A 112,965-nucleotide genomic window follows, 5' to 3' on the forward strand; every position below is an offset into this window, starting at 1 on the left:
GGCTGCCGATGAAACCCGAGCCGCCGATGAGGGCAATGCATTGATGTCGCATCTTCGACTCCCTGGGTGGAGAGACGGCGCTGGCGCTAAGGCCGATCGCCGCGCGGTGCCTGACGGCCCGCGCGGCGGCGATGCGTACTGCGCGTCAGGGCATGATGTAGCCGAGCCGCTCTTTCAGCGATTGCGGCTTGCCTTCGAACAGCGCCGCGTAATAGACCGTGTTCGACAGCACGTTCTTGACGTAGTCGCGGGTCTCGTTGAACGGAATCGTTTCCGCGAAGATCGCGCCTTCCACGCCGCGCGAAAGGTTGGCCTTCCACTGGCGCGGACGGCCGGGACCGGCGTTGTAGCCGGCCGTGGCGAGCACGGCGGAACCGTCGAATTGATTGTAGATCATCGACAAATAGTTCGTGCCGAGCAGGATATTGGTGTTGATGTCGTTCATCTGGGCTCGCGAGAGCGGGCCGAGGCCGATCTTTTTCGCCACCATCTGCGCCGTGCCCGGCATCAGCTGCATCAGGCCGCCCGCACCGACTTCCGAACGCGCGTTGATGATGAAGCGCGACTCCTGACGAATCAGGCCGTAGGCCCATTCGACGTCGAGCCCGTTGGACTGCGCGTCGCGCTCGACGATATCGCGGAACGGCGACAGGTAGCGCAGCGAGAAGTCGTGCTCGACCTGGGTGCGGTCGGCGGTATTGACGGTGCGGTCATACAGCTCGATACGGCGCGCGTACTCGGCGGCGGCGAGAAGCTGGCGATCGGTCATCTGGCGCAGCGGCCAGTTCCACTCGCGATTGCCTTCGAGCCGCAGATTCAGCGCGAAGAAGCGCTGCGCGAGCGCGAAGCCCGGCGTCTGGGACGCTTGCTCCACTTCTTCGTCCGTCACTTTGGTTTGCGGCGGAATCGTGATCTTCTGGCCGAGTTCCTCGGACGCGAGCTGACCGTAGAAATTGAAGTTCCCAGCGATTTGCTCGAAGTCCTGGTTGGCGTTCACGGTGTCGCCGAGCTGTTTCAAGGCGCGCCCATGCCAGTAGACCCACGCCGGACGCGCGCGCAGCTCGGCCGGCATCTGTTCGATCGACCAGCGCACCATCGTCCAGTCGCCGGCGAGCAGTGCGCTGCGCACGCGCCACTCGTAGGCCGGATACGAAAGCGGCGCGTTCGCCGACAGCCGGAACCAGTCGACCGCGCCCGAAACCTGCCGTGCCGCCGCCTGATAGGCGATCGTGCCCCAGCCGATCGCGCGCTCGGGCGCGGCGAGCGACGGCGCCACCGCCGCGAACGTGGCAGCGGCCGTGGCCGGGTCGTTGGCCGCCATGCGTGTGATGGCGACCAGCGCCAGCTGATGCGAGGTCGAATCGGACGTCACGCCCTTGGCGAGCAAGAGCGGCGGCGTGGTGGTGGCCTGCTGGAAGAGCGTCGGGTCGGGCGCGGCGGAACCGAGCGCATCGACGAGCTTGCCGCCCGTCGCCGTTTGGCCTTGCTCGTACGACAGACGGATCTGCTGCCAGACGTCGTTCGGCGTGAATTGCTGGCTGCCCCCGAGCGCCGTGATCAGGTCGACGCAACCGTCGCCGTACCACTTCGGCTCGACCAGCAGCACGCGCGCCGCGTCGGCAACGTTCTCGCCTCGCGACATCTTCGATTCGAGCGCGTAGCACTTCACTTGCGTGTCGTCGTTCAGCACGAAGCGCGCATATTGCGCGTCGAAGTTCTTCCAATCGTGACGCGCGCCGAGCACGGCGAGGTAATCGTTGCGCAGACGGTCGGCGATCGCCGTGCCGTCGTAGCGCTGCAGGAAGGACAGCACCGGCTCATCCGGCGCGTCGAGCTTCGCGTGCCCCGAGCCGTCGAAAAGCTGCGGCTTGATCTGGAAGTATTCGAGATACGTCGGCGCCGGGTAATTCGGGATCATGCTCGCCAGCTGCGCCGCGCGATCGGGATCGTTGTTGCGGGCGGCCTCACGCAACTGGATGAAAATCTGATCGTCGCCGGAGAGCGGGGAGAGGGGGGCGGGACGCACGGCGGAAGCCGTGCCGCACGCGACGAGCGTCGCAGCGGCAAGAGCAAAACTGACCGCGCGATATACTCGGTGAAGTCGATTGAACATCGTTATTTCTGCGTTGTTTCTGGAGCACAAAATTGAGCGAAAGCATAGCACGCAACCCCGCGTCAAAACGCAAAGGCGAGCTGCGAAAAACACTGCTCGAAGCGCGTAAAACCGCGATCTGCGCGCCTGACAGCCATGCCGCGCTCGGTGCTCGTATCCGCGAAATTCTGGAACACTTTGCACCGCGCGTCGCCGGTTTTTACTGGCCGCTGCCCGGCGAGTTCGACGCGCGCGAATCGCTGGCTCTTTGGCTCTCGCTCGACGCGCATCGACAGGCCGCGCTGCCCGTCATTCCGGATATCGGCACGGCACTCGAATTTCATGAGTGGTCGCCGGGCGCGCCGATGAAAATCGGCCATCATCGGATTCCCGAGCCGGAGTCGGCGCGCGTGCTGATGCCCGATCTGCTCCTCGTGCCCTGTTTGGGGTTCGACGACGTCGGCTATCGGCTGGGCTACGGCGGCGGCTATTACGACCGCACGCTTGCGGCTTGGCCGGGGGCGTCCAGGCCGGTCACCGTGGGCATCGCCTTCGAGGCGTGCAGGACGAGCGCGCTGCCGCGCGAGGCGCACGACGTGCCGCTCGATGCGATCGTCACAGAGACAGGAAGGTACTTCAGCGCGCCGAAAACGGTTTTATAGCGACGCCGCTGCCCTCGCCGCGGTGTCGTACAAGCCAGACGCGTTGCGCATCAGCTGCGCGGCTTCGCCGATCTGCTCGTTGGTCAGGCCGCTTTCCTTGAGCGTGGCGATCAGGCAGCTCTCGCGTACCTCGCGGTACTTGATGCAGAGGTCGCGTCCCGCCTGGGTGGCGGAAAAGAACACTTCCTTGCCTGTCTTTTCGCTTTTTACGTACCCTCTAGTCACCAGCTTCTTCAGAGCGTACGTGGCGACGTGCGTGTCTTCGATATTCAGCACGAAGCAAATGTCCGCGAGCTTCTTCTTGCGCTCGCGATGGCTCACGTGATGCAGCAGCGAGACTTCGATCGCCGTCATGTCCTTCGCGCCCGCGGCCGACATGCAGCGCACCATCCAGCGGTTGAACGCGTTGCTTGCCATGATGAGGCCATATTCGAACTCGGATAATTCCGCACTCGTATCAGAGACGAGATGTTCCGATGAAACGATCTTGGTCGGGTGACGCGACATGGTCGGCGGTTTTCAAGATGAAAGTGGGAAGTGCCGGAAGTGTACGACGCGTGCAAGTCGTCGCGCTCCTAGCAAAAACGCTTATTGGGAATATCTCAATATTTTATCGACAATGTATCCTAGCGACCTTGGCAGCTTTGCATGGAATCACGCCCGGTTCGCCTCAGGGCCGCCTTCGTCCACTCACTCTTCATACCGATGAGCCAACCGCGTATCTACCCGTTCGGCGACACCGCCCTGGTCTGCGAGACGCCGCCACCCGCGACGCTCGATCGCCAGCGGCGCATCTGGGCCGCGGCCGAAGCCGCGCGGCAATGGCCGCACGTGGTCGAAGTCGTGCCCGGCATGAACAACCTGACGATCGTGTTCGACCCGCTCGCCACTGACGCCGAGGCGCTCGCCGCCGAACTTGCCGCCGCCATGGAGCGCGAGCCGGGTGCGGCGGCAGCGGGCCGCGAAGTCGAGGTGCCGGTCGAGTACGGCGGCGAGTTCGGGCCCGATCTGCTCGCAGTCGCCGAGCACACGGGGCTCACGCCGGACGAAGTGGTCGAGCGTCACGCGGCGGGCGACTACGTCGTGTTCTTCCTCGGCTTCCAGCCGGGCTTCGCCTACCTGGGCGGGCTCGCGGACGCCCTGCACACGCCCCGGCGCGCAGCGCCGCGGCTCGAGGTGCCGGCCGGGTCGGTCGGCATCGGCGGCGCGCAGACCGGCATCTATCCGGCGGCGGCCCCCGGCGGCTGGCAGTTGATCGGCCGCACCTCGCTCACCCTGTTCGATCCGGCGCGCACGCCGCCCACGCTGCTGCAGCCGGGCGACCGGGTGCGCTTCACCGTCGCGGGGCTCCATCGATGATCGACGTCATTCGCGCGGGGCTTCTCACGACGATTCAGGATCTCGGACGGCCCGGCTGGCGGCACCTCGGCATCGCGCTCGGCGGCGCGCTCGACACGCTCGCGCTCGAAGTCGGCAACCGCCTCGTCGGCAACCGGCCGCAGGCAGCGGCGCTCGAAGTGACGATGGGACCGACGGTCCTGCGCTTCGCGCGCGCGACGCGCGTCGCGATCACCGGCACCGAGTTCGGTTCGACGCTCGACGGCAAGCCGGTCTACTCGTGGTGGAGCCTGCCGGTGAAGGCCGGCCAGGAACTGATCTTGCACGCCGCCAAGCGCGGGATGCGCGCCTATGTCTGCGTCGCGGGCGGCATCGACGTGCTGCCGATGCTCGGCTCGCGCAGCACCGATCTCGGCGCCCGCTTCGGCGGCCTGGGCGGCCGGGCGCTAAAGGATGGCGACCGCCTGCCGATAGGCAACCTATTCGCCAACGGCAGGAGCGTATCGCCGGAGGCGCCCGAGTTCGGCGTGAAGGCGCCGGCCTGGTGCCGCTTCGTGCTGTTCGCGCACGAGCCGGTGCGGCGCGGCAAACATGGGCTGGGCGCCGACTGGGCCGTGCCGATCCGCGTCTTGCGCGGCCCGGAATACGACAGCTTCACGGCGGACGCGCATGACGCCTTCTGGACAGACGAATGGGTGGTGACGCCGAACAGCAATCGCATGGGCTACCGCCTCGCCGGCACGCAGCTCAAGCGCACGCAGCCCGGCGATCTGCTCTCGCACGCGGTGCTGCCGGGCACGATCCAGGTGCCGCCCAACGGCCAGCCGATCGTGCTGATGAGCGACGCGCAAACCACCGGCGGCTACCCGAAGATCGGCGCGGTGATTCGCGCGGACCTCTGGAAACTCGCGCAGGTGCGCCTGAACGGCAGCATCCGCTTCATCCCGACAACGCAAGAAGAAGCGCTCTACGCGCTCCACGAAGAACGGGCGTATCTGCGGCAGATCGATGCCGCGATCGCCATGCATGAGGAGCGGCTGCGCAAAGAGACGCGCGCCGCCTAGGGCCTGTTCGCTCGGATAACAGGCCATAGCATCACCAGAAGAGAAGAGGTCATCACCATGGAAATCGATTTGAATGCCGATCTCGGCGAAGGCTGTGGATTCGACGAGGCGCTGCTGGATTTCGTCAGCTCGGCAAACATCGCGTGCGGCTGGCACGCGGGCGGCGCCAATGCGATGCGCGACTGCGTGCGTTGGGCCGTCGAAAAAGGCGTGGCGATCGGCGCGCACCCGAGCTTCAACGACCCGGAAAACTTTGGCAGGAAAGAGATGGACCTGCCCGCCGGCGACATTTACGCGGGCGTGCTCTACCAGCTCGGCGCGCTGTCCGCGATCGCGCAGGCCGAGGGCGGGCGCATCGTCCACGTGAAGCCGCACGGCGCGCTGTACAACCAGGCCGCGCGCGACCCGGCGATCGCCGATGCGATCGTGTCGGCGGTGCACGACTTCGATCCTTCCGTTGCCGTGTTCGGTCTCGCGAACAGCAGCTTCGTCGACGCGGCTCGCCGCGCCGGGCTTGTCGCGATCGAGGAGGTGTTCGCCGACCGCGGCTATCGCTCCGACGGCTCGCTCGTGCCGCGCGGCCAGCCCGGCGCGATGATCGACGACGAAGACGAAATGCTCGAACGCACGCTCACGATGGTGCGCGAGCGGAAAGTGAAAGCGATCGACGGCAAGTGGGTGCCGCTCAACGCCCAGACGATCTGCCTGCACGGCGACGGTCCGCACGCCCTCGCCTTTGCGCGCCGGATTCGCAACGCGCTCGAGGCCAGCGGCATCGAGGTCCACCCCGCCAGCGCGCTGCGCGCCTGAGCCGGCGGCTTAACGGAGAGCGCAGCCTAAACCAGCATCGCAGTACGACAGACGCCCCGCTCCTTGCGGGGCGTCTGCCAAGTGCAGTCCCAGCGGCCAGACAACCAGGACAACCATCAGAAGAGCCGCCCGAAGCAAACCCGCGACACGAATAAAACCCATAGCGTGCCGCGCTTCCGAGGAGGTTCGCCGCATTGCCCGCTTCGCGCGCTACCCGCGCGCCGAGGCAAGCAGCGCGGCGGTTTGGTTGGACACCGTTTGGAGACAACTACATGCAGACCACCGTCAGCCTTTGGCCGCTGATCGGGGTAGCCGTCATCATCATTGGATTCTTGCTGCGCTTCAATCCGATGCTGATCGTCGCGGCTGCCTCGATCGTGACCGCGCTCGCCGCGCATTTCCCGCCCGACAAGATCCTCGCCGCGATCGGCAGCGGCTTTTTGAAGACCCGCAACATCCCGATCATCATCTTTTTGCCGCTCGCGGTGATCGGGCTCCTCGAACGGCACGGCCTGCGCGAGCGGGCGCAGATGTGGATCGCCAGCATCAAGACCGCGACCGCCGGACGGCTGCTCATCATCTATCTGCTCGTGCGCGAGCTGACTGCCGCGGCCGGACTGACCGGACTCGGCGGACATCCGCAGATGGTGCGGCCGCTGCTCGCGCCGATGGCCGAGGGCGCGACCGAAACCCGCTTCGGCAAGATCAGCGACGCGGTGCGCTACCGGCTGCGCGCGTACGCGGCGTCGACGGACAACGTCGGGCTCTTCTTCGGCGAGGACATCTTCGTCGCGTTCGGCGCGATCGTGCTGATGGTCACGTTCCTGAAGGAAGCGGGCATCAGCGTCGAGCCGCAGCACGTCGCGGTGTGGGGGATTCCGACTGCGATCTGCGCGTTCCTGATCCACGGCTTCAGGCTTTACTTGCTCGATCGCCGGCTGGAACACGAGCTCGGCGGGCAACGCGCCGGCCGATCCGAAGCCGACGCCAAGGCCGATGCCGCGCAAGACACCACGAACGCCGCAGGAGACCAGGCATGACGATCACGCTCAACTATTTGTTCTGGCTCGTCGGGCTCACGCTCTTGATCGTCGGCGGGATGATCCTCGTCGATAAAGCGCATCCACGGCGTTTTGCTGCGGGCGGCTTTTGGATTCTGTATGCGTTCATCTTTCTGATCGGCGACAAGCTGCCGGTCGAAGCGGTCGGCGCGCTCGTGATCGTGATGGCGTTGATCGCCGGCTTCGGCGGCGTGACGCCGGGCAAGCCGAAGACGCTCTCGGAAGACGCACGTCGCGCAAGCGCGACGCGTCTCGGCAACAAGCTCTTCATCCCGGCGCTGACGATTCCCGTAATCACGGTCGTCGTGACGCTTGCCGCGAGCCATCTGTTGTTCGGCGGCACGCCGCTCGTCGATCCGAAGAACGTGACGCTGATCGGCTTCGGCTTTGGCTGCGTGATCGCACTCGCGATTACCTGCGTGATGACGCGCGATACCGTCGGGCAATCGATGAAGGAGGCGCGGCGCTTGGTCGACGCGTTGTCGTGGGCCGCGGTGCTGCCGCAGATGCTCGGCATGCTCGGACTCGTGTTTTCCGATGCGGGGGTGGGCAAAGCGGTCGCGCATGTCACGACGGCTTATATCAACCTCGATTACCGGCTGGTGGCGGTGGCCGTCTATTGCGTCGGCATGGCGCTCTTCACGATGGTGATGGGCAACGGCTTCGCCGCGTTTCCGGTGATGACGGGCGGAGTCGGCGTGCCGATTCTCGTCAACGTGTTCCATGGGAATCCCGCGACGATGGTCGCGATCGGGATGTTCTCGGGCTATTGCGGGACGTTGATGACGCCGATGGCGGCGAACTTCAATATCGTGCCGGCCGCGCTGTTGGAGTTGCCGGATAAGAATGCGGTGATCAAGGTGCAGGTGCCGACGGCGTTGACGTTGTTGGTTGTGAATATCTTCTTGCTGAATTTTTTGATGTTTTTGTGACGGTACACGCGCAGCGCTTGGTGAGTGGAATGCATCGAGCGCTGCGTGAGAAAAGGTTTAGCTGGCTTCCACCACAAAGCCATGCTGGCGCAACAATGCCAGCACCCCCTTCGGTCCACCCAAGTGCAACGCCCCGATCGCCACAAAGATCGGCTTATTCGGCCCCGCGATCAAAAGCATCCGCGCCACAAACCGCCGGTTCCGCTCATAAACGATCTTGTTGTCGATCGCGTTCGACACCGGCTCCGAGCGAGCGAGCTTATCGGACTTAGCCGATGCCCACGCCGCAATCGCGTCGGCATCGCCAATACGCCAGAGCCGATGCAGCTCCATCACATCGGCAACGTTCTCGGCCGGTGTCTGCTGCAAATCCTGCGCAAGCATCTCGCGCTGCTCGGCAAGCGTCAGCCCCGTGAACGCGCGCATCTGCTCGCCGAGCGTTTCAAGCCCCACCACCTTGCCCTTCGTCTTCAGATAAACGTTCTGCAACTGCGCTTCCGACCCATATTCGGTCTGCAGCCCAGCCGCGAGCGAGTCATACGTCTCGACCAACAGCGCAGCGAGCCAAGGCCGTGTCTTCTTGATCTCATCCAACGCAGCCGGATTACCGCGCAGCCGATTCTCGAGCTTGCGCCACAACGCGTCGGGCAGCAAACGCGGCAGACACTCGCGCGAGCAGACGCCGTACTTCGTCACATCGTCCTGTGACTCGATCAGGTCATCGGGAGAGAGTTCCAGCGCGAGCGTCGGAGAGGCAGCCAAAGCCGCCAAGATCGGCCGCCGAAAAGGCTGAGCAGCCGGATAGTCGGACGGGTCGCCAACATGCAGCGTCCCGAGCAGGTAGATCGTCGTCTGCCCTTTGGTGGCGACGTAAAACGGCATATGTGCCGGCTGCACCTGCACCGGCCCGCTTGCGGTGGTACCACCGCTAGTACTCGGAAAACTCGGCGGCGCCGTGTGAAACCCAGGCAGCGACGCCCGAGGCTGGCTGCTCGCCGGCGCTGAAGAGGGCACCGGCAAATGCGCCGGCGGCATCGCCGTGTTGGCGGGCGCGGCGACGGCCTGCGCTATACCTAGCAGTACGTCGGAACCCCGCGGGATGAGCGCAAGCGCAGCGCTCACCAGGAGGAGCGCTGACCAGCGCCGCGCGAAGGCGGCGCTCGTGCCGCCTTCGTGCAAGCGGCGCGCAATGCGACGCGCCGCCCGCGCTTCAGGCATCCGCCTCCCCTACCTCTTCGGCACGGTGGCACGCCACCTGCCGTCCATCCACTTCGCGCAGTTGCGGCACCTCGCTGCGGCACCGCTCGACCGCATACGGGCAACGCTGATGGAACGTGCAGCCCGACGGCGGATTGAGCGGCGAAGGCAGCTCGCCTTGCAGCTTGATCTGAATGCGCCGGTCCGATTCGAAGATGGCCGGCGTCGCCGACATCAGCGACCGCGTGTACGGATGCCGCGGCCGCGCGAAGATCGTCTTCTTGTCGCCCAGCTCGGCGACGCTGCCGAAGTACATCACCATCACGTCGTCGGCGACGTGCTCCACCACCGACAAATTGTGCGAGATGAACACGTAGCTCGTCTTGAACTGGTCCTGCAGGTCCATGAACAGGTTCAGGATCTGCGCCTGGATCGACACGTCGAGCGCGGACACCGGCTCGTCGGCGACGACGATCTGCGGATCGAGGATCATCGCGCGCGCAATCGCCACGCGCTGGCGCTGGCCGCCCGAGAACATGTGCGGATAGCGCTTGGCGTGCTCGGGCCTGAGACCGACGGTGCGCATGATCTGCGCGATGCGCTCGGCGCGTTCGGTGGCGGAAAGCGCGGTGTTGATCGCGAGCGGCTCGCCGAGTGTCTGCTCGACGGTCTTGCGCGGATTGAGCGACGCGAACGGATTCTGGAACACCATCTGCACGTTCCGGCGCAACGCTGCAATCCTCTCCTTGCTGGCGCCCGCGACGTCATAGCCCTGGACCACCAGCCGCCCCGACGTGGGCGGTTCGATCATCGTGAGCTGGCGGGCGAGCGTCGACTTGCCGCAGCCGGACTCGCCGACCACCGCGAGCGTCTTGCCGCGCGTCAGCGAGAACGACACGCCGTTCAACGCCTTGACGGTGCCGTGGCCGAACATCCCGCGCTTGACCTGGTAGTGCTTCGCCAATTGATCGGCGACGAGCACCGGCTCCTCACCCTGCTGCGCGTGAGGCGTTTGGGGTACTGCATTCATCAGGCGCCTCCGTGCGGGGTGGTCTTCGAGTGGATCGAATCGAGGTTGAGCGGCTTGATGCAGCGCGTGCGCATCCGTTCATCGGGCGCGTCAAGCATAGCAAGCGCCGGCCGCGCCTTCATGCAATCGTCCACCACGTACTTGCAGCGCGGCGCGAACATGCAGCCCTTCGGGCGGTCGTCGCGGCCCGGCACCATGCCCGGCAACGCGGCGAGCCGCACCGCGCCGATATTGTGCTCGGGAATCGCGGCGAGCAGGGCCTCGGTATAGGGATGGTGAGGTGCCGCGAAGATGTCCGGCACGCGGTTCGTCTCGATCACCTCGCCCGCGTACATCACCGCGACGCGCTGCGCGACTTCCGACACCACCGCCAGATCGTGCGAAATCAGCACGAGCGCCATGCCACGCTCCTTCTGTAGCTTCACGAGCAGGTCCATGATCTGCGCCTGGATGGTGACGTCGAGCGCGGTAGTCGGCTCGTCGGCGATCAAGAGCTTCGGGTTGCACGCGACGGCCATCGCGATCATCACGCGCTGGTTCATCCCGCCCGACATCTGGTGCGGAAACGAAGTGATGCGGTTCTTCGCATCGGGAATGCCCACCTGATCGAGCAGCTCGAGCGCGCGCTTGTGCAAAGCGTCGCCGCGCAGCCCTTCGTGCAGCTTCAGCACTTCCTTGATCTGATAGCCGACGGTGTAGCTCGGGTTCAGGCTCGTCAACGCATCCTGGAACACCATCGCGATGTCCTTGCCCACGATCTTGCGGCGTTCTTTCGCCGTCGCTTTCAGGAGGTCGCGGCCGTTGAACGTGATTTCGTCGGCAGTCACGATGCCGGGCGCGTCGATCAAGCCCATCAAGGCCATCATCGTCACGCTCTTGCCCGAGCCCGACTCGCCGACGATGCCGATCACCTCGCCCGGGGCGATGTTGATGTCGACGCCGTCGACGGCGGGCAGGCCGCTGAAATTCACCCGCAGGTTGCGGACGGTTAACAGGTTGTTGCTCATGTTCAGGCCATCCGTTTCAGTTTGGGGTCGAGCGCGTCGCGCAGCCCGTCGCCGAGCAGGTTGATCGCGAGCACCGAGATCAGGATGGAGAGGCCGGGCATCGTCACGATCCACCACGCGTTGTCGATGTAATCGCGCGCCGAAGCGAGCATCGCGCCCCACTCCGCGGCCGGCGGCTGCACGCCGAGGCCGAGGAAGCCGAGCGCCGCCGCATCGAGAATCGCCGACGAAAAGCCGAGCGTCGCCTGCACGATCAACGGCGCGGTGCAGTTCGGCAGCACCTGCGAGAACATCAGGCGCGGCGTGCCGGCGCCGGCCACGCGCGAGGCGGTCACGTACTCCTTCTGCAACTCGCCGAGCGCCGACGCGCGCGTCAAACGCACGTAGCCCGGCAGCGCGACGATCGCGATCGCGAACATCGTGTTCGTGAGACCCGGGCCGATGATTGCGACCACCGCCACCGCGAGCAGCAGCGACGGCAGCGCGAGCAGCACGTCCATGAGACGCATGATCGGCGTATCGGCCCACTTGTCGAAGAAGGCGGCGACGAGGCCGAGCACGATGCCCGGAATCAGCGCGAGCACGACGGAGACGAAGCCGATCCAGAACGACATCCGCGCGCCGTACATCAGGCGGGACAAGATATCGCGGCCCGCTTCGTCGGTGCCGAGGATGAACTTCCAGTTGCCTCCGTCGAGCCACGCGGGCGGGATCTTCACGTTGTCGCGGTACTGTTCGATCGGGCTGTGCGGCGCGATCAGCGGCGCGAAGATCGCGACGAAGATCAGCACGAGCACGATCGCGCCCGCCGTGACGGCGCCGCGGTTGCGTGAGAAGTTGGCCCAGAACTCGCGCAGGGCGAGCACGCGGCCGCTGGGCGGCGTGACCGCTTGGGGGACTGTGTTTTGAATGTCAGCCATGGCGTGGTTACCTCGTATGGCGAATGCGCGGATTCAACACGCCGTACAACAAATCGACGACGAGATTCACGACGATCACGAGCGTCGCGATCATCAGAATCCCTCCTTGCACGACCGGATAGTCGCGTCGGCTGATCGCATCGATCAGCCACTTGCCGACGCCCGGCCACGAGAACAACGTCTCGGTCAGCACCGCGCCCGCGAGCAGCGTGCCGACCTGCAGGCCGATCACGGTCACGACCGGAATCAGCGCATTGCGCAGCGCATGCACGACGACCACGCGCACGGGCGACAAACCCTTCGCGCGAGCCGTCCGGATGTAGTCTTCGCGCAGCACTTCGAGCATCGACGAACGCGTCATCCGCGCGACGACCGCGAGCGGAATCGTGCCGAGCACGATCGCCGGCAGGATCAGGTGGCTCACCGCCGACTTGAACGAGCCTTCATCGGGCGCGAGCAGCGCGTCGATCAGCATGAAGCCGGTGACGTGCGGAATGTCGAATTCGACCGCGATGCGGCCGGACACCGGCGTCCAGCCGAGATCGGCCGAGAAGAACATGATGAGGATCAACCCCCACCAGAAGATCGGCATCGAGTAGCCGGTGAGCGCGGTGCCCATCACGCCGTGATCGACGATCGTGCCGCGCTTGAGCGCCGCTAACACGCCAGCCGGCAGGCCGACGGCGAGCGCGAAGATCATCGCGCAGAACGACAGCTCGACGGTCGCCGGAAAGCGCGCGAGGAATTCGCCCATCACGCTCGTATTGGTGATCAGCGACATGCCGAGGTTGCCGTGCAGCGCGCGGCCGACATAGTGGAGATACTGCATCGGCAGCGGTTCGTCGAGCCCGAGCTGGTGGAGCGCGGCGGCGTGCATGGCCGGATCGACGCCGCGCTCGCCCATCATCAATTCGATGGGGTCGCCCGGTATCAGGTGGATGAGTGCGAAAGCGAGGATGGTAATGCCGATGAATGTCGGTATCACCATGCCGATGCGGCGTAAAACGAATCGGAACATGGTTCGTCCCTAAATCTTCGAGGAGGAAAAACGCGACCGGCGACAAGGGGCTCGTGACCCCCGTCGCCGGACTTTGTGAGGAATTTCAGCGGCTGCTGAAAAGCGTACCTTGCGAGCCTTACGGCAAGCCGTAACGGCGCACCGTGACGGCGAACCGTAACAGCAAGCCGTAACGGCGAGCCTTACTTCACCCCGACACCGTCGAAACGCAGATACCCGAGCGGTTCGATCTTCATGTCGATCACCTTCTTGCTGACCGGCTGATAGACGGTCGAGTGCGCGATCGGCGAGAACGGCAGCTGCTGCGCCCAGATCTGCTGCGCTTGCTGGTAGATCTGCGTGCGTTGCGCCTGATCCGGCGTTTCGCGGCCCTTCTTGACCAGGTCGTCGAACGGCTTGTAGCACCACTTGCCGAAGTTGCTGCCGTTCACCGCGTCGCAGCCGAGCAGCGTGCCGAGCCAGTTGTCCGGATCGCCGTTATCGCCGGTCCAGCCGATCAGCATCGTGTCGTCCTCGCCGGCGTGGGCGCGCTTGATGTACTCGCCCCACTCATACGTGACGATCTTCGCGCGCACGCCGATCTTCGCCCAGTCGGCCTGAATCATTTCCGACATCAGGCGCGCGTTCGGGTTGTACGGACGCTGCACCGGCATCGCCCACAGCGTGATGTCCATGCCATTCGGGAAGCCGGCCTTCGTCAGCAGATCCTTCGCCTTCGTCGGATCGTACGACGCCAGCTTCAGGTTCTTGTCGTATGACCATTGCGTCGGCGGCATCGGTGCCTGGGCGGCCTGACCCGCGCCTTGGTACACGGAATCGATGATCGCCTTCTTGTTGATCGCCATGTCGAGCGCCTGGCGCACCTGGGCGTTGTCGAGCGGCTTGTGCGTCACGTTGTACGACAGGTAGCCGAGGTTGAAGCCCGGCTGCGACGGCATGTCGAGGTTCGGATCGGCCTTCAGCGTCGAGATATCGGCGGGGCGCGGATAGGCCATCACCTGGCATTCGTCGCGCTTCAGCTTCTGCACGCGCACGCCCGGGTCGGGCGTGATCGCGAAGATCAGCTTCGAGATCTTCACGGTATCCGGCTTCCAATAGTCAGGATTGCCATCGAAGCGGATCGTCGCGTCCTTCGTGTAGCTCTTGAAAACGAACGGGCCGGTGCCGACCGGATACTGGTTGATGTCCGCGGCCTTGCCGGCCTTGAGCAACTGGTCTGCGTATTCAGCCGACAGGATCGACGCGTACTCCATCGCCATGTTCTGGATGAACGGCGCGTTCACTTCTTTCAGCGTGAACTTGACGGTGTAGGGATCGACTTTCTCGACCTTCGTAATCAGCTTGTCGAGGCCCATGTCGGTGAAGTACGGGAACTGCACCGGGTAGGCTTTGCGGAACGGCTGGTTCGGGTCCAGCATGCGCTGGAACGTAAACACGACGTCGTCCGCGTTGAATTCGCGGGTCGGCTTGAAGTAGGCCGTCGTCTGGAACTTGACGCCGTGGCGCAGGTGGAACGTGACGCTCAGCCCGTCGGGCGCGACATCCCACGACTCGGCGAGACCCGGCTCGACCTTGGTGCCGCCGCGCTCGAACTCGACGAGGCGGTTGTAGACCGTAAACGTATTGGCGGTGAAATCGGTGCCGGTCGTGTATTGGCCTGGATCGAAGCCTGCGGGACTGCCTTCTGAGCAGTAAACCAGGGTCTTGTTCGGGATCGCGGCGTGCGAGATCGTCGCAGCGCTCAGCGATGCCGCTGCGGCGACGCCTGCGAGCATGGTCGTACGCATGGCGCGCAACAGTCGGGTTTGCTTCATGTTTCCTCCAGTTCTCAAGCCGGGCTGGGCCGGCGTAGCGCGATATTACTTACGTTTGATTACCCGAACAAGCGGTCGAAAATAGGCATTGCCAAGCCGTGAAATCCCGTGCTGAGTAGACGCCGCGACAGGTCGCGCGGACGATTTCGAAGCGGTGGACGAGGGTTTTGTGGGGCAGCGCCGCCGCGCGGGAGGGGGTGATCGAACTGCGATCCTTCGACATGACGCGCTCCTTTTAGTAACCGTTCTGGTTCGAGCGATGCGTTCAGTGACGTGATCGTAGCTTAGTCAATATTTTTGGCGCTGAGGACAGGGATTACGCCGATCTTACGGAGGGCGGGCCGCGGCGGGGAAGCCGCGGCCCGGTTGAAGCGCTCGAAGCGCGCGAAAAGGTTAAACGCCGAGGGGTCAAACGCCGAGCCGCTCGCAAATCGCCTTGGTGGCCGTTGCGGCGTTGAGCGTATAGAAATGGATGCCCGGCACACCCTGGTCGACGAGCCGCTGGCACAGTCCGGTCACGACATCGAGCCCGAAGGCGCGAATCGCTTCCCGATCGTCGCCGAAGCTCTCGAGGCGGCGCGCGACCCAGCGCGGCACTTCCGCCCCGCACATCTCCGAGAAGCGCATGAGTTGCGAGTAGTTCGTGATCGGCATGATGCCCGGCACGATCGGCACGTCGACGCCGAGCTTCCTGGCGTCGTCCACGAAGCGGAAGTACGCGTCCGCGTTGAAGAAATACTGCGTGATCGCCGAATTCGCGCCGGCCTTCACCTTGCGCGCGAAGTTCTCGAGATCGTGCTTCGGCGAACGCGACTGCGGATGGTATTCCGGATAGCCCGCCACTTCGATCCAGAACCAGTCGCCGTGTTCGGCGCGAATGAAGCTCACGAGCTCCGACGCATAGCGCAGCTCGCCGACTGCGCCCATGCCCGAGGGCAGGTCGCCGCGCAGCGCCACGATATGGCGGATGCCGTTCGAGCGGTACTGGTTGAGAATCGCGCGCAAGCTCTCCTTCGACGAGCCGATGCACGACAGATGCGGCGCCGCTTCGAGGCCGTCGGCGGCCATGTCGAGGACGGTATCGAGCGTGCCTTGCTGCGTCGAGCCGCCCGCGCCGAACGTGACGGACACGAACTTGGGCTTCAAGAGCGCGAGCTCCTTGCGCGTGGCTCGCAGCTTATCGATGCCTTCCTGCGTTTTCGGCGGGAAGAACTCGAATGAAATTTCGATCGGTTTCATGATGAGTGAATAGTCCGGCGGCAGCCGAGTCCGACGCGGCGTCAGACGAGGTTGCGATTACCGAAGATCAGCGCGGACAGCAGCCACGACACGATGCTGTACAGAATCGAGCCGAAGAACGCCGCCCAGAAACCCGATACCTCGAAGCCCTTCAAGAGCGACGCGCACAGCCAGAAGCACAGCGCGTTGATCACCAGGATGAAGAGGCCGAGCGTGACGATCGTAACGGGCAGCGTCAGCAGGATCAGGACCGGCCGGATGATCGCATTGATGAGCCCGAGCACGAGCGCGATGATGAGCGCCGTGCCGAAGCTGCGGATGTGGATCGACGGCACGAGGTACGTGATGATCAAGAGCGCGAGCGCGTTGATCACCCAGGTTAGCAGCCAAATCATCGAGGGCTCCTTTCGGTTTTGGGTCCGCCACATGGAACACCGCCGCGCGCTTTGCGGCGCACGGCGGCATCGGGGACATCAAGCGGCTCGGCGCGGCGCACGAAGCGCGCGCGTTGCCGGATTCCTGCTGGTTTTCTTGCTTGGTTTCCGCTTAGTACCGGTAGTGGTTCGGCTTGAACGGGCCGTTCTTGTCGACGCCGATGTAGCCGGCCTGGTCGTCCGACAGCACGGTCAGGTTAGCGCCGATGCGCGCGAGGTGCAGGCGCGCGACCTTCTCGTCGAGATGCTTCGGCAGCACGTACACCTTGTTCTCGTACTGGCCGCCGCGCGTGAAGAGCTCGATCTGCGCGAGCGTCTGGTTCGCGAACGAGTTCGACATCACGAACGACGGGTGGCCCGTCGCGCAGCCCAGGTTCACGAGGCGGCCTTCGGCCAGCAGGATCACGCGCTTGCCGTCCGGGAAAATGATGTGGTCGACTTGCGGCTTGATGTTTTCCCACTGGTACTGGCGCGTCGACGCAACGTCGATTTCCGAGTCGAAGTGGCCGATGTTGCAGACGATCGCGTTGTGGCGCATCGCCTTCATGTGATCGTGGTTGATCACGTGGTAGTTGCCCGTGGCCGTCACGAAGATGTCGGCCTTGTCGGCGGCGTACTCCATCGTCACGACGCGGTAGCCTTCCATCGCCGCTTGCAGCGCGCAGATCGGATCGATTTCGGTGACCCACACGGTCGCGCCGAGGCCGCGCAGCGATTGCGCGCAGCCCTTGCCCACATCGCCGTAGCCCGCGACGACCGCGATCTTGCCCGCGATCATCACGTCGGTCGCGCGCTTGATACCGTCGACGAGCGACTCGCGGCAACCGTACAGGTTGTCGAACTTCGACTTCGTGACCGAATCGTTGACGTTGATCGCCGGGAACGGCAGACGGCCGTCCTTTTCCATCTGATAGAGGCGGTGCACGCCGGTCGTCGTTTCTTCGGTGACGCCCTTCACTTGCGCGAGGCGCTTCGAGTACCACGTCGGATCGATTTCGAGGTGGCGCTCGATCGACTTGTACAGCGCGACTTCTTCTTCGTTGGTCGGCTTGGCGATGACCGAGCGGTCCTTCTCCGCCTTCGAGCCGAGGATCAGCAGCAACGTGGCGTCGCCGCCGTCGTCGAGGATCATGTTGGCGTTTTCGCCGTTCGGCCATTCGAAGATGCGGTGCGAGAACTCCCAGTATTCGTCGAGCGATTCGCCCTTGAACGCAAACACCGGCGTGCCGCTCTTCGCGATCGCGGCGGCGGCGTGGTCTTGCGTCGAGAAGATGTTGCACGAGGCCCAGCGCACGTCCGCGCCGAGCGCCTTCAGCGTCTCGATCAGCACGGCCGTCTGGATCGTCATGTGGAGCGAACCCGCGATGCGCGCGCCCTTCAGCGGCTGCTGCGCCTTGTACTCTTCGCGGATTTGCATGAGACCGGGCATTTCGGTCTCGGCGATATTCAGTTCCTTGCGGCCCCAGTCGGCAAGCGACAGGTCGGCAACGACGAAATCTTGGGATTTGGAATCGATAACTGCGGCGTTCATCACGCCCTCCTTTCTAAAAAAGTTCTAGAAAATTGTGACGTGAGCGCCGTTCGATGGAGCCGGCAAGCGCGTTCGATGCACGCTTGCGGTCCAATTGAAGTGTCCGAGCCTGGCGGAGTGATCCGTCGCAACGCTCCTCGGACGAAGCGCGATTGTAGCAAAGGACGACGGAGTTATGGGATGAGTTTGGCAGGCTCCGGACGAGCCCGCCTTGAGCGGGTTAAGCGATTCGCACCCTAAATCGGCAGAATCATCGGCAGCAATGGAGCGACCAGCACCATCACGATGCCGGTCATCATCATCGTGAGGCTCGCGACCACGCCCTCTTCGCCGCCCAGCTCACGGGCCTTCGCGATGCCGACGGCATGGCACGACGCGCCATACAGCGCGCCACGCGCGAGCCGCGTCTTGGCCGGAACGAACGCGAGCACCAGCTCGCCGAGCAGCATCCCGCACATGCCGGTCGCAATCACGAAGAGCGCGGTCAATTCCTTCGGCGCGTTGATCTTGTCGGAGACGGCGAGCGCAAACGGCGTCGAAATCGAGCGAGTCAACAGGCTGCGTTGCAAATCCGGCGACAGCTGCAGCAGTTTCGCGAGCAGCAGCGATCCGCCGACCGCGGCGACGATGCCGACCGTCACACCCACGGTTAGGGAGATCCAGTGACGCCTCATCAAGTCGCGGTAGTGATAGATCGGCACGGCGAACGCGACCGTCGCCGGGCCGAGCAGCCAAAGCAGCCAGCGGGTGTCTTGAAAGTACACGGCGTAAGGAATGTGGTCCGCCACCAAGAGGCCGATGAGCAGGACGGGCACCACGATGAACGGCGTCAGCCACGGTTTCTTGGCGCTGGCGTACACGCGCTTCATCGCGAAATAGAGCGCGATGGTCAGCACGAAGCAGCCGGCGGCGATCCATTGCGGGGCCACGCCGGCGAAAAACTGAGTCGATATTGGGTTCATGATTCGCACTCGGGGGGCGCTTTGCGCCTACGCCCGCTCCATCCATGCCGCGCGCCGCGCACTTCGCGCAACCCGGACGCGTTGCAACGCAAGACGGCGCTCGAAACGCGCGGCCATGTCGACCGCACACGCCACGGCGACCATCACGCTCACCGTCCCGGCGACGATCACCAGCGCGAGGCGCCAGCCGTCCTGTTCGAACAGGCCACCGTATTTGACCGCCGCGATCGTCGCGGGAATGAAGAACAGCAGCATGTCGGACAGCAGCCAGTTGGCGCCGTCCTCGACCCAGCGCGTCGCCACGCCGCCGAAGAGCAGCACGAGCAGCAGGCCGAGGCCCAGGACGCCGCCCGAGACCGGCAGCCCGGTCCGCCGCACGACGAAATCGGCGACGGACCAGACGGCGGCAATCGCCGCGGTTTGCAAGGCAATCTTGCCCACTCGCATCGCGATGCTCCCCAACCGCGTCGCTGCGAGGCTGTTGGAACGACGAATTGTCATGGCAGCAACCCTGATTGATCCGATGCGAGGAGTATAGAAATCGCGCCACTATAAATAAAATGACTTAGAATCATAAAAATCATTCCATATTGGAATTCTCCAAGGAAACCGCCCATGGAACTCCGTGCGCTGCGCTATTTCGTGGAAGTCGTCCGTCAGCAGAGCTTCACCGTCGCCGCCGAGCGCATGTTCGTCACGCAGCCGACCATCAGCAAGATGGTCAAGGCGCTCGAGGACGAAATCGGCGCCCCGCTGCTGCTGCGCGAGGGCCGGCAGATGATGCTGACCGACGAGGGCCGGATCGTCTTTCAGCGCGGCCAGGAAGTGCTCGCCGCGCAGGCGCAGTTGCAGGCCGAACTCGACGACGTCGGCACGCTAGGCCGCGGCGAGCTCGCCATCGGCATTCCGCCGATGGGCGGATCGCTCTTCACGCCGGTCATCGCCGAGTTCCGGCGGCGCTATCCGAAGATCGAGCTGAAGCTGTTCGAGCACGGCTCACGCGCGATCGAGGCGGCGCTGATCGCGGGCGAACTGGAGCTGGGCGGCGTGCTTCAGCCGGTCGATCCGAATACGTTCGACGTCCTGCCGATGACGAACCAGAAGCTGTGGGTCGTGACGCGCAAGGGCCTGCGCTGGGACGACATGAAGAGCGTGGCGCTCGCCGATCTCGCGCGCGAGCCGTTCGTTTTCTACAACGAGAGCCTCGCGCTCAATGACGTCGTCACCGACGCGTGCCGCCAGGTCGGCTTCACGCCGCAGATCGTGGGCCGCAGCAGCCACTGGGATTTCATGGCGGCGCTCGTGCACGCCGGCGTCGGCATCGCGCTGTTGCCGTCGCCGTATTGCAATCGGCTCGAAGCCACGCACTTCACGTGCCGGCCGGTAGTCGAACCGGAGATTCCGTGGGACATGGCGCTCGGCTGGCGGAAAAACGGCTACCTGTCGCATGCGGCGCGCGCGTGGATCGCGGTCGCGCGCGAAACGCTCCCGGGCCAGCCCTACGAGGACTTCGCCTACACGCGGTCCCGCAGGCTCACCGGCGAGCCCGAGGACTGAGCGCCGCCGGCGCGACGCGCCGCCACCATGAAATCGGCCGCGCGCTCGCCGATCATCACGGTCGGCGCGTTGGTATTGCCGCCGATGAGCGTCGGCATCACCGATGCGTCGGCGATGCGCAGCGCCGTCACGCCCCGCACGCGCAACTGCGGATCGACGACCGCCAGCGCATCGCCGCCCATCCGGCAGGTTCCGACCGGGTGATAGATCGTGTCGGCATGCTCGGCGATCTGCTCGCGCAATTGCGCTTCGGTCGCGTCGCGGAGCGTGAACAACTCCGTGCCGCCGTGCGATGCGAGCGCTGGCGCCTCGAAGATCCGCCGCGCGCACTGCGCGCCACGCACCAGCAGATCGAGATCGCGCGAATCGGACAGGAAGCGCGGATCGATCAGCGGCGCATCGCGCGCGTCGGCGCTCGCGAGCGTGACCGTCCCGCGGCTTTTCGGACGCAGCACGCAGACATGCAGCGAATAGCCGTGACCCCAGTGCATACGCCGGTTGTGATCGTCGACGAGCGCCGTGCAGAAATGCAGTTGCAGATCGGGGCGATCGAGCGACGGATCGCTTTTGATGAAGCCGCCCGCCTCCGCGATGTTGCTCGACAGCATGCCGCTGCCGTGGCGGATGAACGGCGGCACGGCAGCGGCCATCTTCGCGAAGCCGCGCAGCGAAAAGCCGACCGGCTCGGTCGATGTCACGCGCTTGTTCAGCGTGAAGTCGATGTGATCGATCAGGTTCTCCCCAACACCGGGCGCATCGTGCACGACGCCGATGCCGAGCGCACGCAGCGGCGCTTCGGGGCCGATGCCGGAGCACATCAGCAATTGCGGCGTATTGAACGCGCCGGCCGCGAGCACGATTTCGGCGCGCGCGGCGAGGGTTTCGACGCGGCCCGCGCGCGCGAGCTCGACGCCCGTGGCGCGCCGCCCGTCGAAGACGACGCGCAGCACGGTCGCATCGGCGATCACGTGCAGATTGCTGCGCGTTTTGTCGTATAGATAAGCGTGCGCCACGCTGCAGCGGCGGCCGTCCCGCTGCGTGACTTGGTAGAAGCCGATGCCTTCCTGCTCGGGGCCGTTGAAGTCGTCGTTGGCGGGAAAGCCCGCGTCGATCGCGGCATCGATGAAGCGGTGAGCAAACGGATTGCGATAGTGCAGATCCGACACGCTAAGCGGCCCGTCTGCGCCATGCCATGCATTCGCGCCGCGCGCGTTGCCTTCGGCGCGGCGAAACACGGGCAGCACGTCCGGCCACGCCCAGCCCTCGCAGCCGAGCCGGGCCCATTCGTCGTAGTCGAGCGGATGGCCGCGCGTGTAGATCATGGCGTTGATCGCGCTGGAGCCGCCCATGCCGCGTCCGCGCGGCTGGTAGCCGCGCCGGCCGTTGAGCGCCGGCTGCGGCACGGTCTCGTAGCCATAGTTGGTCTTGCGCTTGAACGGCACGAGCGCGGCGATGCCGAACGGCGTGTTGACGAACGCGTTGCGCTGCGTGTGGGGACCGGCTTCGATCAGCGCGATCGTCGCCTCGGGGCAGCGGTCCGCGAGCCGGCTCGCGAGCGTCGCGCCTCCCGAGCCTGCACCGACAATGATGTAGTCGTATTGCACCCGCTCCTCCCTTCCTTTTTTGGCTGCACGATGCCGCACGTTGTGTGCCCGTTGTGTCCATGGGGCGCCTCGTGCACACTGATTTTTTGCGCATTGTAGGGAGTGGTTTGCATCCGCATGCGCGACGCGGCAAGAGCGATTCCTCTAAACGAATCGCGCGGCGCAAACCTATCATGCAAGGGCATTTCTCGACCGACAACAAAAGCCCCAATCGCATCAGGAGACGAAGATGCCCTCGCAAGCCCCAACGGCCACGCACGAAGTCACGAACCAGGTTCCGCCGCTCGAAAACTACAACCTCTTCGAGTGCGATTCGGCCCTGAGCGCGGCGGTCGAGCGCGAGGGCGCCGGCTGGCACCGGGCCGCGCTGTCGCGCGACGGCGCGATGCTGGGCGAACCCGCGACGCTCGCGCTCGCCGGCGCCGCGAACCGTCACGAGCCGGAGCTCTTCACCTTCAGCCCGCGCGGCGAACGCATCGACGCGCTCGAATTCCATCCGAGCTGGCACCAGTTGCTCACGCTCCTGCGCCGCGAGGGCCTGCACGCGCTGCCGTTCGAACAGCCGCAGCCGGGCGCGATGCCCGCGCGCTGCGCCGGGTACTTCCTGCACGCGCAACTCGAGTCCGGCTCGCTGTGTCCGCTGACGATGACCTTCGCGAGCATCCCCGTGCTCCAGCGCGAGCCCGCGCTATACGCGACGCTGCGCGACAAGCTGCTGTCGCGCGAACACGATCCGCGCGACCTCCCGCTTGGCGCCAAACGTTCGATGATGGTCGGCATGGGGATGACGGAGAAGCAAGGCGGATCGGATGTGCGCAGCAATCAGACGCGTGCCTTCGCAACGTCGGCCAGCCCGGGCCGCGGCACCGAATACCGGCTCGTCGGCCACAAGTGGTTCTTCTCGGCGCCGCAGTGCGACGCGCACCTCGTCCTCGCGCGCACGGACACGCAAGAAGGGCTGTCCTGCTTCTACGTCCCGCGATTCGCGCCCGACGGCACGAAGAACGCCGTCCAGATCCAGCGTCTGAAGGACAAGCTCGGCAACCGCTCGAACGCGAGCAGCGAAGTCGAATTCCTCGACGCCTACGGCGTGATGATCGGCGACGAAGGACGCGGCGTGCCGACCATCATCGAAATGGCGAACTACACGCGGCTCGATTGCGTGATCGGCAGCGCCGCGCTGATGCGCGCCGCGCTCGTTCAGGCGATCCATCACGCTCGCCATCGCGCCGCGTTCGGCAAGCGGCTCGTCGAGCAGCCGCTGATGCAAAACGTGCTCGCCGACCTCGCGCTCGAATCGGAAGCGGCGACCGTGCTCTTCATGCGCCTCGCGCGCGCATTCGATGCCGACCCGGCCACCGCCTCGCCGGAAGATCGCGCGTGGCGGCGCATCGTCACGCCGGCCGCCAAGTTCTGGGTCTGCAAGCGCGCGCTCGAATTCACGGGCGAGGCGATGGAAGTGTGGGGCGGCAACGGCTATGTCGAAGAAGGCCCGATGGCGCGCTTTTATCGCGAGGCGCCCGTCAATTCGATCTGGGAAGGCTCGGGCAACGTGATGTGTCTCGACGTGCTGCGCGGCATCGAGCGCGATCCGGAAGGCGCGCAGGCGCTGCTTGCGTCTTGGCTCGCCGACGCCCAGGATCATGCCGCCTTGCGCGCCGCGCTCGAACGGCTCGCCGCGACGCTCGCGGCCGCGCCCGACACGCGCGAAGCGCTGGCACGCCGCATCGCGCAGCAACTCGTGCTCGCCGCGCAGGGCGTGCTGCTGCTGCGCCACGCGAGCGCGACGATCGCCGACGCGTTCATCGCCACACGCCTTGCCGACAGCCCATGCGGCCGCGTCTACGGCACGCTGCCCGGGACGTTCGACCATGCGGCGATCGTCGCGCGTGCATTTCAGGCGTGACGTTCGGGCATTTGGACAACGCGCCTGAAGCACGAGCGCATCCACTATCGATAAGCGCGCCGCCCAGGCGCCGCAACCAGGGAGCGAAGATGAAAAACGATCTGCCAGGCTATGCCGCGCTCGAAGCGCTATGGCGCGAGCAGCGGCAAGCGCAATTGCTGACGCCGTTTCCGTCATGGCAAGCACGCGCCACGCACCTGAAGGCGCTGCGCGCGATGCTGCTCGACAATCGCGACGCGCTGGCCGAAGCAGTGTCGGCCGACTTCGGCAATCGCGCGAAAGAGGAAGTGCTGCTCTCGGAAATCTTTCTCGCGAAGAACGAGATCGACGCGGCGCTCAAGCACGGCAAGCGCTGGATGAAACCGCAGAAGAAGCGCACCGGCATGTGGCTTCAGCCGGCGCGCGCGAAAGTCGTGCCACAGCCGCTTGGCGTCGTCGGCATCATCGCGCCGTGGAACTATCCAGTGCTGCTCGCCGCGGGGCCGCTGATCTGCGCGCTGGCCGCCGGCAACCGGGCGCTCATCAAGATGTCGGAGCTGACGCCGCGCACGTCGGCGCTCTTCGAAACGCTGATCGCGAAGACGTTCGCGCGCAATCACGTGGCGGTGGTGAACGGCGATGCGTCGATCGGCGCCGCGTTCAGCGCGCTGCCGTTCGATCACCTGCTCTTCACCGGCTCGACGAAAATCGGCCGCGACGTGATGCGCGCGGCCGCCGACAACCTCACGCCCGTCACGCTCGAACTCGGCGGCAAGTCGCCAGTCATCATCGGGCCGCGCGCGCGCTTCGACGCGGCGGTCGACAGCATCGTCACCGGCAAGACGCTCAACGCCGGGCAGACCTGCATCGCGCCCGACTACGTGCTCGTGCCGCGCGGCAAGGAAGACGCGTTCATCGCGCGCGCCCGGGCCTGCGTCGCGCGGCTATACCCCGATTTCGCGCGCAATCGCGATTACACGTCGATCGCTTCCGAGCGGCACTTCGCTCGGCTGCAACAGCTCGCCGACGAAGCCGAGGCCGGCGGCGCGCAACTGCACCCGCTCACCGATTCGGCCGCCGATGCGTCGCTACGCCAATTCGCACCCTGCGTGGTGACCGACGCGCCCGCCGAATCCGCGCTGATGCGCGAGGAAATCTTCGGCCCGCTCCTGCCGCTCGTGCCCTACGACACGCTCGACGACGCGCTTCGCTACATCAACGCGCGCGATCGTCCGCTCGCGCTGTACCTGTTCGACGACGATCGCGCGACGATCGACCGCGTGCTGCACGAGACGATCTCCGGTGGTGTGGCGGTCAACGAAACGCTGATGCACGTCGCGTGCGACAACCTGCCGTTCGGCGGCGTCGGCGCGAGCGGCATGGGCGCGTATCACGGCTACGACGGCTTCGTGACGTTCTCGAAGATGAAGCCGGTGCTCACGCAGCCGCGCTTCAATGCGCGCGCACTGATCGCGCCGCCTTACGGCGCGCGCGTCAGCGCGATATTGAAGATGATGATGAAGCGGTAGCGGTACGGGCGAATCACGGCTCAGTTCGCCTCTTTCGCCCACGCTTCGATTTCCTGAGTATCCCAGCGGCCGCGCCGGGTAGCCTCGGCAAGCATGCCTAGTGTGATGGGGACCAAGGGGGGGTCCCGAAAGCGCTTCGGGAAGAAACACAACAACAAGGCTGCCAAATCAAAACCGTCTCCGCTGAAGTACCGGTCGTATGGAAAACCCTGCGCAGCGACATCGAACGTTAGTGCCCATTTATCGATGAATTCGATAGCGTCAACGCCTGCCAAGCCAGCATCTTCGTCAAGCCGAGTTTCCGGTGTGAAAGTCAGTCGTCGAAAAAGCGGCTGGCCAATCTCCTCTCTGGCAAACGCCTCTATTCGAACCCAAGTATCGTCTTCCATCAAAACACCCGATCCGCCGGTTGAACGATTCGATTGTAGGATCTCACGGTGTTCACCATGATGATGTACGCGTCTGCCACAAGGATCACGTAGCCCACTACGGGAATTGCCCGACCGACGGCTGCGCCGAGGTTTCGCGTGAACGCAACTTTCATGAGCCGTGGGCCGCTCTTGATGATCGTCGGCACGGGACGCGGCAACTTGTGACGCAGTAGCGCCCGCGATGCCATTGATGCAACAGACGTTCCTTTTGTTGCCTCTGCGAGCTTTCCGCTAACGGGCACGTCATTCTGGCCCAGCAAAATTGCCGACGCCGCCACAAGATCGGTCAGCCCCAGCTCCTTGCGAGTCTCTTCCAGGGCGATGAAAAAGAACAACTCGCCCGGCGTTAGGTCCCGATAGTGAAAATACGTATAACGGTTGTCGCTCATACTTATCTTTCAGCCCCCGGAGGTAAACAAGCGCTGAATGTATCAAGCGACGACCCGAGCACATCTCAAATTAAAGTCACCTCATCCACCAGATATGCCCGCTAAACCGGCCACAGCGGCCCCTCCTGCATCGCGCCGATCTGCTCACGCAGCTCGAGCACGCGCTCTTCCCAGTAGCGCTGCGTGTTGAACCACGGAAACGCGGCCGGAAACGCGGGATCGTCCCAGCGGCGAGCGAGCCACGCCGCGTAGTGAATGAGGCGCAGCGTGCGCAGCGCCTCGACCAGATGCAGCTCGCGCGGCTCGAATTCGCAGAAGTCCTCATAGCCCGCGAGCAGATCGGCGAGCGCGCGCGACGCGTCGGCGCGGCCGCCCGGCAGCAGCAGCCACAAGTCCTGTACCGCCGGACCCATGCGGCTATCGTCGAAATCGACGAAGTGCGGGCCGGCATCGGTCCACAGCACGTTGCTCGGATGGCAGTCGCCGTGCAGGCGCAACTGGCGCACGTCGCCCGCGCGCTCGAAAGCGCGCTCGACGCCTTCGAGCGCCAGCGTCACCGCCGCCTCGTACGACGCGCGCACGTCGAGCGGGATGAAATCGTGCGTGAGCAGATAGTCGCGCGGCTCATAGCCGAACGTTTGAATATCGAGCGACGGACGCGCGGCGTACGGCTTGCTCGCACCCACCGCGTGAATGCGGCCGATGAAGCGGCCGAGCCATTCGAGCGTATCGCGCCGGTCGATCTCGGGCGCGCGTCCGCCGCGCCGCTCGAAGATCGCAAAGCGAAACCCGTCGAATTCGTGGAGCGTGCGCCCTTCGGTCACGCGCGCCGGCACGGCGGGAATCTCGCGCGCGGCGAGCTCGGCGACGAATGCGTGCTCTTCGAGAATCGCTTCGTTCGACCAGCGCTGCGGCCGGTAGAACTTCGCGATCACGGGCGGGCCGTCTTCGACGCCCACCTGGTACACGCGGTTTTCGTAGCTGTTGAGCGGCAGTAGACGCCCATCGGTGCGCACACCGGTGTCGATGAGCACGCTGTCGATGGCGTCGAGCACGCATTCCGGCGTGAGCCGGGTGAACGGATGGGCGGCCGCGCCACGATCGGCGGGCTCGCCATCCGCTTCGGAGGAGGAATCGAAATTGGAGTCGTTCATGCCCGCATTGTGCCGCATGAGCGCGCTTGGCATCGCGCGCACTGTCGCACAAGCAGGCAGAAAAACCGCTAGAGCCTAATCAACGACGTTAAGGACCTGCATTCAATGCATCAATTCGGAGGCCGGCCGCACGAGGTCGCCGGTATCGATCAGATCTTCCAAAAAGAACGGTTCAGTGTTGAGTTGGAGCGACGCGCCGGGCTCGCCGGCATACCAGACCACCATCGCCATGTCCCCGAGAATTCGCATCACAATGCCGCGGGCGCCAGAAGGCACCGCAATATGCACGGACCGGACGATCGAACCGACTTGCATGATATTTCCCCCGTTCTATGTTGCCGGCAAAGCCAGAGCCCGATTCAAAGCGAGCAGCCCTGGCGGTCAAACCGCACAACGGACAAGCCGTTGCGCGTATATCCCATTGTTCCTGCATTAACGGATGCGGGAAAGCCAAAGGAAATAGTAGAAATGCCTCTACTTCCCGAAATCACACTTACGAACACCTGACCGTGCTTTTTGGAGAAGGGACCGGCAGGCGAGGAAGCCGCACCATGATAAACCGTCGCGCGTACGTCATTCGACATGACGTCGCGTGAAATCCCTTACACCGCTATCCAGACCGAGACGGCAGCGCGAATGCGCGAGGCATGCGCAACGGCGATAGACGTCGACCCGCTGCGCATGGATGAAAGGCGAACGCAAGTGTGAGAGCGGTTAGGGCAAGCCATCATATGAATTGCGGGACTGCCCCGCAAGCCGCGCTGCACAGGGCTTTGCGGGGTCGGAAGCGGAACTGTGCGGCGCCACTCGACAGCCGGCACCGCTCGAATCGTCTCCTATACTCGATTAATGCAGACCGGCGCCGAGCGCGATGCAACGCCTGCACGGTTCACCGAACTCACTGAGTTCCCACGACGACCACTAAAGTGGAGACACAGCATGACGACCTACTTCACCCTGGGCGATTTCATCCTGGTCATTCCGATGGCGCTTGCCGGCGCACTCTTTCTCGGCGCGCTGCCGACGTCATCCGCGTTCAAGCACAACCTGCTGCGCGTGCTTGGCGCCCTGCTCGGCGTGGTCTTTGCGGTGGTGCTGGTCGAAGGACTTCCCGTCCTGATGTAGCGCCGCGAGTAGCGCCGAAAAGCGCTCACTTCGCACGCCTGACATCCGTCAGGCGGTCTTTGGTTTCCCGATCGTGCGCACCGGCTGTCGTCAGCGACGCCGGTGCGTCCTGTTTGCGTTGAATTTGCGTCGACGCACGCGAATCAAATCGCCTGATCGGTCGACGGCTTTTCCCACAGATTGATGCCGCCCTCGGTCGCGTAGCGATCGATCTCCGCGAGTTCCTCTTGCGTGAACGCGAGGTTCTTCAGCGCGCCGACGTTCTCCCGCACCTGCTCCGGCTTGCTCGCGCCGATCAGCGCCGAGGTCACGCGCGTATCGCGCAGCACCCACGCGAGCGCCATCTGCGCGAGGCTCTGGCCGCGCCGCTCGGCGATCGCATTGAGCTTGCGCACGTGCTCGATGTTCTCCGCGCTCAGATGGCCTTGCTGCAACGACCCGCCGCCGGGCTTGTTGACGCGCGCATCGGCAGGCACGCCGTTCAGGTACTTCGCGGTCAAGAGCCCTTGCGCGAGCGGCGTGAACGCGATGCTGCCCGCGCCGACATCGTCGAGCGCATCGAGCAGCTCACCTTCGATCCAGCGGTTGAGCATGTTGTACGCAGGCTGATGAATCAAAAGCGGCACCTTGTGCTCGCGCAACAGCTTCGCCATCTCGCGCGTCTTCGCGGCCGAGTACGACGAGATGCCGATATAGAGCGCCTTGCCTTGCTGCACAGCCGTCGCGAGCGCGCCGGCGGTTTCTTCGAGCGGCGTGTCGGCGTCGAAGCGATGCGAGTAGAAGATGTCGACGTAATCGAGCCCCATGCGCTGCAGGCTCTGATCGAGGCTCGCGAGCACGTACTTGCGCGAGCCGCCGCCTTGGCCATACGGGCCCGGCCACATGTCCCAGCCGGCTTTCGACGAGATCAGGAGTTCGTCGCGATACGGCTTGAAATCGTCCTTGAAGAGCCGGCCGAAATTGGTTTCGGCGCTGCCGTAGGGCGGGCCGTAGTTATTCGCGAGATCGAAATGCGTGATGCCCAGATCGAACGCCGCACGCAGGATGTCGCGTTGCGTGGAGAGCGGCGTCGTGTCGCCGAAGTTGTGCCACAACCCGAGCGACAGTGCCGGTAGCTTGAGACCCGACTTGCCGCATACGCGGTACTGCATATCCGAATAGCGTTCCGTTGCTGCTTCGTAGGCCATGTGAATCCTCGATGAAAGCGTGGCTAAGTGCACGGCCTCGCGCGGCCGCCCAGCCGGATATGTTAGCTAAACGCGTCTGTCCGTGCTGACGGCCGGAAGCGGTCCGGATAGTGGGATTCGGCGCGCTGCGATCGGCCTGAACGAACCGGGATGGCGATGGGATGAAGCGCCCGGCCAAGGGATGGACGACGTCATGCAGGTCTCATACACTGCCGCGTCCGTGTTTTTATCGATGGGAGCTTCACATGATCAAGGCGATTTCGCTTGCGCTGATCGTCGGCGGCGTCGTGCTGCTGTATTTCGGCGGCCAGTCGTTTCACTCGTTTGCCAACGACATGTCGCGCGTGTTCACCGGCGCGCCGACCAACAAGACGATCATGCTGATCGCAGGCGGCGTCGCGGCGACGGTCGCGGGGCTGATCGGGCTCACATTGTCGTCGGGCAAGCGTTGAACCGGGGGAACCCGGCAGCGGTTCGCAACGGCGGTGCGTGCCGATCAAGAGGCTATGGCGCCGGCTTCATGGCAGCCGCCGACGCCGTCCGCCCCTCCTAAAGCGCCACTTCCGGTTTGGAAGCCGAGCGCGACCCAGGCAGCGGCACGTTGCTCGCGCCGTGATAGGTGAAGACCAGCGAAAACTTCACGTCGTCGGACAGGTTCTGTCCCGCCGAATGCAGCGTATTGCAGTGGAAGAAAACGACATCGCCCGGCTGCAATTCCGGCGACACCGCCGTGTGAATCAGGGCCTGATTCTCCGGCAGATCGGAGCGGAAAAACTTCGCTTCGTCGAAACGATCGGACGTGAACGCGGTGTTGTGGGAGCCCGGCACGAACCATAGCCCGCCGTTGTTGACGGTCTCGGGCCCGAGCGCAAGCCACGTCGACACCAGATCGTCGCGCTCGAACGACCAGTAGCGCGCATCGCGGTGCCAGCCGGTCAGGCTGCCGTAGCGCGGGTGCTTCGTCATCAGGCAGTTGTGATGCGCGCGCGACAGGCGCGGCTCCTCGCCGAAATACAGCTCCATCCAACCCTTGATTTCGGGCGCCGTCGCCCACTCGCGCAAGAGCGCATGGCGCACGTAGGCGTCGAGCAGACGCCGCACCGTATGGCCGCCCGGCGCCTCTTTCGACTCCGGCGCGCCCGGGTAGCGCAAATCGGCTTCGAATTCGAGCGGCGCGGCCGCTTCCTCGAGCTGCTGCTGCGCGAGCGCCTTCAGCGCTACGCACCGCTCGGGAGCGACGAGCCCCGGCACGACCACGTAGCCGCGTTCCCGCAGCATTTGCACCTGTTCCTTTTTTGAATGCTCTGGCATGAGGCGATCCGTATTACGTTTTACGCAGGTTGACGTTTTGGTGAATGGATCGATTGTAAAGCGGGCATGATCGGCGCGGGCGCGCGCTGCACGGCGCTCGTGCATCGATGCACGCAAATTGTTCGGAACGTCCGCGAAAACGGTGCGATCTCTCTTGGTAATAACCCTTAACCTTAGTGGGAGAACCCAGACTTTCGCCCGTCACGAATCGCGTGTAGTCTGCACCGATGTCGATTGCATCCGCTTTCTGCGCGCGGTCCACCGGGATCGCCGCCGCGTCCGGCCCTGATTGGGGCCACCACGTCCCGCGTGCTGGCATACATGCTGCTGCGTCTAGCTTGCCGCCGCTCACGTCCTGCGACGCTCTTCCCCTTTCGCTCGAACCATGCACACTCGTCTGACTACTGGTATCAAGCGCGTCGCCTTGAGGGCGGCCCGCCCCGCACGACGCCACATCGTGCGTGCGCTGCGCCATCACGCGGCGCGCACCCGCCAACTCGCGCAACAACGGCACGCCACGTCGGCCGACGGCTTGCGCGCCTGGTTCCAAACGATTGTCTCGATGCTGCGCGTGCGCGCCGGCGCGCGCCCGTTCTCGCGCTTCTCGCTGCGCACGCTGCTGCCCAAGCCGCCGGTCGTGCTCCGCGCATTGACCTCGCGCCGCACGCCGGACGTTTCGCTGCGCGGCGCGAGCCGCCGTCCGCGCCGCCTCGCGGCCAGCACCGGCTGGTTCGCGTTCGCCGCGCGCTGAATCGCAGCATCGCGTCGTAGAAAAAGAAAAACCCCGGTGCAAGCACCGGGGTTTTTTACTGACTGCGTTCGCGCGAGTCAGGCCACTGCTTAGGCCAATGCTGCCACGGCTTCCGTACCGGCGGCTTCCGCGAGTGCCAGCGCCTTGTCGGTCGCTTCCCACGAGAATTCCGGCTCTTCACGGCCGAAGTGACCATATGCCGCAGTCTTTTCGTAGACCGGACGCAGAAGGTCGAGCATCTGGACGATGCCCTTCGGACGCAGATCGAAGTGCTCGAGCACGAGCTTCGTGATCGTCTCATCCGACACGCGGCCCGTGCCATACGTGTTGACCATCACCGACGTGGGCTGCGCCACGCCAATCGCGTACGACACTTGAATCAGGCAGCGCGACGCGAGGCCCGCGGCCACGATGTTCTTCGCGACATAGCGGCCGGCATAGGCGGCCGAGCGGTCGACCTTCGACGGATCCTTGCCCGAGAACGCGCCACCGCCGTGCGGCGCCGCGCCGCCGTACGTATCGACGATGATCTTGCGGCCCGTCAGACCGCAGTCGCCTTGCGGGCCGCCGATCACGAACCGGCCAGTCGGGTTCACGAGGAACTTGATGTCGCCCTTGATCAGATCGGCGGGCAGCGTCGGCTTGATGACTTCTTCGATCACCGCTTCGCGCAGCGTCGCGAGCTCGATATCCGGCGAGTGCTGCGTGGACAGCACGACGGTGTCGATCGAATGCGGCTTGCCGTCGACGTAGCGCACCGTGACCTGCGACTTCGCATCCGGACGCAGCCAGGGCAGGCGGCCGTCGCGTCGCAGGCTCGCCTGGCGCTCGACCAGCCGGTGCGACAGGTGGATCGGCAGCGGCATCAGCTCAGGCGTTTCGTCGCAGGCGTAGCCGAACATCAGGCCCTGGTCGCCGGCGCCTTGATCGAGGTTGTTGTCGTGCGCGCGGTCGACGCCTTGGGCGATGTCCGGCGATTGCTTGTCGTACGCGACGAGCACCGCACAGCCCTTGTAGTCGATGCCGTAGTCGGTGTTGTCGTAGCCGATGCGCTTGATCGTGTCGCGCGCGACCTGGATGTAGTCGACGTTCGCGGTCGTCGTGATTTCACCGGCGAGCACGACGAGACCCGTGTTGCACAGCGTTTCGGCGGCAACGCGGGAGTATTTGTCTTGCGTGAGGATTGCGTCGAGAATCGCGTCCGAGATTTGGTCGGCGACCTTGTCCGGATGGCCTTCGGAAACGGATTCAGACGTGAAGAGATAGTCGTTTGCCACTTTTGCAGACTCCATTGGTTACGGTTGGTTTTTCACGTAGCCAGCTTCGGGAGCCTGAAGCGGCGACGCTTTAGCGGATTTCCAATACCGTCCGGACGCTTGATGCGCGCCCGGCGGCTTCGCCCCGCAAGTTGTCTATTAACTCGGCGAAGCCCGTATTATAGCGTTTTCTCAGAATTGTCACAGGGCGTGAACGCGTGCGGTATCCACATTTGCTTTCGGTGTCTCTTCTTCCACACACGCCTCGCGCGCTTCACGCGCGCCGTCCGGCCGCCTGCGGAGCAGCGGCATGCTAGGCCGGCTCGGGGGCAGGCTGGGCATCGCACTGCTCAAATTTCTCGCCATTCTCCCGTACGGTTTCGTCGCGCGCCTGGGCGACGGGCTCGGCTGGCTGCTCTACCAGATCCCCAGCCGGCGCCGGCGCATCGTCCATATCAACCTCAAGCTGTGCTTTCCCGAGTGGAGCGACGAAAAGCGCGAAGACATCGCGCAAAAGCACTTCCGGCATGCGATTCGCAGCTACGTCGAGCGCAGCGTCCAGTGGTTCGGCTCGTTGAAGAAGCTCGAGAAGCTGGTGCAAGTCGATAGCGAAGTCGACCTGACCGATCCCGACATGCCGCCCACGCTGCTGCTTGGCTTCCACTTCGTCGGTATCGAGGCCGGCTCGGTCTTCATCAATCGCGCGCTGCGGCGCCAGTGCGGCGCGCTCTATCAGCCGATGAAGAATCAGGAGCTCGATGAAATCGCCAAGCAGGCGCGCGGCCGCTTCGGCGCGGACATGGCGAGCCGCGCCGACAGCGCGCGCGTCGTGCTGCGCTGGCTGAAAGAGCGCAAGCCGGTCATGCTCGGCGCGGACATGGACTATGGCGTGCGCAACTCCACGTTCGTGCCGTTCTTCGGGATTCCCACCTGCACGCTGACTGCGGTCGGCCGGTTCGCGAAGGTGGGCCATGCGCAGGTCCTGCCGTTCATCGGCGAGGTGCTGCCGAATTACAAGGGCTACCGGCTCAAGGTGTTCAAGCCGTGGGACAACTACCCGAGCGGCGACGACGATATCGACGCACGCCGCATGAACGCCTTTCTCGAAGAGCAGATTCCGCGCATCGTCGAGCAGTACTACTGGGTGCACAAGCGCTTCAAGACTCGTCCGGAGGGCGAACCGAGCTTCTATTGATATGGGCCCAGGGCCCGATCGCACTGAACAGAGGCCCTGAACACCCTTTTTTAGACGCCGACGCCGCAAGCCGAGTCACTTACAATAGCGCCCATGAAGCTCAAATTCACCAAAATGCATGGCGCGGGCAACGACTTCGTCGTGCTCGACGGCTACACCCGTCCGCTCGCACTGACGAGCGCCCAGGTGCGCGCGCTCGCGAACCGGCATTTCGGTGTCGGCGCCGATCAACTGCTGCTCGTCGAGCGGCCCACGATCGACGGCGTCGATTTCAAATATCGAATCTTCAATTGCGACGGCGGCGAAGTCGAGCATTGCGGCAATGGCGCGCGCTGCTTCGTCAAGTTCGTGCGCGACACGCGCCTCACCGATAAGACGAGCGTGCGCGTGCAGGTGCAAAACGGCGTCATCACGCTGACGATGCAGGAAAACGGCCAGGTCGTCGTCGATATGGGGCAGCCGGTGTTCGAACCGGCGCGCGTGCCGTTCGACGCGAGCGGCCTCGACGGCCGCCGCGAAGGCGCCGATACGCTCTGGCCCCTTCAGTTGACCGGCGTCGATGCCTCGAATGGCGGCACGCGCTGGATCTCCGTCGTCTCGATGGGCAATCCGCATGCGGTGCAGATCGTCGATGACGTCGAGCAATATCCGGTAGGCCAGGTCGGCCCGGCGGTCGAGCATCACCCGCGCTTCCCGCAGCGCGTCAACGCCGGCTTCATGCAAATCGTCTCTCGCGGTGAAATCAAGCTGCGCGTGTTCGAGCGCGGCGCCGGCGAAACGCTCGCCTGCGGCACGGGCGCGTGCGCGGCAGTGGCCGCGGGCATCCGCCGCGGGCTGCTCGATTCGCCCGTCACCGTGCACACGCACGGCGGCGTGCTGACCATCGCCTGGGACGGCGCGCGCGACGAAGCCGCCCCGCTCACGATGGCAGGCCCGGCCGCGACCGTCTTCGAAGGCGAGATCGAGATCGCGGACTGATCCAGCCAACCCACCCATTCAACCGATTCCCTGCGCATTCCTTATTGCCGAGACCATGAACGATCGCGAAGTCGCTGAATACCTGCTCGCCACCCCCGGATTCTTCGACGAGCACGCCGAGCTGCTCGCGACCATCCGACTTGCGAACCCGCACGGCAAGGCCGCGGTGTCGCTGCAGGAGCGGCAAATGGAAATGCTGCGCGAGAAGAACAAGCATCTCGAGCGGCGTCTCGCCGAGCTCTTGCGCTACGGCCACGAGAACGACAGCATCGCGGCGAAATTCAACCGCTGGACGATGCGCGTGATGGCCGAGCGCGACGCGTACGCGCTGCCGCGCGCCGTCTCGCAAGGGCTCACCGAGGTGTTCGACGTGCCGCAGGCGGCGCTGCGCGTCTGGGATCTGGCCGAGCCGTACCGCGAAGCGGACTTCGCGCGCCACGTCGGCGAGGAAGTGCGGATCTTCGCGAACAGCCTCGCCGCGCCGTATTGCGGCGCAAACACCGGTTTTGAAGCCGCGCAGTGGCTGATTTCGGGCGAATCCGCCGCGACGGCCACGAGTGCAGCGAGCGATTCGTCCGCCGACCCCGCCGCGGCCGAAGGCGCCGCGACACAATCGATCGCGCTGGTCGCGCTGCGCGATCCGCGCACGAGCGACGAAGGCGGGGCCGCCTTCGGCCTCCTCGTGATGGGCTCGCCAGACCCGCGCCGTTTCCACGAAGGCATGGCGACCGATTTCCTCGCGCAGATCGGCGGGCTGGCGAGCGCGGCGCTGAGCCGTCTGATCGCTCGTTGACGCGCGCGCCTTCGCGCTCGATCCGCACCCTCATCGATCCGGAACCCGCCCTGTGACCGCGGCCGACAACGACCCGATTGCCGCCTACCTCTCGAGCCTCGAGCATGAGCGGCGGCTGTCGGCGCATACGCTGCGCGGCTACACGCATGAACTCGACGAGCTGAAGAAACTCGCGAAGGGCCGCCCGCTGGAAAGCCTCACCGCCACCGACATGCGCAGCGCCGTCGCGCGCGCGCATGCGGGCGGGCTGTCGGCGCGCTCGATCGGGCATCGCCTGTCGGCATGGCGCGCGTTCTACCGGTGGCTCGCCGGGCGCATCGAGCTGCCCGCCAATCCCGTTGCGACCGTGCGCGCGCCGAAACAGGCAAAAACGCTGCCGAAGGCGCTTTCCGTCGACCACGCCAACGCGCTGATGGAAGCCCCCGCCGCCGCGAACACCGAAGGGCTGCGCGATCACGCGATGCTCGAGCTGTTCTACTCGTCGGGGCTGCGGCTTGCGGAACTGGTCGGCCTCGATGTCGCCTTCGCCGATGCCGACGGCTACCGCTCCGCCGGCTGGCTCGACCTGCAGGCGGCCGAAGTGACGGTGCTCGGCAAGGGCAACCGGCGGCGCACCGTGCCGGTCGGCAGCAAGGCGCTCGACGCGCTCAAGAACTGGCTCGCCGCGCGCGGCGAGTTCGTGAAGCTCGATCCGCATCCGCTCTTTTTGTCGGCGCGCGGCAACCGGATGTCGCCGAACGTCGTGCGCGACCGCGTAAAGCGCGCCGCGCTCGCGGCCGGCATTCCGGCCAACGTCCATCCGCACGTGCTGCGCCATTCGTTCGCGACGCATGTGCTGCAATCGAGCGGCGATCTGCGGGCGGTGCAGGAGCTGCTTGGGCACGCGAGCATCACCGCGACGCAGGTCTATACCGCGCTCGATTTTCAGCATCTCGCGCAGGTGTACGACAAGGCGCATCCGCGCGCCAAGAAGCGCGACTGAATGCCTCGCTCTCAAGGAAATCGCCTGGCCGCCCCAAGATTGACTTGCCCCCTCGGGGGACCTGGCGCGAAGCGCCAGGTCTGGGGGCGCTCATCAGCGGCGTAGACGGCCGTCGCTCTTGCCGGGAGCGGACGACCGCCTCCGGCCGCCACGTTCCCGCCCGGCGATGCCGCACAATCCGCGCTGCAGTCGACACACTCATCATCCCGCCACGCACAATCCGCGCGGCAGAAACTTGTTTTTGATCATTTATGAATACCGTAACGCTGAAACCGTCGAAGGAAAAATCGCTGCTGCGCCGCCATCCGTGGGTTTATGCGAACGCGATCGACCGCATCGACGGCAAGCCCGCCCCGGGCGCCACCGTGATCGTGCGCGCGCACGACGGCCGCTTTCTCGCGCGCGCCGCGTATAGCCCGCAATCGCAGATCCGCGTGCGAGTCTGGAGCTTCGACGAGGCCGAGCCGATCGATCACGCCTTTTTCAAGCGCCGCGTGCAGCGCGCGATTGCGCATCGTCAAGCGCTCGTCCATGACACGGGCGCGGTGCGGTTGATCTTCGGCGAAGCGGACGGCCTGCCGGGCCTGATCGTCGATTACTACATCGCGGACGATGCCGAAAAGCGCGGCCAGCTCGTCTGCCAGTTCATGGCGACGGGCGTCGAGGCATGGAAGGAAGCGATCGTCGCGGCGCTCGTCGGCGCGACCGGCTGCCCGAACGTCTACGAGCGCTCGGACGTCTCGATCCGCGAGAAGGAAGGTCTTGCGCAGACCACCGGCGTGCTGGCCGGCGACCCGCCGCCCGACACGCTGATCACGAACGAAAACGGCGTGCGCTATCACGTCGATGTCCGCTCGGGCCACAAGACCGGCTTCTACGTCGACCAGCGCGACAACCGCGCGCTAGTCCAGGCGTACGCGGCCGAGCGCGACGTGCTCAACTGCTTCTGCTACACAGGCGGCTTCTCGCTGGCTGCGCTCAAGGGCGGCGCGAAACGCGTGGTGTCGATCGATTCGTCGGGCGAAGCATTGGCGCTCGCGAAAGAGAACGTCGCCGCGAACGATTTCGACGCGAGCCGCGCCGAGTGGCTCGACGCCGACGCGTTCAAGACGCTGCGCCGGCTCTACGACGAGGGCGAGCGCTTCGACCTCGTCGTGCTCGATCCGCCGAAATTCGCGCCGTCGCGCGAGCACGTGGACCGCGCCGCTCGCGCCTACAAGGACATCAACCTGACCGGCTTCAAGCTGCTGCGCCCGGGCGGCCTGCTGTTCACGTACTCGTGCTCGGGCGCGATCGATGCCGACCTGTTCCAGAAGATCGTCGCGGGCGCCGCGGCGGACGCGCGCGTCGACGCCCGCATCTTGAAGCGCCTGGGCGCCGGGGTCGATCACCCGCTCCTGACGGCGTTCCCGGAAGGCGAATACCTGAAAGGTCTATTGTTGCAAATCGCCTGAACGCCCATAGTTAGCGGACATTTGGCGCGTCTTGCAGCCGAATTGCGGCTGACAGGCAGGCGCAAGCCCGTGGCAAGCGGCGCACCGCGCGGACCACGGGCGCTTGACAGATATGCAACAATCGTGGGCTGTTGGACGCATAGACACCGATTCACGAACCACAGGCGACTCACATGATTCCCGTCACTATCCTGACCGGCTTCCTCGGCAGCGGCAAAACCACGCTGCTCAAGCGCATCCTGAACGAAAAGCACGGCATGAAGATCGCCGTGATCGAAAACGAGTTCGGCGAAGAGAACATCGACAACGAAATCCTCGTGCAAGACTCCGCCGAGCAAATCGTCCAGATGAGCAACGGCTGCATCTGCTGCACGATTCGCGGCGACCTCGCGCGCGCGCTCGGCGACCTGGCGTCAAAGAAGCAGTCGGGCGAGCTCCAGTTCGATCGCGTCGTGATCGAAACGACTGGCCTCGCGAACCCGGGCCCGGTCGCGCAGACGTTCTTCATCGATAGCGAAATCGCCGACGAATTCCTGCTCGACGCGATCATCACGCTCGTCGACGCGAAGCATGCGAACCTTCAGCTCGACGAGCACGAAGTCGTGCAGCGGCAGGTCGGTTTCGCGGACCGCCTCTTCATCACGAAGTCGGATCTTGTCGACGAAGCGACGCTGTCGGACCTGCGCTACCGTCTCGTGCACATGAACCCGAAAGCGACGATCAAGGTCGTCAATTTCGGCGAGACCGACATCAAGGAAATCTTCGACCTGCGCGGCTTCAACCTGAACGCCAAGCTCGAAATCGACCCGGACTTCCTGGCCGAAGACGATCATGACCACGCTCATCATGCCCATGATCACGACCATGACCATGACCACGAGCACTGCGATCACGATCACGGCCAGTGTGCGCACGATGGGCACGAGCACCACCATCACCACGCGCATCACGACGACAAGATCAAGTCGTTCGTCTACCGCAACGATCGCCCGTTCGACCCGAACAAGCTCGAGGATTTCCTCGGCGGCATCCTGCAGATCTATGGCGAGCGTCTGTTGCGCTACAAGGGCGTGCTCTATATGAAGGGCGTCGACCGCAAGGTCGTGTTCCAGGGCGTGCACCAGATGATGGGCAGCGACCTCGCGGCGAAGTGGCTGCCGATCGAGAAGAAAACCAACAAGATGGTGTTCATCGGCGTCGACCTCCCGCAGGACCTCATCACCGACGGTCTCGACGCCTGCCTCGCGTAAGGCAGCCTTCGATCCGTGACTTATCCCGCATAGGCGAACCGGTTTGTGTGCGCTACGGCACCCAGACCGGTTCGCCGCCCCCGCCCGTGGTAAAACAGGTGAAAGCCCTATGACAGAAGGGGCCGGATGACCATCGCTTTTTGACGGCTCGCGCGCTATATTTTCGGGATAGCACATGGGTCCGACGTGGGGTTTGATCGGTTGCAGAACTGAATTCTGATTCAGTTACAATACGGGCCCACTGGAGAAAGACAACGAATTGCCCGCGCATTGTCTGGCGCACCCGCTGGATGTTGCGCAACGATGCCGGGCAGGTACACGGCGCCGGAAAACCTCATCCGGACGATGCCGAAACAATACCGAAGCACCGGCCTGCACGCCGGTTGGTAAGCGAGCGCGCAGTCCGGCATCGAGATGCTCGGGGGCATCCGAGGATCGGTTTCCAGAGGAGTTCGGCCCCGCAACGGCGCGATGGGCGGCACGACAGCCCAGCGTCCGTGTTCGCCTGCGCTTCATTGACGCCGGTTGCGGGCAACACGAAAGTGCGGGCAATATGTAAGAGTTTTGCCTCACATTGAAGAAGCACGCAGATGACGACGAAACGACTCTTGACCGAAGCCGAAATCCTGAAGATGAGCGAGAAGGATTACATGAATGAGGATCAGCTCGCTTTCTTCAAGAACCGGCTCGAACAGCTGCAGGCGGAGATCCTCCGCAATGCCGGCCAGACGACCGAGAACCTGCGCGAAACCGTGATCGTGCCGGACCCGGCCGATCGCGCGACGATCGAAGAAGAGCATGCGCTGGAACTGCGCACGCGCGATCGCGAACGCAAGCTGCTGAAGAAGGTGCAGCAATCGCTCGCGCGCATCGACTCGGGCGAGTACGGCTGGTGCGAGGAAACCGGCGAGCCGATCGGCATTCCGCGTCTGATCGCTCGGCCCACGGCCACCCTGTCGCTCGAAGCGCAGGAACGCCGCGAGCTGCGCCAGAAGCTGTTCGGCGACTGATTGCTGGAACCGCGCGGCTCGCTCGCCGCGCCTGATATGCTGCTTCGTCAAAGAGGCGCACGGTGAACCGCGCGCCTTTTTCTTTTGGTGCGGCCGCAGCACGCCCTTTTCCGCGCATGTCCACGCCCCGGTGACGGCAGCCGTTACCGGCGCTGATCTGACGTCCGGCGCTCCGCTCGCGCAGCTTTTACCGCGCCTGCATCTACGCCCGCGCCTGCGCCCGCGCCTGCGCGCCAATTTCCGTCCTATGCACTTTGGCCGACTCTTGATAACGCGGCGTCCGCCCTAAAATTAACCGGACGTGCGTTGCATGAGCGCGCGCGCGTCAAGCCGCGCCTCGTCCGCCTACCCGATACGCTCGGGCGGCACCTGACTCAGCACCGCCCGGGACCTTCAGCTTTTCAAAAGGAACGCACATGGAGCAATTTCACGGCACGACGATCGTATCCGTGCGGCGCGGCGACAAAGTCGCGCTCGGCGGCGACGGCCAGGTGACGCTCGGCAACATCGTCATGAAAGGCGGCGCGAGGAAAGTCCGGCGCATTTACAACGGCAAGGTGCTGGTCGGCTTCGCCGGCGGCACGGCCGATGCGTTTTCGCTGCTCGACCGCTTCGAAGCCAAACTCGAAAAGCATCAGGGCAACCTGACCCGCGCCGCGGTCGAGCTCGCCAAAGACTGGCGCACCGACCGCATGCTGCGCCGCCTCGAAGCAATGCTGATCGCCGCCGACGCGCAAACCACCCTCGTCATCACCGGCAATGGCGACGTGCTCGACCCCGAAGAGGGGATCTGCGCGATCGGCTCGGGCGGCGCGTATGCGCAAGCCGCGGCCCGTGCGCTCGCCGAAAACACGGATCTTTCCCCGCGCGACATCGTCGAAAAGTCTTTGGCGATCGCCGGTGACATGTGCATCTATACCAACCATAACCGCGTCATCGAGACGATCGAGTGAGGCAACGATGAGCACCATGACCCCCGCCGAGATCGTCTCGGAACTCGACAAAAACATCATCGGCCAGAAGCGCGCAAAACGCGCCGTCGCCGTCGCGCTGCGCAACCGGTGGCGCCGCCAGCAAGTCGCCGACCCGCTGCGCCAGGAAATCACGCCGAAAAACATTCTGATGATCGGGCCGACGGGCGTCGGCAAGACCGAAATCGCGCGGCGTCTCGCGAAGCTCGCCGACGCGCCGTTCATCAAGATCGAAGCGACCAAGTTCACGGAAGTCGGCTACGTGGGGCGCGACGTCGACAGCATCGTGCGCGACCTGATCGAAATCTCCGTCAAGGAGACGCGCGAGACGGAAATGCGCAAGGTCCGCTCGAAAGCGCAAGACCAGGCCGAAGACCGCATCCTCGATATCCTGCTGCCGAGCGCGCGTCCGGTCGGGTTCGGCTCGGCGGCGTCGGCTTCGAGCGATCACGGCGACGAAGGCAACGCCACGCGCCAGACGTTCCGCAAGCGCCTGCGCGAAGGCTCGCTCGACGACAAGGAAATCGAGCTCGATGTCGAATCGCCGCAAATCGGCATGGACATCATGGGCCCGCCGGGCATGGAAGACATGACCGAGCAAATCCGCTCGATGTTCGCGAATCTGGGCGGCGGCAAGAAAACGCGCCGCAAGCTCAAGGTCAAAGAAGCGCTAAAGGTGCTCACAGACGAAGAAGCATCGAAGATGCTCAACGACGAGGAAGTGAAGGCGAAGGCCGTGCAGAACGTCGAGCAGAACGGCATCGTGTTCCTCGACGAAATCGACAAGATCGCCTCGCGCAGCGAGGCGGGCGGCCCCGAGGTGTCCCGCCAGGGCGTGCAGCGCGATCTGCTGCCGCTTGTCGAAGGCACGACGATCAACACGAAATACGGCACGGTGAAAACGGACCACATCCTCTTCATCGCGAGCGGCGCGTTCCATCTGTCGAAGCCGAGCGACTTGATCCCCGAGCTGCAAGGGCGCTTTCCGATTCGCGTCGAGCTCGATTCGCTGTCGGTTGAGGACTTCGAAGCCATTCTCGTCGCCACCGACGCGAGCCTCGTCAAGCAATACCAGGCGCTGCTCGCGACCGAAGACGTGCAGCTCGATTTCGCCGAAGACGGCATCCGCCGGATGGCCGAAATCGCGTTCTCGGTCAACGAGAAGACCGAGAACATCGGCGCGCGGCGCCTGTACACGGTGATCGAAAAGCTGCTCGAGGAAGTATCGTTCGCGGCGGGCAATCACTCGGGCCAAGCGGTGAAGATCGATGCGGCATACGTCGATAGCGCACTGGGTGAAGTCTCGCAAAGCGAGGATCTGTCTCGCTACGTGCTGTAAGCAGTAGCGCGTAAAGCGCGAAACCAAGAGAAAACGGGCGGCCTGCATCGCGCAGGACCGCCCGTTTTTTATCCGACGCCGAAAGCGTGAACAAACGTTACTGCTTCACCGGCCGCTTAGAGAGCTTGCGCTGCAGCGTGCGCCGATGCATGTTCAGCGCACGCGCCGTGGCCGAGATATTGCCGCCGTTCTCAGCGAGCGCCCGCTGAATGTGCTCCCACTCGAGCCGCGCGACGGAGAGCAGCGTCGGATGCTCGATGGCCTCCTCGGCCGTCGCAGCGCTCGCCTCCGTCTGCAACGCCGCGAGAATCGATTCGACGTTGGCCGGCTTCGCGAGATAGTTGTCGGCGCCGTCCTTCACCGCCTGCACGGCCGTCGCAATGCTCGCGTAGCCGGTAAGAATCAGCATCCGTGCGTCGGGCTGCAATTCGCGCAGCGGCGCCACGAGATTCAAACCCGAATCGCCTCCCAAATGCAGATCGACCGTGATCTGCCCGAACTTCTGCTGGTTCGCGAGCTTGATGGCCTCGTCGGCATTCGGCGCCGTGTGAACCGTGTAGCCCCGGCGCGTCAGCCCTCGGGCCAGGATGCCCGAGAACACTTCGTCGTCGTCGATGACCAGGAAATTCATATCGCTCATGTGTTTTTCTCCCTCGTACCGGTTGAAGCGGGAGCGGCGTCGCCTGCCTCCCCTTTGGCTGCAGGCAGACGAAGCACCGCCCGCGTGCCGCGCGGCTTGCCGTCGGCAAGCTCGATCTCGCCGCCCAGCCGCGCTGCAGCCGTGAAAGCCAGGTAGAGCCCCACGCCGTGGCCGCCTTGCGTGCTGTCTACCGGCATCGCGCCGAGCCTGCCGCGCAACTGCGGCGGAATGCCCGGCCCTGAATCGCAGACCTCGAACTCGATTTCGCCATTCGCGCTCGACGCTGCGAGCGTGACGCGATCGCGGCTCGCGCGCGCGGCGTTGTCGAGCAGGATGGTCAGAATCTGGCTGACGGCGACCGTGTCGTCAAGCCACACGCCTGTGGGCACGGCGCCGATCCGCTCGAATTTCACGTGCGGATGGCGCAACCGCCACTGGGCGGCAAAGCTTTCGAGCCACTCGTCGAGCGTTTGCCGATGCGACGCCACCGATGCGCGGCTTCGCAAGCGCGCGAGCGCGGACGTGCAGAGCGTCATCTGCTGTTCGAGCAGCTCCAGATCGGCGGAATACGGCGCGAGCCCCTTGTCGGCACGAGCCGCGTCGCGCAACTCCTCGGAAAGCATCGCGATGGTCGAGAGCGGCGTACCGATTTCGTGGGCGACCGTGGCCGCCTGCACGCCCAGCGCGACCGCCCGCTCATCGCGCAAGAGATGCTGCTGCGCCTCGGCGAGCGCGGCGTCGCGCAGACGCAGCCCGTTCGACATGCGCGCGACGAACCACGCGATCAGCCCGACGCTCACCATGAAGTTCACCCACATGCCGGCGCGATAGTAATCGAACAGGTTGGCGGGGTTGTCCATGTTGAGCGGGATCGAATCGAACCCGAGCGCCGCGTAGCAGCAGACCGCGAACGCCGCGAGCCAGATCATCAAGTGCCACGGCAGGACGGCGGCGGCGATCGCGAGCGACGGCAGGTAGAGCGAGACGAACGGATTCGTCGTGCCGCCCGAGAGAAAAAGCAGTGCGGACAACGCACCGAGGTCGACCCACAACTGGCCAAGCAGCTCGAAATTGGTTTCGGGCCGCGCCCGCGCGACACGTATCCAGGTGAGCGCATTGAAGACGACTTCGAGCGTGATCACCATGAGCATCGCCGGCAACGGCAAATGCACGCCGAAGAAAATCTGCACGACGGCAATGGTGACGAGCTGGCCGATGATCGCCAGGCAACGCAGCCAGAACAGGTGGCCGAGATTCACGCGGCCGGTGTTGGTGATTCGGTGCATCGCAGCAGTTTAACCGCTCGGCGCCTCCGGGGACACCGTGACGAGCGCCTCGGCGAGACACTCCGGGCACAGGCAACGCATATTGGGTACCAAGCGCTCGAGCGGCACGGCGGGCATCGACGTGCACCAGCAGTTGAACGGTTCGGACGGGTCGGCGCGCTTGCCGCAATCGAACGCACGGCCGCAGCGCGGACAGCGTGCGCTTGCGGCGGCGGGCGGCGCGGAGCGAGCCGGGGAGGAAGAGCCTGAGCGAGTCATGACGCGTCGAAACAACAATCGAAACGGAGTCGAATCAAGCGGATAAATGCATGATGCCACGGCTCGCGGGGCTCGCCGGAGAACGGCGGAAAAACCGCCGTCCTATGGCGTTTGGATGACCGGTAAAAACCGTGCTGCGCTGCGCCAGTCCTGTACAATTCGCCCTGTTTCGCCCGTCTCAACCGTTCGTTTCGTCAGAGCTTGCCGCCATGTCCGAGCCCATCGACCTCTCGCAGATCGCCCCCACGCTGAAAGCCGAAATTCTCGCGGAAGCGCTGCCGTATATTCGCCAGTATCACGGCAAGACCGTGGTCATCAAATACGGCGGCAACGCAATGACCGAAGAGCGCCTGAAGCAAGGCTTCGCGCGCGACGTCATCCTGCTGAAGCTGGTCGGCATCAACCCGGTTATCGTGCACGGCGGCGGCCCGCAGATCGATCAGGCGCTCAAGAAGATCGGCAAGCAAGGCACGTTCATCCAGGGCATGCGCGTCACCGACGAAGAGACGATGGAAGTCGTCGAATGGGTGCTCGGCGGCGAAGTGCAGCAAGACATCGTCACACTCATCAATCACTTCGGCGGCCATGCCGTGGGCCTCACGGGCAAGGACGGCGGCCTGATCCACGCGCGCAAGCTGATGATGCCGGACCGCGACAACCCCGGCCAATATGTCGACATCGGCCAAGTCGGCGAAGTCGAGGCGATCAACCCGGCCGTCGTGCGCGCGCTGCAGGACGACGCGTTCATTCCGGTCATCTCGCCGATCGGCTTCGGCGAAGACGGCCTCTCGTACAACATCAACGCGGATCTGGTCGCGGGCAAGCTCGCTGTCGTGCTGAACGCTGAAAAGCTCGTGATGATGACGAACATCCCCGGCGTGATGGACAAGGCGGGCACCCTGCTGACGGATCTGTCGGCGCGCGAGATCGACGCGCTCTTCGCAGACGGCACGATCTCGGGCGGCATGCTGCCGAAGATCGCGTCCGCGCTCGACGCCGCGAAGAGCGGCGTGCGGTCGGTGCACATCATCGACGGCCGGATCGAGCACTCGGTGCTGCTCGAAATCCTGACCGAGCAGCCGTTCGGCACGATGATCCGCTCGCACTGAGCCTGCCTCCGCGAAGCGCGGCGCGCATAATTGTGCCGTGCTTCGCCTGCTGTCCGGGCGCATGTATCCCGCTCTGCCCCGCCCCACCCGCCATGCCCACCTCTCGCTCCAAGCGGCGCCGGCCGCACGTCAACACAGGCGGCCCCGTCTGGCTGTTCGATCTCGACAACACGCTGCACCACGCGTCGTTCAAGATCTTCCCGGCGATCAGTCAAGCAATGACGCAGTACATCATCGATGCCCTGCAAGTCGAGCTCGAGGTGGCGAACCGTCTGCGCGCCGACTACACGCAGCGCTACGGCGCGGCCTTGCTCGGCCTCACGCGCCATCATCCGATCGATCCGCACGACTTCCTGAAAGAAGTGCACACGTTCCCCGACCTCGCCTCGATGGTGCGCGCCGAGCGCGGGCTCGCGCGCCTCGTCGCCGCGCTGCCGGGACGCAAGATGGTGCTGACCAACGGCCCGGAAGCCTACGCGCGCGCGGTGCTGCGAGAGCTCTCGATCGAGCGCCTGTTCGAGCGCGTGATCGCCATCGAGCACATGCGCGACCGCCGCGCGTGGCGCGCGAAACCCGACGCCTCGATGCTGCGCCGGACGATGCGCGACGCGCACGTGCCGCTGGCCGACGCGATCCTCGTCGAAGACACACGTGGACACCTGAAACGCTACAAGCGCTTGGGGATCAAGACGGTTTGGATCGTCGGCCATCTTCCCGCTGCGACTCAGGCAAACGGCACGCCGGCACGCCAGCCCGGCGCGGGTCGTCCCCACTATGTCGATCGTCGCATTCGTTCGCTAAAATCACTTCGACTGAGTTCTCGATCGGGGCGACAGAAATGCAGCCGACTCAAAAGCATGACGGGGCCGTAAATAGCGAAGACGCGCAGTTCCAGCAGGACCACTCCGAAGCCACCCATCCAGCCGGCGCCCGCGCGCCGCGCCTGAAACCCGGCGAGCGGCGGGTCCATATCCTCCAGACGCTCGCCGCGATGCTGGAAGCCCCCAAAAGCGAAAAGATCACGACCGCGGCGCTGGCCGCACGGCTCGGCGTATCGGAAGCCGCGCTCTATCGGCATTTCGCGAGCAAGGCGCAGATGTTCGAAGCGCTGATCGAGTTCATCGAAGAGACCTTTTTCGGCCTCGTCAATCAGATCACGGCGAAGGAGCCGAACGGCGTGCTGCAGGCGCGTGCGATCGGCTTGATGCTGCTCAACTTTTCTGCGAAAAATCCCGGCATGACGCGCGTGTTGACGGGCGAGGCGCTCGTCGGCGAGCACGAGCGCCTCGCCGAACGGGTCACGCAGATGCTCGAGCGCATTGAAGCGTCGCTCAAGCAGTGTCTGCGGCTGGGACTGATGGAGGCCAACCAGAAATCGGCCGAGGCCCCGGTGCCGCTGCCGACCGACTACGACCCCGCCGTGCGCGCGAGCCTCGTCATCAGCTACGTGCTCGGACGGTGGCACCGCTATACGAAGAGCGGCTTCGCGCGCGCGCCGGGCGAGCACGCCGACGCGCAACTGCGGCTGATTCTTCAATAGTCCCGAAGGTCTCGGGCGGCATCGTCGACCGTCAGTCGATCGGCCGCCCCGCCGTCTCGCGGATGAACGGAAGCGCCAGCAACGACACGGCCCCGCAGCCGATCAAGTACCACGCGGGGGCAAGCGGATTGCCCGACAACTGGATCAGCCACGTCGCGAAGAACTGCGCGAAGCCGCCGAAAATCGACACCCCGAGGCAGTAGACGACCGACATCCCGGTCGCCCGAATCTCGCGCGGAAACAGCTCGGGCAACATCACGATGTTCGGCACGGCGGTGAACGCGACCAGCACCGCGAGAACGGCGACCACGGAAAGCAGCACGGGCACGGTCGGATAGGCATTGATCAGCATGAAAGCCGGATAGACCACCAGCACGAGCAGCACGCGCGACACCCACAGCACCGGCTTGCGGCCGACGCGGTCCGACAGCGCCCCCGCAAGCGGCGAGCAGATCACGGTCATGAGCGCGGCGGTCCACGATGCCCACAGCGCGAGCGACATCGGCATGTTCAGCATCCGGATCGCGTAGGTCGACAAGTAGAACAGCACAATGTAGTTCGCCGCCGTGCCGCCGATCGTCGTCACGACGCCCGCCGTGATCGCGCCCGCGTGGTGGCGGAAGATCGTGCGTGCGGGGTGGGCGGCGGGCTCGGCGGCCGGCTTCGTTGCCGGCTGGCGATCGCCGGTCTCGACGCCCGGCAGCGTCTCGTCGAGATGCCGGCGGATATAGGTGCCGATCGGCCCCATCGCCATCCCGATCACGAACGGAATGCGCCAGCCCCAGCTTTCGAGCGACGGCGTCGAAAGGCTCGCCGCCAGCACCACGCCAAGCAGCGACCCGCACACCGTGTTGAGCCCCTGGCTCACGAACTGCCAGCTGCCGTAGAAGCCGCGCGTGCGATCGCTGCCGTATTCGAGCAAAAGCGAGGTCGACGCGCCGACCTCGCCGCCGATCGCAAAGCCCTGGATCAGCCGCGCGAGGATGACGAGCGCCGGCGCGGCAAGGCCGATCGTCGCGTAAGTCGGCGCGAATGCGATGATCGCCGAGCCCAGCGTCATGAGCCACAGCGTGAGGCTCATGGCCGCTTTGCGGCCTGCGCGGTCCGCGTAGGCGCCGAGCACGATGCCGCCGATCGGCCGCATGATGAAGCCGACGCCGAACGTGCCCACGGCCAGCATCAATTGCGCGAGCGATCCGTGAACCGGGAAATACAGCTTGCCGATGATCGTCGCGAAGAAGCTGTAGATCGTGAAGTCGAAAAACTCGAGGCCGTTGCCGATCGTGATCGCGGCGATCGCCTTCGGCTTCGAGATGCGCTTGGGTTGAGCGGCGCCGGCGCTCTGCGGGCCGGTCGCGTCAGCGGCGGAATACTCCATGTCTCTCTCCATGAATCGTGCTCCGGCCGCTCGGGCGGCTTCAGGCACTATTTTGTGCTCAGACGAGGAACGTCTCGGCGAGCTTCACCCAGTAGGCGGCGCCCGTCGCGAGACAGTCGTCGTTGAAGTCGTAGCCCGGGTTGTGGACCATGCAGCCGCCCTCGCCGTCGCCATTGCCGATGATCAGGTAGCTGCCCGCGCAGCGTTCGAGCAGGAACGCGAAGTCCTCGCTGCCCGTGAGCGGCTCCATGTCGCGAATCAGGCCGGCCTCGCCGACCCAGTCGAGCGCGACTTGGCGTGCGAAGGCGGTCATCCGAGCATCGTTGACGAGCACCGGATAGCGGCGCTGGTAGTCGATCTCGGCGCGCGCGCCGTAGACGGCCGCTTGCGCGTGAATCACTTCGGTGATGCGCTGTTCGAGGAGATCGCGCACTTCGGGCCTCAACGCGCGCACGGAGAGGCGCATTTCCGCGCTGTCGGGAATCACGTTCGACGCCTCGCCCGCGTGGATTGCGCCGACCGTGATGATCGCCATGTCGAGCGGCGCGACGTTGCGCGAGACGATCGTCTGCAACGCCAGCACGATCTGCGCGCACACGACGATCGGATCGACCGCCTTGTGCGGCACCGCGCCGTGTCCGCCGCGGCCGGTCACTTTCGCGATCACGGTATCGGACGACGCCATGAACGAGCCCGGCAGGAAGCCGAACTTGCCGGTCGGGTGTCCCGGCATGTTGTGCATTGCGAACACGGCATCGCAGGGGAAGCGCTCGAACAGGCCGTCTTCGAGCATTTTTTGGGCGCCTGCGAGCCCTTCCTCGGCCGGTTGGAAAATCAGGTTCAGCGTGCCGTCGAACGATTTGTCGCGCGCGAGGTGTTTCGCGGCGGCAAGCAGCATCGCCGTGTGGCCGTCGTGGCCGCACGCGTGCATCTTGCCGGGGAGCTTGCTCGCGTACGGCAGGCCGGTCTGCTCGTGGATCGGCAGCGCGTCCATGTCGGCGCGCAAGCCCAGGCGCCGCGTGCCATTGCCCACTTTCAGTTGCCCCACCACGCCGGTCTTCCCGAGCCCGCGATGCACCGTGTAGCCCCACTCCTGAAGCCGCTCCGCGACCAGATCGCCCGTCGCGACCTCCTCGTACGCGAGCTCCGGGTGCGCGTGGATCTGGCGCCGCAAGGCGATCATTTCGTCTTCCAAATCGGCGATGCCGGCCGGGATTGCCATGGTGTTCACGGTGCTGTCTCCGTCGATGATTTGCATCGATGCAGCATAGCCAGCGATATTTTTGGGAGGCAGGCGTAGAATCTTCGCGGCAGCAACCCATGGTTGCCACATGGCATGCCAAGTCGAGGCGGCACGCAGCATTCACCGGCACCCTGCGACAGACGTTTTCATCCGATGAAACTCCACCAGCTCACCACCCTCGCGGCCATCGCCGATACCGGCAGCATCCGCGCCGCCGCCCGCTCGCTGGGCGTCTCGCCGGCTGCCGCGACCAAGGCGGTGCGCGAGCTCGAAGCCGATCTGCGCGCGCCGCTCGTGATCCGCGGCACGAGCGGCATCACGTTCACCGACTACGGCCGTGCCCTCGTCGTTCATGCGCGGCTCGTGCTCGGCCAGCTCGCGCGCGCCGAGGCCGAGCTCGACTCGATGCGAGGCCGCGCCGCCGGGAAGCTGTCGATCGGGGTCACGCCGTGGGTGGCGCTGACGTTCCTGCCGGAGACGGTGAAGCGCTTCCGCGAGCGCATGCCCGAAGTCCAGCTCGAATTCTTCGAGGGGCTGCTCGCCGTCGTGCAGCCACGCCTGCGCGACGGCAGCCTCGACTTCTCGATCGGACGGCCGCCGCCCGCGTCGCCGCAGTCGGAGTTTCAGAATGTGCCGCTCTTTTCGACGCACTCGGCCGTTGTCGCGCGGCGCGATCATCCGCTCGCCCAATGCCGCACGCTGCTCGAACTCGAAGACGCCGAATGGGTGCTGAACTGGGACCCGGCGAGCCGCGAGTCGATTTCGGAGAACGTCTTTCTGCGCCGGGGGATGAAAGTGCCGCGCACGATCCATCTCGCGCATTCACTCGCGATCGTGCTCGGGCTCATCGCGCACACCGACATGCTCAGCATCTTTCCGTGGCCGCTCGTCGAGGTCATCTCCAGCAAGGAGAACCTGTGGGCGCTGCCGTTGCGCGAGACGGTCGACGAGACGCTCGTCTCCGTCGTCTCGCGGCGGGGCGCGCCGCCGAGCCCCGCCGGGGCGTGCTTTCTCGAATGCCTGCGCGAGGTGATCGACGAGGGTGCGCGCTCGGACAATCCGGAGCGGCGGCGGCTCTTTCATTCGATCGAGCTGCTGCTTTGAATCGATGCTGCACGCGTCTGCTGCGCCGCGCGCGGTATCCGTCGCCGAAATGCGGACTATGCGGAGCGCGCCGTCGCCGCGGTTTTTTTTCCGCTATACTTTGCCGTCTGTCGTGAGATCCGCTGCGTGCTTGCAGCGTTTTTCACAGCGCGCCGATTTGCTGACTCGATTGCGGGCGCGCGAACCTTCGAAGCCGAATCCGTGCGCGGAGGTTCACTATAAATGCGGCTAAAGAGGTCGTCAGCCGCGCACTTCCTCCCTTCGCGCACGCCGACACCATTTAGCCGCCCCTGTCAGAAGGCGGAATAAATGGAATCGATCGGTATCGTCGCTCCACAAAAAATGCAGTTCACCGAGCCGCTCGCGATGCAGAACGGCAGCTCGCTCGATAGCTACGACCTCATGGTCGAAACCTACGGCACGCTCAACGCGGCGCGCTCGAACGCGGTGCTCGTCTGCCACGCGCTGAACGCGTCGCATCACGTCGCGGGCGTCTACGCGGACGAGCCCAAGAACGTCGGCTGGTGGGACAACATGGTCGGCCCCGGCAAGCCGCTCGACACGAACCGCTTCTTCGTGATCGGCGTGAACAACCTCGGCTCGTGCTTCGGCTCGACCGGCCCGATGAGCCTCAATCCCGCGACGGGCAAGCCGTATGGCGCGAGCTTTCCGGTCGTGACGGTCGAAGATTGGGTGAACGCGCAGGTGCGCGTCGCCGACGCCTTCGGCATCGAGCGCTTCGCGGCCGTGATGGGCGGCAGCCTGGGCGGCATGCAGGCGCTCGCGTGGAGCACGATGTATCCCGAGCGCCTCGGCCACTGCATCGTGGTCGCGTCGACGCCGAAGCTCTCCGCGCAGAACATCGCGTTCAACGAAGTCGCGCGCTCGGCGATCCTGTCGGACCCGGATTTCCACGGCGGCGACTACTACGCGCACGGCGTGAAGCCGAAGCGCGGCCTGCGCGTGGCGCGGATGATCGGCCACATCACATACCTGTCCGACGACGACATGGCGGCTAAATTCGGCCGCGCGCTGCGTCGCGCCGAAGGCGCTTTGGATGAATACAACTTCAACTTCGACGTCGAATTCGAAGTGGAATCGTACCTGCGCTACCAGGGCGACAAGTTCGCCGACTACTTCGACGCGAACACGTATCTCCTGATCACGCGCGCGCTCGACTACTTCGATCCGGCCAAAGCGTTCGACGGCGACCTCACCGCCGCGCTCGCGCACACCAAGGCGAAGTATCTGATCGCGAGCTTCTCGACCGACTGGCGCTTCGCCCCCGCGCGCTCGCGCGAGATCGTGAAGGCGCTGCTCGACCACAAGCGGCAGGTGACCTACGCGGAAATCGACGCGCCGCACGGCCACGACGCCTTCCTGCTCGACGACGCGCGCTATCACAACCTGATGCGCGCCTATTACGAACGCATCGCCGAGGAGGTGGGCGCATGAACCAGCACGCTATCGACAGCCTCACCGCACGCTCTGACTTCCGCGCGATCGCCCGCTGGGTCGAGCCGCGCTCGACCGTGCTCGACCTCGGCTGCGGCGACGGTTCGCTGCTCCAGCTCCTTTCCGAGGAACTCGAAGTCTCGGGCTACGGAATCGAGATCAACGACGCCGGCGTGCTCGCGTGCGCGAAGAACGGCGTGAACGTGATTCAGCAAAACCTCGAAGACGGCCTGCGCCTCTTCGAAGACGGCAGCTTCGATTTCGCGGTCCTGTCGCAGACGCTGCAGACCATCCACCAGACCGCCGCGATCCTGCGCGAGACGGTGCGCGTCGGCAAGCAGTGCATCGTGTCGTTTCCGAACTTCGGCTATTGGGCGCACCGATTGTCGGTGATGCAGGGACGCATGCCGGTGTCGAAATCGCTGCCTTATCAGTGGCACAACACGCCGAACGTGCGCGTGCTCACGATCAAGGACTTCGAGGCGCTCGCGCCGGAAGTCGGCATCGAAATTCTGGACCGCGTCGTGCTGCACGGCGGTCAGACGGTGAGGTGGGGGGTTAACTGGCGTGGTAGTCTTGCGGTCTATCGCGTCAAGAAAGGGTAGCCCCATCAAACGAGACATGCCCGATCCGGCAAACGAGCAGGCAAAAGAGCCGGTCAATCGACAGGAACAGGACCGGAAACCGCCAGAGCACCACGAGCCGCCCGCGCTGAGCGCCCACGAGGCGCATCCGGGCTGGCGGGCGTTCCTGAACCGGCACATGCTGATTTGCGTCTTTCTCGGCTTCACGTCGGGATTGCCGCTCTTTACGCTCGTCTATCTCGTGCAGGCGTGGCTGCGCTCGGAAGGCGTCAATCTCAAGGAAATCGGCCTCTTTGCGCTGATCCAGTTCCCGTACACGTGGAAATTCGTCTGGGCGCCGCTCATGGACCGCTACGTGCCGCGCCTGCCGGGCTGGCGTCCGGGGCGACGGCGCGGCTGGATGCTCGTCACGCAATTGCTGGTCGCGGGTGCGATCGCGTCGCTCGGCTTCGTCTCGCCGCGCACCGAGATCTGGACCGTGGCCGCGCTCACCGCGCTCGTCGCCTTCTTCGGCGCGAGCCAGGACATCGTGATCGACGCCTACCGCCGCGAGCTGCTGCGCGACACCGAGCAGGGGCTCGGCAACGCGGTCCACGTGAACGCCTACAAGATCGCCGCGCTGATTCCCGGCTCGCTCGCGCTGATCCTCTCCGACCACCTGCCGTGGGACGCCGTGTTCGCCGTGACCGCGGCATTCATGCTGCCGGGCATGATCATGACGCTCGTCGTGCGCGAGCCCGAGATCCACGGGGCGCCGCCGAAGAATCTGCGCGAGGCGATCGCGCTGCCGTTCTCCGAATTCGTCGCGCGCGACGGCTGGCGCACGGCGCTCCTCATCCTCGGCTTCATCTTCCTCTACAAGCTCGGCGACACGATGGCGACCACGCTGTCGACGTCGTTCTTCCTCGACATCGGCTTCGACAAGACGCAGATCGGCGTGATCGCGAAGACGACGGCGTTCTGGGCGAGCATCGCGGGCGGCATCATCGGCGGCGTGTGGCTCGTGAAGATCGGCATTGCGCGCGGGCTGTGGATCTTCGGCGTCGTGCAGATCGTGTCGACGCTCGGCTTCGCGTGGCTCGCGAAAATCGGCCCGTCGCCGGCCGCACTCGCGCTGATCTATGGCTTCGAGACCTTCTCCACCGGGCTCACGCTCGCAGCGTTCACGGCCTATATCGCGAGCACCACCGACCCCCGCTACACCGCGACGCAGTTCGCGCTCTTCACGAGCTTGGCCTCGGTGCCGCGCACGCTCGCTTCGGCGTCGAGCGGCTTCGTCGTCGCAAAGATCGGCTGGTTCGATTACTTCCTCGTGTGCGCCGTGCTCGCGCTGCCCGGCATGCTGCTGTTGCCGCTGATCGCGCCTTGGAGGGCCCGGTCGTGAGCGCAACGGCTTCGTCGGCGCTACGCCGCATGGCGGCGTTGCTTTGCGCAGGCACCCTGCTTGCGAACTTGCCGGTCGCGGCCATCGCGCAAACGGCATCCAGCACGCCCGTGAGCCCGTCCTTGGCCACGCCCACGCCGCCCATGCCCGTGTTGCCGGCACCCGCGAAAATACCCGCCAGCGCACCGCCCGCCGCGCCGCCGAGCGCACCTGCCACGGCCAGCGACGCTGCGATCTATCAACAGAACCGCAGCCTCCAGGTGCGCTTCGGCAACGCGACCACGTTCCGCAACCTGATTCCGTCGCCGGTCCTCGACGAACAGGCCAGCGAGGAATACGCCGACATCCTGCACGGCGCGGAACAGACCGGCCGCCTGCTGCCGGATTCCGACCCGCGTGTCAAACTCGCGCGCGACATCGCGGCCAAGGTGACGCCGTACGCGGCGAAGTGGAACGACCGCGTGAAGACCTGGAAGTGGGAAGTGAACGTGGTGCGCTCGACGGAGATCCGCATGTACTGCCTGCCCGGCGGCAAGATCGTCGTCTACAGCGGGCTATTGGATCGCGTGCATTTGAACGAAGACGAGCTCGGCGTGCTGTTCGGCCACGAAATCGCGCATGCGCTGCGCGAACATGCGCGCGAAAGGCTCGGCGAACAGCAGTCGGGGCAGCTCGGTACGGGGACGATCCCACAGCTCTTCGGCCTCGCCGATCTCGGCGCGACGCCGCTCGGCATCGGCTCGCAGCTTCTCGCGATGCGCTACACGCCGACCGACGAAACCGAAGCCGACGTGATCGGCAGCGACACCGCCGCGCGCGCGGGCTTCGATCCGCGCGCGGCCATCACGCTGTGGGACAAGCTCGCCGCCGCGACGCACGCGAACAAGGAGCAGGGCTTCATCTACGTGCATCCCTACAGCGCGGAGCGGCGTCACGACATCATGAAGCGCCTGCCCGACATGCTCGTGCTGTACGCGAAGGCGAAGGGCGTGCCGGTCGATTCGCTGCCCGACTATGCGGGTATCGCTGCGGTGAAGCAGCGCGCGTCGCGCGAGTAGGCGCCGGCCGAACGGGAGCGAAACTGCGTGCGCGTGCAGTTGTCCCGCTCGTCGTCTGTCGGAGCGTTGGCGATTGCACGCCCGCTCAGCCTAAGAAGAGTGAGAAACCGGCCTATCGGAATTGTCTGATGGATATCTCGAAACCCGCTCGACACAGTGGAGGCTCCACTATCTCGAAAGGCGAGGTTTCCACTTGGCTAAATTGCTACGCAACGATGGGGCCGTCATCGGAGCGCAAATCACGCTGGTCGCGGGCAACGGGCTCCCGTTTAAAGTCTCCGGATTGGGGCCGAACCGCAGACATCTGGTTCTGATGAGCACCCATCCCTCGGTACGGATCGTGCCCGTCAGTGTCAACCACGGAAACACCGAGCAACGTCTGAGGCTGGAAGTCGGTGAGTGCGGTGTTTCATGCAACCAAATTGCCCACGTCGAAGCCTGCGTCAGCGATGAACGCGGTCATCCGCTGCGCCGCGATTTAGACACGCCGCCGCTTGCCGTGCAGATACTTCCGAAACTTGAACTGCCGCCTGCGATGACTGAAACGGGGGTGTTGGCGCGGATGTTGATTTCGGAAAATGCGGGGCCGGAAAGTCCACGTTTCGTCAGCCTGAACGAGGCGCGAGAAGCAATGCAATGGATGGTCGTTGTGTTGAGAAATCGTCTCAAGCTCGGTGCTCGCCATTTTGCTGCAGGTCAGCAGACGACCACTTTGGAAGCGTTGATTAAAGCGCCCAATCAAATCGATGGGTTTGAAAAATACCCAGATATCGCGCTCAAGCAGAAAAATTTAATAGATAAGGTGATTACGAACGCCAACGACGGAACGCACAGACTCAATAAGCAATATCGAGACTACTTGCAAACAACATTAGCGGTAGCGCGTGGCGAACTCACGAGCGCCGCCCCCTGTCCGACAGGTCTCTATGCCTGGCGCCGTGAGGACTCCAAAACGCCTGGCGACAATTTTGTCAAATTCGCAACAAAGGGCGGGCAAGACTTCTATACGTTGAAAGATGCTTTCCTATCGAAAGCACAACCTCAGACAGGAGGACGACCATGACTCGAACAAGCGCCACAAGCCTCATTGCGACATTTGTGTCAACCGTGTTCATCTACACGACGAGTTTTGCTGCAGACGATCTTCCCGAAGGATTTGGCGAAAAACCCAACTCGAGATTCGTCGTATCCGATGATCCATACTACAAAGATCCGCTGATCGCCATAAAGAACGGGGTTGCGGCTTACAAAAAGAACTATCGAACCAATCATTTCTGCGTCGTCGGCTACCGATGGTTACACGGAAACGTGAATGTTTGGGTTCTCTGGAAAGAGGAGGAGGAGCTGCTTCTTTGGGATGGCGCATTAGACCCCGAGAGCCGAGCAGACAGTTTCAACGGCGTTCACCGCGCCCTGAAACTCGGCAGAGACACGGTTAAAACCGAGAATGAAATCAACGGCAGCACCTACCTCGAAACGGAACAATGGTGGCACGCCGTCGCCGGCGACTGCATGAAGCACGGCGAAAAGTACGTCATCAAGCCGTTCAAGGCCGCCAAGCCACGCACCGACTAACACGCCAACCCAAGAAAGCTTGGGCAAATATCCAGTTTGACGGGGGCAAAGCCCCCGCTTCCTCAGCCCTTCACCTTGTGGTCGTAATCGATGGTCAGCGGCGCGTGATCGCTGAACTTGATATCGCGAAAGATCGACGTGTTTTTCGCTTTGCCCGCGATGCCCGGCGTCGCGATCTGATAGTCGATGCGCCACCCGACGTTCTTCGCATACGCTTGCCCGCGATTGCTCCACCACGTGTACTGCTCGGGCCGCTGATCGAGCGTACGGAACACGTCGACGTACCCGACTTCGTCGAAGAGCTGGGTCAGCCACGCGCGCTCTTCGGGCAGGCAGCCCGAGTTCTTCTGGTTGCTCTTCCAGTTCTTGATGTCGATTTCCTTGTGGACGATGTTCACGTCGCCGCACAGAATCACTTCCCGCTTCTTGGAGAGCTCCGCGAGGTGCGGCATGAACTCGTCCATGAAGCGGTACTTCGCTTGTTGGCGATCGTCGCCGCTCGACCCGGACGGCACGTACACAGACACCACCGACAGCTTCCCGAACCGCGCTTCTACATAGCGCCCTTCGGGGTCGAACTCCTCGCTGCCGAAGCCGATCACCACGTCATCCGGCTCGTGGCGCGTATAGACGCCCGCGCCGCTGTAGCCCTTTTTCTCCGCATGCTGGAAATAGCCGTTGAAGCCGTGCGGCGCGAGAAACTCGGGCGTCATGTCGTCCTGCGAGCACTTCAATTCCTGAACGCAAAGCACGTCGGCCTTCTGCTCGCCGAACCACTCGAAAAAGCCCTTTTTCGCGGCGGAGCGGATGCCGTTCAGATTGGCGGTAATCACACGCAGCATAGTGTTCCCTAAGTTCTTGTCGATGGATGGAGTGCGGCCGATGCACAGCTTCAGCGCGGCGCACCGTGCCGTAGCGGTCATTCGACCTTGACGCCTTTGAGCGCTTCCTTCGCGGGCGGAAATTCGAGCTTCATGCCTTCGAGCTCGCGCAGCAGCAGCTCGGCAATCATCACGTTGCGATGCGTTTTCGAATCGGCCGGAATCACGTACCACGGCGCATATTCCGTCGAGGTCGCGGCGAGTGTGTCGCGATAGGCGTCTTGATACGCGTCCCAGAACTTGCGCGCTTCGATGTCGGAGACGTCGAACTTCCAGTGCTTCGTCGGATCGTCGATGCGGGCCTGCAAGCGGCTCTTTTGCTCGTCCTTCGAAATATGCAGGAAGCACTTGATGATCGTCGCGCCGGCATCGACGAGCAGTTCTTCGAATTGCCGGATGTGCTTGTAGCGACGCTCGGTTTGGGCGTCGTCGATCTGCTTGAGCACGCGCGGCACGAGCACGTCTTCGTAGTGGCTGCGATTGAAGACCGTCAGCTCTCCCGCGGCCGGCGCGTTCGCGTGCACGCGCCACAGGAAGTCGTGCGCGAGCTCGAGCGGCGTCGGCACCTTGAATGGCACGATGCGCAAGCCGAGCGGATCGACTTCGTGGAACACAGCGCGCACAGTGCCGTCCTTGCCGCTCGTGTCCATGCCCTGCAGCACGAGCAGCACGCGCTGGCGGCGCTGCGCGTGAAGGCGCTCCTGCAGCTCGTCGAGCCGCTTGCCGATCTCCGCCAGGCGTTCACGGTCGGCCTCTTTCGATCCGCTCGAAAACGGCTTCGCCGCAGTATCGAAATCGGTCAGCGCGAATTTCGCGGTCTTCTTGCCGTTGCCGTTGCCGGCGTACGGAACGCGGAAGTCGTCCAGATTCGGTTGCTTCGACATACGCACTCCCTATGCTTTGGGTTGACCAAGACGTGTCGGCGCGCAATGGCCTGTCACGTCATCGGTGGATCCAAACAAAAACGGGCTGCCGCCCAGGTTTCAAGTCCGGCAACAGCCCGTTATTCCGTCGCGCAGGCTCATGCGAGCCGGCGATTCATTTCGATCAACACGCCATCAAGACAGCTTCTTCTTCAACAGCTCGTTGACCTGCTGCGGATTGGCCTTGCCCTTGGTCGCCTTCATCGCCTGGCCGATCAGCGCGTTGAACGCCTTTTCCTTGCCGGCGCGGAATTCCTCGACCGACTTCGGGTTCGCGGCGAGCACTTCATCGATGATCGCTTCGAGCGCGCCGGTATCCGAGATCTGCTTCAGGCCCTTGGCTTCGATGATGCGGTCGGCGGCGGTTTCGTCGGTAGCTTTCTCGTCCCAGATCGCGAGGAAGATTTCCTTCGCGATCTTGTTCGAGATCGTGCCGTCGGCGATCCGTTGCAGCACCAGTGCGAGCTGCGCCGCGGAGACGGGGCACTCGGCGATGTCGAGCCCGTCGCGGTTCAGCTGCGACGACACTTCGCCCATCAGCCAGTTCGCCGCCGTCTTCGACTGAGCCACGCCCGCCTTCGCAACGACCGCTTCGAAGTACGCCGACATCGCCTTGCTCGACGTCAGCACGCCGGCGTCATACGGCGTCACGCCGTATTGCTCGACGAAGCGCTTCTGCATGCCCGCAGGCAGCTCGGGCATCTCGCCCTTCACGCGCTCGATCCACGCCGCATCGATCACGAGCGGCATCAGGTCGGGATCGGGGAAATAGCGGTAATCGTGCGCGTCTTCCTTGCTGCGCATCGAGCGCGTTTCGCGCTTGTCCGGATCGTAGAGGCGCGTTTCCTGCACGACGGTGCCGCCGTCCTCGATCAGCTCGATCTGGCGGCGCACTTCGTACTGGATCGCTTCTTCGAGGAAGCGGAACGAGTTCAGGTTCTTGATCTCCGCGCGCGTGCCGAATTCCTTCTGTCCGACCGGACGCACCGACACGTTCGCGTCGCAGCGGAACGACCCTTCCTGCATGTTGCCGTCGCAAATGCCGAGCCACACGACGAGCCCATGCAGCGCCTTCGCATAGGCGACCGCCTCGGCGGCGCTGCGCATTTCCGGCTCGGTGACGATCTCGAGCAGCGGTGTGCCGGCGCGATTCAAGTCGATGCCGGTCATGCCCGCGAAGTCTTCATGCAGCGACTTGCCCGCATCTTCTTCGAGGTGAGCGCGCGTGAGGTTGACGGTCTTTTCGTACGCGGCCGTGCCGGCCTTGTCGTTCGCGGGCACCTGGATCGTGATCTGGCCGCCTTGCACGACGGGGATCTCGTACTGGCTGATCTGATAGCCCTTCGGCAGATCGGGATAGAAATAATTCTTGCGCGCGAAGATGCTGCGCGACGCGACGGTCGCGCCGATCGCGAGACCGAAGCGGATCGCGCGCTCCACTGCGCCCTTGTTCATCACCGGCAGCACGCCCGGCAGCGCGAGATCGACGGGGCACGCCTGCGTGTTCGGCTCGGCGCCGAACTGCGTCGAGGCGCCCGAGAAAATCTTCGAGGCCGTCGAGAGCTGCGCGTGCGTCTCGAGACCGATAACGACTTCCCATTCCATACTCAGACTCCTGCCGGGGATTGCTTGTGCCAGTCGGTGGCGCGCTGGAACGCGTCGGCGACCTGCAGCATCCGGGCTTCATTGAAATAGTTGCCGACGATCTGCAAGCCGACCGGGCGCTTCGCGTTCGCGCCCGCGCCGAAGCCGCACGGCACGCTCATGCCGGGCAGGCCCGCGAGGCTGATCGACAGCGTGTAGACGTCGGCGAGATACATCTGCAGCGGATCGTCGCCCTTCGCGCCGATATCCCACGCCACCGAAGGCGCGACCGGCCCCATGATCACGTCGCAGGACTTGAACGCTTCCTCGAAGTCCTGCGCGATGATGCGCCGGATCTTCTGCGCCTGCAGGTAGTACGCGTCGTAGTAGCCGTGCGAGAGCACATACGTGCCGACCAGAATGCGGCGCTTCACTTCGTGACCGAAGCCTTCGGCGCGCGACTTCTTGTACATGTCGAGCAGATCGCGGTATTGCGCCGCGCGATGGCCGAAACGGACGCCGTCGAAGCGCGAGAGGTTCGACGACGCTTCCGCCGGGGCGATCACGTAGTAGACGGGAATGGACAGCTCCGTCTTCGGCAGCGTCACGGGCACGAGCGTCGCGCCGAGCGCTTCGTATTGCTTGAGCGCGGCGTCGACGGCGGCGCGCACGTCGTCGGCGAGACCGGCGCCGAAGTACTCCTTCGGCAAGCCGATGCGCAAGCCCGCGAGCGGCTTCGCGTCCGAGCCGTCAGCCGACCACGTCTTGCCGAGATAGCGCGTGTAGTCCTCGTCGTCGCGCGTGAGGCTCGTCGAATCGCGCTCGTCGAAGCCGGCCATCGCGTTGAGCAATGCCGCGCAATCGGCGGCGCTCTGCGCCATCGGGCCGCCCTGGTCGAGCGAAGACGCGAACGCGATCATCCCGTAGCGCGAAACGCGGCCGTAAGTGGGCTTGATGCCGGTCACGCCCGAGAACGACGCCGGCTGGCGAATCGAGCCGCCGGTGTCGGTGGCGGTTGCCGCGGGCGCGAGACGCGCGGCCACGGCCGCGGCCGAGCCGCCCGACGAGCCGCCGGGCACCGCGGCCGTATCCCAAGGATTTTTCACGGCGCCGAACGCCGAGTTCTCGTTCGACGAGCCCATCGCGAACTCGTCCATGTTGGTCTTGCCGAGCGTCACCATGCCGGCGCGCGCGAAGCGCTCGACGACCGTCGCATCGAACGGGCTCACGTAGCCTTCGAGCATCTTCGAGCCGGCGGTGGAACGCCAGCCGCGCGTGACGAATACGTCCTTGTGCGCGATCGGCAGGCCGACGAGCGCCCCGGTGTCGCCCTTCGCGATGCGTTCGTCGGCGGACTTCGCCTGCGCGAGCGTCAGTTCAGGATCGACCTGGATGAACGCGTTGAGCGCGTTCGCGGCGTCGATTCGCTTCAGATAGTGCTGCGCCATCTCGACGGCCGAACATTCCTTCGACGTGATGAGCGCGCGCAGCTCGGTCAAACTCTTTGCGTGCATTGGGAGTGCTTTCCTGAGGACGTATGCGGTTATTCGATCACTTTCGGGACGAGGTACAGGCCATCCTGCACCGCGGGCGCCGGACGCTGATTCGAGTCGCGGTCGACCGACTCGGTGACGGCGTCCTCGCGCAAGCGCAGCGCGACGTCTTCGATGTGCTCGATCGGATGGGCGAGCGGCGCGATGCCGGTCGTATCGACGGCCTGCATCTGCTCGACGAGCCCGAAGAATTCGTTGAGCTGGGTCAGCGTGTGCTCGGCATCGGCGTCGGCCAATTCGAGGCGCGCCAGGTGCGCGATGCGTTTAACATCGGTCAGGGTCAAAGCCATGCTGTCACCGGAAAAGAGCGTGGGACGCGGCGCATCGGAAAAAACGATGCCGCGACAGGGAGTTACGAAGCATGACAGGCGCCGGGTCGAACCCTTAAAAAGCAGGAATCCAAGGGTAAAACCAGGGCAAAAAGTGCCGCCCGCAACCTTCAAATACGACAAAATTATAAGGTATCATTACGCGTTCGACTCAAACCCGGGCCCAGTTACCCTGGCCTTTCGGCGTGTTTACTGATCACTGCGCTGAGAATTCCACCTTGGTTTTTCACGGTTCCCGGTAGATTTCATTGCAGCTTCGTGCTCGTGTGGCGGCCGCTCACGCCCGAACTCGAAGCTGTTATTTTTTCCGCTGCCGCGCGGCGCCCACGAAGCGAAGCCGGCCCCCAGCGAGACAGGATTTTCATGTTCGGTTTTTTGCGCAGCTACTTCTCCAACGATCTGGCGATTGACCTCGGCACGGCCAACACGCTCATCTACATGCGTGGCAAGGGTGTCGTTCTCGACGAACCGTCCGTCGTCTCCATCCGCCAAGAAGGCGGTCCCAACGGCAAGAAGACCATTCAGGCAGTCGGCAAGGAAGCCAAGCAGATGCTCGGCAAGGTGCCGGGCAACATCGAGGCGATCCGCCCGATGAAGGACGGCGTGATCGCCGACTTCACCGTCACCGAGCAGATGATCAAGCAGTTCATCAAGATGGCGCACGAATCGCGGATGTTCTCGCCGTCGCCGCGCATCATCATCTGCGTGCCGTGCGGCTCCACCCAAGTCGAGCGCCGCGCGATCAAGGAAGCCGCGCACGGCGCGGGCGCCTCCCAGGTCTACCTGATCGAAGAGCCGATGGCCGCCGCGATCGGCGCGGGCCTGCCGGTGTCGGAAGCCACGGGCTCTATGGTCGTCGATATCGGCGGCGGCACGACCGAAGTCGGCGTGATCTCGCTCGGCGGCATCGTCTACAAGGGCTCGGTGCGCGTCGGCGGCGACAAGTTCGACGAGGCGATCGTCAACTACATCCGCCGCAACTACGGCATGCTGATCGGCGAGCAAACCGCCGAATCGATCAAGAAGGAAATCGGCTCGGCGTTCCCGGGCTCCGAAGTCAAGGAAATCGAAGTCAAGGGCCGCAACCTGTCGGAAGGCATTCCGCGCAGCTTCACGATCTCCAGCAACGAAATCCTCGAAGCGCTGACCGATCCGCTGAACCAGATCGTCTCGTCGGTGAAGATCGCGCTCGAACAAACCCCGCCGGAACTGGGCGCCGACATCGCCGAGCGCGGCATGATGCTGACGGGCGGCGGCGCACTCCTGCGCGATCTCGACCGCCTGCTCGCCGAAGAAACCGGCTTGCCGGTGCTGGTCGCCGAAGACCCGCTGACGTGTGTCGTGCGCGGCTCGGGCATGGCTCTCGAGCGCATGGACAAGCTCGGCAGCATCTTCTCGTACGAGTGAACCCCGTGACATCCTTGGCAGCGCGGCGCTCACGGTTATGCCGGCGAGCCGTCGCGCGCTAAGCTAAGCGCGCAGTAGCCTCACTCACACGATCACGCCCCCGGCGCCGACCATGGAATACAGTCCGCCGCCTCTTTTCAAGCAAGGCCCGTCTGCGCTCGCGCGACTGGTCTTTTTCGTCGTGCTCGCGCTCGCGCTGCTCGTCTCCGATGCGCGGTTCAAGACGCTCGACATCGTGCGCGGCGTGCTCGGCGCGGGGCTCTACCCGCTGCAGCGCGCGGCCCTCGTGCCTCGCGACGTCTTCATGGGCGCGGCCGATCTCGCGGTCACCAGCACCACGCTGCGCACGGAAAACCAGAAGCTCACCGCGCGCAACCTGCAGCTCTCGCTGCAAGCGAATCAAGTTGCCGGGCTCGAAGCCGAAAATGCGCATCTGCGCGCGCTTTTGGATCTGTCCAAGCAGATCACGACGCACGCCGTCCCCGCCGAAATCCAGTACGACACGAGCGATCCGTTCACGCAGAAAGTCGTGATCGGCGTCGGGTCGCATCAGGATGTTCAGAACGGTTCGCCGGTCGTGAACGAAAACGGTGTCGTCGGCCAGGTCACGCGCGTGTACCCGATGCAGTCGGAAGTGACGCTCCTCACCGACAAGGACCAGGCCGTGCCGGTGCAAGTCGTGCGCACCGGTCTGCGCAGCGTGATCTACGGCACGCCGAAGGGCGAGGCGCTCGAAATGCGCTTCGTGCCGATCAGCGCCGATGTGCTCGCCGGCGACGAACTCGTGACGAGCGGCCTCGACGGCGTCTATCCGCCCGGGCTGCCGGTGGCGAAGGTGGCGCGCGTCGACAAGCTCGCCGATACCGCGTTCGCCCGCGTCGTCTGCGAGCCGGTCGCCACCGTGCGCGGCGCGAAGCAGTTCCTCGTGCTGCACTATCAGAGCAACGTGCCGCCGCGTCCGGCGGAGCCGGAAGCGGCGTCCGCGGCAGCGGGCAAGGACGCCAAGGGCAAGAAAGCCGTGAAAGCCGCCGACAAAACTGCGGCCAAGCCGAGCGATAACGCCGCAGACAAAACCGCCGCGAAGCCTGCCGACAAGACCGACGGCAAAACCCCCGCCAAGAGCGCGGACAAGGCCCCGGAAAAGATCGCTGAAAAGACCGCCGACAAGAACGCGAAGGCGCCGGCCGCCGACAAAGCGATGGCCGCCTCGGGAGGCAAGCGATGAACCGCCCGCAATACATCTTGCTGCCGGTGAATCCGTACTTCATCGCGTTCAGTCTCGCCGCCGCGTTCCTGCTGAACCTGATGCCGTGGGGGCGCCTTGTCGCCGTGCCCGACTTCGTCGCGCTCGTACTGCTGTTCTGGAACGTGCACCAGCCACGCAAAGTCGGCATGGGCATCGCGTTCCTGCTCGGCATCCTGATGGACGTGCACAACGCGAGCCTGCTCGGCGAGCACGCGCTCGCCTACACGCTGCTCTCGTATGGCGCGATCACGATTCACCGGCGCGTGCTGTGGATGACGCTCGGCGTGCAGATGTTCGCCGTCGCGCCGCTCCTGGTCGGCGCGCAGATCGTGCCGTTCATGATTCGTCTCTTGATGGGCGCCGCGTTTCCCGGCTGGGGCTATCTGATCAACGGCTTCGTCGAAGCCGCGCTGTGGCCGATCGCGAGCACGCTGCTCCTGATGCCGCAGCGCCGCCCGGAAGATCCGGACGACACCCGGCCGATCTGAGAACGCCCCGCGCCATGTTGTGCTCCATCGTTTTCGCCACACCCGGCGCCGCTGACTCAGTACTCGCATGACCGAATTCAAGGACACCCAGCAACAGCTCTCCCGGTTCCGCGTGCGCGTCGCGCTGGCCGGGCTGTTCACGCTTGTCTGCTTCGGCCTCCTCGTACTGCGCTTTCTGAACCTGCAGGTCTGGCACTACAGCAAATACTCGCTGCAGGCCGAGGAAAACCGCATTTCCGTCGCGCCGATCGTGCCGAACCGCGGCATCATCACCGACCGCAACGGCGTCGTGCTCGCCAGGAACTACTCGGCGTACACGCTGGAAATCACGCCGTCGAAGATCGACGACACGCTCGACAACGTCATCGAGAAGCTCTCGACCGTCATCACGATCGACCAGCGCGACCGCCGCCGTTTCAAGAAGCTGCTCGAAGACTCGAAGAACTTCGAGAGCCTGCCGATCCGCACGCGCCTCACCGACGACGAAGTCGCGAAGTTCACCGCGCAGCGTTTCCGCTTCCCGGGCGTCGACGTGCGCGCGCGCCTGTTCCGCCAATATCCGCTCGGCATGACCGCCGCGCACGTGATCGGCTACATCGGCCGGATCTCGCAGCGCGACCAGGAGCGCATCGACGATATCAGCGACCAGAACGACAGCGATCCGGACCACTACGATCCGCGCCTCGACGCGAACAACTACAAGGGCACCGACTACATCGGCAAGATCGGCGTCGAGCAGAGCTACGAGACCGAGCTGCACGGCATGACCGGCTTCGAGGAAGTCGAAGTGACGGCGGGCGGGCGGCCCGTGCGCACGCTCTCGCGCACGCAGGCGACACCGGGCAACAACCTCGTGCTGTCGATCGACATCGGCTTGCAGCAAGTCGCCGAGGAGGCGTTCGCGGGCAAGCGCGGCGCGCTCGTCGCGATCGAGCCGTCGACGGGCGACGTGCTCGCGTTCGTGTCGTCGCCGAGTTTCGATCCGAATTCGTTCGTCGACGGCATCGATCAGCAGACCTGGGACGACCTCAACAACTCGCCCGACCATCCGCTCCTGAACCGGCCGCTGCACGGCACGTATCCGCCGGGCTCGACTTACAAGCCGTTCATGGCGCTCGCCGCGCTGACGCTGCACAAGCGCACGCCGCAGTGGGGCTTCCAGGACCCCGGCTCGTACACGTTCGGCGGCCACACGTTCCGCAACGACGTGCCGCAGGGCCAGGGCTGGATCGACATGAACCGCGCGATCATGGTGTCGAACGACACCTACTTCTACATGCTCGCGCACGATCTCGGCGTCAACGCGATCGCCAACTTCATGAAGCCGTGGGGCTTCGGGCAGATCACCGGCATCGATATCGCGGGCGAAGCGCGCGGCGTGCTGCCGTCGACCGACTGGAAGAAGAAGGCGTATCGCAAACCCGAGCAGCAGCGCTGGTACGAAGGCGAGACGATCAGCCTCGGGATCGGCCAGGGCTACAACTCGTACACGATCCTGCAGCTCGCGCACGCGACGGCGACGCTCGCGAACAACGGCGTCGTCATGAAGCCGCACTTGGTGAAGGAAATCGAGAATCCGATCTCCCACCAGTTGCGTTTGACCGTGCCGAAGGACAACGGCCGGATTGACGTCACGCAATCCGACATCGACGTCGTCAAGCGCGGCATGATCAACGTGACGACCAATCAGTCCGGCACCGCCTATCAAGTCTTCCGCGACGCGCCGTACGTGACGGCCGGCAAGACGGGTACCGCGCAGGTGTTCTCGCTGCAAGGTGCGAAGTACCACGGCCATTTGCTGGACGAGCGTCTGCGGGACCACGCGCTGTTCATCGCGTTCGCTCCCGCCGACAATCCGCAGATCGCGGTCGCGCTGGTCGTCGAAAACGGCGGCTGGGGCGCACAGGCGGCCGGCCCGATCGCACGCCGCGTGCTCGACTTCTGGCTGCTCCAGCGACAGAAGCCGGGCGTGGAAGCGGCGGCGGTCGCGGCGGCGGCTTCGGCGACGCAGGGCATCATCGGGCCGGTGATCGGCGCGTCGGACGCGGCCGACGGCTCGGCGCCGGTGGTCAAGGTGGCTGCCGGGTTCACGGCGCTGCCGTCTCCGGTGCCGCCGAAGAGCGCGTCTGATGTTGCGGCTTCCGATGCTGCCGCATCGGGCGCGGCCGGTGCGGACGCAGCCTCCGGCGCCGCGAATACCGCAGGCGCTTCGAGCGCCGCAGCGGTTGGCGCGACGGCAGCGTCCGGCGCATCGAGCACGGCCGTCACGACGAGCGCGAAGAAAACGAAGAGCGCGCTCGGCGCCTCGAGCGCCTCAGACGCCTCGGCGTCCGGCGCCGCCGCTGCCGCCCCGGCCAAAAAACCGCGCAAGCCGCGCCCCGCCAGCGAGCCCCCCGACGTCGCCATCGCGCCGCCGTCCCGCGACGAGAATTCGCCGTCCGCCGCTCCCTCCACGCCGGCCTCGTCCGGTATCGACGATTAACGGAGAAAGGCATGCAATTCGACAAGCGTGTCTGGATCGAACGCGCCAAGCAGATGTTCGCGGGCTTCGATCGCCCGCTCGCGCTGACGGTGTTCCTGTTGCTGTGCGTCGGCATCGTGACGCTCTATAGCGCGACGCTCGACATGCCGGGCAAGGTCGAAGACCAGCTGCGCAACATCGTCTTCACCTTCATCCTCATGTGGGTGCTCGCCAACGTGCCGCCCACGACGCTGATGCGATTCGCCGTGCCGCTCTATTCGGTCGGGATCGCGCTCCTCATCGGCGTCGCGGTATTCGGGATCACGAAGAAGGGTGCAAAGCGCTGGATCAACGTGGGCGTCGTGATCCAACCGTCCGAACTCTTGAAGATCGCCACGCCGCTCATGCTCGCGTGGTACTACCAGAAGCGCGAAACCGGGCTGCGATGGTGGGACTTTCTCGTCGGCTTCGCCATTCTTGCGGTGCCGGTCGGCCTGATCGCCAAGCAGCCGGACCTCGGCACGGCGATGCTCGTGTTCGCCGCGGGCCTCTTCGTCATCTATTTCGCCGGCCTGTCGTTCAAGCTGATCGCGCCGGTGCTGGTCGCCGTCGTCATTTCGGTGGCGTTGATCGCGACGTTCCAGGACAAGATCTGCCAGCCCGAGGTGCAGTGGCCGTTGATGCACGACTACCAGAAGCACCGCGTCTGCACGCTGCTCGACCCGACCTCCGATCCGCTCGGCAAAGGCTTCCACACGATCCAGGCCGTCATCGCGATCGGCTCGGGCGGCCCGCTCGGCAAGGGCTGGCTGAAAGGCACGCAGGCGCACCTCGAGTTCATCCCCGAAAAACATACCGACTTCATCTTCGCCGTGTTCTCGGAGGAGTTCGGGCTCGCGGGCGGAGTCGTGCTGCTCGTGCTCTATACGTTGCTGATCGCGCGCGGGCTCTACGTCGCCGCAAACGGGGCGACGCTGTTCGGACGATTATTGGCCGGCTCGCTCACGATGGCGTTCTTCACCTACGCGTTCGTCAACATCGGGATGGTGAGCGGGATACTGCCGGTCGTCGGCGTGCCGCTGCCGTTCATGAGCTATGGCGGCACCGCGCTCACCACGCTCGGCGTCGCGGTCGGCCTCATCATGAGCGTCGGGCGGCAGAAGCGGCTCATGAAGTCATGAAAAGCAGAACGCCGCGCCCGGGTTTCGAGACCCGATGCGCGGCGTTCGTTTTTTTGCCGGCGACGGCAGCTCGCTACTGCGGCTGCGTTTGCGGCTTGGCCTGTTGCTGCAATTGCGTGCTGAGCTGCTGGTATTTCAGGCGCGCCGCCGGATCGCCCTGCGCCGCAGCCGCCGCGTAGTACGCGCGCGCCACGTTCAGATTCTGCTCGACGCCATCTCCGCCGCGTTCGTAGAACGATCCCGTCACGTATTGCGCGGTCATGTCGCCGCCCTCGGCCGCCTTCTTGTACCAGACGAACGCCTGCTGGTTGTCGCGCGTCGTGCCGCGTCCGTCGAGAAACTGATTCGCGAGCGCGAGTTCAGCCTGCACGTGGCCTTGCTGCGCGGCTTTCAGAAACCAGCGATGCGCCTCCGCCGGATCGCGCGCAACGAAGTCGCCATCGTCGTACATCTTGCCGTACACGTACTGCGCGTGCGACATGTTCGCATCGGCCGCCTTGCGCAGCCATTTCTTGCCTTCCTCGACGTTGGCCTGCGTGCCCTCGCCGTTCAACAGCATCATCGCGTAGTTGAATTCGGCCAGGCGGCTGCCGTGCTCGGCGGCGTCGCGGAATTCCTTCAACGCGGCGGGCAAATTGCCGGCGTTGTAGTCGGCGACGGCCGTTTGCGTTTCCGCGTCGGGGGCTTCCTTCTTCACCGTCTGCGCGTGGGCGGCTCCGCTCGCCGCGAAGACGCCGATGAGCGCCGCGCCCGCCCAGGTCGCGATGGCCTGCGCCGGTCTGGCCCAGGCCGATATGGCCCAGGCCAATTGGGCCGAAGCCGTCGTCGTAGCCCGTTTGCTCATGACCGCACCTCCTGTAACGCTTGCCGCGTCGCTCGCAAGAGCCACATGACGTCGGCCGCAAGCGCGATGAATCGAAAGCCGGCGTCGCGATACTGGCGCGCGCCGGCGCTGTCGAGCGCGAAAATGCCGGTGGCGACGCCGGCGCGCTGCGCCGCGTCCACGATGCGCGCGATCGCCGCCAGGACTTCCGGATGCTTGGTGTCGCCAAGATGACCAAGGCTCGCCGACAGATCGGCCGGGCCGATGAACAAGCAGTCGACGCCCGGCGTCGCCGCAATTGCCTCGACGTTTTCGAGCGCGCGCGCCGATTCGATCTGCACGATCGTCGCGATCTGTGCGTTGGCGCTCATCACGTAGTCGCGCCGCATGCCGAAGGCGGCCGCGCGCACCGCGCCGGCCACGCCGCGCAAGCCTTCGGGCGAATCCGAGTTCTGGTATTGCGTGAGACGCACTGCGTGCGCCGCTTCGTCGGCCGATTCGATGTTCGGGAACATGATCGTGCGCGCGCCTGCGTCGAGCACGCGCTTCACGAGCCACGGGTCTTTGGCCGGCACGCGCACGACAGGCTCGCTCGGCAAGTGCGCAGCGGCAATCGCGCGCAGCTGCGCGGTGACGTCGCCGGAATCGTTCGGCGCGTGTTCCATGTCGATGCAAAGCCAGTCGAAGCCGGCATGCGCGAGCGCCTCGGCCGCGTTCTCGCTGCCTAGCGACAGCCACAACCCGTAGAGCGGGTCGGCTTCCTTGAGGCGCTGCTTGAGGGGATTGGTCAGGGCGCTCATCGACGCATTCCTCCCGCACGCGTGGTGCAGCACGAAATGCGCCCAATGGCGCGGGCCAGGCGGCGGTAGGGCTCGCTAGGCCCGCTGATGAATAAGGTCTCCGGCATGTCTCGCTCCGTGTGTGTATCGCTTATGCCTATACCGGAACGATCATACCGTGACAAAAACGGCTCAGTCTCGGACTACTTCGGCCCAGCAATTTGGCGTTTCGTATATACGCACACGCGCAAGGCGCAGATTCACGCCGTAGTGCGCGTCGTAGACGTTGGCGAGCACGTCGAATGCGATCGCCGCGAGGTTCTCGACGGTCGGAATGCGGTTGAGCACCACGGTCTTATGGCCCGGCATCGAATCGAGAAACTCGCGCACTTTCACGTCGCCCTCGTAGACGAGGAACGCGTGATCCCAGCGATTGACGAGATGCTCCATCGCCAGCGATTTGACGTCGGCGAAATCCATCACCATGCCGCAATCCGGCGCGCCTTCCGTTTCGACGACATCGCCTTGCAGCGTGATTTCGAGCACGTAGCGGTGCCCATGCAGGTTGCGGCACTGGCTGCGGTGGTCGGGGATGCGGTGGCCCGCATCGAATTCGAGTTTTCGGGTAATCGTCAGCACGGCGGCGTCACGGAATGTTCAGGTACTTGTGGGTTTGCATCGACAGGCGCCACTGCGGATGGCGCTTGCACCAATCGATCGCGAGCTTTGTATTGAAATCGCGCGACGGGCCGTCCATCGGCTGGACGAGGAAATAGTCGAAATCGAGCTTCGCGTAGTCGGCGAGGCGCTGGTTGTCCTGCGGAACCACGACCTTGAGCTCGTTGCCTTTCGTCACGACGAGCGGCGCGTCGGCCTTCGGGCTCACGCAGATCCAGTCGATCGTCTCGAGCACCGGCAGCGAACCGTTCGTTTCGATCGCGATCTCGAAGCCTGCCGCGTGCAGCGCATCGACGAACGGCGGGTCGATCTGCAGCATCGGCTCGCCGCCCGTGCAGACGACGAAGCGGTGCGTCTCGCCCTCCGGCCACAGCGACGCGATCATCGCAACGAGTTCGTCCGCGCTCTTGTACTTGCCGCCGTTCTCGCCGTCGGTGCCAACGAAATCGGTATCGCAGAAGCGGCATACGGCTTCCGCCCGGTCTTCCTCACGGCCCGACCACAGATTGCAGCCGGCGAACCGGCAAAACACGGCGGGGCGGCCGGCGTTCGCGCCCTCGCCCTGCAACGTGTAGAAAATTTCCTTTACCGCGTACGTCATGCCGCTCTCTGATTTCAACCACTTGGTCCAGCCGCTTAGGCCGGCTCTGTCACCTTCTCGCCCGCGAGAAACGCTTCGTAGCCGCGCTTACGCAGCCGGCACGCCGGGCACTCGCCGCAGCCGAAGCCCCAATCGTGCAGCTCGGCGCGTTCGCCGACGTAGCACGTGTGCGTCTCGACACGCACCAGTTCGACAAGCGCATCGCCGCCCAGCGTTTGCGCCAGGCGCCACGTATCGGCCTTGTCGAGCCACATCAACGGCGTCTCGAGCAAAAAGCGGCTGTCCATGCCGAGATTGAGCGCGACTTGCAGCGCCTTCATCGTGTCGTCGCGGCAATCGGGGTAGCCCGAGAAATCGGTCTCGCACATGCCGCCGACCAGCACCTTCAACCCGCGCCGGTAGGCGATCGCCGCGGCGATCGTCATGAACATCAGGTTGCGGCCGGGCACGAACGTATTCGGCAGACCGTTGGCCGCCGCTTCGATCTGGATCTCGCGCGTCATCGCGGTATCGCTGATCGACCCGAGCACCGACAAGTCGATCATGTGGTCTTCGCCCAGCCGGTCCGCCCACGCGGGAAACTCGCGCGCAATCGCGCTGCGAAAGCCTTCGCGGCATTCGAGCTCGACACGGTGCCGCTGACCGTAATCGAAGCCGAGCGTCTCGACCGTTTCGTATCGATCGAGCGCCCATGCAAGACATGTGGCCGAATCCTGGCCGCCGGAAAACAACACGAGCGCGCTGTTCTTAGCGTCTGTCCGAGTCACCGTGAAACTCCGTGAGTGATGAGGGCTCGCGTCGCGCCGGCGCGGTGGCGGCGCCGTGCGGCAACGCGTGCCGGCGGCGCCGGCTCATGCAGTATAGGTCGCACCGTTTGGCGACAGGCGCCGCGCCGCTTATACCGCTGATCGCCTGACGCGATGCGCCGCCGATGTGCCGCATCCCGCCGGCCGGGTGACGAGCACGCAGAATTCGCGCCTGGAAACAACAAAGGACTTGCGGGACGCATGCGTTGCAAGTCCTTGTAATAGCGAGATTTTATCATGCCGTCCCGAAATGGCGCTGGGACCGGCGTGCGCGCTGACCGTGACGCACCGCTTAAGGCTGAAGCACTAACTCCGGTGACATATGAAAAACCCCAAGAACCTTGCGATTCTTGGGGTTGGATACTGCTGGTGGCCTGGGACGGAATCGAACCATCGACACGCGGATTTTCAATCCGCTGCTCTACCAACTGAGCTACCGGGCCACGAAGAAGCGAGAGTATAGCAAGTGTTTTTGCGGTACTCAAGCCCCTTTGTGAAGATTTATTCTCCCTTGTTCTTCCCAAGGTCCACGCCAAGCTGCTTGAGCTTGCGATACAAGTGCGTGCGTTCGAGCCCTGTCTTTTCCGCGACGCGGGTCATGCTGCCGTTCTCGCGCGCGAGGTGATATTCGAAATACGCGCGTTCGAACGCATCGCGCGCGTCGCGCAGCGGAATATCGAACGAAATCGACGCGGTCTGCGCGGGCAGACCGCCGCTGGCGCCGTTCTCCGCCGCCAGTATCGGCAACGCCGCCGCCGAGGCCACGGCTGACGAATTGATCGGCGACGCCGGCTTGGCCACCGCGCCGACGGGCGACGTCGCATTGCCGCGCGCGAGGCCCTGCTCGACCGCCTTCAAGAGCTTCTGCAGCGCGATCGGCTTTTCGAGAAAATTCAGCGCGCCGATTTTCGTCGCCTCGACCGCCGTATCGATCGTCGCGTGCCCGGACATCATGATGACCGGCATCGTCAACTGCCCTTGCGCCGCCCACTCCTTGAGCAGCGTCACGCCGTCGGTGTCGGGCATCCAGATATCGAGCAGCACCAGATCGGGCGCCGCGCGCAAGCGGAAATCCCGCGCCTGCTGCGCGTTTTCCGCGGCCTCCACGACGTGTCCTTCGTCGGAAAGGATCTCCGAGAGCAATTCCCGGATGCCCATTTCATCATCTACCACCAGGATGGTTGCCATTTACGCTGCCCTTGTCTGCACTATTGCTTTTGTGTGTCCCGGCACTTCCGCGCCGTGCGATGGCGCGCTCGCCGCTCCGGGCGATGCGCCGTCGTCTGCCATTTGCAGAAACAGAATTGAGATCTGCGCCCCTTCGATCACGTCGCCCGCTCTGAGGCGGTTGCGAATGTCGATGCGTGCGCCATGTTCATCGACGATCTTCTTGACCGTGGCGAGACCGAGTCCCGTCCCTTTGGCCTTCGTCGTCACGTAGGGTTCGAACGCGCGCGTCAGGATGCGCGCGGGAAAGCCCGGACCGTTGTCCGAGACGGTCAGGCGCACCGCGACGCGCACTTTGCCGTCCGCGTCCGGGTCGCCATATTCTACTGTCTTGGTTTCGAGCAAAACACGCGGGTTTTCGACATCGGCCACCGCGTCCTGCGCGTTTTGCAGCAAGTTGTGAATCACCTGACGAAGCTGCGTGGCGTCGCCGCGAATCACCGGCAGCGCCGACAGCTCGACCTTGATCGCGCTCTTGCCTTCCTCGATGCCGTAGAGCGTCAACACCTCCGACACCAGTTCGTTCAGTTGCAGATTGCCGAGCACCGCGGGCGGCGTGCGCGCGTATTCGCGGAAATCGTCGACCATCTGCTTCATCGCCGCGACCTGGTTCACGATCGTCGTCGCGCCGCGCTTCAAGACATCGGCGTCTTGCGGCGCGAGCTTGTCGGAGAGCTTCATCTGCAGGCGTTCCGCCGACAGCTGGATCGGCGTGAGCGGGTTCTTGATCTCGTGCGCGAGACGCCGCGCGACCTCGCCCCACGCGATCGAACGCTGGGCGGAGATCACGTCGGAGATGTCGTCGAACACGACGACGTAGCCCGCGGTCTGCACGTCTTCGATGTTCTCCGTGCTCGATACGAGACGCGCGCCGCGCACGAGCAGCGTCAGCGGCTCGGTCTCGCCCGCGACCGGCACCGCGAACTGCTGCTGCCAGTGGCCGCCGTCGGCCGCGCCGTTCGTGCTCGCCGCTTCGCGATCGGCAAACGCCTTCTTGACCATCGCGCCGAATTCGGCGAGCACGCCGATGTGATCGAGCGAAGCGCCGAGCGTCGATTGGAACGGCTGGCGGAAGATGCGCTCGGCGCCGCGATTGGCGGTCGTCAGACGGAACTGGCGATCGAACACGAACACGCCTGCTGTCAGGTTCGCAAGAATGCTCTCGAGGTAGGCCTTCGAGTGTTCCAGCGCGATGCGGTTTTTCTCGACCGCCGCGCGCGCTTCGGATAGCTGACGCGTCATCGCATTGAACGACTGCGTGAGGAAGCCGAGTTCGTCGCGCGACTTGATTTCGCGCTTCGGCGTGTAGTCGCCTTCGGCCACCTCCTTCGTCCCTTGCGCGAGCAGGAAGAGCGGCCGCGCCAGCTGATTGCCGAGCGCGAGCGCGAGCATCATCGCGATGAAGGTCGCGAGAAAGAGCGCGAGCGTCAGCGTGCCGATGTACATCTTGCGCAAGCCGGTGCGGCCCAGCGCCTTCTCCTGGTACTCGCGATACGCGCGCTGCACGGCATCGGCGTTGCGCGCCAAGGTGGACGATACCGGCTGCTCGAGCTGCAGGAAGCGTTCGGCCGGCTGCAAGAGCGAGGTACTCGAATCCGGAATGCGCTGCACGATACGCAAGCGCAAGCCGCCCTTCGCATCGCCATCGACCTCGCCCTCGATCGCCGCATAGCCCCGGCCGCGCGCCTGGTTGAGCATCAGTTGCGTCGGCAGGTCGTCGGGCACGAGCGCGGCGTAGTTGCCCGTCGCTTGCGCGACCACGTGCAGTTCCGGCGCCGCGCCCGACACCGCGCGCACCGTTTCGACAAGCGTCGCGTCCTGCACGCCGAACTGATCGCGCAAACGCAGCAGCGTGAGCGTCGTGCTCGACGGGTCGGTGCTCGCCAGCTGCTCGGCCATCATGCGGCCTTTGGTCTGCAAGTCCGACAACGAGGCGTCGAGCATGCCGCGCCCGAGGTTCAACCCCGAGGTCAGCGCGGTTTCGACATTGACGTCGAACCACGACTCGATGCTGCGCGAGACGAACTGATACGACACGATGTAGATGATCCCGCCCGGCACGACGCCGACGAGCGCAAAGAAGATCGCCAGCTTCGCGAGCAGCCGGGTGCCGAACTTGCCCCTTCGCAAGCGCGCCAGAATCATGATGGCGAGCGTCACGACGACGAGCAGGAAGATCAGCGCGACGATGATGTTCGCGGCGTAAAGCCACGAGTAGTAGCGATCGAAGAACTCGGTGTTCGCGCTCGCGGCGGCCAGGAGGACCAGCAGCAGGATCGCGGTGACGGCGACCGTCGACACGAGCACTCGCACGACGAGGCCCTTCGCTCCCACGGATCGGCGGACTCTATTTAGCACGTTCGGCCACCGTAAAAGTAAAACGCTTCCAATCGGAGGCGAGCGCCCAGTCGCGGTTGTTGACCGCATCGACCTGGAACGGCTTCGGCATCAGCGCGGTATCGAGCTGCATCCGCACCGACGCGTTGTAGGTTTCGCCGGGCGCCACTTGGTTGCGGTCGATCACGTGCCACGAAGTGACATGCTTGATGACCGCCAGCGCCTCGCTGAGCGAGGCGAAGCCCAATTGCAAACCGCCGCTCGACACGCGGTATTCGCGTGTGAGCGGCTGGAACGACAGGCGGATAGTCTGCGAGACGGACACGGGCTGCTCATCGAACCAGTACCAGCGCGGACGGCTCAGTTCGAAATCGGTTGTGAAGTAAAGCGGGATGCCTTTGTTGACGGCATCTTCGAGACTGCTGTTCAGCTCGAAGTCGAAGCGGGCGTCGAGGTTCCACCCGGTGCCGTCCGATTGCAGCGACGCGCGCTGCACGGAGATCGGATCGGCGCACGCGGGCCCGGCTGCGGCGAGGCAAAGGGCCAGCGCAATCCAGAGCGCGGCCGCGAGCCGGAGCGGAAGAAAGCGTTTGATCGTCACCGTTTCTGAAAGCGCGCGTAGAAGAATCCGTCGTGGTCTGTGTCTGAACCGGTGCGCTGCCCGAGCGGCGTTGCGCTCGGGCGTTCGGCCGCGGCTGTGGCTGCTTCGCGGGCGAGAACCGGCACCAGTTGCCCCGGTGCGTCCAATCGTACCGCATCTTCATGCGCGCCTCCAAACCACTGCGCCTGCAACTCGCCCTCTTCCGGAAAGATCGAGCAGGTAACGTAGAGCAACTCGCCGCCAGGTTTCACGAGCGGCCACAGGGCGGCGAGGATGCGGCGTTGCTCGGCGGCGAGGGCGGCGATATCCGACTCGCGCCGCAGCCAGCGGATGTCGGGGTGGCGCCGGACGATGCCCGACGCCGAGCACGGCACGTCGGCGAGGATGCGGTCGAACGCGGCGCCGTCGTGCCATTGCGAGGGATCGCCGGCATCGCCGATGCGCACGTCGGCTTTGAGTCCGAGGCGCGCGAGATTCTCGCCGATGCGCGCCGCCCGCGAGGCGTCGCTTTCGAGCGCGACGAGGTCGACGTCGGCCAGCTCGAGCACGTGTCCGGTCTTGCCGCCGGGCGCTGCACAGGCATCGAGCACACGCATGCCGTCGCGCGCGCCGAGCCATTGCGCGGCGAGTTGCGCGCCGGCGTCCTGAACGGACACGACGCCGTCGGCAAAGCCGGGAATGCGCTCGACCGGCGTGGGCGTCGCGAGCCGCACCGCGTGAACGCCGGCCTCCCGCGCGTCGATTTGATGCGCGCGCAACGTTTCCAAGTAAGCCGCGACCGTCGAGCGGCGCGCGTTGACGCGCAGTGTCAACGGCCCTTGTCGATTGCCTGATTCGAGAATGTCCTGCCAGCGATCGGGCCACGCGTGTTCGACCGCGTCGATCCACCAAGCCGGATAGTTCCAGCGCGCGACGCGGTCCACGCGGGACTCGTTCAGCAGCGCGTCGCGCTCGCGCAGGAAGTTGCGCAGCACAGCGTTGACGAGCCCTTTCGCGAAGGCGAATTCGCGTCTCGCGCCGATTGCCTCGACGGCCTGATCGACGACGGTGAACGGTGCGTAAGCGGCCGTATCGGCATCGTCGGAGAGCAGCGTGAGCGCACAACTGAGCACGTTGCCGACATGTGCGGCGGGGGCCTTGCGGACCAGCTTCGCAACGAGCCAATCGGCGGTTGCGAGGCGGCGCAGCGTTCGATAGGCGATATCCTGCACGGCGCCGCGCGACATCGCGGCGTGAGCCGCGTTCGACGATGCGTTCACGGCAGCAAGCGCCGCCGGCAGCGCGGTGCCATAACGGACGGCGCCGACGGCCTGGGCCGCGCCATCGAGCGCAAAGCCAAGCGATTCGGGCACGAGATGCAGTGCCGATAGGCGCGCCTGTCGCGCTGCGTGTTTCGGTGCTGCAGGCTGTTTCGGCTGGCGACGCGCGGCGGATTTTTGAGTCATGGAGAGAGTTTGGGCGTACCGCATCGGAATTGCGCGGCACACCCGTTGAGCAAACGCCGCATTGTAGCGTGGCGAGGTGAGCGATCCGTCGTAAGGTAGTCCGCCGTCGAAGAGGGTCGAGCGCCAGCTGCTACCGCAGCTCGCTGGGGCACGCGATTGAACGACGAGATCGACAAAGCAAAGGGGCGAGCCTCTCGGCTCGCCCCAACGGCCACCACTTAGCTGCGCGCTTGCGCAGCGCGCCGGACCTTCGGCGTCAATCGAATCGCCCGGTACGCGCCATTTCCATCAACCGGGCTATACGCTCTTCCGTCGCCGGGTGCGTCGAGAAGAGATTTGCGATACCGCCGCCCGACAGCGGATTCATGATCATCATCTGCGCCGTCGCCGGGTGCGCTTCCGCCGCCGCGAACGGGATGCCCTGCGCGTAGCGATGGATCTTGTCGAGCGCCGACGCGAGCGCCTGCGGATCGCCTGAGATTTGCGCGCCGCCGCGATCCGCTTCGAATTCACGCGCGCGCGAAATCGCCATCTGAATCAGCGCACCCGCAATCGGTGCGAGCAAGGCGACCGCAATACTTGCGATCGGATTGCTCGGCCGCCCTTCTTCGTCGCGGCCGCCGAAGAACATCGCGAAGTTCGCGAGCGCCGAGATGGCACCGGCCATCGTCGCGGAGATGGTCGAGATCAGGATGTCGCGATGCTTTACGTGCGCGAGTTCATGAGCCATCACCCCGCGCATCTCGCGTTCGGACAGCACACGCAGAATGCCCGTGGTGGCCGCGACCGCCGCGTGCTCGGGATTGCGGCCCGTGGCGAACGCGTTCGGCGCGTCTTCGTTGATCAGGTAGACGCGCGGCATCGGCAACTGCGCACGCGTGGCGAGCTCGCGGACCATCCGGTAGAACTGAGGCGCACTCGCTTCGTCCACTTCCTGCGCGTTGTACATGCGCAAGACCATCTTGTCCGAGAACCAGTACGAAAAGAAATTCATGCCGAGCGCGATGAGAAGCGCCAGCATCATGCCGCGATGCCCGCCGATCATCCCGCCGATCACAATGAAGAGGGCCGTGATCGCGGCCATCAGCATTGCCGTTTTGACCCAATTGAACATGCTTGCTCCTAACCTGTTTGCGTGCATCACGCCGTGTTCCGCCTCAAAGGCCGAGCGGAGAATTGTAAGGAAAATGTTAGATAGGGACGAACGCAAAAAATTCAATCAGTGCCGCGTCGTGGCGAGCTTGATGCCGAGCCCGACAAACGCGCTGCCGACGCCGCGGTCCAGCCACCGCTTCACCGCCGGCTTGCCGCCCAGCCGTTGCGTGACGCTGCCTGCGATCCACGCGACGAAACTGTTCCATACCGTGCTCATCAGCACGAACACGACGCCGAGCGACAGGAACGCGAGTGCCTTGTGCTCGCTGTCCGCGGCGACGAACTGCGGGAAGAACGAAACAAAGAACAGCACGACTTTCGGATTCAGGACATTGGTCCAGAACCCTTGCATGAAGAGCTGCTTCAACGATTTCGGACCGCCCGCCGCGCGCGCGTTGCCCGCAGCCTCCGCTTGCTCCGGATTCGCGAAGATCAGCCGCACGCCGAGATAGATCAGATACAGCGCACCGACGAATTTGATGACCGTGAAAGCCGTTGCCGATGCCGCCAGCAACGCGGTCAAGCCGAATGCGCACGCGAGCGAGTGCACGCAACAGCCCGCCGAAATGCCGAGCGCCGACATCAACCCCGCGCCGCGCCCCTGCGCCACGCTTCGGCCGACGATGTAAGCCGTATCCGGCCCCGGCGTCACGTTGAGCAGGAAAACAGCGGCGATAAAAAACGCGAAGTGGACGATGCCGAACATGGCGAGCTTTCAGTGGCGTATTTGGGAGGGAGATGTACAGCCGATTCTAACGCGCGCCGCAACCGCTGCGCGACCTGGCCGATCGCGCTAGGAGATGCGTCCTACGCAGCCGTCATTGCGGCTCGGGCAACCCAAAGCGTTGTCCGACCGAGAGAGTCGCGCCGGCCAGGAATTCGCGCACCGGCAAGCGCTTGCCGCTTGGCTTTTGCAATTGAGTCAGACGCAATGCGCCTTCGCCGCACGCGACGACGACACCGTCTCCGGAAACCTCGACGATCGCGCCGGGCTCGGCCGTGCCTTTAGCGTCCGTGGCGGGCTCGGCGGCCCAGATTTTCAACGCGGTACCGTCGCCGAGCGTCGCGACGCCTCCCGGAAACGGATCGAACGCGCGAACCTGCCGCGCCAGGACGGCGGCCGGCCGCCGCCAGTCGAGCGCGGCTTCATGCTTGCCGATTTTATCGGCGTAGGTCACGCCCGCTTCGGGCTGCGGCGTCGCTTGCAACGTGCCGCTCTTCTCGAACTCGAGGAGCGCATCGACGATCAGACGCGCGCCCTCTGCGGCGAGCTTGTCGAACAGCGTTGCAGACGTGTCGCTCGTTTCGATCGGCACACGCCCGACTCCGAGCATCGCGCCCGTATCGAGGCCCGCATCCATGAGCATCAGCGTGATGCCGGTCTCGGCGTCGCCGGCTTCGAGCGCGCGCTGAATCGGCGCCGCACCCCGCCAGCGCGGCAAGAGCGAACCGTGAATGTTGACGCAGCCGTGCGGAGGGATATCGAGCACTTCCTGCGGCAGCAGCAAACCGTATGCGGCGACGACCATTACGTCGTGCGGCGTGGCGCGAAGCTGATCGATCGCTGCGGCGGCCTCGGCCGGATATTTCCCCGCGCGGCGCAACGACGGCGGCTGGGCGACGGCAAGCCCGTGTTCCTGCGCATAGCGTTTGACGGCGCTCGCCTGCAGCTTCATGCCGCGACCGGCGGGGCGGTCGGGCTGAGTCAGCACGAGCGGCACCGGAAAACCGGCGGTGTGAATCGCGGCCAGCGCGGCCGCCGCGAATTCCGGGGTACCTGCAAAAACGACGCGCAACGTATGGGCCATAGAGATGAGCTTCGAATAAACAGCAACTGACTGCGGAACCAACAAGACCCGGCGCGCGGTGTTACATCGCGTGCGCCAGCTTTTTCATCTTGGTCTTGATGCGCGTCTGCTTGAGCGGCGACAGATACTCGACGAAAACCTTCCCCATCAAGTGATCCATTTCGTGCTGAATGCAGACCGCGAGCAGCCCTTCGCAGTCGATCTCGAACGTTTCGCCCTTCTCGTTCAGCGCCCGCACGCGCACTCGCTCGGCGCGCTCGACGCTGTCGTAGATGCCCGGCACCGACAAGCAGCCTTCCTCGTTGATCTTGCGTTCGTCGCTCGACCAGACGATCTCCGGATTGATGAACGCCAAAAGCTGATCGTGCGTCTCCGACACGTCGATCACGATCACGCGCTCATGCACGTCGACCTGCGTCGCGGCAAGGCCGATGCCGGGCGCCGCGTACATCGTCTCGCCCATATCGGCTACGAGCTTGCGGATGCGATCGTCGACGCGCTCGACCGGTTTCGCGATTTTGTGCAGGCGTTTATCGGGGTAATTGAGGATGCTGAGTAAGGCCATGATCTTGAAAGTGGTCGGATGCGGTCGCGCAAAACGATACCGTGACGAAAAATTCCCGATGCGGCAATAGGCCGATCGGTCAGCTTGCGGGCTCGATGCCGCGTCTCGAAGATGTCCGCTGAACCCAGCAGATTCAACTCATCTATTTTTGACGCAGCCACGGACACCCGCGACTTTGCGCGGCGCTGCATTGTATTTCGGATGATGAAAATTTTAGCATGCTGCCCGAACACCCGCAGGCTGCCCTCGAGGGTCGACCCGCTATGCAGATCTTGCCGATGACCGACTCCGAACTCGCCGCGTGGCTGCGCCTTGCCACCGCGCGCGGACTCGCGCCCGTCGCGCTGCGCGCGCTGCTCGACGCGTTCGGATTGCCCGAAGCCGTATTGGCGACGCCTTTTCGGGCGCTGGCGGCGATCGTCGGCGACGCCGTCGCGCACGCCGTGCTCGCAGAGCCGCCTGCCGGCTTTGCGCAGCAGCTTGCCCACATCACGCATTGGCGCGCGCAGCCCGGCAACGCAATCGTCACGTTGGGCGACCCGGCCTACCCGCCGGCGCTGCTCACGATGCCCGATCCACCGCCGCTGCTATATGTAAAGGGCCGTATGGAGCTGCTGCACGCAACAAGCGTGGCGATCGTCGGCAGCCGCAATGCGACGCCGCAAGGGCTCGAAGACGCGACTCGCTTCGCGCAAGCCTTGTCGGATGCCGGATTGAGCGTCGTCTCCGGTCTGGCGCAGGGCATCGACGGCGCCGCGCACCGAGGTGCGCTGGCCGGGCGCGGCAGCACGATCGCAGTGATCGGCACCGGCGCCGACATCGTCTATCCCGCCATCCATCACGCGCTCGCCCATCAAATCGCCGCGGAAGGGGTGATGTTGTCGGAGTGGCCGCTCGGCACGCCTGCCAGGTCCGCCCATTTTCCGCAGCGCAACCGGCTGATCGCGGGCCTGTCGAGCGGCGTGCTGATTGTCGAAGCCGCGCTGCGGTCCGGTTCGCTGATCACGGCGCGTCTCGCCAACGAGATGGGGCGGGATGTGTTCGCGATTCCCGGTTCGATCCACGCACCGCTTTCGCGCGGGTGTCACCGAATCATCAAGGACGGGGCGAAACTCGTCGAAACGGTGGAGGAAGTGCTGGAAGAACTTGGCATCCGCGTGGCGGCGAAAAGCGCATTGCCAGCCGCATCGCCTGGGGCGCGGCCAAAGCGCCGAACCACCGCCGCGACGCCGGGCGAGCAACTGACACTCGCGCCAACGGCAACGCAAAGCGCGCTCCCGCCGCCTCTGGACGCCCACGCCGAGCGCCTGCTCGCGGCGCTCGGCCATGCCCCCGCGACCTTCGACGTCCTCGCGGCCCGAACCGAGATGGAAAATGCGACGTTGCAAAGCACGCTGCTGCAGCTGGAGCTCGCCGGGCGGCTGACGGCGCTGCCGGGCGGGCGCTTCGCGCGCATCGAGCGCGGCTAAGCGCACCGACGACCGCGCCGCCCCACGAGAGGCGTGCTACAGTCGCCGCAAGCAGTTCGCACTTCAGAAAAGAACGCAAGGAAACACAATGCCAGCGCTGAATCTCGACACCGACGCAGACCGGATCGCCGAGCGCATCAACGACACCGATACCCTCCTCGTCGCCTGCTTGTGCGCGGAATGGTGCGGCACCTGCCGCGACTACCGCGCGGGCTTCGACCGCGTCGCCGACGCGCACCCGGATGTCTGCTTCGCCTGGATCGACGTCGAAACCCACGCCGATCGCTTCGAGGACCTCGACGTCGAGAACTTCCCGACGATCCTGATCGAAGACGGCATCACCACGCGCTTTTTCGGTACGGTTTTGCCGCACTTGTCGATCCTCGAGCGCATGCTGTCCGATCTGACCACGCTGCCGAACTCCGTCGGCGCGCCGAAACTGCGTCCGGCACTCGCCGCAGTCTGAATCGCGCCCGCCTGCCGCAGCAGGCCCGCCGCGCCGGCCTGCGAGCCGCGCGAGGCGGGCTTGTCAGCCTGCTTGTTTTCAATACGGCCCGCATTTAACATTGCGCGCGTTTTTAAACAAGCAGAACGCCGTGTGCTATAAAGCGGTCGTTAAAGAGACCAACATCCGGGTTTTGACCCCGAACCACCCACCTCACATCCAGTCATGTCCAAAGCACTGATCATTGCGGAAAAGCCTTCTGTCGCGAACGACATCGCGCGGGCGCTGGGCGGCTTTACCAAACATGACGAGTACTACGAGAGCGACGACTTCGTGCTTTCGTCGGCGGTCGGCCACCTGCTCGAGATCGCCGCCCCCGAGGAATACGAGGTCAAGCGCGGCAAATGGAGCTTCGCGCACCTGCCGGTCATCCCGCCCCACTTCGACCTGAACCCGATCGCCAAGAGCGAATCGCGGCTCAAGGTGCTCACGAAGCTCATGAAGCGCAAGGATGTCGACCGCCTCATCAACGCCTGCGACGCGGGGCGCGAGGGCGAGCTGATCTTCCGCTTGATCGCGCAGCACGCGAAGTCGAAGCAGCCGGTGCAGCGCCTGTGGCTGCAGTCGATGACCCCTGCCGCGATCCGCGATGGCTTTGCGCAACTGCGCAGCGACGAGGACATGCAGCCGCTCGCCGATGCCGCACGCTGCCGCTCGGAAGCGGACTGGCTGGTCGGCATCAACGGCACGCGCGCGATGACCGCCTTCAACAGCAAGGGCGGCGGCTTCTTCCTCACGACAGTGGGCCGCGTTCAGACGCCAACTTTGTCGATCGTCGTCGAACGCGAAGAGAAAATCCGCAGATTCGTGCCGCGCGACTATTGGGAAGTGCGCGCGCAGTTCGTCTGCGCCGGCGGCTTCTACGAGGGCCGCTGGTTCGATCCGAAGTTCAAGAAGGACGAGTTCGATCCGGAAAGACGCGACTCGCGCCTCTGGAGCCTCGCCGCGGCGGAATCCGTGGTGGCTGCGTGCCGCGAGCAGATCGGCACCGTCACCGAGGAATCGAAGCCGTCGACCCAGCTCTCGCCGCAGCTCTTCGACTTGACGAGCCTGCAGCGCGAGGCAAACGGCCGCTTCGGTTTTTCCGCGAAGAACACGCTGGGTCTTGCCCAGGCGCTGTACGAAAAGCACAAGGTGCTCACCTACCCGCGTACCGACGCGCGCGCGCTGCCGGAGGACTACCTCGGCACGGTCAAGAGCACGCTCGACATGCTCAAGGAGAGCAACAACTACCTGCCGTTCGCGAAGCAGGTGCTCGACAAGGGCTGGGTGAAGCCGAACAAGCGCATCTTCGACAACTCGAAGATCAGCGACCACTTCGCCATCATCCCGACGCTGCAGGCACCGAAGGCGCTGTCGGAACCCGAGCAGAAGCTCTACGACCTCGTCGTGAAGCGCTTCCTCGCGGTGTTCTTCCCGGCCGCCGAATACAAGGTCACGACCCGCATCACCGAAGTCGCAGGCCATCAGTTCAAGACCGAGGGCAAGGTGCTCGTCGAGCCGGGCTGGCTGCAGGTCTACGGCCGCGAGTCGAGCGGCGACGACGCGAACCTCGTACCGGTCCAGCCGAACGAGAAGGTCAAGACCGACGAGATCGCGGCCCACACGCTGACCACCAAGCCGCCTGCCCGCTACAACGAAGCGACGCTGCTGTCGGCGATGGAGGGCGCGGGCAAGCTCGTCGAGGACGACGAACTGCGCGAGGCAATGGCCGCGAAGGGCCTGGGCACGCCAGCGACGCGCGCGGCGATCATCGAAGGTCTGCTCGGCGAAAAGTACTTGGTGCGCGAAGGCCGCGACCTGATTCCGACGGCAAAGGCGTTCCAGTTGATGACGCTTCTGCGCGGCCTTGGGGTGAAGGAGCTGACTGCGCCGGAACTGACCGGCGAATGGGAATACAAGCTCTCGCAGATGGAGCGCGGCAACCTTCCGCGCGATGCATTCATGCAGGAAATCGCCCGCATGACGCAGACCATTGTCAAGCGAGCGAAGGAATACGACTCCGACACCATCCCCGGCGACTACGCGACGCTCACCACGCCGTGCCCCAATTGCGGCGGTCAGGTGAAGGAAAACTATCGCCGCTTCGCGTGCACGAAGTGCGAATTCTCGATTTCGAAGATCCCGGGCAGCCGCCAGTTCGAAATCGAGGAAGTCGAAGAGCTGCTGCAGAAGAAGGAAATCGGCCCGCTATCGGGCTTTCGCAGCAAGATGGGCCGGCCGTTCTCGGCGATCCTCAAGCTCGCGTTCGACGACGAGACGAAGAACTACAAGCTCGAATTCGATTTCGGCCAGGATCAAGGCGGCGAAGACGGCGAAGCGCCGGATTTCTCGGAGCAACAGCCGGTCGGCGCCTGTCCGAAGTGCAAAGCCCGCGTGTTCGAGCACGGCATGAGCTATGTCTGCGAGAACTCGGTCGCGAATCCGAAGACGTGCGACTTCCGCTCGGGCAAGGTCATTCTTCAACAGGAGATCGCGCGCGAGCAGATGACAAAACTGCTGGATGAAGGCCGCACCGATTTGCTGACGAACTTCAAGTCGTCCCGCACCGGCCGCAACTTCAAGGCGTTCCTCGTCAAGCAGAGCGACGGCAAGATCGGCTTCGAATTCGAGAAGAAGGAGCCGTCGGCGAAAACGGCAGCGAAGACGGCGGCGAAAACCGCGGCGAAAGCGGCTGAAGCCGAAGGCGCAGGCGCCGAGGAAGCCGCCGTTCCCGCCAAGAAAGCCGCGGTAAAAGCCGCAGCGAAGACGGCAAAGAGCGCCGCCGAGAAACCCGCGGCCAAGACGGCGGCAAGAAAGACGCCGGCGCGAAAAACCGGCTCATAAAACCGCCGGCCCAAAACAAAAGCGCAGCTTTCGCTGCGCTTTTGTTCGTTAACCGCCGGCTTCCAGCCGCGTCATTCAGTGCTCGTTCGCCGCGTACAGCGGTGAAAGCGCCGGCGTGCGCGTCCGAGTCGATTTCGCCAATTTCGGCGCCAATTCCGCATCGATCAACTCAGGACGCTCATCGGCATCGCCGTGCGCGAACTCCGCCTTGCCCGCGTGCAATTCGGCGGGGGCCGGCGCCGGCGCAGCCGCGGCGGGCCGCACCATGCCGCCCTTGATCCACTGCTCGCCGAGCTGGCTGTTGGGCGTCTGGCTGAAATGCTCGACCAGATGATCGATGAACGTGCGCACCTTCGCGGGCAAATGGCGGCGGCTCGGATAGCCGACGTTGATCTCGACCTGCGGCAAGCGATAGTCGCCGAGCAGCCGCACCAGGCGGCCACGCGTCATGTCGCTGCCGATCAGGTAGCTCGGCAGAATCGCGATGCCCATGCCGAGCAAAGCGAACTGGCGCAGCATTTCCGTATTGTTCGCGATGATCACGTTCGCCGGCCGCACGCGCACTTCGCCATCCGGCCCCGTGAACACGCGCTCATCGCCCCAGTATTCGGAAGGCAGGCTCAGGCACGGATGCTCGAGCAGATGCTCCGGGCGCGTCGGCACGCCGTGCTTCTCGAGATAGGCCGGCGTCGCGCAAACGGTCAGGCAGCCGGTGGTCAGGCGGCGCGTCACGATGCTGGCGCTGCGCATCTGGCGCGCGATCACGATACCCACGTCGAAACCTTCTTCCACCAGATCGACCTGCCGATCGACCAGCGTCACGTCGGGAACGACCTTCGGATAGCGCTCGGTGTAGGTCTGCAGCACAGGCGCCAGATTATGCAGCCCGAACACGACGGGCGCGACGATGCGCAGTGTCCCGACCGGCTCATGATTGCGCGCGACGACCATCTGCTCGACGTCTTCGAGCTCGTCGAGAATCTGCCGCGCACGCTCCAGGTAGACCTGACCGGATTCGGTGAGCGAGAGGCTGCGGGTGGTGCGGTTGAGCAGGCGCGTGCCCAGCCGGCCTTCGAGGTCGGCGACGTGGCGCGTAGCGACCGCGTTTGAAATATCCATCGCGCTCGCGGCGCGAGCGAAACTTCCGAGGTCCGCCACTTTGACGAACACGCGCATTGACTGCAAATGATCCATTGACAACTCCTGCAGCGGCTTCAGCTAACGGAAACGTGCGAAGCACAATACGTAATTGTCCTACGACTGGAGAATCCGCGCAGAGTTGCTCAACGGAAGCAGATTTCTTGTGGTTTTTTGTCGATTATTGGTCTTGGTGCACGCTGGGAGGTCTGATCATTCCTTTTTGAGAAACAATCTTCAGGAAATATAAGCATGCGTTCTTGGTAAGAAACACCGAAAAGCGCGGACGGGGTCGAATAAAATTTGCGAGGCCCACCTCTAAATCGAAAAAATCGAATCGCAGCTCTGCATGGGGCCGGAATAAGCGCTGAAGCGCTAACTCCAGCCGACATAAAGAAAAGCCGCCCGAAGGCGGCCTTTCCAGCAAAGCGACGCCTCGCGCTCCTACACTTCGAGGCGGCCTTCGAACGCGGTCTTGGTCTGCGTCAGTGCCTCGGGCAACCGGTGGCTCAGCTTGTCGAAGAGCTCGCCGTGCAGCGCCAGCTCCGCTTTCCAAGCCGCATCGTCGACCGAAATCACCTCCTCGAACTGCTCGCGCGTGAAGTCGAGGCCCTGCCAGTCGATGTCCTCGTAGCGCGGCGAAACGCCGAACGCGTGATCGACACCTACCGCGCGCGACTCGATGCGCTCGATCATCCAGCGCAGCACGCGCATGTTCTCGCCGAAGCCGGGCCAGACGAACTTGCCGTCCGCGCCCTTGCGGAACCAGTTCACGCAGAAGATCTTCGGCAGCTTCGCGCCGAGCCCCTCGAGCTTGCTGCCGACGTTCAGCCAGTGCCCGAAGTAGTCGCTCATGTTGTAGCCGCAAAACGGCAGCATCGCGAACGGATCGCGGCGCACGACGCCTTGCTGGCCCGCGGCCGCAGCCGTCGTCTCCGAGCCCATCGTCGCCGCCATATAGACACCCTCGACCCAGTTGCGCGCCTCGGTCACGAGCGGCACCGTGGTGGAGCGGCGTCCGCCGAAAATGAACGCGTCGATCGCGACGCCGGCCGGGTTCTCCCAATCCGCGTCGATCGACGGACATTGCGACGCCGGCGCCGTGAAACGCGCGTTCGGGTGGGACGCCTTGCGGCCGGTTTCCTTCGCGATCTCCGGCGTCCAGTCCTTGCCTTGCCAATCGATGAGGTGCGCAGGCGGCTCGCTGGTCATGCCTTCCCACCAGACGTCGCCGTCGTCGGTCAACGCGACGTTCGTAAAGATCACATTGCTCTTCAGCGTCGCCATCGCATTGAAGTTGGTCTTCTCGCTCGTGCCCGGCGCGACACCGAAGTAGCCGGCCTCCGGGTTGATCGCGTAGAGACGCCCATCCTTGCCGGGCTTGATCCACGCGATGTCGTCGCCGATCGTCGAGATCGACCAGCCGCTCATGCCTTGCGGCGGGATCAGCATCGCGAAGTTGGTCTTGCCGCACGCCGACGGGAACGCCGCGGCAACGTGATACTTGCGGCCCTCCGGCGAGGTCACGCCGAGAATCAGCATGTGCTCGGCGAGCCAGCCCTCGGCGCGGCCCATCGTCGACGCGATGCGCAGCGCGAAGCATTTCTTGCCAAGCAGCGCGTTGCCGCCATAGCCCGAGCCGAAGCTCCAGATTTCACGCGACTCGGGAAAGTGGACGATGTACTTCGTGTCGTTGCACGGCCAGCTCACATCGGCCTGGCCCTCCGCGAGCGGCGCACCGACCGAATGCACGCACGGCACGAACGCGCCGTCGTCGCCCAGCACGTCGTACACCTTGCGGCCCATGCGCGTCATGATCCGCATGTTCGTGACGACGTACGGGCTGTCGGTCAGCTCGATGCCGATATGCGCGATTGGCGAGCCGAGCGGGCCCATCGAAAACGGCACGACGTACATCGTGCGGCCGCGCATCGAGCCGTCGAACAGGCCATCGAGCGTCGCGCGCATTTCCCCGGGCTCGGTCCAATTGTTGGTCGGCCCCGCGTCTTCGCGATGTTGCGAGCAGATGAACGTGCGATCTTCGACACGCGCCACATCCGACGGATCGGACCACGCGAGATAAGAGTTCGGCCGCTTCTCCGGGTTGAGCTTTCTCAGCGTACCGGCGGCAACCATTTGCGCGCACAGGCGGTCGTATTCCTCCTGCGAGCCGTCGCACCAGACGATGCGCTCGGGTTTCGTCAACGCAGCAATGCGTTGAACCCATTCGATCAGCCGGCGATGCTTGATGTAGGCAGGCGCTTCAAGTGTGGATTGGCCTCCAAAGGCGGGATGATTCATCGAGCTGTCTCCGTTTTGTGATTGTGAAAAAAGAAACGGTAGGCGCTCGCTGACGCTGCGGGCGAGAGGCGCGTTTGGCGCATTGGCACAACACCAGGGAAACCCCTGTGCGTGCCGATTTGCATGACGTCAGGAGCCATTCAGCTTGCCGACGGCAACCATTGTTTCGCATGGCTTGCGTCGTAACGCAACAAGCTGTTAAAAAGTGAGAGTCCTGTCTATCCACAGTAATGAGCATCGTGATGACTGGCGTCGCATCGCTCATGCCAGCTTGTGCTTCACACCACAGGTTGGAGCGTCAAGGATATCACTCCATTTCGTGCGCACATCGTGCGCTGCAAAACATACCTGTTTATGAAGATTGCCATTCTCGACGACTATCAGGACGCGGTACGCAAGCTCGATTGCTTTCGTTTGCTTGCAGACCATGAAGTCAAAGTATTCAACAACACGGTGCGCGGCCTCGGTCAGCTCGCCAGCCGTCTCGCCGATATCGACGCGCTGGTGCTGATTCGCGAACGCACGCGCATCACCTCGCAGTTGCTCGACAAATGTCCGCATCTGCGCATGATCAGTCAAACCGGAAAAATCGCGGGCCATATCGATCTCGAAGCGTGTACCGAGCGCAACATCGCGGTCCTCGAAGGCGTCGGCTCGCCGATCGCGCCGGCCGAGCTGACCTGGGCGCTCATCATGGCCGCACAACGGCGCATTCCGCAATACGTAGCTAACCTGAAGCAAGGCGCGTGGCAGCAGTCGGGGCTGAAGACGTCGGCGCTGCCGCCGAACTTCGGGCTCGGCCAAGTGCTGCGCGGACAAACGCTCGGCATCTGGGGCTACGGCAAGATCGGCCGGCTCGTCGCGGGCTATGGCAAAGCCTTCGGCATGAAGGTGATGATCTGGGGCCGCGAGCATTCGCTCGAAGCCGCCAAGGCCGATGGCTACGATGTCGCCGAAAGCCGTGAAGCGTTCTTCGAGCAAAGCGATGTGCTGACGCTGCATCTGCGCCTGCACGACGACACGCGCGGCATCGTCAAGGTCGACGACCTGATGCGCATGAAGCCGACGTCGCTGCTCGTCAACACCAGCCGCGCGGAACTGTTCGATGAAGGCGCGCTCGCCGCCGCGCTCGCGCGCAATCGGCCGGGGATGGTCGCCGTCGACGTCTACGAAAGCGAGCCGATCCTGCAAGGCTACGGGCTGCTGCGGATGGAAAACGTGATCTGCACGCCGCACATCGGCTATGTCGAGCGCGAAAGCTACGAGCTGTATTTCAGCGCGGCGTTCAACAACATCCTCGCGTTCGATCGCGGCGAATCGACGAGCGTCGTGAATCCGGACGCCATTTCCGGAGCGCGTCGGCATAACCGGCAGCGTGAACGCGACGCGCGCTGATTGAGGGGATTGAACTGAGCGTGGCGGCGCCGGGCGTGAACAACGCTCGGCGCCGTTTTCTTTCAAGCGTGCGCCGCCACGTCCAACATTTCCGGCAAGCGTTGTAGAAACTGCTCGCCGTCGGCGCGGCCGAGATCGTACGCCGGGCGCATCTGCGCCGGGCTCGTGTAATCCCAGCTGGAAATCGGCACTTTGCGCGACGGCTGCACATAGAGGCGTTGCTGTTCGCCGTGCGCGACCGTGAACGTCTGCGGACGCGGATAGAGCCGCGTCACCATCACCAGGACGCGGCCGGGCGAGGCGTCGAGTGCGCCGACGGGCACGTTGTCGACCATCCCGCCGTCGAGCACCGGACGGCCGTTGCGCCGCAGAACCGGCGTGAACGGCGGCGTGCACGACGACTGCAGGATCAGGTCGGCGAGATCTTCGACGCGCGCGCAATCCTGCACGCGCACGAATTCCGGATGAAAGCCGAGCGAGCGGCCGAGCGTCGGGTGCAGCGTCTTGCGCACGTGCTTTTCGATGTTGTAGGCGACCAGCCCGGCCGCCACCGCGCTGCGCGCGCCGAGCCAGCGCGGCACATGCGAGACGCCGACGCGGATCTCCGGCGCGTCGGCGAGCTTCGCGAACGGCTCGCCATAGATATCGAGCAGCGCCTGACGGTAGATCCGATAGTGCGGAAAGACGGATTTGCCCGGCCGCAGGAGATTGCCCCAATAGGCGTTTTTCGTGTTGTGGCGCAGCGCGTCGCTGTAATAGCGCATGACCCAGTCGGCGTCGCGCGTGTAGAGCATGCACGCGGTCGCCGCGCCCGCCGAGATCGCCGTGATCACACGGGGCTTGAGGCCGATTTCCGGCTGCACCACGTCCCAGAAGCCCGCCTGCCACCAGCAGCGGTTGCCGCCCCCCGCGAATACGACTTGATCGAACATGCTTAATTGAGAAGCGCGTAGGTGGTGGTGGCGTGGCACGCCGTCTTGCCGTCTTCGTCGGTCAATTCGACTTCGCCGAACACGAGATTGCGCCCGAGGCGCAGCACGCGGGCCGTGATCAGGACGTCGCCGTTGCGGACTGCGCGCATGAAGCTGATGTTCTGCGAGACGGTCGTCATCGGCTTGAACTCGCCGAGCGCGGCCGAGATCGCAATGACCATCGCCGTATCGGCCGCCGCCATGAAGACCTGCCCGCAGATCACGCCGCCCTGGTGCCGCAGCTCGCCTGAGAACGGCAGGCGCAGCGTGGCGCTTTCGTCCGTGACCGAGACCGGTTTGAGCCCGAGCGCCCGCACCCATGGGGCCAGCACGCGATCGAGCAGCGCGAGAACCTCGGTTTCGTCCATGTTTTTTCTCCGGGGCCGGCCTCGCGACGATCGCGCGGCGTTGCGGTGGCGTCATCATACCGGGAGCGCGAAAAGTGCACTAAAGAGGGGGTATTCGGTACAGTGGCTGGTGTTTTCGGGTCCGGCGGAGCACTTGCCGGCGAAATTTTTTAAGGATTTTGCTAAAGGGGCTAGGCAAGGTCAGAAAAGTCCTGCATAATTCGCCTTCTGTTGGGGCGTTAGCTCAGTTGGTAGAGCAGCGGACTCTTAATCCGTAGGTCGAGTGTTCGAGTCACTCACGCCCCACCAAAGAATTCGAAGGGTTACAGGCGATTGCTTGTAACCCTTTTTGTTTTGTGTCAACGAATTGTCGACGCACTTTCACAGCCGTAGAAGGCAGTGCCGCACAAGCCATCCAGCCCGTGATTCGGCAAAAAAGCTCTTATAAGGAGCGTATAAGCGATTCATCGCCTTGTTATGCTACATTTATGAGGCACACGGAGTTGCCTCATGGATTGCACCCTGCAGATATTCTTGGACGATCGCTGGGTTGACTGCACGGAGATCGAACTCAACGGTGGCCTTTGCCAGTGGAATCACCTGGTTGAATACGCCATCGAACACCCAGACGCCCCAGTGTCACTGGCTGAGCCCGTAGATCTGAAGATCCGCGAAGCCCGGCCCCTGCCTGCGTTCCTCTATGACCTCGTCCCACAGGGGGCCGGTCGTCGCTTCCTGCTGGGCGAGCTCGAACTACCGGACGGTGCTGATGCGGACTTTCCGCTGATCCGTGCGGGCGCCTTCAATCCCGTTGGCCGTATTCGGGTCGCCGAGGCAGTCGAGTACTTTGAGGCGCACGTAGAGCGGCATCCAGATGCACGTGGCCTGCCCGGACTGAGGATCGACGACGTTGTCGTACGCAGCGAAGAATTCAAGGAGCGGCTGTTCCTGCACGGGATGCTTGGCACCGGCACCACGGGGGTCCAGGGAGCGGCGCCAAAATACCTGCTGACTCGGGACCGCGCGGGCCTGCTGCACGGCGACGCCGTCCTGCCCGATGCCGATGCCACCCAGCACTTCATCGCGAAACTGCCGCGCGGAAATCGCCCAGCCGATGAAAAGGTCCTGCGCAATGAAGCTGCGTACATGCGGGTGGCCGCCGCGCTCGATATCCGCACGCATCCGGAATTGCCAACCCTTCACGGCGATGTACTGCTGATTCCGCGCTTTGACCGGGTCGCGCGCAACGGGCAAGTCGCACGCCTCCATCAGGAGAGCGTGGCATCCATTCTGGGGCTGACCGGCTTTGACCTGCGACCGAGCCTCTTCGAGGTCGTGTCCGGGATCCGCAAAGTTGTGAGTGATCCAGCAGCCGAAACGCTCGAATTCATCAAGAGGGACGTGCTCAATCTGACGATGCGCAACACGGACAATCACGCGCGCAATACGGCCTTGCAACTGGTCGAAGGCAGAGTGCAGCTCACGCCCCTGTTTGACTTCGCACCGATGTATCTCGATCCCGAGTTGATTCCACGTGCATTGAGGTGGTATCACCCAGACACCCGGATTGAGCTGACCGACTGGGCCGACGTGCTCGCGGCGTTGCGTGTACCCGACCGCGAACGCCGGATGCTCGCCGGGGAGTTGAGGCGGTTTGCCGGTCAGATCGAACGCCTGCCCGACACCATGGCAGAGCAGGGGGTGGATCACGACATCATCGAGTTCCTGACGCAGTACGTCGACACACAGGTCCGACAACTGAAAGCTCTTCAACCCTTAGAGGCCTAGCATGCCCCGTCGGATTCGACCTACCCGTGAAGAGCAGAACGCCCTGCGCCGCGCTTTCTACGAAAGGATCGGCCGGGGCGATATGACTCTTCCTGAGGCCATGAAAGCGATGCGCAAGATGACGGGTCTGACCCAGGCGGAATTCGCCGCGCATCGAGGCGTCAGCCGCCGGGTCATCCAGGACATCGAGCGCGGGACCGGAAATCCGACCGTCGACTCGCTCAACAGCGTTGCGAAGCTCTTCGGCCTGCAGGTCGGATTCGTCCCGATCAGGCGAAACGAACCCTCTTCGCCGACCTCAAGCTAGCAGCTAAGCTGATCGCTGATAGCAAGCCGCGTGCGAACGAGGCGATGGAGCGCCCGAACGCGTTCGCCACGACTCGGTTTCGCACCTGGCTCGCCCGACTGTGGGGCTTGGAGGCTTGCCAATATTCAGCTTTTTTGCGACCTGCCTGATTCAACACGGCAAGCCTCGGCCAAATCCGCCAGATCGACGACAGCCTCAAGGACACATTCAACCGCGTGCGCGACAACGTATCGTTCATGTCCGGCACGCCGGCGCTGCAGACCGCCAACGAAACGATCACGAACTACCTCACGCACGGCGGCGCGATGACGCCCGATACCAACGGCGGCGTCGAAACCGACATCTTCAAGCTGCTCAAGCTCTTCGGCGACAGCCACTCGGACCTGCGCTACGTCTATTTCGGCACGAAGTGGGGCGGCGACAAGGAAATCGTCATCAGCTTGGTGCGCGCGCGACTGACAACGCTCGATTCGCTCACACCCCACCCTGGAATTCGAAGGCCGGTCAGCGAAAGCTGCCCGGCCTTTTTGCTTTCCAGCACCAACTCGGAATGGCCTGTAGTCCGTCCCCTACATTCGCACTCGCGCCACCTACAAGTGAAATCGGTTTCACTGCCTAGTTAAAAATTCTTTTAAGAACATGTCGTAATAACAGCCGATTTGTCTGATTTAACGCTTAAGCCCCGCTCCCGGCCCGCCGTTTACTCGCCCATAAAACTGAGAGACCTCGCACGAGTGACAAAAAAACCGGCGAGGGGGTGCCAACTTGAAAACAAGGCGCTGAGGGCTATGAACTTTTCCCATATGAGAGTCGCGATGCGGCTCGGAATCGGCTTTACGCTCGTTTCGGTGTTGCTGGTTTTGGTCACGCTGTTCGGCTTGAATCGCATGGCGCAGCTCGAGGCGTCGATGGTCGACATCACCGACGTCAACTCGGTCGAGGCTCAGCTCGCCAACCGTCTCGATCAGAGCATTTCGAATCGCGCGCTCGCGCTGCGCAATCTGATCCTGCTCCAGCCGGATCAACAAGATCAGATCGCGATCGAAACCAAGCGCTTCGACGAGGAGTCCGCCACGTACGAAGACGCGCGCTCGAAGCTCGCGACGATGTTCGCGCTGCCAGGCACCACCTCCGACGAGACGACGCTGCTCGAGCAGATCAAGCAGCAAGGCGACCAGGCGCTGCCGCTCATGCAGAAGGCGCGCGAACTCGTGCTCTCCGGCCAGAAAGACGCGGCCTACCATGTGCTGCGCTTCGATTTGCGGCCCGTGCAGGCCAAATGGTGGGATTTCGTGCGCCAGTTACGCGATCTCGAACATCAGCAAAACGCCGAGGAAACGGCTGCGGCGAAGGCCTCATACCGGGAGAGCCGCGCGTGGATCATCGCGATCGCGTCGCTCGCGTTGCTGACCAGCGTCGTCTCGGCCACGCTCATCACGCGCGGTTTGCTCAAGCAGCTCGGCGGCGAGCCGGGTGACGCGGTCGATGCGGCGAACAGCGTTGCGAGAGGCGACCTCGCCATCGACGTGGTCTTGAAGGCGGGCGATACGTCGAGCCTCATGCACGCGATGAAAACCATGCGCGAAAGTCTCGTCGTGATCGTGAGCCAGGTGCACACGAGCACCGGCACGATCGCCTCGGCCGCGGGGCAGATCGCGACCGGCAACCTCGATCTGTCATCGCGGACCGAACAGCAGGCGGCCTCCCTCGAACAAACAGCGGCGTCGATGGAGGAGCTCACCGCCACCGTCAAACGCAATTCCGAACATGCGCGCGAAGCCAATGAGCTTGCGTTGTCGGCATCGAAAGTGTCGGAGCGCGCGGGCACGGTGGTATCGGGCGTCGTGCAGACGATGGGCGCGATCAGCGACGCGTCGAGCAAGATCGTCGAGATCATCGGCGTGATCGACGGCATCGCGTTCCAGACCAACATCCTCGCGCTCAACGCAGCGGTCGAGGCGGCACGCGCCGGCGAGCAGGGGCGCGGGTTCTCGGTCGTCGCGGCGGAAGTGCGCAGCCTCGCCCAGCGCTCAGCGACGGCGGCCAAGGAAATCAAGGCGCTCATCGGCGGCTCGGTAGAGCAGGTCCAGGCGGGCAACCGTCTCGTCGAAGAAGCGGGATCGACGATGAACGAGGTCGTGGACAGCGTCAAACGCGTGACGCTCATCATGAACGAGATCATGGGCGCGAGCGAGGAGCAGGCCAACGGCATCGAGCAGATCAATCAGGCGCTCACCCAAATGGATCAGGTGACGCAGCAGAACGCTTCGCTCGTCGAGGAAGCGGCGGCGGCCGCCGAGTCGATGCGCGAGCAGGCTGCCGCGCTCGTCCAGACGGTCAGCGTGTTCAAACTGGGCCGGCGGGAAGCATCGATGAGCGCGCTTTCGCGCGCTTCGGCCTGGATTGAGCAGCCGATGAGGAATGACATGGCGCCCGCCTACGAGACCGCTGACGTGGCTTGACCGGCAACGGTGGCGGTGCTTCGAGTCTGACGTGACCTCGATTAGATTTGGATAACTAATCGACGACGCTAAAGAGAGATCGGATCATGAATCGCATCGTGTTCGGCGAGCCCGGCTTGGCCGATCCGCGTGAGCGCGAAGCGCCCGTGTCGTTTTGGCTGACGGGCCTGAGCGGCGCCGGCAAGTCGACTATCGCGTTCGAACTGGAACAGCTTCTCAAAGTCGACGGACGCCCTTGCGCCGTCCTCGACGGCGACCACCTGCGCGACGGGCTGAACCGCGATCTCGGTTTCTCCGACGACGATCGACGCGAGAACGTCCGTCGCACGGCCGAGGTCGCGCGCTTGATGAATGACGCCGGCTTGATCGTGATCGCGTCGCTCATTTCGCCGAATCGAAGCGACCGGTCTGCAGCGCGGCAAATCATCGGCCCGGATCGCTTCATCGAAGTCTATGTGAGCACGCCGCTCGACGTGTGCGAAGCGCGCGACCCGAAGGGGTTGTACCGGAAAGCGCGGCAAGGCGAGATCCGGCAATTCACCGGCGTGACCTCGCCGTACGAGCCGCCTTTGGCACCGTCGCTCGCCATCGACACCGCGCGGATACCGCGCGGCGGCGCGGCGGCATTACTGCACACGTTCTTGACAGAACACTACAAAAACAAGGATCACGCCGCTGCAGAATGAGCGCGCGGATAGTCGGCCGCTTCGTGTCAACGCGATGCCGGCACATCCACACCAACAACTCGGAGACCAGCCGATGAACGCCGACATCAAATACGCCACGCACCTGTCCCGCCCCCGCCCGGTGTTGATGATCCCGCTGCGCCGCTGCGGCAGTCACGCGCTGCGCCTGCGCCTGAATTTCAACCCGCAGTTCTATTCGCCGTATCCGCTGCACATCGTCGATTTCATGCCGATCGTGCCGCTCTATGGCGATCTCGACGACGACCGCGCGTATTTCGGGCTCGTCTGCGATGTGATCGGCTTGCAGGCGGCCAGCATGGTGAAATGGCCGGGCATCGTGTTCGATCCCGTCGAGGTCTTCGAGGCGATACGGCACGAGCCGCGCAGCGTGCACCGGATCGTCTGGGAACTGCTGCTGCGCGCCGGCGAGCAGAATCACGCGAGCATCGTGATGGACAAGTCGCTCGACAGCGTGCACTACGCCGACGAGCTGATGCGAATGCTGCCGGACATGCTGTTTCTCAACGTCGTGCGCGATCCGCGCGCGCAGATCGCGTCGATGAACAAGGCGATCATTCACGACTTCGACACCCTGCTCAACACGCACACGTGGCTCGCCGCGCACCGCGCCGCCGATACGCTGATCGCGCGCTATCCGGAGCGCGTGCTGACGGTGCGATACGAGGACTTCCTGCTCGATCAGGAGGCGACGTTGAAGCAGATTTGCTTTTTCTTCGGCATCGATTTTCTGCCGCAGATGCTCGACGTATCGCGCTCGCCGGAGGCACGGCAGATTTCGCAAATGTCGGCGCTTTGGTCGTCGAACTGCTTCCCGCCGATCGCGGCGAACGTCGACAAGTACAAGCATCAGTTGTCGTTGGACGAGATCGCGATCATCGAAACGCTGACCGCGGACTACATGCGGTACTACGGCTACGAACCGATGACCGATGCGTCGGCGAAGATCGGCGCGTCCGCGCTCGACGCCGCCCGCCGCCGCTCCGAAGCCGGCCGTGCCGAGGCGTGGCGAACCCTCGAACAAGCCAACTTCCGCGACTTCGCGCTGCGGCGGCATCGCTCGGAATATCTCGCGAACGTCCGTGCACGCATGGAACAGTTTGCCGCCGCGCACAGCGGGGAATCCTGCGCGAAGCCCTACAAGCTCGATGAACTGGAAGCGGCATTCGAAGTGACCGATTGAGCACCGCTTGATGGTTGCGAGCGCAACGAAAGCGTGAGGACACGCATGAGCGATTTACTCGATTCGACGGCGGTCAACGCATCGCGTGAACCGGCGAGCCGCATGATTCACCTCGACTGGCTCGAAGCCGAATCGATCTACATCTTGCGTGATGTGGTAGCCGAGTGCAGCAAGCCTGCGCTGCTGTTTTCGGGCGGCAAGGATTCGGTCGTCGTGCTGCATCTGGCGCTGAAGGCATTCGGCCTCGGCGCGAACCGCAAGACTTCGCTGCCGTTCCCGCTCGTGCACATCGACACGGGCCACAACTACGGCGAAGTGATCGACTTCCGCGATCGCCGCGCCGCCGAGATCGGTGCGGAGCTGGTGGTCGGCCACGTCGAAGACTCGATCAAGCGCGGCACGGTGCGTCTGCGCCGCGAGACCGATTCGCGCAACGCCGCGCAAGCGGTCACGCTGCTCGAAACGATCGAAGCGCACGGCTATACCGCGATGATCGGCGGCGCGCGCCGCGACGAAGAGAAGGCCCGCGCGAAGGAGCGCATCTTCTCGTTCCGCGACGAATTCGGCCAATGGGACCCGAAGGCGCAGCGTCCGGAACTGTGGAGCCTCTACAACGCGCGCCTGCACAACGGCGAGCACCTGCGCGTGTTCCCGATCTCGAACTGGACCGAACTCGACGTGTGGCAGTACATCGCGCGCGAAGGGCTCGAATTGCCGTCGATCTACTACGCGCACCATCGCGAGATCGTGCGCCGCAACGGGCTGCTCGTGCCGGTGACGCCGCTCACCCCGATGCGCGAAGGCGAGACGAGCGAAACGGCGCTGGTGCGCTTCCGCACCGTCGGCGACATCAGCTGCACGTGCCCGGTCGAAAGCGACGCGGACGACGTCGAGAAGATCATCGCCGAAACGGCCGTGACCGAAATCACGGAGCGCGGCGCGACGCGGATGGACGATCAGACCTCCGAAGCCGCGATGGAACAGCGGAAGAAACAGGGCTACTTTTAGGCGGCCGCTCCGACGCTTTTCACTTGCGCAACAGCCGCAGCCCGTTCGCCACGACGATCAGACTCGCGCCCGCATCCGCGAACACGGCCATCCACATCGTGCCCATGCCCGCGAGCGTGAGGCCGAGGAAGACCGCCTTGATCACCAGCGCGAACGCGATGTTTTGCACCAGCACCGAATGCGTCGCGCGCGACAAGCGCACGAACACGGGGATCTTGCGCAGGTCGTCGTCCATCAGCGCGACATCGGCGGTTTCGATCGCGGTATCGGTGCCCATCGCGCCCATCGCGAAGCCGATGCCCGCGCGTGCGAGCGCCGGGGCGTCGTTGATGCCGTCGCCGACCATGCCCACCACCGCGCCGTTCGCCGACAGCGCGTCGACCGCGTTCAGCTTGTCTTCGGGCAGCTGGTCGCCGCGCGCATCGTCGATGCCGACTTGCGAGGCGATGGCCTGCGCCGTGTGTGGGTTGTCGCCCGTCAGCATCGCGGTGCGGATGCCGAGACGATGCAAATCGGCAACGGCGGCGCGGCTCGTTTCCTTGACGGTATCGGCCACCGCGAATAGCGCGAGGACGCGTTCGGCGTCGATCAGCATCACGACCGTCTTGCCTTGGCGCTCCAATTCGTCGAGACGCGCTTCGAGTTCCGGCGAGCAGCGGTCCAGCTCTTCGACGAGCCGATGATTGCCGAGCCAGTACGGCACACCGTCGATCGTGCCGCGCACGCCGCGTCCCGGAATCGCTTCGAAATCGGCGACATCGAGCGCGCCCTTGCCGATCCGGCCCGCGGCCGCTGCCGCGATCGCTTGCGACACCGGGTGGTCGGAGCGGCCCGCGAGGCTCGCGCCGAGATGCCGCGCGCGCTCGAGGTCCACGTCGGCGCGCAGTTCGAAGTCGGTCTGCACGGGCTTGCCTTGCGTGATCGTGCCGGTCTTGTCGAGCGCGAGCCACGCGAGCTTGCGGCCTTCCTCGAGGTACACGCCGCCCTTCACCAGAATCCCGCGCCGCGCCGCCGCTGCAAGACCGCTGACGATCGTCACGGGCGTCGAGATCACGAGCGCACACGGGCAGGCGATCACGAGCAGCACGAGCGCGCGGTAGATCCACTCGTGCCACGACGCGCTGAACACGAGCGGCGGCACGATCGCGACGAGCAACGCGAACGCGAACACGATCGGCGTGTAGACGCGCGCGAATTGATCGACGAAGCGCTGCGTCGGCGCCTTCGCGCCTTGCGCTTCCTCGACCGCGTGGATGATGCGCGCGAGCGTCGTGTTGCTCGCGGCGGCGCTCACGCGGTAGTCGAACGAGCCCGACTCGTTGATCGTGCCGGCGAACACGGCATCGCCCTCGGCCTTCTCGACCGGCAGGCTTTCGCCGGTAATCGGCGCTTGATTCACCGTCGAGCGGCCCGCGACGATGTCGCCGTCGAGCCCGATCCGCTCGCCCGGCTTCACGCGCACCACCGCGCCGACCGCGACCGAGCGCGCGTCGACCGAGGCCCAGATGCCGTCCGACTGTTGGACCGTGGCGGTATCGGGAGCGAGGCGCATCAGGACCTGGATCGCGTTACGGGCGCGGTCGAGCGACTTCGCCTCGATCAGCTCCGCGAGCGTGAACAACACCATGACCATCGCGGCTTCGGGCCACTGGCCAAGCATCGCCGCACCGGTGACGGCGATGCTCATCAGCGCGTTGATGTTCAGATTGCCGTTGCGGATCGCGACCCAGCCCTTCTTGTAGGTCGTCAAGCCGCAGACCGCGATCGCCGCGACGGCCAGCGCCGCCGCGAGCCACGTCGGCATGCCGAACCAGGTCGCGGCCTCCGATGCTGCCGCCGCCACGCCGGCGACCACGAGCGGCCACACGGGCTTGGGCGCCGGCGCGATGTCCTGATGCGTGCCGGCGTCCGGATCGGGCAGCTCGGGAACGAAGCCGAGCGAGCGGATCGCGTCGAGCACGGCCGGCTGCGCGTCAGGCGCGTGAACCACCGTCAGCACGCGCTGCATCAGGTTGAATTCCAGGCTCGAAACCGTCGGCATGTGGCCGAGCTTCTTGCGGATCAGCGCTTCTTCGGTCGGGCAGTCCATCTGCATGATGCGGATCGACGTGCGTACGCCGTCGGCCGTGACTTCGGCGGCGCGCAGCGGGGCCAGCGAAGGCGCGGGGGCGCTGCAGCAGGCGGTGCCGTGGTCGTGGTCGTGGCTGTGATCATGGCCATGGTCGTGCGCATGCTCGTCGTCGTGGTCGTGCTTGTGTCCCTCGGCGTGCCCGTGCCCGTGCCCGTGAACATGCGCTTTCGCCTGCCGGCCCTCGCCGGCGTGCCGCTTCTCACCTACGGCCACGCCATGCGCGTGCTCATGCCCGCAGCCGCAATCGTGCGACTGCTGGGCGGCGCTGCGCGCTTCGATCGGGTTCTTGGTTTGAGTCATGACGAGCTTCCTGGTGTACGTTGGGGTACAGTTAACACCTTGAAGCCGCTACAAGGTCAAGGCGCTAACGAGGAACCTCAGATGAAAATCGGAGAACTGGCGAAAGCCGCGAGCTGCACGACGGAAACCATCCGCTTTTATGAGAAAGAGGGCCTGATGCCCGACGCTCAGCGCACCGATTCGAACTACCGGAGCTACTCGGCCGAGCACATCGAGCGCCTGCGCTTCATCCGCAACTGCCGCGCGCTCGACATGACGCACGATGAAATCCGCGAGCTGCTGCGCCTCACCGACACCCCGACCGACCGCTGCAGCTCCGTCAATTCCCTGCTCGACGCGCACATCGGCCACGTGAACGCGCGCCTCGCCGAGCTGGAGCAACTGAAAGCCCAACTGACCGGCCTGCGCGAACAGTGCGTGGGCGAGCACACCGTCGAGGATTGCGGCATCGTCCACGGCCTGACGACGATGGAGACCGTCGCGCCGTCGGCGAAACGCACGCACGTCGGCTGATCCATTCGGACCGCGCCTACAACACCTTGCCGGGATTCAGAATGCCGAGCGGGTCGAGCGCCGCTTTCATGCGGCGCATCACCTCGATTTCGGCCGCGCTGCGCGAATAGCCGAGATAGGGACGCTTGAGCCGGCCGATTCCATGCTCAGCCGAAATCGAGCCGCCCATCTCGCGCACGACTTCATAGACGACGCGATCGACGGCGTCTTCGCCATACACCGGCAGGTCAGCAAGCGACACACCGATGTGCACGTTGCTGTCGCCGATATGGCCGAAGAACACGCTCACCGCATGCGGCCACCGTTCGACGAGCGCGGCACGGCAGCGCTCGGCAAACACACCGATCGCACCGATCGGCAGGCTCACATCGAAGTTCATGAAGTGCGGGAGCGTGTCGATCGCGAGACCTTCGCGCAAGGTCCACATGTCGAGCGCTTGACGCGTCGAGGTGGCGAGCGCGGCGTCGTCGATCAAGCCGTCCTCGAAGCACGTGCCGAGGCAGGCTTCGAGCGCGGCGTGCGCATCCGATGCGCTCGCCGCCGCATCGCTCGACGCGCATTCGATCAGGACGACAAACCCGTCGTCCGCCGCTAGTGGCGCGGTAACGCCAGGGGTATTGGCACAGACGAACCGATAGAACTCCGGCCACATCGCCTCGAAGCTGATCACGCTGGGCAGCGTCGCGCGCACGCGATGCCAGAGCTTCACGACCGCGTCGTAGTCGGTCACACGGCACAAGGCCGTGGCGGGCGACGCGAGTTTCGGATGCAGCTTGAGCACGGCGCGCGTGACGACGCCAAGTGTCCCTTCGCTGCCGATGAACACGTGCTTCAAATCGAAGCCCGCGTTGTTCTTGAGCATCTTGTTGAGCGACGTGACGACCGTGCCGTCGGCCAGCACGGCTTCGAGTCCGAGCACCTGCTCGCGCATCACGCCATAGCGAATCGCGCGATTGCCGCCCGCGTTGGTCGCGATGTTGCCGCCAATCTGGCACGAGCCGCGCGCGCCGAGATCGATGCCGAGCGTAAAGCCCGCCTCGTCGGCGGCTTCCTGCACCGTCTGCAGCGGCGTTCCGGCGCGGACCGTGATCGTGCCCGCCGCGGTGTCGATTTCCTCGATGCCCGCAAAGCGTTCCATCGCGAGCACGACCTCGCCGCCGAGCGCCACCGCGCCGCGCGCGAGCCCGGTTGCGCCGCCTTGCGGCACGAGCGGAAGTGTCAAGCGCGAGCAAAGCGCCAGCGTGCGCGAAACATCGTCGACCGTGCGCGGCCGGATGAGCGCGAGCGGCCGCACGCCCGGCACTTCGTTGTAGGCGGTGAAATAGCGCGGATCGATGGCGTCGCCGACTACGACGAGATCGTTGCCGAGCTCCCGCAACAGAACATCTACAGCATCACGCTCGTTCAACGCCACCGGCGCCCCGCCCTCGCTCGCCATCATCCGCCCTCTCCTTCGCTATGCCTTTACTTCGCGGAGACGTCGATATTGCCGAAGTACTTCTGCGCGAGCGTCTTCACGGTGCCGTCGGCCTTCACCTTGGCGATCGCCGCGTTCAACTGGCTGCGCAACGCGTCGTCGCCCTTGCGGATGCCGAACGCAATGCCGCTGCCGAGGATCTTGTCGTCGTGCACCGGCTGGCCGACGAACGCGTAGCCCTTGCCGTCAGGCTTCGACAGGAAGCCGGTCTGTCCCGCCGGGGCGAGCACGAGCGTCGCGTCCAAGCGGCCCGCGACGAGATCCGCGTACACCTGGTTCTGATCCTGATACGCCACGACCGTCACGCCAGCCGGCTCCCAGTGCGCCTTCGCGAAGGTCTCTTGAATCGACGCCTGCAACACGCCGACGCGCTTGCCCTTCAGCGATTCCGCCGTCGCCACGATGCCGCTGTCGCTCTTCGCGATCAGTTGGGTCGGCACGCGGTAGATGACGGTCGTGAAGTCGATCGCCTGACGGCGCTTGTCCGTGGCGTTCATCGCCGAATTGATCGCGTCGAACTTGCGGCCTTGCAGCGCCGGGATCAGGCCGTCGAACGACGTCTCGACCCACGTGCACGTCAGATGCGCCGCCGCGCAAACGGCATTGCCGATGTCGATATCGAAGCCTTGCAAGCTGCCGTCCGCCGCCTTCGATTCGAACGGCGGATATTGCGCTTCGAGTCCGAAGCGCATCGAAGTCGCGTCGGCGAATGCCGATGCCGATACCAATGCGCACGCAAATGCCAACAGAACTTTGAGTCGTTTCATCGTGGATCTCCTTGCCTTGGGTGTCTTTAGGAATATTCAGGCGGCGTTCCGTGCGTGCCGCCCAGCTTTTGGTTTGATCGGGTTCAATGATGCGCGCATCAAAAAGCGGCGACATCCGACGGGGTCGCAATGCGCTTGTGCGTCAGCACCGGCAAGCGAGCGCGGACTTCGCGCAGCGCCGCGGCCTTGAGTTCCGCCACCGCGATGCCCGGCTCGTCGTCGTGGCGCGCGAGCACCTCGCCCCACGGGCCGACGATCATGCTGTGGCCGAACGTGCGCCAGCCATTCACGTGCGTGCCGCACTGGCCCGCTGCGATCACATACGCCTGGTTCTCGACGGCGCGGGCGCGCAGCAGCAGTTCCCAGTGCGCGAGGCCGGTGGTGTGCGTAAACGCGGCGGGCACCGCGATCACGTCGGCAGCCGGTGCTGCGCGATACAGCTCGGGAAAGCGCAAGTCGTAGCAGACCGACAGCCGCAGGTTGCCGAACGGCCCCTGCGCGGACCCGACGGCCGCGCCGCCCATCATCGTGTCGGCTTCGGCATGCTGCTCGGCACCCTGGTTGAAGCTGAACAGATGAATCTTGTCGTAGCGCGCGCTGCATCGACCGCTCGGATCGAACAGCAGCGACGTGTTGTACGCATGGGTGCATTCTTGCGCGCTGCCGCGCTCGGGACGGATCGGCACCGTGCCGCCGATCAGCCACACGCTGGCTTCGCGCGCGAGTTGTGCGAGCGCCTGCTGAATCGGACCATCGCCGAACGGCTCGGCGAGCGCCACGCGTTCGTGCTCGTCGTTGCCGATCCAGCAGAAATATTCAGGAAGACTGACGAGCATCGCGCCCTCCCGCGCCGCCTTCTCGACCCAGCGGCGCGCTTCGCCGAGGTTGTGCGCAACGTCGTCCGTGCTGCTCATCTGCACGACGGCTGCCTTGATCGTCTCCACCATGTTGCTCATCGTGCGCCCCTTAAATCGAGCAAAGGCGGCGAGCGCCTTCGATCAGCGTCGCGTCGTCCTTCGAAAAGCTCAGGCGGATTAGGCCCTCGTCGGTGCCGTCCGTATAGAACGCGGACAGCGGAATCGTCGCCACGCGGGCGTCGCGGATCAGGCGCAGCACGAAATCGCTGTCGCTTTCGCCGGAGAAGTGACGGAAGCGCGCGAGCATGAAAAAGCTGCCTTCGCTCGGCAGCAACTCGAAGCGCGATTCGGCCAGCGCGTGCGCGAGCAGGTCGCGTTTCTTCTGATAGAAATCGGAGAGGCCGAGATAGCTTTGCGGTTCGGCAAGCGCGTCGGCGAACGCGTACTGCATCGGCGTATCGGCCGAGAACATCATGAATTGGTGGACCTTGCGAATCTCGTCCATCAGCGCGGCCGGCGCGAGGCAGTAGCCGACCCGCCAGCCCGTCACGTGGTACGACTTGCCGAACGACGACACGATCACGCTGCGCTCGGCCAACTCGCGGTGCCGCGCCATGCTGTGATGCTTGGCGCCGTCGAACACGACGTGCTCGTACACCTCGTCGGAGAGGATCACGATATCGGTGTGGCGCGTCAGCGCTTTCAGGCGCGCGATGTCGTCGTCGCTGAAGATCGTCGCGGTCGGGTTGTGCGGCGTGTTGACGATGATCATGCGTGTCTTCGGCGTGATCGCGGCGGCGACCTCGTCCCAGTTCACGCGGAAATGCGGCAGCGACAGCTTGATCGCGACGGGCGTCGCGCCCTGCAGGCGGACGATCGGCGCGTAGCTGTCGAATGACGGCTCGAAGTAGATCACCTCGTCGCCGGGGTGCACGAGTGCGCTGATCGTCGAGTACAAGCCTTCGCTCGCGCTCGCCGTCACGGTCACTTCGGTCGTCGCGTCGTAATGCACGCCGTAGAGGCGTTCGACCTTGTCGGCGAGCGCTTCGCGCAGCGCATCGATGCCGGACATCGGCGAGTACTGATTGTGCCCGGCGCGCATGGCGGCGGCCACGCCGTCGACGAGCTTCGGGTCGGGCGCAAAATTCGGCGCGCCTTGCGACAGGTTCAGGGCATCGTGTTCGGCCGCCAGTTGGCCGATCACCGTGAAAATCGTCGTGCCCACGTCGGGCAGTTTCGAGCGTGGGGTCCAGGCGCTCTGCATATTCGCTCCTCCGGCGCGCGGCTTGGGGCCACGCGGCTTACATGCTTATGAGGCCGCCAAATGCCGGCGGCCTCGTTCGAATATGCAAATTAAGCACGACCGAAAACACCGCCACAATCGAAACTTTGTCATGCGGGGCATGCGTTTACTTCATGGCTGGAGGGGAGCGCCGCATTTTTCGTCCCGCGTTTTTCGTCCCTGCGTTATTCGTCCATCAACCGGACCTTCACCTTCTTGCCCTTCACCTTGCCCGCGGAGAGCTTGCGCAACGCATCGCGAAGGATGCCGCGCTCCACCGCCACATAGGTCGAAAACTCCGTCACGTTGATCTTGCCGATCTGCGAGCCGCTGAATCCGGCCTCGCCGGTCAGCGCGCCCAGCACGTCGCCGGGGCGGATCTTCTCCTTGCGGCCGCCGAGGATTTGCAGCGTCGCCATCGGCGGCACGAGCGGCTCATTGTCTTCGGCCTTCAATTCGGCCAACGGCTGCCACTCCACTTCCCGGCCCAGCGCCTGCTCGATCGCGCCCACGCGCCCCATCTCGTCCATGCTGGCGAGACTGAGCGCCCAGCCGTCCTGATCCGCGCGCCCGGTGCGGCCGATCCGGTGCACGTGCACTTCGGGGTCCGGCGTCACATCGACGTTGATCACCGCTTCGAGCTGCGCGATGTCGAGGCCGCGCGCGGCGACGTCGGTGGCGACGAGCACCGAGCAGCTGCGGTTCGCGAATTGGATCAGCACCTGGTCGCGCTCGCGCTGCTCGAGCTCGCCGTGCAGCGCGAGCGCGTGAAAGCCTTGCGCGCGCAGCACGTCGAGCAAATCGCGGCATTGCTGCTTCGTGTTGCAGAACGCGAGCGTGCTGACGGGGCGATAGTGGTTCAACAGCAGGCCCACCGCGTGCAGCCGTTCGTTTTCGTCGACTTCGTAGAAGCGCTGGCGGATCTTGCTGTCGTCGTGCTGCTCTTCGAGCTTGATCTCCTCAGGCTTGCGCAGGAATTGCTGGCTCAGCTTCGCGATGCCGTCGGGATAAGTCGCCGAGAACAGCAGCGTCTGCCGCTCGGGCGGGCATTGGCGCGCGACCGTCGCGATATCGTCGAAGAAGCCCATGTCGAGCATGCGGTCGGCTTCGTCGAGCACAAGCGTGTTGAGCGAGGCGAGCGCGAGGCTGCCGCGTTCGAGGTGATCCATGATGCGGCCCGGCGTGCCGACGACGATATGCGCGCCATGCTCGAGGCTCGCCGTTTGCGGACGCATCGGCGTGCCGCCGCAGAGCGTCAGCACCTTCACATTTTCCTCGGCGCGCGCAAGCCGGCGAACTTCCTGCGCGACCTGGTCGGCGAGCTCGCGGGTCGGACAGAGCACCATCGCCTGCACGTCGAATTTGCGCGCATCGAGCCGCGACAGCAGCGCGAGCGCGAAGGCGGCGGTCTTGCCGCTGCCGGTCTTCGCCTGCGCGATTAGATCGCGGCCGGCGAGCGCGATCGGCAGGCTCGCCGCCTGGATCGGCGTCATGTTCACGTAGCCGAGCTGCTCGAGATTCGCGAGCGTGGCCGCGGGGAGCGGCAATTGGCTGAAAGGGGCGGGTTGGGGCGAGGGCGTGGCGGTCATGGGGAATCCAGTTATTGAAACGGACGGCCTTCGATCTGCTCGTAGACGACCGTGCCGTCTTCCGCGTCGAAGCGCTCGACATAGTTGCGCGCGCCGCACATCGGACAGCGGAACAGGAGCCCTTGCCCCTCGTTCTTGATGACGACGTCCGACTGCTCCCATTGAGCCTGGCAGGATTGGTTGATGCAGGTAAACATCGGTGATGCTCCTTTTGCTTCCGACTGAGGCGCTTCGCGCCCGAAACCGAGCGCAAGTGTACTCAAGAACACTAACGCACTCGGACCAGGTCGACGCTTTTTTTCCCTCTCCGCGTCAATGAAGGCATTCGGCAGTTTTTCGAGATGACGATTTCCTTACAATCTCCTCGACACTGCTCGAACCATCGAGGTTTCCTCTGAAACTCACCGGCGGCGGAAACCTTCGCTTGAACAATTTAGGATTACGCATGACAGACACCAACCAAGATCAAACGCGTTTTGAGAACGAAATCAGAGCATTCGAAGCAGAAGCGGCCAACATCGGCGCTCATCTGACAATTGATACGCGGGCACGGCTAGCGTATTCGGCACAGATCCGCGCCATGTCTGCCGAGTACGCCCAAAAAGTAAAGCTGGGTGAGCTAACTTGGTCGCAGGCTGCGGAAGAAGCCCACAAGCTTCGAAATCTGACGATGAGCATCGTTAGAACGCGAAGTAGCCCCGTCGGGTTGGCTTTTTCTCAAAGCGTGACAGTGGGGGCCTTTGTAGGCGGTGCATTTGCTGCTATGGGTGTAAACATCTTGTGGTGAGGGAACATCTCGATGCATGAGCTTGCAAGCGGAGAATTCCGGATCGAACCGCTTCCCAACGAGGCGCTCCCGAAAAGCAGAATTTACATCGACGGTAAGCCGACCGACGCGACCGTTGCGGGGGCATACCTCGAAGCGAGTCTCCGATGGAATGATTCATTCCTGATTTTTACGACGGATGACGTTCCATTCGAGGAGATGCTCCGCATAATCTTTTTGGACGAGAATTTATCCGTCATCGACTCCGCAATGCTCGGCGCACCCTACTCGACCGGATCGTTCAGGTCATTAAAAATAAGAGATGACGATACAGTCGAATTCCGCTTCATAGGAGGAATAACGTGGGTGCTGAAAGTATTCGAAAGAACGCAATTGAGAGTCCCCCTGATATCCGATCCCAGAGGAGTAACACGGAAATTCTCTTTTGGCTGTCGATTTAAGATATTTGGAAAACCTCTCCCAGAAATTTAAAAGCACTCGCCTCCGCCCTGCGCTGTGCGGAATTGGAACATTGACATCGAGCCAGCGTCATACCTAAACATAAGAGCCCCGTGGCACTTCAACTTGCCACGGGGCTCTTTCTGTTTGCAATTGGCACGTCGCGCTGCAAATCACACAGCGCGAACGTTCAGCTTCGACGCGGAATTACTTCCCGCCAATGCTCTGCAACGGCGTCCACTTGCCGTCGACGACCTTGTACATCGTGATGCCGCCGTTTTTCAGGTCGCCCTTCGGGTCATACGCGAGGTGCGTCGTCGTCACAGCCGGCATGTCGGTCTGCGCCAGCACCGGCAGGTACTTTGCCGGGTCGGTCGAGTTCGCCTTCTTCATCGCCGAGAACATCGCCATCGCGCCGTCGTAGGCGTACGGCGAGTACGTCTGCACGTCTTCGTTGAAGCGCTTCTTGTACTTCGCGACGTAGTCCTTGCCGCCCGGCATGTCTTCCAGCGGGAGACCTGCGAGCGATGCGATCGTGCCGTTCGCCGCGTCGCCCGCGACTTGCAGGAACGTCGGCGTGTGGACCATTTCGCCGCCCATCAGCGGAGCCTTCATGCCCAGCGTCTTCATCTGCTTGACCATCGGGCCCGCTTGCGAATCCGCGCCGCCGTAATAGATCAGATCCGGCTGCGCAGCCTTCAGCTTCGTCAGAATCGCCTTGAAGTCGACGGCCTTGTCGTTCGTGAATTCACGGTCGACGATCGTCGCGCCCGATGCCTTCGCAGCCTTCTCGAACTGGTCGGCGAGACCCTGGCCGTAGGCCGTGCGGTCGTCGACGATCGCGATCTTCTTCATGCCGAGGCTCTTGACCGCGAACGCGCCGGCCACCGAGCCTTGCTGCGTGTCGGAGGTCATCATGCGGAACGTGGTCTTGAAGCCTTGCGCCGTGTACTCGGGCGCCGTCGCCATCGCGATTTCGGGGATGCCCGCGTTCGCGTAGATGCGCGAAGCCGGGATCGTCGTGCCCGAGTTGAAGTGGCCGAGCATGCCCTTGATGCCGTCGTCGACGAGCTTCTGCGCGACGGTCGTGCCCGTGCGCGGGTCAGCCTGGTCGTCGGCTGCGTCGAGCACGAATTTCACCGGCTTGCCGGCGATCACCGGCTTCGTCGCGTTGATGTCTTCGATCGCGAGCGTGATGCCGTTCTTGAAGTCTGCCCCGTAGTGCGCCTGCGCGCCGGTCATCGGACCAGCAAAACCGATCTTCACTTCGTCGGCTTGTTGTGCGTGCGCAGTCCCCGCCAGCGACAGTGCGGCAACCAGCGTCGCGCCTGCCAGCTGTTTCATCGTGTGTTGCATAGCTTCTCCTAGGTACCAAGGTGGTGTTGGAGCGGCTTCGGGGTGGCCTTGCCGCTTCCGTTTTTTGAGTCGATCAGGGATGAGGGTCGCTCAGCCGATCGTCATCAAATTCGCATTGCCGCCTGCCGCGGCCGTGTTCACGCTGACCGAGCGCTCGGTCAGCAAGCGCTCGAGCGCGTAGTCTTCGTCGCCGTTTTCGAGCGAGCCTGCCGCCACGCCCTGAACCGAGACGATCGGGCCGGGACGCTTCGCGACTTCCTTCACGATGGCAAGCAGCTCGTCGCTGTCGCCTTCGAAGAGGACGGCGTCGA

Annotated in this window: 109 protein-coding genes, 2 tRNA genes and 1 riboswitch (2 of these 112 only partly in view); of the genes, 51 read left to right on the plus strand and 60 right to left on the minus strand. The window is 64.4% G+C overall.

Annotation, left to right across the window (positions count from 1 at the left end; translation table 11 throughout):
- Together FAZ95_RS20935 and FAZ95_RS20940 are read right to left on the minus strand one after the other, a co-directional pair.
- Positions 1–52, minus strand: the beginning of a protein-coding gene (locus FAZ95_RS20935) for a complex I NDUFA9 subunit family protein (RefSeq protein WP_137334185.1). Its footprint begins 905 nt before the window's first position; only the first 52 of its 957 coding nucleotides appear in the window; the start codon lies at positions 50–52; its stop codon lies beyond the left edge, outside the window.
- Positions 53–145: 93 nt separating this feature from the next.
- Positions 146–2,113, minus strand: coding sequence for a lytic transglycosylase domain-containing protein (locus FAZ95_RS20940; RefSeq protein ID WP_137334186.1), 1,968 nt, complete (start codon positions 2,111–2,113; stop codon positions 146–148).
- Between the two features lie 32 nt (positions 2,114–2,145).
- Here FAZ95_RS20940 and FAZ95_RS20945 point away from each other — a divergent pair, with 32 nt between their 5' ends.
- The gene (locus FAZ95_RS20945) at positions 2,146–2,754 is read left to right on the plus strand and encodes a 5-formyltetrahydrofolate cyclo-ligase (protein WP_137334187.1); all 609 of its coding nucleotides are present in this window, start codon (positions 2,146–2,148) and stop codon (positions 2,752–2,754) included.
- Here FAZ95_RS20945 and FAZ95_RS20950 read toward each other — a convergent pair.
- The gene (locus FAZ95_RS20950) at positions 2,749–3,261 is read right to left on the minus strand and encodes a winged helix DNA-binding protein (protein WP_137334188.1); all 513 of its coding nucleotides are present in this window, start codon (positions 3,259–3,261) and stop codon (positions 2,749–2,751) included. The genes FAZ95_RS20945 and FAZ95_RS20950 overlap by 6 nt on opposite strands.
- A 198-nt stretch (positions 3,262–3,459) precedes the next feature.
- Between FAZ95_RS20950 and pxpB the strand changes: the two genes are divergently transcribed.
- From pxpB to FAZ95_RS20975, 5 genes are all read left to right on the plus strand, one after another.
- Complete coding sequence (pxpB, locus tag FAZ95_RS20955; RefSeq protein WP_137334189.1) at positions 3,460–4,113, plus strand: 5-oxoprolinase subunit PxpB; 654 nt, start codon at positions 3,460–3,462, stop codon at positions 4,111–4,113.
- Entirely contained in the window at positions 4,110–5,156 is a 1,047-nt protein-coding gene (locus FAZ95_RS20960) for a 5-oxoprolinase subunit C family protein (protein ID WP_137334190.1), read from the plus strand. Before pxpB ends, FAZ95_RS20960 begins: the two co-directional genes overlap by 4 nt.
- Before the next feature lie 57 nt (positions 5,157–5,213).
- Positions 5,214–5,966 (plus strand): 5-oxoprolinase subunit PxpA, encoded by a 753-nt coding sequence (gene pxpA, locus FAZ95_RS20965; RefSeq protein ID WP_137334191.1) that lies wholly within the window; start codon positions 5,214–5,216, stop codon positions 5,964–5,966.
- 272 nt (positions 5,967–6,238) lie between these two features.
- Entirely contained in the window at positions 6,239–7,006 is a 768-nt protein-coding gene (locus FAZ95_RS20970) for a DUF969 domain-containing protein (protein ID WP_137334192.1), read from the plus strand.
- Positions 7,003–7,959: a DUF979 domain-containing protein gene (locus FAZ95_RS20975; RefSeq protein WP_137334193.1), complete on the plus strand. Its 957-nt coding sequence runs from the start codon at positions 7,003–7,005 to the stop codon at positions 7,957–7,959. The genes FAZ95_RS20970 and FAZ95_RS20975 overlap by 4 nt, the downstream gene beginning before the upstream one ends.
- A 57-nt stretch (positions 7,960–8,016) precedes the next feature.
- On the opposite strand, the gene FAZ95_RS20980 is transcribed toward FAZ95_RS20975, so the two are convergent.
- From FAZ95_RS20980 to FAZ95_RS21030, 12 genes are all read right to left on the minus strand, one after another.
- Positions 8,017–9,177, minus strand: coding sequence for a TraB/GumN family protein (locus FAZ95_RS20980; protein ID WP_137334194.1), 1,161 nt, complete (start codon positions 9,175–9,177; stop codon positions 8,017–8,019).
- On the minus strand, positions 9,170–10,186 hold the full coding sequence (locus tag FAZ95_RS20985; protein ID WP_137334195.1) for a peptide ABC transporter ATP-binding protein: 1,017 nt from the start codon (positions 10,184–10,186) through the stop codon (positions 9,170–9,172). The genes FAZ95_RS20980 and FAZ95_RS20985 overlap by 8 nt, the downstream gene beginning before the upstream one ends.
- The gene (locus tag FAZ95_RS20990) at positions 10,186–11,193 is read right to left on the minus strand and encodes an ABC transporter ATP-binding protein (protein ID WP_137334196.1); all 1,008 of its coding nucleotides are present in this window, start codon (positions 11,191–11,193) and stop codon (positions 10,186–10,188) included. Before FAZ95_RS20990 ends, FAZ95_RS20985 begins: the two co-directional genes overlap by 1 nt.
- Before the next feature lie 2 nt (positions 11,194–11,195).
- Positions 11,196–12,113, minus strand: a complete 918-nt coding sequence (locus tag FAZ95_RS20995; RefSeq protein WP_137334197.1) for an ABC transporter permease subunit — start codon at positions 12,111–12,113, stop codon at positions 11,196–11,198.
- 7 nt (positions 12,114–12,120) lie between these two features.
- Positions 12,121–13,131 (minus strand): ABC transporter permease subunit, encoded by a 1,011-nt coding sequence (locus FAZ95_RS21000; protein ID WP_137334198.1) that lies wholly within the window; start codon positions 13,129–13,131, stop codon positions 12,121–12,123.
- A gap of 182 nt (positions 13,132–13,313) precedes the next feature.
- Positions 13,314–14,945, minus strand: a complete 1,632-nt coding sequence (locus tag FAZ95_RS21005; RefSeq protein WP_137334199.1) for an ABC transporter substrate-binding protein — start codon at positions 14,943–14,945, stop codon at positions 13,314–13,316.
- A gap of 49 nt (positions 14,946–14,994) precedes the next feature.
- On the minus strand, positions 14,995–15,168 hold the full coding sequence (locus FAZ95_RS39410; protein WP_175425660.1) for a hypothetical protein: 174 nt from the start codon (positions 15,166–15,168) through the stop codon (positions 14,995–14,997).
- Between the two features lie 185 nt (positions 15,169–15,353).
- The gene (gene metF, locus FAZ95_RS21010; protein WP_137334200.1) at positions 15,354–16,184 is read right to left on the minus strand and encodes a methylenetetrahydrofolate reductase [NAD(P)H]; all 831 of its coding nucleotides are present in this window, start codon (positions 16,182–16,184) and stop codon (positions 15,354–15,356) included.
- A 41-nt stretch (positions 16,185–16,225) separates the two neighbouring features.
- The gene (locus tag FAZ95_RS21015) at positions 16,226–16,579 is read right to left on the minus strand and encodes a phage holin family protein (protein WP_137334201.1); all 354 of its coding nucleotides are present in this window, start codon (positions 16,577–16,579) and stop codon (positions 16,226–16,228) included.
- 151 nt (positions 16,580–16,730) lie between these two features.
- Complete coding sequence (gene ahcY / locus FAZ95_RS21020) at positions 16,731–18,149, minus strand: adenosylhomocysteinase (protein ID WP_137334202.1); 1,419 nt, start codon at positions 18,147–18,149, stop codon at positions 16,731–16,733.
- Positions 18,150–18,183: 34 nt separating this feature from the next.
- Positions 18,184–18,294, minus strand: a riboswitch (S-adenosyl-L-homocysteine riboswitch).
- 91 nt (positions 18,295–18,385) lie between these two features.
- Complete coding sequence (locus FAZ95_RS21025) at positions 18,386–19,111, minus strand: LrgB family protein (protein ID WP_137334203.1); 726 nt, start codon at positions 19,109–19,111, stop codon at positions 18,386–18,388.
- Positions 19,112–19,138: 27 nt separating this feature from the next.
- A complete protein-coding gene (locus tag FAZ95_RS21030; protein WP_437437747.1) occupies positions 19,139–19,636 on the minus strand; it encodes a CidA/LrgA family protein in 498 nt (165 codons plus the stop codon).
- Positions 19,637–19,726: 90 nt separating this feature from the next.
- On the opposite strand from FAZ95_RS21030, the gene FAZ95_RS21035 reads away from it, so the two are divergent.
- Positions 19,727–20,668 carry a LysR family transcriptional regulator gene (locus tag FAZ95_RS21035; protein ID WP_137334205.1) on the plus strand — a complete coding sequence of 314 codons (942 nt, stop codon included), beginning with the start codon at positions 19,727–19,729 and terminating at the stop codon, positions 20,666–20,668.
- On the opposite strand, the gene FAZ95_RS21040 is transcribed toward FAZ95_RS21035, so the two are convergent.
- Positions 20,626–22,272, minus strand: coding sequence for a GMC family oxidoreductase (locus FAZ95_RS21040; RefSeq protein ID WP_137334206.1), 1,647 nt, complete (start codon positions 22,270–22,272; stop codon positions 20,626–20,628). The genes FAZ95_RS21035 and FAZ95_RS21040 overlap by 43 nt on opposite strands.
- A gap of 229 nt (positions 22,273–22,501) precedes the next feature.
- Here FAZ95_RS21040 and FAZ95_RS21045 point away from each other — a divergent pair, with 229 nt between their 5' ends.
- A complete protein-coding gene (locus FAZ95_RS21045; protein ID WP_137334207.1) occupies positions 22,502–24,178 on the plus strand; it encodes an isovaleryl-CoA dehydrogenase in 1,677 nt (558 codons plus the stop codon).
- A gap of 89 nt (positions 24,179–24,267) precedes the next feature.
- Complete coding sequence (locus tag FAZ95_RS21050; RefSeq protein ID WP_137334208.1) at positions 24,268–25,686, plus strand: coniferyl aldehyde dehydrogenase; 1,419 nt, start codon at positions 24,268–24,270, stop codon at positions 25,684–25,686.
- 20 nt (positions 25,687–25,706) lie between these two features.
- On the opposite strand, the gene FAZ95_RS21055 is transcribed toward FAZ95_RS21050, so the two are convergent.
- From FAZ95_RS21055 to FAZ95_RS21070, 4 genes are all read right to left on the minus strand, one after another.
- Positions 25,707–26,075 carry a DUF1493 family protein gene (locus FAZ95_RS21055; RefSeq protein ID WP_137334209.1) on the minus strand — a complete coding sequence of 123 codons (369 nt, stop codon included), beginning with the start codon at positions 26,073–26,075 and terminating at the stop codon, positions 25,707–25,709.
- Positions 26,075–26,506 carry an STM2901 family protein gene (locus FAZ95_RS21060; RefSeq protein WP_137334210.1) on the minus strand — a complete coding sequence of 144 codons (432 nt, stop codon included), beginning with the start codon at positions 26,504–26,506 and terminating at the stop codon, positions 26,075–26,077. The genes FAZ95_RS21055 and FAZ95_RS21060 overlap by 1 nt, the downstream gene beginning before the upstream one ends.
- A 101-nt stretch (positions 26,507–26,607) precedes the next feature.
- Complete coding sequence (locus FAZ95_RS21065; protein WP_137334211.1) at positions 26,608–27,660, minus strand: serine/threonine protein kinase; 1,053 nt, start codon at positions 27,658–27,660, stop codon at positions 26,608–26,610.
- 102 nt (positions 27,661–27,762) lie between these two features.
- On the minus strand, positions 27,763–27,975 hold the full coding sequence (locus FAZ95_RS21070) for a hypothetical protein (RefSeq protein ID WP_137334212.1): 213 nt from the start codon (positions 27,973–27,975) through the stop codon (positions 27,763–27,765).
- A gap of 624 nt (positions 27,976–28,599) precedes the next feature.
- Between FAZ95_RS21070 and FAZ95_RS21075 the strand changes: the two genes are divergently transcribed.
- Positions 28,600–28,785: a hypothetical protein gene (locus tag FAZ95_RS21075; protein ID WP_137334213.1), complete on the plus strand. Its 186-nt coding sequence runs from the start codon at positions 28,600–28,602 to the stop codon at positions 28,783–28,785.
- A 143-nt stretch (positions 28,786–28,928) separates the two neighbouring features.
- Here FAZ95_RS21075 and mgrA read toward each other — a convergent pair whose 3' ends face one another.
- Entirely contained in the window at positions 28,929–29,972 is a 1,044-nt protein-coding gene (gene mgrA, locus FAZ95_RS21080; RefSeq protein WP_137334214.1) for an L-glyceraldehyde 3-phosphate reductase, read from the minus strand.
- Positions 29,973–30,217: 245 nt separating this feature from the next.
- Here mgrA and FAZ95_RS21085 point away from each other — a divergent pair, with 245 nt between their 5' ends.
- A complete protein-coding gene (locus FAZ95_RS21085; protein WP_137334215.1) occupies positions 30,218–30,424 on the plus strand; it encodes a DUF3185 family protein in 207 nt (68 codons plus the stop codon).
- Positions 30,425–30,521: 97 nt separating this feature from the next.
- On the opposite strand, the gene FAZ95_RS21090 is transcribed toward FAZ95_RS21085, so the two are convergent.
- Positions 30,522–31,283 (minus strand): phytanoyl-CoA dioxygenase family protein, encoded by a 762-nt coding sequence (locus FAZ95_RS21090; protein ID WP_137334216.1) that lies wholly within the window; start codon positions 31,281–31,283, stop codon positions 30,522–30,524.
- A 385-nt stretch (positions 31,284–31,668) separates the two neighbouring features.
- Here FAZ95_RS21090 and FAZ95_RS21095 point away from each other — a divergent pair, with 385 nt between their 5' ends.
- Positions 31,669–32,034: a hypothetical protein gene (locus FAZ95_RS21095; RefSeq protein WP_137334217.1), complete on the plus strand. Its 366-nt coding sequence runs from the start codon at positions 31,669–31,671 to the stop codon at positions 32,032–32,034.
- An 89-nt stretch (positions 32,035–32,123) separates the two neighbouring features.
- Here FAZ95_RS21095 and metK read toward each other — a convergent pair whose 3' ends face one another.
- Entirely contained in the window at positions 32,124–33,311 is a 1,188-nt protein-coding gene (gene metK, locus FAZ95_RS21100) for a methionine adenosyltransferase (RefSeq protein ID WP_137334218.1), read from the minus strand.
- 289 nt (positions 33,312–33,600) lie between these two features.
- On the opposite strand from metK, the gene FAZ95_RS21105 reads away from it, so the two are divergent.
- The 9 genes from FAZ95_RS21105 to hslU all read left to right on the plus strand — a co-directional run bounded on the left by FAZ95_RS21105 (position 33,601) and on the right by hslU (position 43,262).
- Positions 33,601–34,485, plus strand: coding sequence for a lipid A biosynthesis lauroyl acyltransferase (locus FAZ95_RS21105; protein WP_137334219.1), 885 nt, complete (start codon positions 33,601–33,603; stop codon positions 34,483–34,485).
- A gap of 93 nt (positions 34,486–34,578) precedes the next feature.
- A complete protein-coding gene (gene dapF, locus FAZ95_RS21110; protein WP_137334220.1) occupies positions 34,579–35,463 on the plus strand; it encodes a diaminopimelate epimerase in 885 nt (294 codons plus the stop codon).
- Between the two features lie 55 nt (positions 35,464–35,518).
- Positions 35,519–36,256, plus strand: a complete 738-nt coding sequence (locus tag FAZ95_RS21115) for a DUF484 family protein (protein WP_137334221.1) — start codon at positions 35,519–35,521, stop codon at positions 36,254–36,256.
- A gap of 52 nt (positions 36,257–36,308) precedes the next feature.
- Positions 36,309–37,238, plus strand: a complete 930-nt coding sequence (xerC, locus tag FAZ95_RS21120; protein ID WP_137334222.1) for a tyrosine recombinase XerC — start codon at positions 36,309–36,311, stop codon at positions 37,236–37,238.
- Positions 37,239–37,489: 251 nt separating this feature from the next.
- The gene (locus FAZ95_RS21125) at positions 37,490–38,692 is read left to right on the plus strand and encodes a class I SAM-dependent rRNA methyltransferase (RefSeq protein ID WP_137334223.1); all 1,203 of its coding nucleotides are present in this window, start codon (positions 37,490–37,492) and stop codon (positions 38,690–38,692) included.
- A 173-nt stretch (positions 38,693–38,865) separates the two neighbouring features.
- Positions 38,866–39,942: a CobW family GTP-binding protein gene (locus FAZ95_RS21130; protein ID WP_175425661.1), complete on the plus strand. Its 1,077-nt coding sequence runs from the start codon at positions 38,866–38,868 to the stop codon at positions 39,940–39,942.
- Between the two features lie 590 nt (positions 39,943–40,532).
- Positions 40,533–40,952, plus strand: a complete 420-nt coding sequence (gene dksA / locus FAZ95_RS21135) for an RNA polymerase-binding protein DksA (RefSeq protein ID WP_137334225.1) — start codon at positions 40,533–40,535, stop codon at positions 40,950–40,952.
- A gap of 416 nt (positions 40,953–41,368) precedes the next feature.
- Positions 41,369–41,905 carry an ATP-dependent protease subunit HslV gene (hslV, locus tag FAZ95_RS21140; protein ID WP_137334226.1) on the plus strand — a complete coding sequence of 179 codons (537 nt, stop codon included), beginning with the start codon at positions 41,369–41,371 and terminating at the stop codon, positions 41,903–41,905.
- A 7-nt stretch (positions 41,906–41,912) separates the two neighbouring features.
- Entirely contained in the window at positions 41,913–43,262 is a 1,350-nt protein-coding gene (hslU, locus tag FAZ95_RS21145) for an ATP-dependent protease ATPase subunit HslU (RefSeq protein ID WP_137334227.1), read from the plus strand.
- Positions 43,263–43,359: 97 nt separating this feature from the next.
- Here the strand turns inward: hslU and FAZ95_RS21150 are convergent, their stop codons facing one another.
- From FAZ95_RS21150 to FAZ95_RS21160, 3 genes are read right to left on the minus strand one after another with little or no spacing between them, the layout of a single operon-like run.
- Positions 43,360–43,902, minus strand: coding sequence for a response regulator transcription factor (locus FAZ95_RS21150; protein ID WP_137334228.1), 543 nt, complete (start codon positions 43,900–43,902; stop codon positions 43,360–43,362).
- The gene (locus FAZ95_RS21155; protein WP_137334229.1) at positions 43,899–45,188 is read right to left on the minus strand and encodes an ATP-binding protein; all 1,290 of its coding nucleotides are present in this window, start codon (positions 45,186–45,188) and stop codon (positions 43,899–43,901) included. Before FAZ95_RS21155 ends, FAZ95_RS21150 begins: the two co-directional genes overlap by 4 nt.
- Positions 45,189–45,197: 9 nt before the next feature.
- Positions 45,198–45,446 (minus strand): cysteine-rich CWC family protein, encoded by a 249-nt coding sequence (locus FAZ95_RS21160; protein WP_137334230.1) that lies wholly within the window; start codon positions 45,444–45,446, stop codon positions 45,198–45,200.
- 209 nt (positions 45,447–45,655) lie between these two features.
- Here FAZ95_RS21160 and argB point away from each other — a divergent pair, with 209 nt between their 5' ends.
- From argB to slmA, 3 genes are all read left to right on the plus strand, one after another.
- Complete coding sequence (gene argB / locus FAZ95_RS21165) at positions 45,656–46,555, plus strand: acetylglutamate kinase (protein WP_137334231.1); 900 nt, start codon at positions 45,656–45,658, stop codon at positions 46,553–46,555.
- A gap of 92 nt (positions 46,556–46,647) precedes the next feature.
- Positions 46,648–47,427 (plus strand): pyrimidine 5'-nucleotidase, encoded by a 780-nt coding sequence (locus FAZ95_RS21170; RefSeq protein ID WP_137334232.1) that lies wholly within the window; start codon positions 46,648–46,650, stop codon positions 47,425–47,427.
- Positions 47,394–48,095 carry a nucleoid occlusion factor SlmA gene (gene slmA / locus FAZ95_RS21175; protein WP_137334233.1) on the plus strand — a complete coding sequence of 234 codons (702 nt, stop codon included), beginning with the start codon at positions 47,394–47,396 and terminating at the stop codon, positions 48,093–48,095. Before FAZ95_RS21170 ends, slmA begins: the two co-directional genes overlap by 34 nt.
- Before the next feature lie 31 nt (positions 48,096–48,126).
- Here the strand turns inward: slmA and FAZ95_RS21180 are convergent, their stop codons facing one another.
- Together FAZ95_RS21180 and FAZ95_RS21185 are read right to left on the minus strand one after the other, a co-directional pair.
- The gene (locus tag FAZ95_RS21180; protein ID WP_137334234.1) at positions 48,127–49,473 is read right to left on the minus strand and encodes an MFS transporter; all 1,347 of its coding nucleotides are present in this window, start codon (positions 49,471–49,473) and stop codon (positions 48,127–48,129) included.
- Positions 49,474–49,531: 58 nt separating this feature from the next.
- Positions 49,532–50,695, minus strand: a complete 1,164-nt coding sequence (locus FAZ95_RS21185; RefSeq protein ID WP_217497449.1) for a M20 aminoacylase family protein — start codon at positions 50,693–50,695, stop codon at positions 49,532–49,534.
- 174 nt (positions 50,696–50,869) lie between these two features.
- On the opposite strand from FAZ95_RS21185, the gene FAZ95_RS21190 reads away from it, so the two are divergent.
- The 7 genes from FAZ95_RS21190 (at position 50,870) to FAZ95_RS21220 (ending at position 57,876) form a co-directional block, all read left to right on the plus strand.
- On the plus strand, positions 50,870–51,820 hold the full coding sequence (locus FAZ95_RS21190) for a LysR substrate-binding domain-containing protein (RefSeq protein WP_137334236.1): 951 nt from the start codon (positions 50,870–50,872) through the stop codon (positions 51,818–51,820).
- A 309-nt stretch (positions 51,821–52,129) separates the two neighbouring features.
- Positions 52,130–53,275, plus strand: a complete 1,146-nt coding sequence (gene metX, locus FAZ95_RS21195) for a homoserine O-succinyltransferase MetX (protein ID WP_137334237.1) — start codon at positions 52,130–52,132, stop codon at positions 53,273–53,275.
- On the plus strand, positions 53,272–53,880 hold the full coding sequence (gene metW / locus FAZ95_RS21200) for a methionine biosynthesis protein MetW (RefSeq protein WP_137334238.1): 609 nt from the start codon (positions 53,272–53,274) through the stop codon (positions 53,878–53,880). The genes metX and metW overlap by 4 nt, the downstream gene beginning before the upstream one ends.
- Positions 53,881–53,896: 16 nt before the next feature.
- Positions 53,897–55,243, plus strand: a complete 1,347-nt coding sequence (locus FAZ95_RS21205) for an AmpG family muropeptide MFS transporter (protein WP_137334239.1) — start codon at positions 53,897–53,899, stop codon at positions 55,241–55,243.
- Complete coding sequence (locus tag FAZ95_RS21210; protein ID WP_367871799.1) at positions 55,240–56,301, plus strand: M48 family metallopeptidase; 1,062 nt, start codon at positions 55,240–55,242, stop codon at positions 56,299–56,301. The genes FAZ95_RS21205 and FAZ95_RS21210 overlap by 4 nt, the downstream gene beginning before the upstream one ends.
- Before the next feature lie 193 nt (positions 56,302–56,494).
- Positions 56,495–57,364 carry a hypothetical protein gene (locus tag FAZ95_RS21215; RefSeq protein ID WP_137334240.1) on the plus strand — a complete coding sequence of 290 codons (870 nt, stop codon included), beginning with the start codon at positions 56,495–56,497 and terminating at the stop codon, positions 57,362–57,364.
- Positions 57,361–57,876: a hypothetical protein gene (locus tag FAZ95_RS21220; protein ID WP_254699758.1), complete on the plus strand. Its 516-nt coding sequence runs from the start codon at positions 57,361–57,363 to the stop codon at positions 57,874–57,876. The genes FAZ95_RS21215 and FAZ95_RS21220 overlap by 4 nt, the downstream gene beginning before the upstream one ends.
- A gap of 62 nt (positions 57,877–57,938) precedes the next feature.
- On the opposite strand, the gene FAZ95_RS21225 is transcribed toward FAZ95_RS21220, so the two are convergent.
- The 5 genes from FAZ95_RS21225 to gatC form a co-directional block, all read right to left on the minus strand.
- Positions 57,939–58,718, minus strand: a complete 780-nt coding sequence (locus FAZ95_RS21225) for an exodeoxyribonuclease III (RefSeq protein ID WP_137334241.1) — start codon at positions 58,716–58,718, stop codon at positions 57,939–57,941.
- Between the two features lie 77 nt (positions 58,719–58,795).
- Complete coding sequence (locus FAZ95_RS21230; protein WP_137334242.1) at positions 58,796–59,641, minus strand: polyphosphate kinase 2 family protein; 846 nt, start codon at positions 59,639–59,641, stop codon at positions 58,796–58,798.
- A 174-nt stretch (positions 59,642–59,815) separates the two neighbouring features.
- Positions 59,816–61,285 (minus strand): Asp-tRNA(Asn)/Glu-tRNA(Gln) amidotransferase subunit GatB, encoded by a 1,470-nt coding sequence (gatB, locus tag FAZ95_RS21235; RefSeq protein ID WP_137334243.1) that lies wholly within the window; start codon positions 61,283–61,285, stop codon positions 59,816–59,818.
- Between the two features lie 2 nt (positions 61,286–61,287).
- On the minus strand, positions 61,288–62,778 hold the full coding sequence (gatA, locus tag FAZ95_RS21240; RefSeq protein WP_137334244.1) for an Asp-tRNA(Asn)/Glu-tRNA(Gln) amidotransferase subunit GatA: 1,491 nt from the start codon (positions 62,776–62,778) through the stop codon (positions 61,288–61,290).
- Positions 62,779–62,807: 29 nt separating this feature from the next.
- Positions 62,808–63,107 (minus strand): Asp-tRNA(Asn)/Glu-tRNA(Gln) amidotransferase subunit GatC, encoded by a 300-nt coding sequence (gatC, locus tag FAZ95_RS21245; protein WP_137334245.1) that lies wholly within the window; start codon positions 63,105–63,107, stop codon positions 62,808–62,810.
- Positions 63,108–63,509: 402 nt separating this feature from the next.
- Between gatC and FAZ95_RS21250 the strand changes: the two genes are divergently transcribed.
- The 5 genes from FAZ95_RS21250 to rodA all read left to right on the plus strand — a co-directional run bounded on the left by FAZ95_RS21250 (position 63,510) and on the right by rodA (position 69,929).
- Entirely contained in the window at positions 63,510–64,553 is a 1,044-nt protein-coding gene (locus FAZ95_RS21250; protein ID WP_136897651.1) for a rod shape-determining protein, read from the plus strand.
- Between the two features lie 112 nt (positions 64,554–64,665).
- The gene (gene mreC / locus FAZ95_RS21255) at positions 64,666–65,778 is read left to right on the plus strand and encodes a rod shape-determining protein MreC (RefSeq protein ID WP_137334246.1); all 1,113 of its coding nucleotides are present in this window, start codon (positions 64,666–64,668) and stop codon (positions 65,776–65,778) included.
- Positions 65,775–66,287: a rod shape-determining protein MreD gene (gene mreD, locus FAZ95_RS21260; protein WP_137334247.1), complete on the plus strand. Its 513-nt coding sequence runs from the start codon at positions 65,775–65,777 to the stop codon at positions 66,285–66,287. Before mreC ends, mreD begins: the two co-directional genes overlap by 4 nt.
- A gap of 67 nt (positions 66,288–66,354) precedes the next feature.
- Positions 66,355–68,769, plus strand: a complete 2,415-nt coding sequence (gene mrdA / locus FAZ95_RS21265) for a penicillin-binding protein 2 (RefSeq protein WP_137334248.1) — start codon at positions 66,355–66,357, stop codon at positions 68,767–68,769.
- An 11-nt stretch (positions 68,770–68,780) separates the two neighbouring features.
- Positions 68,781–69,929 (plus strand): rod shape-determining protein RodA, encoded by a 1,149-nt coding sequence (gene rodA / locus FAZ95_RS21270; RefSeq protein ID WP_137334249.1) that lies wholly within the window; start codon positions 68,781–68,783, stop codon positions 69,927–69,929.
- Between the two features lie 73 nt (positions 69,930–70,002).
- On the opposite strand, the gene FAZ95_RS21275 is transcribed toward rodA, so the two are convergent.
- The 14 genes from FAZ95_RS21275 to def form a co-directional block, all read right to left on the minus strand.
- On the minus strand, positions 70,003–70,773 hold the full coding sequence (locus FAZ95_RS21275) for a tetratricopeptide repeat protein (protein WP_137334250.1): 771 nt from the start codon (positions 70,771–70,773) through the stop codon (positions 70,003–70,005).
- Positions 70,770–71,552 (minus strand): HpcH/HpaI aldolase family protein, encoded by a 783-nt coding sequence (locus FAZ95_RS21280; RefSeq protein WP_137334251.1) that lies wholly within the window; start codon positions 71,550–71,552, stop codon positions 70,770–70,772. Before FAZ95_RS21280 ends, FAZ95_RS21275 begins: the two co-directional genes overlap by 4 nt.
- A 171-nt stretch (positions 71,553–71,723) precedes the next feature.
- Positions 71,724–72,167: a 6-carboxytetrahydropterin synthase QueD gene (gene queD / locus FAZ95_RS21285; protein ID WP_137334655.1), complete on the minus strand. Its 444-nt coding sequence runs from the start codon at positions 72,165–72,167 to the stop codon at positions 71,724–71,726.
- Positions 72,168–72,177: 10 nt separating this feature from the next.
- Positions 72,178–72,810, minus strand: a complete 633-nt coding sequence (gene queE / locus FAZ95_RS21290; protein WP_137334252.1) for a 7-carboxy-7-deazaguanine synthase — start codon at positions 72,808–72,810, stop codon at positions 72,178–72,180.
- 35 nt (positions 72,811–72,845) lie between these two features.
- A complete protein-coding gene (gene queC, locus FAZ95_RS21295; protein ID WP_137334253.1) occupies positions 72,846–73,577 on the minus strand; it encodes a 7-cyano-7-deazaguanine synthase QueC in 732 nt (243 codons plus the stop codon).
- A 406-nt stretch (positions 73,578–73,983) separates the two neighbouring features.
- Positions 73,984–74,059: transfer RNA gene (locus FAZ95_RS21300), tRNA-Phe, on the minus strand.
- 58 nt (positions 74,060–74,117) lie between these two features.
- Entirely contained in the window at positions 74,118–74,804 is a 687-nt protein-coding gene (esaR, locus tag FAZ95_RS21305; RefSeq protein WP_137334254.1) for a response regulator transcription factor EsaR, read from the minus strand.
- The gene (locus tag FAZ95_RS21310; RefSeq protein ID WP_137334255.1) at positions 74,805–77,201 is read right to left on the minus strand and encodes a sensor histidine kinase; all 2,397 of its coding nucleotides are present in this window, start codon (positions 77,199–77,201) and stop codon (positions 74,805–74,807) included.
- Positions 77,191–77,781 carry a DUF4390 domain-containing protein gene (locus FAZ95_RS21315; RefSeq protein ID WP_137334256.1) on the minus strand — a complete coding sequence of 197 codons (591 nt, stop codon included), beginning with the start codon at positions 77,779–77,781 and terminating at the stop codon, positions 77,191–77,193. Before FAZ95_RS21315 ends, FAZ95_RS21310 begins: the two co-directional genes overlap by 11 nt.
- A complete protein-coding gene (rsmB, locus tag FAZ95_RS21320; RefSeq protein ID WP_137334257.1) occupies positions 77,778–79,226 on the minus strand; it encodes a 16S rRNA (cytosine(967)-C(5))-methyltransferase RsmB in 1,449 nt (482 codons plus the stop codon). The genes FAZ95_RS21315 and rsmB overlap by 4 nt, the downstream gene beginning before the upstream one ends.
- 256 nt (positions 79,227–79,482) lie before the next feature.
- Positions 79,483–80,340, minus strand: a complete 858-nt coding sequence (htpX, locus tag FAZ95_RS21325; RefSeq protein WP_137334258.1) for a zinc metalloprotease HtpX — start codon at positions 80,338–80,340, stop codon at positions 79,483–79,485.
- Between the two features lie 105 nt (positions 80,341–80,445).
- A complete protein-coding gene (locus FAZ95_RS21330; protein ID WP_137334259.1) occupies positions 80,446–81,087 on the minus strand; it encodes a LysE family translocator in 642 nt (213 codons plus the stop codon).
- Positions 81,088–81,199: 112 nt separating this feature from the next.
- Positions 81,200–82,189 carry a methionyl-tRNA formyltransferase gene (gene fmt / locus FAZ95_RS21335; protein ID WP_137334260.1) on the minus strand — a complete coding sequence of 330 codons (990 nt, stop codon included), beginning with the start codon at positions 82,187–82,189 and terminating at the stop codon, positions 81,200–81,202.
- Between the two features lie 61 nt (positions 82,190–82,250).
- On the minus strand, positions 82,251–82,754 hold the full coding sequence (def, locus tag FAZ95_RS21340) for a peptide deformylase (RefSeq protein WP_137334261.1): 504 nt from the start codon (positions 82,752–82,754) through the stop codon (positions 82,251–82,253).
- A 263-nt stretch (positions 82,755–83,017) separates the two neighbouring features.
- Here def and dprA point away from each other — a divergent pair, with 263 nt between their 5' ends.
- The 3 genes from dprA (at position 83,018) to FAZ95_RS21355 (ending at position 87,554) form a co-directional block, all read left to right on the plus strand.
- Entirely contained in the window at positions 83,018–84,223 is a 1,206-nt protein-coding gene (dprA, locus tag FAZ95_RS21345) for a DNA-processing protein DprA (protein ID WP_137334656.1), read from the plus strand.
- Between the two features lie 88 nt (positions 84,224–84,311).
- Positions 84,312–84,689, plus strand: a complete 378-nt coding sequence (locus FAZ95_RS21350; RefSeq protein WP_137334262.1) for a thioredoxin family protein — start codon at positions 84,312–84,314, stop codon at positions 84,687–84,689.
- Between the two features lie 204 nt (positions 84,690–84,893).
- The gene (locus FAZ95_RS21355; RefSeq protein ID WP_137334263.1) at positions 84,894–87,554 is read left to right on the plus strand and encodes a DNA topoisomerase III; all 2,661 of its coding nucleotides are present in this window, start codon (positions 84,894–84,896) and stop codon (positions 87,552–87,554) included.
- Between the two features lie 75 nt (positions 87,555–87,629).
- On the opposite strand, the gene FAZ95_RS21360 is transcribed toward FAZ95_RS21355, so the two are convergent.
- Together FAZ95_RS21360 and FAZ95_RS21365 are read right to left on the minus strand one after the other, a co-directional pair.
- Complete coding sequence (locus FAZ95_RS21360) at positions 87,630–88,748, minus strand: LysR family transcriptional regulator (protein ID WP_137334264.1); 1,119 nt, start codon at positions 88,746–88,748, stop codon at positions 87,630–87,632.
- Between the two features lie 387 nt (positions 88,749–89,135).
- Positions 89,136–90,992, minus strand: a complete 1,857-nt coding sequence (locus FAZ95_RS21365) for a phosphoenolpyruvate carboxykinase (GTP) (RefSeq protein WP_137334265.1) — start codon at positions 90,990–90,992, stop codon at positions 89,136–89,138.
- A gap of 354 nt (positions 90,993–91,346) precedes the next feature.
- Here FAZ95_RS21365 and FAZ95_RS21370 point away from each other — a divergent pair, with 354 nt between their 5' ends.
- Positions 91,347–92,387 carry a D-2-hydroxyacid dehydrogenase family protein gene (locus FAZ95_RS21370; RefSeq protein WP_137334266.1) on the plus strand — a complete coding sequence of 347 codons (1,041 nt, stop codon included), beginning with the start codon at positions 91,347–91,349 and terminating at the stop codon, positions 92,385–92,387.
- A gap of 62 nt (positions 92,388–92,449) precedes the next feature.
- Here the strand turns inward: FAZ95_RS21370 and FAZ95_RS21375 are convergent, their stop codons facing one another.
- On the minus strand, positions 92,450–93,319 hold the full coding sequence (locus FAZ95_RS21375) for a patatin-like phospholipase family protein (protein WP_137334267.1): 870 nt from the start codon (positions 93,317–93,319) through the stop codon (positions 92,450–92,452).
- A 2-nt stretch (positions 93,320–93,321) separates the two neighbouring features.
- Positions 93,322–93,726 carry a PaaI family thioesterase gene (locus tag FAZ95_RS21380; RefSeq protein ID WP_137334268.1) on the minus strand — a complete coding sequence of 135 codons (405 nt, stop codon included), beginning with the start codon at positions 93,724–93,726 and terminating at the stop codon, positions 93,322–93,324.
- A 212-nt stretch (positions 93,727–93,938) separates the two neighbouring features.
- Between FAZ95_RS21380 and FAZ95_RS21385 the strand changes: the two genes are divergently transcribed.
- From FAZ95_RS21385 to cysD, 8 genes are all read left to right on the plus strand, one after another.
- A tRNA-Lys gene (locus FAZ95_RS21385) sits at positions 93,939–94,014 on the plus strand.
- Between the two features lie 201 nt (positions 94,015–94,215).
- Positions 94,216–95,493: a type II toxin-antitoxin system HipA family toxin gene (locus tag FAZ95_RS21390; protein WP_137334269.1), complete on the plus strand. Its 1,278-nt coding sequence runs from the start codon at positions 94,216–94,218 to the stop codon at positions 95,491–95,493.
- Between the two features lies 1 nt (position 95,494).
- Positions 95,495–95,800 carry a helix-turn-helix domain-containing protein gene (locus FAZ95_RS21395; protein WP_137334270.1) on the plus strand — a complete coding sequence of 102 codons (306 nt, stop codon included), beginning with the start codon at positions 95,495–95,497 and terminating at the stop codon, positions 95,798–95,800.
- 215 nt (positions 95,801–96,015) lie between these two features.
- The gene (locus FAZ95_RS39415; RefSeq protein WP_175425663.1) at positions 96,016–96,423 is read left to right on the plus strand and encodes a hypothetical protein; all 408 of its coding nucleotides are present in this window, start codon (positions 96,016–96,018) and stop codon (positions 96,421–96,423) included.
- Between the two features lie 165 nt (positions 96,424–96,588).
- A complete protein-coding gene (locus FAZ95_RS21405; protein ID WP_137334271.1) occupies positions 96,589–98,262 on the plus strand; it encodes a methyl-accepting chemotaxis protein in 1,674 nt (557 codons plus the stop codon).
- Positions 98,263–98,348: 86 nt separating this feature from the next.
- The gene (gene cysC, locus FAZ95_RS21410; RefSeq protein ID WP_137334272.1) at positions 98,349–98,948 is read left to right on the plus strand and encodes an adenylyl-sulfate kinase; all 600 of its coding nucleotides are present in this window, start codon (positions 98,349–98,351) and stop codon (positions 98,946–98,948) included.
- Positions 98,949–99,021: 73 nt separating this feature from the next.
- The gene (locus tag FAZ95_RS21415; RefSeq protein WP_137334273.1) at positions 99,022–100,149 is read left to right on the plus strand and encodes a sulfotransferase family protein; all 1,128 of its coding nucleotides are present in this window, start codon (positions 99,022–99,024) and stop codon (positions 100,147–100,149) included.
- Between the two features lie 45 nt (positions 100,150–100,194).
- Positions 100,195–101,157: a sulfate adenylyltransferase subunit CysD gene (gene cysD / locus FAZ95_RS21420; RefSeq protein WP_137334274.1), complete on the plus strand. Its 963-nt coding sequence runs from the start codon at positions 100,195–100,197 to the stop codon at positions 101,155–101,157.
- 19 nt (positions 101,158–101,176) lie between these two features.
- Here cysD and FAZ95_RS21425 read toward each other — a convergent pair whose 3' ends face one another.
- Positions 101,177–103,588 carry a heavy metal translocating P-type ATPase gene (locus FAZ95_RS21425; protein ID WP_137334275.1) on the minus strand — a complete coding sequence of 804 codons (2,412 nt, stop codon included), beginning with the start codon at positions 103,586–103,588 and terminating at the stop codon, positions 101,177–101,179.
- A gap of 81 nt (positions 103,589–103,669) precedes the next feature.
- On the opposite strand from FAZ95_RS21425, the gene cadR reads away from it, so the two are divergent.
- Positions 103,670–104,101, plus strand: a complete 432-nt coding sequence (gene cadR / locus FAZ95_RS21430; protein WP_137334276.1) for a Cd(II)/Pb(II)-responsive transcriptional regulator — start codon at positions 103,670–103,672, stop codon at positions 104,099–104,101.
- Between the two features lie 16 nt (positions 104,102–104,117).
- Here the strand turns inward: cadR and FAZ95_RS21435 are convergent, their stop codons facing one another.
- The 6 genes from FAZ95_RS21435 to FAZ95_RS21460 all read right to left on the minus strand — a co-directional run bounded on the left by FAZ95_RS21435 (position 104,118) and on the right by FAZ95_RS21460 (position 110,270).
- Positions 104,118–105,542 (minus strand): FAD-binding oxidoreductase, encoded by a 1,425-nt coding sequence (locus tag FAZ95_RS21435; RefSeq protein WP_137334277.1) that lies wholly within the window; start codon positions 105,540–105,542, stop codon positions 104,118–104,120.
- Between the two features lie 23 nt (positions 105,543–105,565).
- On the minus strand, positions 105,566–106,345 hold the full coding sequence (locus FAZ95_RS21440) for an ABC transporter substrate-binding protein (RefSeq protein WP_137334278.1): 780 nt from the start codon (positions 106,343–106,345) through the stop codon (positions 105,566–105,568).
- A gap of 98 nt (positions 106,346–106,443) precedes the next feature.
- The gene (locus FAZ95_RS21445; protein ID WP_137334279.1) at positions 106,444–107,301 is read right to left on the minus strand and encodes a carbon-nitrogen hydrolase family protein; all 858 of its coding nucleotides are present in this window, start codon (positions 107,299–107,301) and stop codon (positions 106,444–106,446) included.
- 10 nt (positions 107,302–107,311) lie between these two features.
- A complete protein-coding gene (locus tag FAZ95_RS21450) occupies positions 107,312–108,466 on the minus strand; it encodes a pyridoxal phosphate-dependent aminotransferase (protein WP_137334280.1) in 1,155 nt (384 codons plus the stop codon).
- Positions 108,467–108,669: 203 nt separating this feature from the next.
- Positions 108,670–110,073: an ATP-dependent RNA helicase DbpA gene (dbpA, locus tag FAZ95_RS21455; protein ID WP_137334281.1), complete on the minus strand. Its 1,404-nt coding sequence runs from the start codon at positions 110,071–110,073 to the stop codon at positions 108,670–108,672.
- An 11-nt stretch (positions 110,074–110,084) separates the two neighbouring features.
- The gene (locus tag FAZ95_RS21460; RefSeq protein WP_137334282.1) at positions 110,085–110,270 is read right to left on the minus strand and encodes a hypothetical protein; all 186 of its coding nucleotides are present in this window, start codon (positions 110,268–110,270) and stop codon (positions 110,085–110,087) included.
- 248 nt (positions 110,271–110,518) lie between these two features.
- On the opposite strand from FAZ95_RS21460, the gene FAZ95_RS21465 reads away from it, so the two are divergent.
- Both FAZ95_RS21465 and FAZ95_RS21470 read left to right on the plus strand, forming a co-directional pair.
- Positions 110,519–110,860, plus strand: coding sequence for a hypothetical protein (locus FAZ95_RS21465; RefSeq protein ID WP_137334283.1), 342 nt, complete (start codon positions 110,519–110,521; stop codon positions 110,858–110,860).
- Positions 110,861–110,872: 12 nt separating this feature from the next.
- Complete coding sequence (locus tag FAZ95_RS21470) at positions 110,873–111,331, plus strand: hypothetical protein (protein WP_137334284.1); 459 nt, start codon at positions 110,873–110,875, stop codon at positions 111,329–111,331.
- A 174-nt stretch (positions 111,332–111,505) separates the two neighbouring features.
- Here FAZ95_RS21470 and FAZ95_RS21475 read toward each other — a convergent pair whose 3' ends face one another.
- Positions 111,506–112,654, minus strand: a complete 1,149-nt coding sequence (locus tag FAZ95_RS21475; protein WP_137334285.1) for a branched-chain amino acid ABC transporter substrate-binding protein — start codon at positions 112,652–112,654, stop codon at positions 111,506–111,508.
- A gap of 90 nt (positions 112,655–112,744) precedes the next feature.
- On the minus strand, positions 112,745–112,965 hold the end of the coding sequence (putA, locus tag FAZ95_RS21480; protein ID WP_137334286.1) for a trifunctional transcriptional regulator/proline dehydrogenase/L-glutamate gamma-semialdehyde dehydrogenase. 3,739 nt of this gene lie beyond the right edge of the window; only the last 221 of its 3,960 coding nucleotides appear in the window; its start codon lies beyond the right edge, outside the window; it ends in the stop codon at positions 112,745–112,747.

It is taken from the genome of Trinickia violacea (assembly GCF_005280735.1).
Taxonomy (GTDB): Bacteria; Pseudomonadota; Gammaproteobacteria; order Burkholderiales; family Burkholderiaceae; genus Trinickia_A; species Trinickia_A violacea.

Coding starts and splice junctions, on each gene's coding strand:
- FAZ95_RS21250 (WP_136897651.1), top strand. CDS start 63,510: ATGTTCGGTTTTTTGCGCAGCTACTTCTCCAACGATCTGGCGATTGAC.
- mreC (WP_137334246.1), top strand. CDS start 64,666: ATGGAATACAGTCCGCCGCCTCTTTTCAAGCAAGGCCCGTCTGCGCTC.
- FAZ95_RS20995 (WP_137334197.1), bottom strand. CDS start 12,113: ATGGCTGACATTCAAAACACAGTCCCCCAAGCGGTCACGCCGCCCAGC.
- FAZ95_RS21155 (WP_137334229.1), bottom strand. CDS start 45,188: ATGCACCGAATCACCAACACCGGCCGCGTGAATCTCGGCCACCTGTTC.
- FAZ95_RS20970 (WP_137334192.1), top strand. CDS start 6,239: ATGCAGACCACCGTCAGCCTTTGGCCGCTGATCGGGGTAGCCGTCATC.
- FAZ95_RS21125 (WP_137334223.1), top strand. CDS start 37,490: ATGAATACCGTAACGCTGAAACCGTCGAAGGAAAAATCGCTGCTGCGC.
- FAZ95_RS20940 (WP_137334186.1), bottom strand. CDS start 2,113: ATGTTCAATCGACTTCACCGAGTATATCGCGCGGTCAGTTTTGCTCTT.
- FAZ95_RS21050 (WP_137334208.1), top strand. CDS start 24,268: ATGAAAAACGATCTGCCAGGCTATGCCGCGCTCGAAGCGCTATGGCGC.
- FAZ95_RS21065 (WP_137334211.1), bottom strand. CDS start 27,660: ATGAACGACTCCAATTTCGATTCCTCCTCCGAAGCGGATGGCGAGCCC.
- FAZ95_RS21330 (WP_137334259.1), bottom strand. CDS start 81,087: ATGTTCGGCATCGTCCACTTCGCGTTTTTTATCGCCGCTGTTTTCCTG.
- FAZ95_RS21055 (WP_137334209.1), bottom strand. CDS start 26,075: ATGGAAGACGATACTTGGGTTCGAATAGAGGCGTTTGCCAGAGAGGAG.
- dprA (WP_137334656.1), top strand. CDS start 83,018: ATGCAGATCTTGCCGATGACCGACTCCGAACTCGCCGCGTGGCTGCGC.
- FAZ95_RS21395 (WP_137334270.1), top strand. CDS start 95,495: ATGCCCCGTCGGATTCGACCTACCCGTGAAGAGCAGAACGCCCTGCGC.
- mreD (WP_137334247.1), top strand. CDS start 65,775: ATGAACCGCCCGCAATACATCTTGCTGCCGGTGAATCCGTACTTCATC.
- FAZ95_RS21220 (WP_254699758.1), top strand. CDS start 57,361: ATGACTCGAACAAGCGCCACAAGCCTCATTGCGACATTTGTGTCAACC.
- FAZ95_RS21180 (WP_137334234.1), bottom strand. CDS start 49,473: ATGGAGTATTCCGCCGCTGACGCGACCGGCCCGCAGAGCGCCGGCGCC.
- FAZ95_RS21160 (WP_137334230.1), bottom strand. CDS start 45,446: ATGACTCGCTCAGGCTCTTCCTCCCCGGCTCGCTCCGCGCCGCCCGCC.
- FAZ95_RS21380 (WP_137334268.1), bottom strand. CDS start 93,726: ATGGACGAAACCGAGGTTCTCGCGCTGCTCGATCGCGTGCTGGCCCCA.
- FAZ95_RS21070 (WP_137334212.1), bottom strand. CDS start 27,975: ATGCAAGTCGGTTCGATCGTCCGGTCCGTGCATATTGCGGTGCCTTCT.
- metF (WP_137334200.1), bottom strand. CDS start 16,184: ATGAAACCGATCGAAATTTCATTCGAGTTCTTCCCGCCGAAAACGCAG.
- FAZ95_RS21115 (WP_137334221.1), top strand. CDS start 35,519: ATGAACGATCGCGAAGTCGCTGAATACCTGCTCGCCACCCCCGGATTC.
- FAZ95_RS21425 (WP_137334275.1), bottom strand. CDS start 103,588: ATGACTCAAACCAAGAACCCGATCGAAGCGCGCAGCGCCGCCCAGCAG.
- FAZ95_RS21435 (WP_137334277.1), bottom strand. CDS start 105,542: ATGATGGCGAGCGAGGGCGGGGCGCCGGTGGCGTTGAACGAGCGTGAT.
- mrdA (WP_137334248.1), top strand. CDS start 66,355: ATGACCGAATTCAAGGACACCCAGCAACAGCTCTCCCGGTTCCGCGTG.
- FAZ95_RS21205 (WP_137334239.1), top strand. CDS start 53,897: ATGCCCGATCCGGCAAACGAGCAGGCAAAAGAGCCGGTCAATCGACAG.
- dbpA (WP_137334281.1), bottom strand. CDS start 110,073: ATGACCGCCACGCCCTCGCCCCAACCCGCCCCTTTCAGCCAATTGCCG.
- FAZ95_RS21460 (WP_137334282.1), bottom strand. CDS start 110,270: ATGTTTACCTGCATCAACCAATCCTGCCAGGCTCAATGGGAGCAGTCG.
- FAZ95_RS21225 (WP_137334241.1), bottom strand. CDS start 58,718: ATGCTGCGTGTGATTACCGCCAATCTGAACGGCATCCGCTCCGCCGCG.
- FAZ95_RS21105 (WP_137334219.1), top strand. CDS start 33,601: ATGCTAGGCCGGCTCGGGGGCAGGCTGGGCATCGCACTGCTCAAATTT.
- FAZ95_RS21090 (WP_137334216.1), bottom strand. CDS start 31,283: ATGCCAGAGCATTCAAAAAAGGAACAGGTGCAAATGCTGCGGGAACGC.
- FAZ95_RS21025 (WP_137334203.1), bottom strand. CDS start 19,111: ATGAACCCAATATCGACTCAGTTTTTCGCCGGCGTGGCCCCGCAATGG.
- FAZ95_RS21005 (WP_137334199.1), bottom strand. CDS start 14,945: ATGAAGCAAACCCGACTGTTGCGCGCCATGCGTACGACCATGCTCGCA.
- pxpB (WP_137334189.1), top strand. CDS start 3,460: ATGAGCCAACCGCGTATCTACCCGTTCGGCGACACCGCCCTGGTCTGC.
- cysD (WP_137334274.1), top strand. CDS start 100,195: ATGAGCGATTTACTCGATTCGACGGCGGTCAACGCATCGCGTGAACCG.
- FAZ95_RS20960 (WP_137334190.1), top strand. CDS start 4,110: ATGATCGACGTCATTCGCGCGGGGCTTCTCACGACGATTCAGGATCTC.
- htpX (WP_137334258.1), bottom strand. CDS start 80,340: ATGTTCAATTGGGTCAAAACGGCAATGCTGATGGCCGCGATCACGGCC.
- pxpA (WP_137334191.1), top strand. CDS start 5,214: ATGGAAATCGATTTGAATGCCGATCTCGGCGAAGGCTGTGGATTCGAC.
- FAZ95_RS21060 (WP_137334210.1), bottom strand. CDS start 26,506: ATGAGCGACAACCGTTATACGTATTTTCACTATCGGGACCTAACGCCG.
- FAZ95_RS21000 (WP_137334198.1), bottom strand. CDS start 13,131: ATGTTCCGATTCGTTTTACGCCGCATCGGCATGGTGATACCGACATTC.
- hslU (WP_137334227.1), top strand. CDS start 41,913: ATGAGCACCATGACCCCCGCCGAGATCGTCTCGGAACTCGACAAAAAC.
- FAZ95_RS21375 (WP_137334267.1), bottom strand. CDS start 93,319: ATGTTCGATCAAGTCGTATTCGCGGGGGGCGGCAACCGCTGCTGGTGG.
- FAZ95_RS21355 (WP_137334263.1), top strand. CDS start 84,894: ATGTCCAAAGCACTGATCATTGCGGAAAAGCCTTCTGTCGCGAACGAC.
- metW (WP_137334238.1), top strand. CDS start 53,272: ATGAACCAGCACGCTATCGACAGCCTCACCGCACGCTCTGACTTCCGC.
- FAZ95_RS21275 (WP_137334250.1), bottom strand. CDS start 70,773: ATGAGCAAACGGGCTACGACGACGGCTTCGGCCCAATTGGCCTGGGCC.
- FAZ95_RS21185 (WP_217497449.1), bottom strand. CDS start 50,695: ATGGCAATCCCGGCCGGCATCGCCGATTTGGAAGACGAAATGATCGCC.
- rodA (WP_137334249.1), top strand. CDS start 68,781: ATGCAATTCGACAAGCGTGTCTGGATCGAACGCGCCAAGCAGATGTTC.
- FAZ95_RS20950 (WP_137334188.1), bottom strand. CDS start 3,261: ATGTCGCGTCACCCGACCAAGATCGTTTCATCGGAACATCTCGTCTCT.
- metX (WP_137334237.1), top strand. CDS start 52,130: ATGGAATCGATCGGTATCGTCGCTCCACAAAAAATGCAGTTCACCGAG.
- FAZ95_RS21150 (WP_137334228.1), bottom strand. CDS start 43,902: ATGAGCGATATGAATTTCCTGGTCATCGACGACGACGAAGTGTTCTCG.
- FAZ95_RS21405 (WP_137334271.1), top strand. CDS start 96,589: ATGAACTTTTCCCATATGAGAGTCGCGATGCGGCTCGGAATCGGCTTT.
- dksA (WP_137334225.1), top strand. CDS start 40,533: ATGACGACGAAACGACTCTTGACCGAAGCCGAAATCCTGAAGATGAGC.
- FAZ95_RS20980 (WP_137334194.1), bottom strand. CDS start 9,177: ATGCCTGAAGCGCGGGCGGCGCGTCGCATTGCGCGCCGCTTGCACGAA.
- gatB (WP_137334243.1), bottom strand. CDS start 61,285: ATGGAATGGGAAGTCGTTATCGGTCTCGAGACGCACGCGCAGCTCTCG.
- gatA (WP_137334244.1), bottom strand. CDS start 62,778: ATGCACGCAAAGAGTTTGACCGAGCTGCGCGCGCTCATCACGTCGAAG.
- FAZ95_RS21390 (WP_137334269.1), top strand. CDS start 94,216: ATGGATTGCACCCTGCAGATATTCTTGGACGATCGCTGGGTTGACTGC.
- FAZ95_RS21415 (WP_137334273.1), top strand. CDS start 99,022: ATGAACGCCGACATCAAATACGCCACGCACCTGTCCCGCCCCCGCCCG.
- rsmB (WP_137334257.1), bottom strand. CDS start 79,226: ATGACTCAAAAATCCGCCGCGCGTCGCCAGCCGAAACAGCCTGCAGCA.
- FAZ95_RS21440 (WP_137334278.1), bottom strand. CDS start 106,345: ATGAAACGACTCAAAGTTCTGTTGGCATTTGCGTGCGCATTGGTATCG.
- FAZ95_RS21045 (WP_137334207.1), top strand. CDS start 22,502: ATGCCCTCGCAAGCCCCAACGGCCACGCACGAAGTCACGAACCAGGTT.
- argB (WP_137334231.1), top strand. CDS start 45,656: ATGTCCGAGCCCATCGACCTCTCGCAGATCGCCCCCACGCTGAAAGCC.
- def (WP_137334261.1), bottom strand. CDS start 82,754: ATGGCCTTACTCAGCATCCTCAATTACCCCGATAAACGCCTGCACAAA.
- dapF (WP_137334220.1), top strand. CDS start 34,579: ATGAAGCTCAAATTCACCAAAATGCATGGCGCGGGCAACGACTTCGTC.
- FAZ95_RS20975 (WP_137334193.1), top strand. CDS start 7,003: ATGACGATCACGCTCAACTATTTGTTCTGGCTCGTCGGGCTCACGCTC.
- FAZ95_RS21370 (WP_137334266.1), top strand. CDS start 91,347: ATGAAGATTGCCATTCTCGACGACTATCAGGACGCGGTACGCAAGCTC.
- FAZ95_RS20985 (WP_137334195.1), bottom strand. CDS start 10,186: ATGAATGCAGTACCCCAAACGCCTCACGCGCAGCAGGGTGAGGAGCCG.
- gatC (WP_137334245.1), bottom strand. CDS start 63,107: ATGGCTTTGACCCTGACCGATGTTAAACGCATCGCGCACCTGGCGCGC.
- cadR (WP_137334276.1), top strand. CDS start 103,670: ATGAAAATCGGAGAACTGGCGAAAGCCGCGAGCTGCACGACGGAAACC.
- FAZ95_RS21450 (WP_137334280.1), bottom strand. CDS start 108,466: ATGCAGAGCGCCTGGACCCCACGCTCGAAACTGCCCGACGTGGGCACG.
- FAZ95_RS21170 (WP_137334232.1), top strand. CDS start 46,648: ATGCCCACCTCTCGCTCCAAGCGGCGCCGGCCGCACGTCAACACAGGC.
- ahcY (WP_137334202.1), bottom strand. CDS start 18,149: ATGAACGCCGCAGTTATCGATTCCAAATCCCAAGATTTCGTCGTTGCC.
- queE (WP_137334252.1), bottom strand. CDS start 72,810: ATGACGTACGCGGTAAAGGAAATTTTCTACACGTTGCAGGGCGAGGGC.
- FAZ95_RS21350 (WP_137334262.1), top strand. CDS start 84,312: ATGCCAGCGCTGAATCTCGACACCGACGCAGACCGGATCGCCGAGCGC.
- hslV (WP_137334226.1), top strand. CDS start 41,369: ATGGAGCAATTTCACGGCACGACGATCGTATCCGTGCGGCGCGGCGAC.
- FAZ95_RS20990 (WP_137334196.1), bottom strand. CDS start 11,193: ATGAGCAACAACCTGTTAACCGTCCGCAACCTGCGGGTGAATTTCAGC.
- FAZ95_RS21230 (WP_137334242.1), bottom strand. CDS start 59,641: ATGTCGAAGCAACCGAATCTGGACGACTTCCGCGTTCCGTACGCCGGC.
- FAZ95_RS21095 (WP_137334217.1), top strand. CDS start 31,669: ATGCACACTCGTCTGACTACTGGTATCAAGCGCGTCGCCTTGAGGGCG.
- FAZ95_RS21280 (WP_137334251.1), bottom strand. CDS start 71,552: ATGAGCGCCCTGACCAATCCCCTCAAGCAGCGCCTCAAGGAAGCCGAC.
- slmA (WP_137334233.1), top strand. CDS start 47,394: ATGCAGCCGACTCAAAAGCATGACGGGGCCGTAAATAGCGAAGACGCG.
- FAZ95_RS21075 (WP_137334213.1), top strand. CDS start 28,600: ATGACGACCTACTTCACCCTGGGCGATTTCATCCTGGTCATTCCGATG.
- FAZ95_RS21085 (WP_137334215.1), top strand. CDS start 30,218: ATGATCAAGGCGATTTCGCTTGCGCTGATCGTCGGCGGCGTCGTGCTG.
- FAZ95_RS21130 (WP_175425661.1), top strand. CDS start 38,866: ATGATTCCCGTCACTATCCTGACCGGCTTCCTCGGCAGCGGCAAAACC.
- FAZ95_RS39410 (WP_175425660.1), bottom strand. CDS start 15,168: ATGTCGAAGGATCGCAGTTCGATCACCCCCTCCCGCGCGGCGGCGCTG.
- FAZ95_RS21360 (WP_137334264.1), bottom strand. CDS start 88,748: ATGGATCATTTGCAGTCAATGCGCGTGTTCGTCAAAGTGGCGGACCTC.
- FAZ95_RS21475 (WP_137334285.1), bottom strand. CDS start 112,654: ATGCAACACACGATGAAACAGCTGGCAGGCGCGACGCTGGTTGCCGCA.
- FAZ95_RS21470 (WP_137334284.1), top strand. CDS start 110,873: ATGCATGAGCTTGCAAGCGGAGAATTCCGGATCGAACCGCTTCCCAAC.
- cysC (WP_137334272.1), top strand. CDS start 98,349: ATGAATCGCATCGTGTTCGGCGAGCCCGGCTTGGCCGATCCGCGTGAG.
- FAZ95_RS21035 (WP_137334205.1), top strand. CDS start 19,727: ATGGAACTCCGTGCGCTGCGCTATTTCGTGGAAGTCGTCCGTCAGCAG.
- FAZ95_RS21465 (WP_137334283.1), top strand. CDS start 110,519: ATGACAGACACCAACCAAGATCAAACGCGTTTTGAGAACGAAATCAGA.
- mgrA (WP_137334214.1), bottom strand. CDS start 29,972: ATGGCCTACGAAGCAGCAACGGAACGCTATTCGGATATGCAGTACCGC.
- FAZ95_RS21190 (WP_137334236.1), top strand. CDS start 50,870: ATGAAACTCCACCAGCTCACCACCCTCGCGGCCATCGCCGATACCGGC.
- FAZ95_RS21445 (WP_137334279.1), bottom strand. CDS start 107,301: ATGAGCAACATGGTGGAGACGATCAAGGCAGCCGTCGTGCAGATGAGC.
- esaR (WP_137334254.1), bottom strand. CDS start 74,804: ATGGCAACCATCCTGGTGGTAGATGATGAAATGGGCATCCGGGAATTG.
- FAZ95_RS21365 (WP_137334265.1), bottom strand. CDS start 90,992: ATGAATCATCCCGCCTTTGGAGGCCAATCCACACTTGAAGCGCCTGCC.
- FAZ95_RS21015 (WP_137334201.1), bottom strand. CDS start 16,579: ATGATTTGGCTGCTAACCTGGGTGATCAACGCGCTCGCGCTCTTGATC.
- fmt (WP_137334260.1), bottom strand. CDS start 82,189: ATGGCCCATACGTTGCGCGTCGTTTTTGCAGGTACCCCGGAATTCGCG.